We start from the raw sequence: 115,343 nt of genomic DNA on the forward strand, positions 1-115,343 counted from the left end.
TGGCCGGAAGACTTTATGATTGGCCCGGGCCTCGGTTACGCCTTTGCCCGTTACTCCGTCCACGGAGCAGCTATTGGCTTTGACAAGTATGACGGCGAATACCGCGAAGCGGCCGTCTTTGCAACAAACTCTTTTGCCGTTTCGGCAAATATGCGTTACAAGATTCGCCCGTTCGGCATGGATGTCGCTTTGCGTTACCGCCCCACGTTCATCCGCAGCTTAAGCACCGAAACGGCCGGCTACTGCAGCCTTTCCGAAACGCTCTGGCACCACATGATTGAAGTGAGCGCCCGAGTGTTCCTCGAATTCTAAGATTCGACTTCTTAAAAGACCAGCTCCTTACCAATCCTTTTCGGGGCGAGCCTGACCGCGCACCGGTTTCCACGGTTTGCGTTCTCCATGTTCCGCATCAAAGTCTTTGAGCAACTGGGAAGCTTGCTCTGGAGTCATCTGTCCCGGAGGCACGGTTTCCGGATTTTCATTTCCGCCTTGCGGTTGTTCCGGGTTTTCCTGCTCGTTTGAATTGCTGGATTCTCCGTTACCGCCCTGCGAATGACTGGAGTCTGAATTGCTTGACTGAGAATGGCTGGACTGCGAGTCGCTAGAATTTGCACCTTGGGAATCGCTCGAACCGTTTTGATTCTCGTCCTGATTCTGTTGATCCTGATTCTGTTGATCCTGATTTTGCTGATTCTGCTCGTTTTGATTCTTGTCCTGGTTTTGATCCTGGTTCTGATTTTCGTTATTCGGATTGTTCTGCTGATTCTGCTTTTGCTGCTCATCCTTGGATTCTTCGATACGATCCTGAAGCATTTGCAGTTTGGCATCATCCGGGTAATACGAAAGACCTTCCTTGCAGGTGATTTCTGCCGTCGGCAAACGGTTTTGAATGTACTGGAAAGCCGCGTCCGAATAATACTGGGCAGCACTCTTCGGGGCTTTTGCCGCAAAGGCGCATGTGGAAGCAGCCACAACGGAAAGGAACAGGGTAAACTTTTTCACTAGATCACCCCCAAATCGTTATCGGCATTGGACTGATCGATTTTACTCTTGGGAGCACGTCCTGCCTTAATGTCAATTACGTCTTCAATACGTTGAATGTACGGGCCAAAGCTCGAAGCGGTAGAGTCCGAGGCCATCGTATTTTCAAGCAGATTCTTGGCAGGCGTGTATTCGCCGTCCTTGCACATTTGCAGGGCCCGGGCAAGGATCTGTTTTGCATTTTCCGAAAGTTCGGGCTGCTTTTGATCCTGATTTTCGTTCTGCTGATTCTGTTCTTTCTGCTTGTCAATTTCTTCTTTGAGCTTGCGTTGCACAATTTCCACATTGCGCTTCGCATTTTCAAAATTCGGATCGAGATCGATCGCTTTTTTTAAGTAGCCAACCGCTTCACGCCATTTTGCAATGCGTTCCGACGGTTCCGAAGACTTTTCTCCGAGGCGGTAGAACGTGTTTGCCAAATTGAAAGCGGCCTTTGAAGCGATCGAAGAGTCCGGCATGCGAGAAGCGCTTTCGAGTTCCTTCTGCGCTTCTTCGTAATTGCCGAGCTTGTACTGGCACGTTCCGATGTTGTAAAAGAGCAATGGATTCGCAGGTTCATCCTTTCGCGCTTCCATGTACTTTTGAAGCGCTCCCGCAAAGTCGCCCTTGCGGAACAGCTCATTGCCATCGTTGATCGGGCGAGCGAAAGCCGCAATCGCCAAAAGCGAAATTAAAATGAAGATTCTTTTCATTTGCACAACCTTCATCAGCTAAAACGTCCAGCGACCTGCTTGCGCTTTTTTCCGCGTTCCGAAAGGAGCGCTTCTGCCAAAAAGAGCAGCGCCGCGATCGCCAAAAAGATTTGGTAACGGTCCTTGTAATTTTCCACCTGGTCCGAAGAGGTGTCCCGCTTTTCTAAGCTCTGAATTTCCGAGAGCACCTTCTGCAGCTGGAATTCACCCGGGCTTGCGTAAAAATACCGCGCACCTGTAATGCCTGCGATATCCTGCAACGTCTTTTCTTCCAAATGGGTCGTCACAATATTCCCAAAGCGATCCTTGTGATACGAGACGTCTCCATTTTTCGAAGGTTCCGGAATAGGAACACCTTCCTTGGAACCGATGCCGACCGTGTAAATGCGAATGCCCGCTTCTGCCGCTTCCTTCGCCTTTTCCACCGCCTTGGCGTCTTGTTCTTCGCCATCGCTCATCAGCACCATCACAGCGTACTTAGACGGCACCTTGGAACGACGGAACATCTGCAAGCCTTTATCGATTGCCGCGGCAAGATCCGTTCCCGGCAAAAGCCAACCCGGTTCCAAGTCGCGCAAAATCAACTGCACCGTGCCGTAGTCCAAAGTGAGCGGCACTAAGGTCTGCGCTTCACCCGAAAAAGCCACAAGGCCCACACGGTCGCCCGAAAGCGTATCGAGGAATGCAGAAATTTCATGACGGGAACGCACCAAACGATTCGGCTTGACATCTTCCGCAAGCATCGAAAGGGAAATATCCTGGAGCAGCAAAACGTCAAGGCCCTTGCGTTCAATATGTTCCATCTGACGGCCCCACTGCGGACGGGCAAGCGCCAAAATCAAAAACGCAAGACCGAGGAGCAATAGGCTCGTCTTGATCGCACGTCGCCACGGAGAAAGCGAAGTCGCAATCTTCGGGAGCATCGATATGGACGCAAAGCGCGAAGCGAGCTTTTTCCGCCGATGGTACGCATAAATAAAGAGCAACAAAAAAAGCGGGAGCGTAAAGAGAGCCCACAAAAAATTCGGTTCTGCAAATCTCATGGAATCCTCACAAACCGCGTATTCGCGAGCACAAGTTCAAGCAAAATCAAGAGCGCTCCCACAAGGAGCCACGGATAAAACTTTTCCTGGTAACGCGCATAGGCGATCGTTTGAATTTCGGTCTTTTCGAGTCCATCGATTTCGGAATAGATTTTTTCCAAATCGTCCTTGCTTTCTGCACGGTAAAAACGTCCGCCCGTACTGGAGGCGATTTGACTCAACGTTTTTTCATCCAAGCTGTTTTCGGCAGGAATCGGCTGTTCCCCCCACGAGATTTCACCCGTCCAAGGGTTCTGCTGGAACGCGAGGAACGTTCCGCTCTTTTTGCCGACGCCAATCGTATAAACCTTGACTCCAAGCGCCTTTGCCACTTCCGCCGCATGGAGAGGCGGAACAAGGCTCGCATTGTCAATGCCGTCCGTCAAAAGCACCACGACCTTCGACTTCGCATCGGACTTTTCTAAACGCGCCAAGGAATTCATCAAGCCGTCGCCAATTGCGGTGCCGTTGCCCGAAGCCGAGGAATCGTCCACCGCCTGCAAAATTTCAAGCAGTGCACCGTAATCCAAAGTCAACGGCACGAGCGTGTAAGAGTTTCCCGCAAAAACAGAAAGTCCTATGCGGTCGCTTTCACGCTTTTGCACAAATTCAGCCATCACGTTTTTCGCATAGCCCAAACGGGAATAGTCCCAAAAGCGACCGCTCTTCAAAACCTTTTCCGCATTCATCACCCCGAGCTTTGCCTGATCCGTACGGGTCAGCATATCGAGAGTTCCCATGGAACCGGAAACGTCCAAGGCGAGCATAATGTCCACGCCATCCGTCGAAGTGTATTCGACTTCTGTCGCATTCTGCGGACGAGCGAGAGCCACGACAAAGCAGCAAAGCGCAGCCATGCGAAGCGCTGGGACAATGTAGCGGGCACGCACTTTAGAGCCCTTCGCCGCCTTTTTGGCAATCGCGAGCGCCGGGAACTTGATCGTACTTTTTCGTTTATGCGCGTGCCACCACCAGTCCAAAATCAACAGGGGCCCGAGCAAAAGCAAAAAGAACGCTTCGGGATTTTGAAAATGCAAATTAGCGAGATCCATTTGCACCGCCCTTCTTACCGTTCTTGTTCTTTTCTTCTTCCGGGACAGGCTTCGTATCTTCTAAAAGGCGACTCGCCCAATCTTCCCAAAAGACACCGCGGTCGTCGCCGATTTTCATCTTGGCAAACTTCACCGGGTAAGTTTCTTCTTCGAGTTTCACCAAGGACTGCTTGTACGCTTCGGCAAGGCCTGCGATCTGCGAAACACGAGACTTCAACTGCGAAAGTGTCGCGTCGAGAATTCCTTCCGACGGATGTTCGCCGAGGAACCTACGTTCCACATAGCGACGCATAATAAAGCTCAAAGCCGTATAATAATCCGCCTGATTTCCCATGGCAAGAAGCTGCTTTTCACGCAGTTCCTTCAATGCGAGAAAGGCTTCTTCATACGGCGGAAGTCTCGGAGCTTCCTTATTCTTGCGGAACTTTTTGTGCAAGAACCAGCCGAGTACCACCAAAAGGATCGCTCCGAGAACAATCAAAAGTCCCGAAAGCCATGCAGGGAGCCTCGAGTCGTCCAAAGGTTCTTCCACATCCAAAATATCTTCTTCCGAACCGTCTGTCCGCGTCACAACCTTCACCGCCACCGGATCCGTTTTCGTCACCACGGTATCGGCACCCAGAACCGCTCGCACCTCTTGCGGCGCAATCAAAAAATCACCCGCGACAAACGTATTGAGCGTTGCCCGCCAAACGAACTTCTTTTGACCTTTCACTCCCGCAATCGGAATTTCTTCATGCTGCATGTCCTTGACTTCAAAGCTTCCGAGGTTTCCCACAAAGCTCGGTAAATCCACATAAGCGCTTTCCGGAGCGTTCACATCGATTTCATAATCGAAACGATCACCCACAAAAATCTGTGAAGCAGTCGTCGAAGATTTCACCGACAGGTTGAATGCAAATGCGGAAGCTACAGAGATTGCACCGATAATCAGCGCAAGCTTCCTTGTCAAAAATCGAAATTCAAACATCATTAACTCCGACGTCTCTGCAACATTCTAAAATGTTCCACGAGCGGATTCACCGTGTCGCGGAATTCATCCTGAACCTGGCACAGCACATAGTCCACGTTCATTTTCTGGAAAAGGCTCCGGGTCGCTTTCTGGGCCTTTTTCGCCTCGTGCGCAAAGGCTTCACGGAAGGCAGCATCACCCGTATCCACAAGCATCGTCTCACCGGTTTCCGGATCTTCGAATTCCACGAGTCCCACCGGCGGCAGTTCCATTTCACGCGGGTCCATCACCGAAACCGCCAGCATGTCGTGACGCTTGCAAAGGATCTTAAAAGCTTTGTCGAATCCCGAATCCTGAAAGTCCGACATCACCACGATCATCGAACGACGATTCAGTACGCCACCCACATATTCAAGCGCATTCTGTAGATTCGTCCCGTGATGTTCCGGCTTAAAGTACAGGATTTCTCGGATCAAACGCAAAACGTGCTTGCGCCCTTTCGCAGGCGGAATAAAAAGCTCCACCTGATCCGTAAAAATCAAAAGTCCAACCTTGTCGCCCGTCCGCACGGCGGCAAACGAGAGAAGCGCGGTGATGGCCGCCATGGCTTCACCCTTCATTTCCTTTCCCGAACCGAATTCCGAACTGGAACTCGCATCCACCATCAGCATCAAGGTCAGTTCACGTTCTTCCACGAACTTCTTGATGTAAGGAGTCCCCATACGAGCCGTTACGTTCCAATCGATCGAGCGAACGTCATCTCCCGGCACGTACTCGCGGACTTCGCTGAATTCGACGCCATTGCCCTTGAACGAGCTGTGATAAGCGCCAGCCATCATCGAGTCGAGAGATCCCCGCACCGAAAGTTCGATGCGGTTCACCGTTTTGAGAATATCCTTCGAAAGCATATTATGGCACTTCGACAGAATCCAAGATCTTCTGGACAACGAGTTCCGCAGAAACTTCTTCCGCTTCCGCTTCATAGCTCAAAATGATGCGATGACGGAGAACTTCCATCGCCACAGCCTTCACATCTTCCGGCGTCACGTAACCGCGGCCTTCGATGAACGCGTGCGCCTTCGCCGCCTTTGCAAGGCCAATCGAAGCACGCGGAGAACCGCCGACCGAAATAAAGCTCGTCAATTCCGCTTTCTTGATGCTTGCCGGATCGCGCGTCGCAAGAACAAGGTTCACAATGTATTCGCGAATGCGTTCATCCACGTAGATTTCCTTCACCAAGGAACGCGCCTTCAAAATGTCTTCCTTGTTCGCCACGGCACTCGGAATCTTTAAGCCCGTTCCGCTCACCGCTTCAAGGATCTTCATTTCGTCATCCTTGCCCGGATAACCGACCTTCACCTTTAACAAGAAACGATCCACCTGAGCTTCCGGCAACGGATACGTACCTTCCTGTTCAATCGGGTTCTGCGTCGCAAGAACAAGGAACGGTTCGTCGAGCTTGTACGTTTCATCGCCGATCGTAATCATGCGTTCCTGCATCGCTTCGAGAAGGGCGCTCTGCACCTTGGACGGAGCACGGTTGATTTCATCGGCAAGAACGAGGTTCGTAAAGAGAGGTCCCTTGCGGGTTTCAAAACGAGATTCCTTCGCGTTGTAAATCGTCGTACCGAGCAAGTCCGCCGGGAGAAGATCCGGGGTAAACTGAATACGCTTAAAGTCGAGAGAAACCGCACTTGCAAAAGCGGAAACCGCAGTCGTCTTCGCAAGTCCCGGAAGGCCTTCCAAAAGAATATGACCGTCGGCAAAAATACCGGTGAGAATGCTCTTCACCATGTCCTTTTGACCGATCACGGTCCCTTCTACTTCACGCAAAAGATCTGTGCAAAAATAGCCCTGATCCTTAATCTTTTCCGTCAATTCTTGTACGTTTGTCATCTTGACCTCATTCGTCTTCTTCAATGTTTAACAGTTTTGCTGCGGTTTTCCAGGTTTCCTTATTTTGGAAAGCGTCGCGTTCTCCGCCTCCATAACGAGCATGGGCAAATTCCTCTAGCAGGGAATCAAAACCTTCCAAAGTCCCTGCCTTGGCAAGTTCCTCCAGATTATCGCTACCATACCGCATCATAGCCCATGATTTACAAATTTTTTCCAAATCAAGCAACCAAGCGCGGCTATCCGCCTTGGCGATTCTCTTCTTCAAAAGCAAGAATTCTTCGGCAAGTTCTGCGTCTTCCTGTTTTACCGCCTTTTTCTTCGCTTCAGAGCTTCTCTTTTTTTGCAGAACGACCAACAGCGCTCCGAGAACGATTCCAAACACGCACACGCCCAGAATCAAAAACTGAACGGTGTCCGAAGGCTCTTCAATGCGGAACGAGACGATATCCGTCTGAACTTCCACAGCCCCTTCCGCCGAAGGAATCTGAAAATGCAATGCCGGAATCGAAACGTTCCCCGAATCGTCCGCCAAAAGCTTGTACACGAACTGCGTATTCGAAACGGACTTTCCGTTATGCACCACTTGGGAATGTTCTTCTCGCAACCCGATCTGCGTCACGCCCTTGGTATTGGCAGAACTCGTCGGCACCACCAGCAGAGCGTTCCGCCCCGCCGAAGCTTCCCAGGTCACATTCACCCGGTATTCAAAAGTATCGCCTTTAACGATTGTTTCGGGAAGCGCATCCGCATGGACAGAAACTTTAATCTGCGCAGGTTCCACAGCAGCCGAACCTTCAACACTTGCAGAACTTTGTTCTAAAACTTCTTCGTTCATCATTTGGAATATAATAAAGGCTTATTTTCAAAACGTCACAAAAAGTTCACGGGAAAGTAAAAAATCGCCCGGCACAAGTCGGGCGATTTTTCAATTTCAAGCGAGAAGGATTAGATTCCCATATTGCTCGGCTTCGTGTAGTAACCGTTCAACAGCTGACTGTACATCATCTGAAGAATATTCGGGAAGTAGCTCGAAGCAGATGTCTGCATGGACGTTCCGTTCAACAAAGTCGTGCAAGAATTCAGCCATTCCGCAGAATTGCCAGCCATACCGGTTGCGCACCAGGCAGCCTGCCAGTGCACAGGAACCGCCTGGCCTTGGATATCGGCTCCGACGCTCAAATTCCAAGAGTAGTTCACCGCCGGGATTGAAGCCGGATCGTTGTTCGACTTTTCCATGATGAACTTGTTCAAGGTGTTCAGCACTTCTGCAGCGCGTTCATCCGAGAACCAGTAGTAATCCCAAGCGATACGCCACGGAATACGCACGGATTCCTTGTTGAAGGTCCAGTACGTAGTCTTTGCACTGTTGTTCGGCGGGTTGATCGCATTGCCTTCGCCATCGCTCCAGTCCGGAAAAACGCCCGTACCAGCGTCCTGCACCTTCTTCATGTAGGCATACTGAGCATCGAGCACAGATTTCCAGTCATGATTTTTATCCACCACGGCGAACAAGCGAAGTGCCACCGGAGAGAAGTAGCTCAAGTTGTAAGACGGATTCGCGGCAGCCTTCCAGGTCGGCGTGTCACCCGAATAGAGGAGGTTATTCGAGGTATTGACTTCGTTATCCCATAGAGCGTTGATCAGAGTCAAAGCATCATTCAAGTAACCCGTGTTGCCCGTCTTATAGTAGGCGAGAACGAGGGAGGTTGCGATATCCAAGTCTGCGTCCGTTGCACTCGACACATCCGGAATATCCCAACCGAAGCTCGACACGAGCCACGGCATCAAACCACGACCGCTTGCATAGGCTGAATTACGGTAAGCCTGGTTGTAAACCCAAAGAGCGTTGAACGCTTCCAGGTCGCCTTCAAAAAGCGTAATGAGCATGCCATAACCAATGCCTTCCGACACCGTACAGCCACGCTTGTACATATTCGAACCCGAAGCTTCCGCAATCGTGCAGCTCGCCGAGTTAAAAGTCGACCAAATCACACGGGCAGCCGTCATGCCCTGCGCCGTATAGGCACCAAAGACCGTCGAAAATTCAGCGCCCCAAGTTGGGTAACGGGAAGCTTCTTCATTCAAAGTGATGTAGTGGAAAGCCTTCCAGGTATCATAAAGGCTCGACGTCACCGACTGATCTGCAGTCGTCGGGAATACACCCGAAGTCGTTCCACCCGTCGCTGCATCAATAAAGGCGCTGTTCATCGAAGACGTCGCCACCGGCGTCGACGAAGAGCTGCTTATAACAGCCATCGAAGAGCTGCTTAAAGCAGCCTCCAAAGAGGAAGAAACGCCATCATAGACAGAGGAAGAGGAATTAATCGGAGTCACAACGCTACTGTAATAGGCAGTAGCAGAAGACGTCAAAGTCGGATCGGGCGAAGAAGCGCTGTCGCCACCACAAGCCGAAAGACCAAAAGCGGCAAGCAGGGCAAGAGATCCAGCGCAAAGATTCAAGTTCATAATTTCTCCGGGGATATGGGCAAATAACTACCTGTGGGTAGCCGCCACAAATATACACATCCATTTTTAAAAAACCGTGAAATGAAAACGAAATTTTAAATAAAAAAAGAAGAATGAAGCCTGCGTCACAGACTTCATTCTTCTACAGTTTTCCAAATGCCGATAGAGGCTTAAATGCCCATATTACTCGGCTTCACATACATGCCATTCAACAGCTGGCTGTACATCATCTGGAGAATGTTCGGGAAGTAACTCGAAGCGGAAGTTTGCATTACCGTGGCGTTCAAGACATTCGTGCAAGTGTTCAACCAATCCATTGAATTGCCCGCCATACCGGTTGCGCACCAAGCAGCTTGCCACTGGGTCGGCAAATTCTGGCCTTGGATATCGGCTCCAATGCTCAAATTCCAGGAGTAGTTCACCGCCGGAATCGAAAGCGGATCATTATTCGATCTTGCCATGATGAAGTTATTCAAGGTGTTCAACACCGATGCAGCACGTTCATCCGCAAACCAGTAATAGTCCCAAGCGATACGCCACGGAATACGCACGGATTCCTTGTTGAAGGTCCAGTACGTAGTCTTTGCACTGTTGTTCGGCGGGTTGATCGCATTGCCGCTGCCATCGCTCCAGTCCGGAAAAACGCCCGTACCGGCTGCCTGTACATTCAGCATATAGGTGTACTGCGCATTCAGCACAGAAGTCCAATCATGATTCTTGTCTACAAGAGCGAACAAGCGGAGTGCCACCGGAGAGAAGTAGCTCAAGTTGTAAGACGGATTCGCGGCAGCCTTCCAAGTCGGCGTATCGCCCGAATACAGGAGATGATTGCTCAAGTTGACTTCGTTATCCCACAAGGCGGCAATCAAAGTCAAGGCATCGTTCAAGTATGCCGTATTGCCCGACATGTAGTACGCGAGAATGAGGGAGGTCGCAATATCCAAGTCCGCATCCGTTGCACTCGATTCATCCGGAATATCCCAACTGAAGCTCGAAGTGAGCCACGGCATCAATCCACGGCCGCTTGCATACGCGGAATTACGGTAAGCCTGGCTATAAATCCACAAACGGTTGAATGCGTCCCAGTCCCCCTGGAAGAGCGTAATAAGCATACCATAACCGATACCTTCCGATACCGTGCAGCCACGCTTGTACATATTCGAACCCGAAGCTTCCGCAATCGTGCAGCTCGCCGAGTTGAAAGTCGACCAAATAACACGCGCAGCACCCAAACCCTGCGCCGTATAGGCACCAAAGACCGTCGAAAATTCAGCACCCCAAGTCGGGTAACGAGTAGCTTCATCTTCCAACGTAATGTAATGGAAAGCCTTCCAGGTATCATACAACGCTGCCGTATAAGTCGGATTCGCCGTTGCCGGGAGAATACCCGAAGTCGACGCACCGCCACCACCTGCAGAAGAAGTCTGGGTCGATGACGAAGAATTTTCCGGGGATGCGGAAGTCGAGCTGCTCGTACTGCAAGCCGACAAACCGAATGCGGCACAGAGAGCGAAAGCTCCCAAAGAAGATTTCAAATTCATAAAGTCTCCAGGATGAATTTTGAACGGCCATCAGGCAAATTACGTTCTAAATATATAACGATTATTTGAGAATTCCTGCAAACGAAAGCAAAAATTTAGCTTACAAAAAAAAGAATGGAATCTGTATCACAGATTCCATTCCTAAAGCTCAAAAGAGTTTTCTCAGATTACTTGAGAATGATCTTCTGGTTGAAGTTTGCCTTGCCAGCAACGCGGACCATGTAGACGCCAGCGTCGAAGGAAGCGAGGTTCAAGGAAGCAGAAGAGGAGTTGAGAACGCTCTTCAAAACAACCTGACCCTGGAGGTTGATCACTTCAACAGTTGCACCAGCGTTCACGCCAGACAGAGCGAGCGTACGGCCAGCAACGGAAGCCTTCACAGCGGAAGCGGAAGAAACAGCCTTGATGCCCGCAAGACCGCACTTGCCGAGTTCGCCGATCGTAGCAACGTTGAATTCAGTAGACTTGCCGTCAGCAGCAGCGATCTTGAACTTGATAGCGGCAGCGGAAGCGAGAACGACAGACTGGTCAACCTTCGTGCCCCAGCCGGATTCCTGCTTGAAGGAGCTCCACGGGAGGTCAACGACAGCTTCAGAAGCCTGAATCTTCAAGGAAGCCTTGTAGTTGTTGTAAGCAGTCACCGTGGCTTCGTCAGCCGGAGCGATTTCGAGAGCCGGAGCAATGCCAGTGGACTTGTAACCGATGCAGATACCACCCCAAGAAGAGATGTCATTACCGCCCTGGGCGCCGCCGCTCAGGTTGAAGCCAACACCGACGAACGGATAAGAGTACGGGCCACCCATGGTCGCAGTACCGCAGACACCGCCGCAAGCGTCGATAATCGGGTCCATAGCGTCTTCAGCGTATGCGTTACCCTTACCAGTCGGCCAAGTGATGCTGGAGGTACCCGGACCATTGTCAGCGGTTTCCTTGTTATCGTTGTAATCGTACCAGTAACCATAGGTGTCGGTACCATCATCGAAACCGGTTTCAACGCGGTATTCGGAGTTTGCACCAACCCAAGTGTCCATAGCGAAAGACATAGAAACAGCTGCGAGAACTGCAGATGCTGCTAAGATTTTCTTGTTCATATTTTCTCTCTCTTGTTAATGTGGATGCCCAATAAGGGCGGTTTGCAAGCTAATATATCTTTTTTTCTGAAAAAAGAAAGTGATTTTTCCATTCCTTAACTTTTTTTTGCAAAGTTCCTTTTTTATGGGAAATATCGCACTTTGGTTTACAGATTTTTACATTTTGAATTCGACTTTTGGGGCAAAAATAATCGTAAAGCGTGACGAATTGCAAACAAACTATCATTTAACTTTTTTATACAATAAAAGAAATCCGTTTCTTTTTGAGTTGGATTATTTTCGGAGGTATGAAAAAGTCATCTAAATCCCTTCTTTTCTTAGGCTTTACGGCGGCATCCCTCTCCTTCGCAGGGACTCCACAGTTTCCATTCCCGCAGAACCAAGCCTATCCTTACGGCAACACGTTCAAATCTGCCACAATTGACTCTCTCAAGAACCATTTTAAGATGTGGAAAGGCGCTTGGTACACCGAAGCGGGTACCTATTATCAAAAATATGAAGGCGCCACCGCAAATGCAAACGCCGGCATGCCTGCCGGCACGGCTCGTATCATTAGCCCGAACGCCCACTCCGAATACACGGTTTCCGAAGGCATCGCCTACGGCATGCTTATCATGGTCTATATGTCTAGCACAACCGATGACCACCAGGCGGAATTCGATAAACTCTGGAAATATTGGAAGTGCTACGGCAAGGGCTTGAACGGAAGCGGTTGCAATAGCTGGAGCGGCCAGGGCATGGACTGGGAAATCGACAACGAATCCGGCTCCATAATCGGCAGCGGTACGGCGAGCGACGCAGAATTTGATGCAGCAGTCGCCTTGATTATGGCTTACAAGCAGTGGGGCGACGCCTCTTACCTGAGCGATGCCAAGCAGTTGATCTCTTGGATCAAGAGCAACGACATGGAATCCGACGGAAGCATTAAACCGGGCAGCAACTGGAACCCGGCATTCAACCCGAGCTATACAGCCGTCGCAGCATTCCAATTGTTCTATGAAGTGACAAGCGATAGTTTTTGGCAGACGGCGATTTCGACGTCCCTTACCCATTTGCGCGCTTGCCAGAACTCCGTGACCGGCCTGATGCCGGACTGGTGCGACTGGAGCTCGCATCAGGCGATTCAGCCTAACGCTGCCGTTTCGGGTGGATATCTGGGATTTTATGACGATGCGGCCCGCACTCCGTGGAGACTCGCCTGGGGCTATGCCTGGTACGGCATTGCTGGCGCCAAGGAAGCTAACGACGCGATTATCGGCTGGCTCGATTCCGCCACTTATGGATACGCAGGCATGATCCTTCCGGGCTACAACCTAGACGGTTCTTCGGACAACGAAGTGTTCGTTTCGTCTACCTATGCAGGCGGCCTCGGTCTTTCGATGCTTTCGGCAGACGCTCCGAAGTCCTACCTGGAAAACCTGTATTACACGCTTTCCAATACAGAAGGCAAGGAAACTTTGACCGCATCCAAGGGTGAAAATTACTTTGCTGCGACGTTGAACGTTCTTTACATGCTCCTTCTCACCGGTAACATGCCGAACTTCTACAATATGGAAGGTTACACGGTCTTTACTCCGGACCCGACGAATGTTCTGACTCCGTCCGCTCCGGCAGGCACATTGATGCCAGTGGGTTCGGGCGCAACGATTTCCGGTTTCTGGAACTGGGGCGGTTACTCGGATAAATTCGGCGTTACCAAGATGTATCCGGATTCCGGCAGCACGGCGATTTACCAGCAGGACGACGGTTCTTACGTTGTCGCCATGGAAGCTTTCCTCGCTCCGGAACCGACCTATATCGGCGGCGTGGAATTGAACTACCCGTTTGCCGGTGTCGCATGTTCCTTTGACGAAGACGAAAGCTATTATGACTTGAGCGACATTTCCACGGTTCACGTCGTTTACAAGAGCCAGGGCGTGATGCGTTTCGCCCTCCTTGACCAGGAAACTTTGCTTCAGGATCAAGAAGGCGGCGAACCGGGCTACTACCTGCATCCGACCGAAGATTGGAGAGCTATCGACATCGATATTACAGCCAATGCAAACGATGTCTTCAACTCTCTCACTTACCCGTCTTGGGTGAACTTCGAAAGCTACCGTTCTGACGTTGTCAAGGCGGTTCGCGGTTTCAAGTTCGACGTGAAAATGCAAAAGGCTGGCTACGCTTCCTTCGCCCTGAAGGAAGTAAGCCTTCTCGATGCAACAGGAAACGTCGTCACGAACTTGAAAGACATTAACGGCATTCAAACTCCAAAGGTTACTGTCCAGAAGTCCCTGCTTCGTCGCGAAGGGAATCAAATCTATTACCAGCAGGCTTCGAACGGTGCAAAGCTCCGCGTTTATGACTTGAACGGCACTCTGCTTTCTTCCAAGAGCATCCAGGGTTCCGGTCAGGTTGCCATCGATCAGCTTGCTCCGGCTAGCGGCCTGTACGTTCTGCGTCTTTCGGACGGTGCCAATTCTCAAACTCTGAAAATTCAGAAATAAGCGTTCAACTTGGGAGTGGGTACCTTAGGAGATTTCTATGAAGAAACTTACCAAACTTCTCGTCGCAGGCGCCTTGGCGTTTGCGGCAGCCGCCTCGGCGGACGCCACAACCGCCAAGCCTTACCGAGTAGGTCCGGTGCAAAACTACGGCGCGCTCGGCACCAGCGGAGGTGAAGTCATCAGCCAAAAAACCAATAAGCCCGCAATGCTTCGCGGCGTAAGCCTTTTCTGGTCCGATGCAACCGGCTTGCAATATTACAAACCGGACGTCATCGCGTGGGCAGCCAAGAATTTGGGCATCGATGTGTTCCGCTTTGCCATGGGCGTGCAGTATTACGACAGCAACGGCGGCACAAGCAATCCGATGGAAGAAGGCTATTCTTACATGACCTCTCCGGAAACCTATATTTCCAAAGTGGACCAGATGGTACAAGCGGCGGTGGAAAACGACGTCTATATCATCATTGACTGGCACAGCCACCGTGCAGAAAACGAAATCACGGCAGCAGATACCTTCTTTACCCGCATGGCAAAGACCTACGGCAAGATTCCGAACGTGATTTTTGAAATCTACAACGAGCCGGTGAACACCGCATGGTCCACCATCACAAGCTATGCAAACACCGTTGCAGGTCACATTCGCCAATACAGCGACAACCTGATTCTCGTAGGAACCCCGAGCTGGTCCCAGCTCACTAACTACGGTGACGTCACAGCCACAAACGTGGCGTATGTATTCCACTTCTACGCAGGAACTCACACAGTTGGCACATTCGGCAGCCGCATTTCCGCTGCAAAGAAAGCAGGCAATGCCGTGTTTATTTCGGAATGGGGCACCACAGCCGCAGACGGCAAGGGTTCCGCAAACGAAAGTAACACAAACGACTGGCTTTCCTTTATGGAAACGAACCGTATCAGTAACTGCAACTGGAGCCTTCGCCAATACACAAGCCCCGTGGATAATTCTGAAGAAGGATCCGCGATCTTTGCAGGCAATGCCTTCCTCACCAATGCGGAAGACTTGAATAATGCGACCTATACAGCTTCCGGCACGATTGTGAAGAATTATCTATCCAAGTACAAAGGCAGCTGGGCAGACTCTTTGATTGCGGGCAACACGAGCGGTTCTTGCCACTTCAACAGCACGACCGTTACCGAAACAGCAGGTGCTCTCACGACACTCCTGAAATCCGGTTGTTCGTACACCTCTAGCGATGAAACGGTAGCCTCGGTGAACGGAAGCACGTTGAACATTCTCTCTGCTGGTTATGCCATTTTGACGGCAAACGACAATTCTCAATCGATCGTTGTCGTTGAAAAAGAACCGGAACAGATCGTATCTGGCCTTTCCGACTTCACCTGTCGTTATGGCGGATCCTGCACTCAGAGCCATTCCATGGTCAACTACTCTGGTACAAGCGACTACGAAACGCTTTTGACTACATCCTTCACAACGGTTCAAGGCGGAGCTCTGACTTTTGAATCCTTGACTCCAGAAATTCTTACAGTTAAACTGGCCACCTGCACAAATTCCAAATACTGCTACAGTGCTTTGAATTCGACAGCCGTGATGGCAGAATTCACCACTGTCCTCGGCGATGGCAAAATCCGCGTTACCGCTCCGGCAGTTTCCGGTTACCGCGCCATGGACGATACGATTACGGTCACATTCGCCAAGGGTCAGCAACGTATCTATTCAAAGTTCAAGAATAGAACTTTAACTTTCGGTGCCGTTACCGAAGCGAACGCTCTCCCCGACACGATGATGGCAGAACAGATTCCGGTTTCTTACACGTATAACGGAGCCGAATTCTCCCCATACCTGCAAAAGGTCGGCACAACGATCGTCGCTGGCACAGAAAACGCGATTGTGAAGATTACGGCTACCGCTCCGGAAACCGACCACTACGAAGCCTTCGAAAAGTCGATTACCGTAATTGTCGGCGACAGCGCTGCCGCAGTCAACAAGGATGAATATTACGCCACCCCGATTATTTCCAAGGCAGATGTCGCACCGTTCCGCACTCAGGTGCAAAACAACAGCCTTTTGCTCCAGGTTCCGCAGGCAGGCCTTGTGCAGTGGACAGTTTTCTCTTCCTTGGGCAAGGTTGTCGCTTCGAACAAGGAACACATGTCTGCAGGCTCCCACCTGATTTCCTTGGAACAGATTCCGACAGGTTCTTACTTCCTCAAGGTCCGTCAAGGTACAAACGTCGGTTCCTTCCACTGGAACAAGCGCTAAATTCTAAGCCTTCGCCTTTCGCCTAAGCACAAACATTTCGCCCCGCAAGAGCGGGGCTTTTTTGCGTACCGATTGACTCATCCTAAAGAAGCTCACAAGCTCTAAAGTTCAATCCATGAATCGTACAAGCATAAAAGGAACCCGCCGGCATAGCCGGCGGATTTGAATACATACAAAAAGACCGTCCTCGATGAGGACGGTCTTTGAAATTCTTTGACGTTAGAAGAATTACTTTTTCTTCTTAGCCTTGTAATCCACATCCGGGCGGAGTTCAAGGCCAATCGTCACCATCAAGGAAACGATCGGTTCCGTGTGGTCTTCAGAAAGGTCATAAGCAGCCACGCCAGCATAACCTTCGGACTTCACCGTTTCAGCCAAAGCCTTCACGGAAGGAATGCCCATGAAGACGATCGATTCGATTTCGCTGGTAGCAATTTCAGACTTCGAGGCTTCATCGAAAGAAACCTTGTAATCCGGAGCTTCGAACTTCTTCATCAATTCCTTATAGGCGAGAACACCTTCGTTACCACTACCGACACCCGTCTGAGCTTCGCCGAGTGCCTTGGCGCCCATAAAGCTCTTGCCGTAGAAGAATACGACCGGGAGAATCTTATCCTTTTCAACGCCCTTCGACGTCAAAGCGTTCATCGCTTCTTCAAATGCAGCAACGCTCTGGTTCGGCTTGAGTTCAGAAACTTCTTCCGTCATCTGATCCGGAACGAATACAGTCACATATTCCGCATTGTTCAGAACAGAACCGTCGTAAGCATCAGCAGAAGAAAGCGGATACGTGGCAATCGAAAGGGTCTTGTCGCCGAGAGCTTCCTTAAGGGAAGTGACGAGAGCGGCAAAGCCTTCAGCGTTTTCAGCCGTTATGTTCTGCCAGTCCAGTTCCATGCCTGCAGCACCGTTTTCATCGAGAAAAGAAGCGACATTGCTTGCAAAAGTACCGCGGACTTCTTCCGAAGCGGCGATTTCTGCCAGCGTAGCTTCCTGTTCCATGCCGCCCACCGTCACAATCAGCTTGACGTTGTTTTCGGCAGAGAGCTTCGAAAGTTCCTTGAAGTTTTCCGCATCGTTTTCGTCAGCGAAAGCGAGCGAACCATCCGAGGAAGGAAAAAGCGACACATAGTGAATATGGGTCACCATGTTGTAGCGGATATCCTTCGGAGCGAATTGAGAGTACTGGCTCCAGTACGGAAAGTAGCCAACGACCTTATCGGCCGCCGCATTCGCGACTGTCGCCATGCCCAATGCGAAAGTAAAAGCAATCAGTTTTAAGTTCATAAGGATCCTCACTCCGCAATTTCGCGGATGATATCATCATCATCTACGCAGTATAACTTGGTCATCGGATAAGATTCCGACTGAATCGGATTCGCCTTTTCTGCATCCGTGCAAGCACGATAAGCCCAACCGTGAGCCTGACCGTACATCAGATACTGAGAGCTAATTGCAAACGTATCTATCGGGACAGTATTCAAGGCAACGAGATCGTTACGCGTATCTTCGAAGTTGAAGTAGAGCAGTCTCTTCTTTTTATCACTCGGAATGCCACCTGCTGTCGTATCCTGAGTCGTCACGCAATCCGTGGAATCCACCACCGTCTTCGTGCTACCGAGCTGCTTCACAATCGAATAAGTGGTTCCGTCGATTTCGTAAGAGACCTCTTCGGTCTTCGTCGAATCCGTATAGCCATCCACCTTCGTGATGGTCTTGCCGTCTTCAGCGTAAGTCAAAGAGCCGAGATAAACGGTCACCGGAGTTCCATTCGCCGGCTTCACGCGAACGTAAACCGTATCCACGCCGCAGGTCGTCACCGGAGTCGTCGAAACGGACCAGTCTTCCGCCCAAAGTTCTTCCGTGTAACCCGCGTAATACGGGTTCACATAAATCTGGTGTAGAATCGCCGTGTCCGCCATGAAAGCGGCAGAATCCGCTGTCACCGAGTCCGCTTCAAGCGTCAAGCTTGAGTTGTGTGCGGACACGTAATCCTGGATTTGCAAGCTGCGAAGGCCCGGATGCAATGCCATGTATTCTACAGCGTTGAAATCGCTCGGATAGTTGCCTACCAACGATTCCGAGGAACTTACATCCATCGAGGAGCACGCGGTCAGCGCAACAGTTCCAAGAGCCAGTAAATAAGAAAGAGATTTTTTCATAAAACACACCTCTTAGAAAGTCACCGTGACATCGGCCATGATTACATTCTTGTCAATCGAGAATTCATCCGAGATTACACTTGGAATCGAACCGTTTTCGCCAACGCTCATGCGATTGAAGGAAACCTTATCCGTGAGCAAACCATATTGCACAGACAGGTAAGAAGCCGGGGCAATCTTGATGCGCGGTCCCACACGGAGAAGCATTTCTTCGGTCTTCGTAATGGCAGCAGTTTCCGTCAGCATCAGCGGATTGCCGTATTCCATCGAGACCTTTTCGAAACCAGCCAAGATGCCGACAGGACCCACGAGATTGTCGAAAGTCACGCCAGCCATGATGCGGTCGGACTTGCGCTTGAAGTAATTGTCTTCTTCTGCATGAGCGTAAGAACCCTGGATCAAAGCCTTGTCGAGAGCGGAAACGAACTGGTCGATACGAACACCGAGGCCAGCAGCGTATTCCATGAACACGTCATCAGCGGCATCCCAGTTGTAGCGAGCGAAGCGTCCGTTCACAACCACTGCACCATTCCAATCCAAATCGAGGGAAGCGGCAAAACCCTTGCGGTCCGGAGTGGCAAGGCCGTACGGCAAAGCCATATCCACCGAGACGTTCATGAGGTTCAAAGCTTCGTCGAGTTCAAGACGTTTCTTCGTATCGGCGATATAACCGTTGCGGTAGAAGTGAGCGTTCTTGTAGTTGTTATAGACGCGAGAGTAGAGGTAACCGGATTCGTCATTTTCCGAAGAAAGGACGTTTGCCTTTGCCGAAGTGATCAAGTTCGTCACATTCAATGGATTCGAGTTGTAAACCTGGAAGTAGAGGTTTTCAAGGCTCGACATACCGAAGGTAGAAACAAGGTTCGAGTAAACGGAATCCGAATAGAGAGCGTTTGCGTTCAAGATGACCGTGTTACCGCTGAAGTTCGAAGCCGAAGCGAGTTCAGACCAGAATTTTGCATCATTCTGCAAGTAACGCCCGCGGAGTTCCACGGCAAGGTCGCTGAACTTGGCCTGGACATACGGTTCCACATAGAGAGCCGAGCCATTGTCATCCAAGAAGTTTTCCGAAACGGTTTTGTGAGTTGCCTTGGTAATGGAAGAGACGTAAGCGATCGAGTCAAGACCACCGTCTGCATTCGGAACCAAGCCCTTCTTCAGTGAATAATCCGAATAGGTCTTCTCTGCCGAGTAGTAGAGGTCTGCATTCCACCAGGACATTGCATATTCTGCGTCAAAGCCGATCACCACCGGAAGATCCGGGAGAATCTTCTTCGTATTGAAACTGAGTTCACCCGAGAAGACCTTGTTGTCGTCGAAAACGACGGAGTCGCTCAAGTCGAGGTCGTGAGCGAGGAAGCTCAATTCGCGGTCAAAGACATTCACAAAGTTCGCACCGACGTGAGCGCCATAAGCATCCACACCGAGACGGACACCGTAGAGATAACGGTCAGTCCAGTCAAAGTCGAAGAATGCCTGGTCGTTCTTCTTGGAAATGTTGCGCAGACGGGCACCCGTTGCCTGGAGATGCAAATCATCCACAACACCGAGGTTACCGCTGTGATAGTCGATGTTCAAGCCGTGGAGCAGACGACGGGAAGTCGTGTCCAAGTTTCTCTTGCTCATCGCTTCTGCGCGAGCCTGCGCAAAGATTTCCGGTTCCTGCAGAAGATTCGGCTGCGGAGTGTAAAGAGTGTACGGAGTATAACCGACGCGCATATAGCCCAAGTTAAAGGCGAGATGATCGTCGAGAATCTTTCCGTCATAAGAGAACCAGTGACCGATAATCGGGTTGTTGTTCTCTTCGTAAGCACTCTGCCAATCCTTGTGAAGGCGAGCTTCTACGCGAACTTCCGTTTCGGAGCTCGGATGAGCGGTGAGAATCAAGTTCACGTCCGTATAAGCTTGAGTTTCCTGAGTCGGAGAATTGTCGCTGAACTGGTCCGAAGAGGCCATCGATGTCAAGACGCCAGCCTTTGCAGAACCGTTCACTCGGAGACCGAGGACCGCATCATTCAGGGAATCCAATTTTTCAAGCAGCGACTTCTGCTGTTCCGCAACACTCTTTTCTGCGGAAGAATCCTGTTCCGGCGCAGCAAAGGCCGTAGCTGCAGAAAGAAGCAGCACCGAAGAGAAACCGAGCAAATGCATTTTCATATTCGAGTTCATTCCTTAGTCCCTCCCACTAAAATTCCACGTTAATGGAAGCTTCGATAATCGACTGACTGAATTCATGTTTGAACTTACCCGCCACATCGGTCGACACATCATAGTAAGAAGGAAGATTATAAGCACCATCAGAAGAAGCGGCAGCCACGATCGAAGCCGTGTTGTACTCGTTCGAAACGGTGATCATTCCGTAGTTCAAAGAGAGCCAAGCGTTGTCTGCCAAGGAGTAGTCCAAACCAACCATCCACTGCATCTGCTTGCTAGTCGTCTTCGGAGCGGCAAGACCGCTGATCAAACCTTCGTAAGCGTTGTATTCGGAATTGATGTACTGGAGACCAGCCGTAAAGCCGAGACGCGGAAGGTACTGAACATAGAGACCGGCATTGATGAAGTCGCTCTTGAATTCAGCCGTACCGTCAGCCGTGCCGAAGGCAGCCCAATTATCCGTATCAACACTTCTTTCCGAATGCTTGTAAGAACCGGAAAGTTCGAGCGGTTTCTTGAAACCGAGCATCTTGAAGACGTCGACCTTAGCGCCACCGCCGAATTCCATATAGGAAGCTTCCTTGAAGCCGACGACCGGAGCTACCTGAGTGAAGGTGCTGAAGAGTCCCTGCACTTCGGCATAGTCCTTCCAGTTCAAGGTGAGGTTAGCACGAGCACCCTGACGGTTCGAAGTAGCGAGACCGTTCGGGAGAGCGAGCTGCAAAGCCGGATCGCTCAAGCTTTCGATAAGAGCGAGCTGGGAGCGGGAATAGACGCCCGACTTCCAGGAACTCTTGTTGAACGGTGCGATGTTGTAACTTTCCGACTGACCGTCGCGAATGCCACCGTCATCGGTCTTCAAAGTCGTCGTGGCCGGAGAATACTTCGGAGCGTAGTTATAAAGAGCGTCAAAGGTCGAGTAGAGCGGGGAGTTCACGCCGTATTTAATCGTGTTGCCGTCCTTGTCGGAGTTCAAGATGCGACGAGCGAAGAACTTCGGGGACTGGGCGACGTTATTGTACCAGTTGCTGTCGTTACGGACCACGTTCACACCGAGGAGAGCGCCCCAGGTGTCAGCGGTCTTGTAACCGGCATTCAAGTTTACCAAGAGTGCGGAACCGTTGAGTTTTTCATCCGTCACGACATCCGTGTAGAGATTTTCGCCGGTCGAAGCATCCACAGCCTGAGCGCCTGTCGTCGCATCAAGAACCGGAACTGCCGTGTGCGTATAAATCTTGTCGGAAGAGTAAGCGTATTCAGCGACGAGATCCAAGACAAGGTTTTTGTTTCCGAGGAAACCAGCAACGTCACCACCTAAGCGACCACTCACCACCATCGTATTCTGCGGATCGGTGTCATATGGGTTGATTGAAGTGAGAACGTAATCGGCGCTCACATCGTTGTCCGGATGACGATAGGTATAGGAGTAAGAATCTTCGTTATCGAAGATAAACATCGGTGTCACGCCGAGATAAAGGTTCTTATTCAGCGGGAGAAGTTCGATGTTCGCAGCGATAAGCCACTTATCCATGTTGGAAGCCAAGGAGGCGCCTGCGATCGTATCGTTCGGAAGGATATTGCCTTCTGCACCGCTCAGGTCGAGGACCGAGGTGCGGTTCAAGCGAGCGGCCAAAGCTTCTGCGCGAAGTTCGCCGACTGTGCTGCCGAGATTGTGGCGGAACTGGATGTTTGCACCCTGCAAGTTGCGCTGGTTGCCTTCCAGAAGTTCCTGGGCTTCGGCCATGTGACGCTTGCGAGCGAAAATGGTCGGTTCGTAAAGGATTTCCACATCCGGGTTGAACAAGGTCAACGGAGAATACTGCTGACGGAAGTCACCCACAACCCAGTAGAAGGAGTTGCCGATGTTTCCTTCCACATTGATCCAGCCGACGGACATCGTCTTGGAAGCGGAAGAGAAGTATTCCTGCATGCCTGCGCCGAAGCGAAGCATCACGTTTGCGCGGACAAATTCATACGGACGGAAGTGGAAGTCGATGTCGGCATTTGCCATTTCGTTACGTTCCACATCCGGCATCTTATTCAAGCCAGTCGGATCCTGATCCGTGTCGAAGTAAGAAGCTTGTGCGATAGCGCGGATCTTACCCCCGATTTCCACACCGCGCTTGGCATTGATGGAATCGACCTTAGCATCCAATTTTTCCTGTGTCTGCCATTCCGTAGCAGCGGGGACCGTTGCAGCGGCAGCGAGGAAAGCGATCAAGAATTTTTTCATATTCATCTTCATTGTTCACGCCCTCCTTAGAACCAAACCTTGGTTTCCGCAGCAATGTAGTGCGAATGCCAATCGTTAACGGAAAGGGTTTCGTCGGAATGGGTCATCCATTTGTAGCGAACGTGCAAGCCCGCGCGGTCAGCGAAGTCCCAGTCAAAGCCAAGACCGATTGCCGTTTCGAGGTAATTGATCGGGGCGTAAGCGTAGTAGTCGGTAGAGACTTCGTTGTACATATCCGACGTCTTCGAAAGACCGTTCGAAACAGAGTAAGACGTGTAAGCGTATTTAGAGCGGAAGTTTTCAAGACCGAAAATACCCACAACGTGGAACTTCGGATGCACAGCGATTGCCGGTTCAAACTGACCGTAGAAGCTCCAGAGGAGCATGTCGGTTTGGTCTTCGCTGTAAGCGATCGGAGCAATCGTCGTCGAAATACCGGAAATAGCGGCATAACCCGTCATCATTATGTTGCGGTCGGTGCCGAACCAGTGACCGATATCGTAACCACCCATGAAGGAGAGATAAGAAGACCATTTTGCGTGGCTCGGGACTTCCTTAGACCTGATCTGGTCGGTATTCTGGTAGGCGACAAAGGATTCCCACATTTCCCAAGTTCCACCGTACAAGCCACCCTTCTGACGGCGAAGCTTGATACCGGTACCCGGTTCGAGGACACCCGTACGTGCGACATAGCCACTTGCCTTCGGATCGGCGTTACCCGAGTCAGCCCAGAAAATCGGCTTGTGCTTGGTCCAGGAGTTCGTGCTTTCCCACATATTACGACCGTTCAAACGGTAGTTGAAAACGAGCACGTCCATGCCTTCTTCCACCTGGCGATGCTGACCGTACTGCAAGTCGAAGTAGCCGCGGTTGAAAGTCGGTTCGAGCTTCAAGTTCAAGCCCATCATGTTCGGGGTGTAGCGGAGAGAACCGCCGTTCAAATACATTTCATCCTTACGCCAGCTGGTGAAGCGGGAAGGGTTGCTCAGAGAATACGGAGAATAGAAGTCCTTCGGAAGGTAAATACCTTCGACCGTAATCGGCCAGCCTTCGATGTGCTTGCTCTGCGCCTTCACATAGACACCGACTTGCGGATTTGCCGTACCCGTGGTATAAGCATCTTCTGCATAGCCATGGGTCTGGGCAGCTTCGTCGGACTTGTAGAAGTTCACGGAATCCGTGATGCTCACAGCCACATCCGCCATCAAATAGAGTTTCGGGGTGATGTTACCCTTGATGTCCAAGGAGACCACATGCGTATTCAAGAGGGACGGGGTAAGACCAGCGGTAATGTGCTGGTTACGGAATTCATCTTCGTAAATGATACCCTTGTCGAAGACGACGCCCATGTAGTTTGCACCGACGGTCATCGTTTCAAAGAGCTTATCCTTGGCGATTCTGCCGTGATAGACAGCACCGCGCATATCATGAAGACCATAGGTTTCAAGTTCGCCCGGCTGACCTGCATAAAGGCGGAGACCATCACGGGTACCCATGTCCATATCCATCGGCTGGGAAACCATGAACTGCGCCTTCATGTTGTACGGCAACTGGTAAACGTTTGCAAAGAGACCTCCGAAAGAACGGTTCGTCCAGAAAGCACGACCGCCTTCCTTCACCGGCTTAAAGACCTTTTCCTTATAGTAAGTACTGACGGTCTTTTCGTCTTCGAAGAGTTCGTACTGCCAAGCAAAGCGCGGAGCGGTTTCACGTTCCCACATGGTAAGAGGCGAACCATTTGCCCAAATCACGCCACCTGCGGTCACGTAAGCACCGAAGACGCCTGCACGGATATCCACACCGACGTTGAATTCTTCATCGATCGTCGTGGAGTAGTAGTCCGTCGAGTGATCGTAAAGAACGCGTTCGTCGTACGTCGGCACTTCGGTCGGCTGCGTAGCGTACTTGTTGCCGAAGGTACCCGAAAGATCGTACGGGAAGGCGATGTTAGACCACAAGGTCATGTAGGAGTTCGGCATGGCAACGATGTTCGCCTTGAAGACAGCGTCGATCGCCGTGCGAGCCTTATCGCTTGCAAAAGCCGGAGAAGTGTTCGAATAATGGAAGTTCTTGACGCGGAACGCCATGAAGCCAGACACTGCCATCGGAAGGTCATCCTTACCGAGCAAGGTCGATTCCATATTATTGGAGAGAGTGTCCAAAGACGCATTGATCGAGTCCAGTTTGACCTGGGTCGGGGTGGCCCAGACGGACGCGGCGCAAGAAGCGATCAAAAAAGAAGAAACTAGTTTACGCATAAAACCCTCTTAAATCGCATTGCGGAATGGATAGTTGGCCGGACCTTCGTACGGCTTGCCATGCTTCTTGATGACGATGTCGTCAATCCACACCTTGAAGGATTCGTTTTCATCCTTACGGACTTCAAGACGGAAACCCTTGAACTTATCCCACGCAAAGGGAAGCATCACGTCACGGGTGTTCTTGGCATCCCAATAAAGACCCGTCATACCGAAGAGCTTCAGCGGAATGCTGTAATGAGTCCATTCCGTCGTAATTTCACCAAGGCTCTTGGAACGGAGCTTGACCTGGAGCGATTCACCACCGCTCTTCACGCCATCGTCCACGAGCACGAACAGAGCGTTTTCACCACCCTTGGCACCTTTAATCCAGAATTCGAGAACTCCTTCTTCGAGGTACGGAGTCAGGTCCACAGAACCGGCGATACAGATAGCCACACCGGAGTAATCGCTAGCGATCAATTCGATTTCCATGGAAAGAGCGCCTTCCTTGGCGTACTTATCCGTCATAAACGGTTCCGGGTTTTCACGCGGATACTGGTAAGTGTATCCACCGCCACGGGGGACAGCTTCGCGCATCACGACAGTAACGACGTCCTTATCCGGGCGGAACGGCTTAGCGGGTTTCATGATAAAGCGGGATTGATCTCGATCGCGGTATTCACTAAATCCGGCAAAAGAGAACGACGCAAGAAGAAGTGTCACGAAAAGGCACTTCCAGATGGGTTTCTGTATCTTTGCATTCATAGATTTTAATCTCTCCAAAATCCGATAAAATCTGGTAAACCACAATATAATTTGTTTTTTTCACTTTCAAATTTCGTTTTTGCAAAAAAAACACTTTAACTAGAACCATTCCACCCCATTTTTTTGTATTTCTGCCCATTTATTGCGGTTTCATACGTAAACGCCTTATTTGGACACCAAAAAACTTTCATTTTGGGAAAAACTTATGTTTAGGAAAAATTATGTTTAAGAAGGACATATCTATTATACAGGAGCTTCTTCCATGGAAAAAATTTTGATGCCCCTTCTCGGATTCGCTATAACGACGATGGTCGCCTGCTCTAGCGATTCTGGACAGCTCTCTGCGGTCGAATCTTCAAGTTCTGCAGAAAGCTCGGCAACTGTCGTTGCCGTAGACTACTCCCTGGGACGCGCAATGAACGCCCGTCTTGGACGTGGCATCAACTTGGGAAATTCCTGGGATTCCAAGTCATACGCGGATGATGTTCCGGAAGAACCCTATAATTTTGGTTACAACGACGATCTGGACGGCGGCTGGGGAAACCCGATCAAGGACGGCGACTTCGAGATCGTCAAAAACGCCGGTTTTAACTCTGTCCGTATTCCTGTGCGCTGGCAGCACAACTCCAATCCGACCACCCACGAAGTCAATCCGGAACGCTTGGCCGGAGTGATGGAAGACGTACAACTTGCGCTGAATCAAGGACTTGCAGTGATAGTCGACTTTCACTGGTACCAGGAATTGATGAACGCGGCAAACGATTACACGAACGATCCGACAAACAATGCGGCAGCTTACGAAGCGGAAAAGACCCACTTTTTAGCCATCTGGGCCCAGGTGGCGACCGCTCTGAATGTTTTCCCGGATTCGATGCTCGTGCTTGAAATTTTGAACGAACCGACTATCAAGGACGCAACCGTCTTGAACGATGTGATGCTTTCTGCTTACAACGTAATCCGCAGCGCCGCTCCGGGCAAGACGATCATGTTCGAATCTTACCACGCGGCCAAATTCAACGACATCGGAGCCTTACAGCTTCCGCAGGACGGAAACATCATCTTTTCCGGTCACTATTATGAACCGTACACCTACACGCACGCAGGTCACGGTTACACCTGCGCTGGCGACGAAACCTATTCGACGACCGCGACGACGGACTTTCCGAAGTATGTGGCACTCGCCCAGTCCCTTTACCCAGACGTAAACGGCGGACATATTCCGATGAACATGGGTGAATTCGGCGTGGCGGCAGGTGCCCGCAGCAGTTGCGGCGAAGCAAAGGGTCCAAGCGACAAGTATTGGGCTCTTTGGAGCAAGAAGACGATCGCCGCCGCTGAAAAATACGGTATGAGCTGGACCTACTGGGGCTTTACCAAGGTGGGCGGTTTTGAAGCTTATGACCGCTACAACAACACCTGGTACACGGGTATTCTTGATGCCTTGTTCCAGAATTAATTTGCGAAATTAGCGAATCAGCGGACGATTTTCCGCAAAGAAATTTTGAATGACGAGATCTTCGGATTTCGCCATTTCTTTTGCCATTTCTTCGGCGGGGCGTTTGGAATGGTAGAATTCGCGGTACATGCGTTCGATTTCAACGATTTTGCTTTCGGGGAAACGCTCCGGGAAACGACGCAAGGCGTGTAGATTGACCCCGGCGAAACGGAGCGGATTTCCGAGCGCCTTCACATACGGGGGAACATCCTTGTCGACTTTGAGTGCCGCGCCGATAAAGCTGAACGCGCCGATGCGACAGTTCTGGGTGACGCCTGCGGTGCCGCCCAAGTTCGCATATTCCCCTATCTGAACGTGACCGGCAAGCTGGACTGCATTCGAGATGACGACCCCGTTTCCGATGCGGCAGTCGTGTGCCACATGGACGTACGCCATCATGAGCACATCGTCGCCGACGACCGTCTTGCCGGTGGCTGCAGTGCCGCGGTGGAGAGTCGCATATTCGCGGATCGTGCAGCGTTCGCCGATTTCGAGTGTGGTTTCTTCACCGCCAAACTTGAGGTCCTGCGGGATGTTCCCGAGGCTTGCGCCGTCAAAGACTTTGGTTCCCGCCCCGATTTTTACATGCGAAAGAACGTGAACGCGGGATTCGAGGACAACATTTTCGCCGATTTCGACAAAATCTTCCACAAGGCACCAAGGGCCGATACAAGCAGAATCTGCAACTTGAGCGTTTGGGCTCACATAGGCGGAAGGGTGAATCATCATGGGTATAGAATAATAAATATATTTTGCCCGTTATGCTAAGCATTTGCATTCTCGGAGTCCTTACAGCGCTTTACGCGGTGCTCTTCCTGTTCTTTTCGATTGGCCTTTTGCGTGCTAAAAAAGACAAGGAAAAATCGGAAAAGTTCTGGACCGTTTCGGTCATTGTTCCTCTGCGCAACGAAGAGGAACATGCAAAGCGAACCCTCGAAGCCTTGAATGCTCAAGATTATACCGGCGAATGGGAAGTCATCTGTGTAAACGACCGTTCGACCGACAATACTCCACAGATACTCGAAGAATTCGCCGCGGCACATCCGAGATTTTCGGTGGTTCATGTTCCGATGGACGCGCCTTACCTCGAAAGTCCCAAAAAGCGTGCGCTCGAAACGGGTTTTAAACAGGCGAAGTACGAAATTCTGATGACGATGGACGCCGACTGCTTACCGCCGAAAGGCTGGGTCCGCTCCATGGCGAACCGCTTCCGAGGAAACATCGCGATTGTGCAGGGGCCGAAAAAAAATTCCGGTTCGCCGGGAGTCGTCCACGCCTTTCAAAAGCTCGAAACCCTCGGTTATACTTCGATTGAAGCGGCTGGCTTCAGCATGGGCATTCCGATGGTCGCAAGCGCGGCGGCTCTCGCCTATAAAAAAGACCTCTTCTTTAAGGTCGGCGGATTTGGCGATCTCGTGCACCTTTCTTCCGGCGACGACGACATGCTCGTGCACAAGATGATCCACGAGCCGGATGTCGGATTCTGCTACAATCTGGACAAGGAAGCGGTCGTCGAAACCGCTCCGGTCGATACCTTCAAAGGTTTGCTGAATCAACGCGCCCGCTGGTCGAGCAACGGAACCAGTTACAGCAATCACCTTTACACTTTTTTCCTGACGCTGATTTATACTTTTTATGTGTGGCTCTTTGTGTCGCCGTGGCTTGCGCTGTTTCTCGATTTTCCATGGAGCTGGTTCCTTGTGCCGTTTGCGGTCAAGTTCGCCGTTGATGTACTATTCCTTTCGATTGGAGCGATTCGCCTCGGAGAAACCAAACTTTTAGCGGCGCTTCCGATGACCGAGCTGTTGCAAGTCCCCATCATCACGGTGGCTGTTCCGCTTGGAATCTTTAAGATTTTCCGTTGGAAATGAGTGTGGCTAACAGAACAAGTCTTCTCGCTATCCAGCCCCCACGGACAAGCTTTTGTCCGGCGATGTAAGTGATCAAATACCATTTGGTATCAACCGAAAAAACTCTTAAATGGTAAGAGTGTTTCACGGTCAGTAGGAAAAGCGACGGGCTGTAGCTTCTTCTGAATTCAACCCGCTTTGAAAAAATCTTTGAAGCCGCTAACTTTGCGCCGCAACGCAACAAAGGAGGCACGATGCGGTTCGAGAAAGCGGCGGAAAGCTGGTTCGGGAAGGCGGCGGCGGATTGGAAGGAAAGCACGCTGGCGAAATACAGGGCGCTTTTGCGGAAGCATCTGCTGCCGGCGTTCGGGGGCATGGAGGCGGAAGGAATCGGGACGGGGGATGTGCGGGATTTCGCGGAGCGGGAACTTTCGGGGTTCTCGATTTCCGCGCGGCGTTTCGCGCTTTCCACCCTTTCGCGGATATTGCAGTTCTCGCTTCCGGCGGAGCTGTTCCGTGCGCTGGAGTTCCCGAAGGGCGGGAAAGTCCGGAAGGGAAAAGCCGACTCGCTTTTGCCCGGGGAGCTCGCCGCGCTGATTCGGACGCTGGAAGGGAACAAAAACCCGAAACGGGAGAACACGGCGCATGTCCTTTTGCTGATTGCTTTCACCGGGATGCGGCTCGGCGAAGCGTGCGCGCTCAGGCTTTCGGACTTCGACTTCGTGCGGAACACCGTTCGGATACACGCGACGCTGGAACGGCTTCCGGTCGAAAACGGCGGGACGGCGGACGGGGCGAAGGGAAAAGCCCGGACCGCCCTGCGGCTGCTGCCCGCGAAGACGGCGAGCGGCGAAAGGGAAATCCCCATCCCGGAAAAGCTGCTCGCCCGGCTGAAGGAAATGGCGGCGGAAAATCCTCCCGAGGCTCCCCTGACGACGCGCGACCCCCGGACACTGCAGAACCACTTCAAGAAATTCCTGAAAGCGGCGGGTATTTCGAAAGACGCCCACATCCACACGCTGCGGCACACCTTCGCGACGCATTCGCTCTCCGCCGGGGCGGACCTGAAGACGCTCTCGGCGACCCTCGGCCACGCGAGCACCCACACGACTTTGGATTTATACGTGCACCCGACTTTCGAAAGCAAGCGCCGGCTGCAGGAGGCGTTCCGGCTATTCATCGCGCACCCGGAAAAGTGGGGCCGGCAGGGCGACGATGCGGACTGGGGAGAGGGGTTCGGGAAGGGACGGCCCTTCGGGTGAATTTCGCAGAAGGGCTCTTCTGCGAAAGCTCCTGAGTTTGACAATAAAATATAACTCGAAAATGTAAAATTTTCAATACACGGACAGCGAAAATCTTTACCGGATTGTTACGGGACAGAGGGAAATCAGCTCCGGGCGCAAGATTTCCAACCCCGCAGGCGAAATTTCCTGCCGGGCGCTTCCCCGCCCGTTCCCTCTTTTGCCCGGGGGCGGTTCCGGGGCGGGAAAATGCGCGCTTTCAACGTCTTTTCCCGCGATGTTTTTTTCGCAGAAGAGCCCTTCTGCGAAAAAAAGGAGAAAATTAATGAATGAAAAAATAATCGCAGCCGCATTTGCGCAAGTAGAGAATGCGGGAGAACTCGTCAAGTTCTATTTTGAACCCTCCTTCGGCTCGCGGAACAAGTCGGACATCGACCTGATGATGTTCAAAATCTATTACGCAAGCTTGAATGGCAAAGGAACGTCGGATATCGAAATCAGCCGGGATTTGAAAATAACGCAGGCGAAGGTGCGGAGCCTGAAAAATCGGTTGCGCCTGGTCTATCCGCAGGAACCGGGCGAAGATTTGGCCTCTTGTCTAGAGAAATTGTTCGCTATGACAAAGCGCGTCCATTACGATGAAAAGACGAACAAAATAGAAATCACCGTTCTGGATTCCATTTTATATGAAAATTTAAAAGACAAACTGGAAGAAAATGGCGCTTCTCTGGACATTACTTTGAATCCAAAACTTTTTTCCATTACGGCAGGGCAGTTTGTCGAATTTGCGCTCGATAAATTGAATGCCGGACAAAAAAAGGAAATCCAGAAGCAATTGAAAATGCAAGGATTGAAAACGGAGCAGGGCATAATTGGTAAAGAATCCTTCAAGGAGGTTTTATAGATTAGGCAGATAAATACTTTACAAAACAAGCAAAGTTTACTATATTTGCATCATGGAAAAAGATGATGCAAGAAAGAATGTCCAGAGCCTTCTCGAAAAACGGAAGACAATCGTAAAAATGAAGAAGGCGGGATTCAAGAAAAGCAAGATCGCAGAGACCTGCGGCGTGAGCCGCCCCATGGTGGATGCAGTTCTATCGCTTTACGAGAAAGGCGGGATGAATGCGCTCAAGCCGAAGACAAGGGGCCGCAAGGAAAGGGAAAAAAGGCTCCTTTCCGCCAATCAAGAATCCGAGATACAGAAACTAATCCGGGACAAGCGTCCCGAACAGCTCAAGTTCAAGTTCGCCCTCTGGACCCGCGAAGCGGTTGCGGAGCTTGTCCGCAGCAAATTTGGAGTGAAGCTGGCCAAGAGAACGGTCGGCGACTACCTCAAAAGATGGAACTTCACCCCGCAAAAACCGATTGTCCGCGCGTACGAGCAAAACCCCGAAGCGGTGAAGAAGTGGCTCGAAGAGGAATACCCGAAAATAAAGGCCGATGCGGTATGCGAGAATGCGGAAATCCACTGGGCGGACGAGACCGCCATCGTGAACACGGATGTCCGTGGCCGCAGCTACGCCCCCTGCGGGCAGACCCCGGTCGTGAAGGCTCCCGGATGCAGGGAGCGCTTTTCCATGATATCGGCGGTGAACAATCGCGGGAAGTGCCACTGGATGATGATTGACGGGGCGTTCGACGCGACGAAGCTCATCGACTTCATGACGGCTCTGGTGAAGGATGTGTATGCAGACGGGAAAGGGAAGAAAGTGTTTCTCGTGATGGACAACCTGAGGGTTCACCACAGCAAGCCGGTAAAGGAATGGCTTGAAGCGAACACGGACAAGATAAGCGTATTCTACCTGCCCAGCTACAGTCCCGAGCTGAATCCTGACGAACGTCTTAATGCCGACCTGAAACACGAAATATCTTCCAACGCACCGGCTCGGACTCGCGAAAAGCTACGCTCCCATGCGGAATCCCACATGAAAATGGTGAGCAACAGCCCTGAACGAGTAATCAAGTATTTTGGCGACAAGCATGTCTCTTATGCAGCATGACTATGTAAAAAATATATCCGCCGGAGCAATAAGCTTTATCTTGAAGCAGGGGATTTCTACGGGGTTTAACGCCCTTTCACAACTATTGCTGCAACAACTAGGGTAATCGTTCACCCCAAACGAGGAAAACATGAAACAAGCGATTTTCACGATACTTCTAATCTTCCCCCTCGTCGGCCTGGCTTCCTGCGAGAAGGATTCCTTCACGGACTCCCGGGACGGTCAGACCTACAGGACCGTCCAAATAGGGAACCAGACCTGGATGGCGGAGAACCTGAACTACCATACGGAAGGCAGTTCCTGCTACGGCGACAAGCCCGCCAACTGCCAAAAGTACGGCAGGCACTACACGTGGGAAGCGGCACTAAATGCCTGCCCGAGCGGTTGGCACCTGCCGAGCATGGCGGAGTTCGATACCTTGATTGCCACTGTCGGCGGGGTAGATGTCGCCGGTAAAGTTCTCAAGTCAAAGAGCGGCTGGAAGAGCGATGGCAACGGCACGGACGCCTACGGTTTTTCCGCTCTCCCGGCGGGCGTCCACTTCAGCGACGATGACTTCGGCGACGCTGGCTCCTTCGGAGACGCCGGCGACTACGCCAACTTTTGGAGCACCACGGAGGACAGTCGCCTCACCGCCGACTTAATGAGCTTGAAATACGGCGACGACCGCGCGTACCTGTATGACGGCATACAGCTCGGCCGTATATCCGTTCGTTGCCTCCGGGACTCCCGTTTGTGAGGTCTAACGCCTGCCGCAGGCAGGCCAAAGACCTTACAAACCGCCGCTCAGGGGGAGCGCAGCTCCACCACAGCGGCGCGGCGGCGATTCCCAGCTTTCAGGGCCGATCGGACGTTTCCCGGGCTAGGACTCACTTTTCACAATCAACCCATCAATCAACCAATTACTGGATTTGCTTATCAAGGCGGAAAAAGCGCAGAAACGCTAGGAGAACCAAATGCATATTAAACGATTCCTCTTCACAGCCCTAGCCCTTTTCCCCCTCGTCGGCCTGGCTTCCTGCGAGAAGGATTCCTTCACGGACCCCCGGGACGGTCAGACCTACAGGACCGTCCAAATAGGGAACCAGACCTGGATGGCGGAGAACCTAAACTATAAAATGAAAGGCAGTTACTGCTACGGCGACAAGCCCGCCAACTGCCAAAAGTACGGCAGGCACTACACGTGGGAAGCGGCAATGGATGCCTGCCCGAGCGGTTGGCACCTGCCGAGCATAGCGGAGTTCGATACCTTGATTGCCGCTGTCGGCGGGCTGGGCGTCGCCGGTAAAGTTCTCAAGTCAAAGAGCTGCAGGAAGAGCGATGGCAACGGCACGGACGCCTACGGTTTTTCCGCTCTCCCGGCGGGCAACCGCTACCTCGATGGCGACTTCGACCACGCCGGCTACGACGCCCACTTTTGGAGCGCCACGGGGCGCGATAGCGTCGACGCCTACAACATGTACTTGGGCTGCGACTCCGACTACGCGTACCCGCTTTACCTCGACAAGAACTTCGGTTTGTCCGTTCGTTGCCTCCGGGACTCCCGTTTGTGAGGTCTAACGCCTGCCGCAAGCAGGCCAAAGACCTTACAAACCGCCGCTCAGGGGGAGCGCAGCTCCACCACAGCGGCGCGGCGGCGATTCCCAGCTTTCAGGGCCGATCGGACGTTTCCCGGGCTAGGACTCACTTTTCACAATCAACCCATCAATCAACCAATTACTGGATCTGCTTATCAAGGCGAAAAAAGCGCAAAAACGCTAGGAGAACCAGATGCATATTAAACGATTCCTCTTCACAGCCCTAGCCCTTTTCCCCCTCGTCGGCCTGGCTTCCTGCGAGAAGGATTCCTTCACGGACTCCCGGGACGGTCAGACCTACAGGACCGTCCAAATAGGGAACCAGACCTGGATGGCGGAGAACCTGAACTATAAAATGAAAGGCAGTTACTGCTACGGCGACAAGCCCGCCAACTGCCAAAAGTACGGCAGGCACTATACGTGGGAAGCGGCAATGGATGCCTGCCCGAGCGGTTGGCACCTGCCGAGCATGGCGGAGTTCGATACCTTGATTGCCGCTGTCGGCGGGCTGGGCGTCGCCGGTAAAGTTCTCAAGTCAAAGAGCGGCTGGAAGAGCGATGGCAACGGCACGGACGCCTACGGTTTTTCCGCTCTCCCGGAGGGCTACCGCTACCCCGATGGCGACTTCGGCCTCGCCGGCTACTACGCCAACTTTTGGAGCGCCACGGAGTACAATAGCGGCAACGCCTACAGGATGAGCATGGACTACTTCAGCGACTACGCGTACCCGAATTACCTCGACAAGCCCCTCGGTTTGTCCGTTCGTTGCCTCCGGGACTCCCGTTTGTGAGGTCTAACGCCTGCCGCAGGCAGGCCAAAGACCTTACAAACCGCCGCTCAGGGGGAGCGCAGCTCCACCACAGCGGCGCGGCGGCGATTCCCAGCTTTCAGGGCCGATCGGACGTTTCCCGGGCTAGGACTCACTTTTCACAATCAACCCATCAATCAACCAATTACTGGATCTGCTTATCAAGGCGAAAAAAGCGCAGAAACGCTAGGAGAACCAAATGCATATTAAACGATTCCTCTTCACAGCCCTAGCCCTTTTCCCCCTCGTCGGCCTGGCTTCCTGCGAGAAGGATTCCTTCACGGACCCCCGGGACGGTCAGACCTACAGGACCGTCCAAATAGGGAACCAGACCTGGATGGCGGAGAACCTGAACTACCATACGGAAGGCAGTTCCTGCTACGGCGACAAGCCCGCCAACTGCCAAAAGTACGGCAGGCACTACACGTGGGAAGCGGCAATGGATGCCTGCCCGAGCGGTTGGCACCTGCCGAGCATGGCGGAGTTCGATACCTTGATTGCCACTGTCGGCGGGCTGGGCGTCGCCGGTAAAGTTCTCAAGTCAAAGAGCGGCTGGAAGAGCGATGGCAACGGCACGGACGCTTACGGTTTTTCCGCTCTCCCGGCGGGCTTCCACGTCAGCGACGCTGGCTACTTCGGCGACGCCGGCGACTACGCCAACTTTTGGAGCACCACGGAGGACTGGCGCCTCGCCGCCGACTTCATGAGCTTGAAATACGGCGACGACCGCGCGTACCTGTATGACGGCGCGAAGAACTTCGGTTTGTCCGTTCGTTGCCTCCGGGACTCCCGTTTGTGAGGTCTAAAGCCTGCCGCAGGCAGGCCAAAGACTTTACAAACCGCCGCTCAGGGGGAGCGCAGCTCCATCACAGCGGCGCGGCGGCGATTCCGGCAAGCCCCAGCCCACAGGGCGGGGGCTTCAATGTTTCATCCTATCCATCAAACGCGAAAATAAGCAAAGCATCTACTTTCTTTGCGACTGCAGGTACTAGCAGGTTTGGGGTGTTTCCGCAAGTGGCTGTCGTTAGAAACGGAAATTACAGCTTGCGGATTTCTTCCTCGGAAAGGCCGGTTTGCCGAGCGATTAGTTCCAAGGATATGCCGGCATCGCGGAAACCTTTCGCCATTTCCCTCCGCTCCCTTTCCATGCCGATCCCGATGCCTTCGTCGCGACCCTTTTCGAAACCAAAGTCAACCCCCTCCTCGTACTTCGCGGCAAGGGCCTTCTCTTCGGCTTCGGCGATGGTTTCGTAACCGTACGCTTCGGATGTCTTGACAAAGTCCATTTGGAATTCCTCTTTCTCTTCCTGCGGGAGGAGTTTCTTCAAATATAGAAATGTCTGCGTGAGGAAACTCTCCGCTTCGTCCCGGGGCAGTTCCTTCAGCATCTTCACGGCGGTGCGTAGGTGGCTCTGCATCTTTTCGCCATGGAAGACGTACTTCATGGCGACCAAAGCCAGCGCGATTTTCGGGGAGATGTCCCGGATTTCGTTTGTGCTGAAACTGTCGCCGATGTCCACCAGCTCGAGGACGAACGGCAGGCCGATGCGGTGGTAGTATGCCGGGTAGTCCGGGAACATGGTTCTCACGTCCAGGTTCCAGCGTTCCCTGCCGTTATAGAAGACGATGGCGACGGTGGGAATGTTCTTTTGCGTCTTGACCATGATGTGGTACCAGTACTTGACGAGCTGCGAGACGACATTCGGGTCCTTGGAGGACTTGTGCTCCTCCAGAATGCCGACGAGGAGGTCGGCGGAACGCTTCGCCTTTTCGCCTTCGTTTCCGCCTGTATTTTCGATTTCTTCCCCGGCGATTCTGACAGTGAACGCCAGATCCGCGTAGCCGAAGGTTTCCGTGTCGCTGAAGGATTCGGAGATTTCGGTGAGGGTCGATAGGTCGACGGTTTTCAGGAACTCGGCGAGGCTCCTGTTGTTTTTGGCGACAAGGCGCAAAAGTTCCGCGGCACGGTCCGGTGCCTTGAAGACGGAGCGGAAGTAGGAGTCATGCGGGGTGCGGCTGGTTTCGGTCATGATGTTCCTCTTGGATACGGACTTTCCCCATGAATGTCCTATTCCTTTAAACGCTCGAACGGGAAATTTTTCCACCTCGATTCGTGTAAAATATTGTTTGCAGGGGAGATGTTTTTTTTCGTTGCCTCCGGAACTCCCGTTTGTGAGGTCTAAAGCCTGCCGCAGGCAGGCCAAAGACCTTACAAACCGCCGCTCAGGGGGAGCGCAGCCCCAGCCCACAGGGCGGGGCTTCAATGTTTCATCCTATCCATCAAACGCGAAAATAAGCAAAGCATCTACTTTCTTTGCGACTGCAGGTACTAGCAGGTTTGGGGTGTTTCCGGCGGAGGCTTTCGTTCGAAACAGAAATTACAGTTTGCGGATTTCTTCCTCGGAAAGGCCGGTTTGCCGAGCAATTAGTTCCAAGGATATGCCGGCATCGCGGAAACCTTTCGCCATTTCCCTCCGCTCCCTTTCCATGCCGATCCCGATCCCCTCCTCGTACTTCGCGGCAAGGGCCTTCTCTTCGGCTTCGGCGATGGTTTCGTAACCGTACGCTTCGGATGTCTTGACAAAGTCCATTTGGAATTCCTCTTAAATTTAATTTTTCGATGATAACGAAACGCTTTTGCGTACGGAATCGGATTCCAAGCGATTTCTGGCAAAAGCCAGAGCCTCTTCATGGGAAGAAATCTTCCCTTGCAACTGCCATTCAAATTCTTCCTTGATAAACTCTCCAAAAAGGCGACCCGGACGCAGGCCCATTTGGATTAAATCCGCGCCTTTCAAAAGCGGTTCCGGCGGGTTCGTAAAGACATTCAGACTTTCGGCAGCGGTTTTGAATTTTTCCGCAAGCACGACACGCATTTCGCTTTCGAGAAGCGGTGTCGATTTCAAATACAGATACGCAAGGAACAATCCGTTCTGTTCCACGGAAGCGCGACGTAAAAATTCCGCGTCAAAGCTCTGTTCGTTCGCATGATCGAGCAAGCTCGGTACAAACCGATACAAAAGTGGAATCCGTTTGAGCAGATGAATTTCATTCGTAATCCGCGAAAGGAAGGCATTCACTTTTTGGACGTTCTCCGCTCCGGAAAGGAGTGCGGTAAAGGCGAGGACTTCTTGCGACGTGAGGTCCGGAACATTTGCAAGTTCACCGGAGACCCTGTCGAGAAAATTCCCCAAGTTCTCAAAAGAACCATTCAGCGGCTGGATTTCGGGAAAGAACCTGCCGAGATCCATTTCGAGGAACGCTTGAAGACCGATGCTCGGTTTGCCGGGCTTGAGCAACCACTTTTTGAATTCTTCGAAAATGCGTTCCGAAGAAAGATCGGCAAGCGAGAGCGAACGGCAAAGCTCTGCGGTTTCCGGCGCAAGCCGCAACGAGAACCGGGACGCAAATTGAACGCCCCGCAAAACGCGAAGGGAATCTTCGGCAAAAGCCGCTGATACATGGCGTAAAATTCCCTTTTCCAAATCGCTCTTTCCGCCGTAAGGGTCGGAAAGTTCCAAATCCGGCAAGGAAAGCCCCATGGCATTGACTGTAAAATCGCGGCGGCGGGCGGCTTCCTTAAAAGTCAGGTGCAGATGCGTTTCGACGAGAAAGCCCCGATGGCCTTCCCCGATTTTACTTTCGGTACGCGGAAAGGAAAAATCCAGTTCAAGGCCGTGAGTCACGAGGTGCACTACGCCAAAAGCTTTACCGACTAGATTCGGGCGGCCAAACTTTTGGAGGACGCCGAGAAGAGTCTCCTGGTCGATGTCGTAAACTTCCACGTCAAAATCACGGGAAGAACGTTCGAGCATGGCGTCGCGGACAAAGCCTCCGACGAGATAGCATTTACCGCCGACATCGCGGATGCCTTCGGCTATCTGCATTAAACGTTTCGGGATATCGGAACAGACCTTGTCGAGATTCATTTAACGACTTCCTCGGACGGGATGTTCGACGAGTCTGCGACCACAGAATCCTTTTTGGAATCCGCGTAAAGTTCATAGATGCTCTTTTTGAACTTGTTCGTAAGCGAATCGGACTTGGCGTATTCTTCCTGTTCCGCACGGCACTGTTCAAGTTCTTGGCGTGTCCATTCTCGCTGGTCCGGGGACATCGCCGTGTGATTCAAGCGGTATTCGATTTCAGCGCAGACAGGCTTTTGACGTTGCGAAGCACAGCCCGCGATCAAAAATGCCGAAAGCAAGACAAATCCCAAATTTTTCATAAAACCTCTGCGGAATCGATCAGTGCAAAATCAGCAGTTTTCCCTGCTTCTTTTTGGAGCCTTTCTTGATAAGGTAGTGGTAAACGCCCGGGGCGACGTAAACACCGCGGCGATCCTTTCCATCCCAAGTGACGCGTCCACCGTCCAATTCATCTCCGGCGAAGAACTTCACCAAGTGCGCACCTGAATTGTACACGGAAATGGTTGCATCTTCGGCGACGTTTTCAAACTTGATCTGCTGACCCCAGTTCAAATGGACCGGATTCGGGTAAACTTTGACTTCTGGGCCTTTCGATGTCATGTAAGCTTCCGTTTCTCGCAGGTCGCTGCGCGAGTATGCGGACATGCCGTTCTTGTGGACGAACCAGGCGATTCCCAACCGGGCGTCAATGGCGACGTCGTAAACGATGTCATTCATCAGGCCGTTGCGCGTTACAAACTTCGTCGCCTTCATGGTGTCTGGATTCGACGCGGCCTTTTTGATCATATAAACGCCACTGCCAAGCGTTCCCACCCACAGACGATCGTTTGGATCCATCGCCAAAGATGTCAAACTCGCCTGTTCAAAGTTCGAAGTTTTATGTGGCGGCTGGACGGAATCCATTCCCACTTCCCAATAGGCGATCGTAGAATAGGTAATCGCCCACAGGCGACCAGCCTTATCCAAATCCATATCGATCAAGTATCTGTTGTCGGGAGTCGGCACCGTCATCTGTTCTACAATCTTCAGTTCCCCACCGGTCTGCGAAATCGGCGTAATCGTGAAAATATCCAAAAGACCGGATCCTTCTGTACCTTCCGTTCTGCCCGCCGAAGAATAAAGAATCCACTCGGTGCTGTCATCGGACCAGGAGGCGCGCAAAGGTCCTGCAAACTTGCCGCTACCTACCCCATTTGCACAGCTTACGCTGCCCGATTCGTCGATGTAAGCGATACCATACGCAGATTTTCCCCAGTAGCTGACAAGCCAACCGATGCTATCCGGCGAAGGGGTAATGCCCACCGGCACGATGAAATCCGTGAAGTATTCTTCGACGCAGGTATTTTCCGAAGGCGAAATTTCCACACCGCGATTCGTTCCATTGTCCGGATGCATGCGAAATCCAAAGCCCCAAATACCGACCAAGACATTCCCGTCCGCCAAGGTCGAAACATTCTTCAGCAAACGGTCATAGGCTTCCATTCCACCATAAAAACCCAGATCGTTTGGCGCTTCTTGAGAAACCCAACCTCCGCCATCGCTCCAGCCGAATTCTCCATAGGTCGAGTAAACCGTTACACCGCCTTTACCGCCCACATAAGGCGTTGCCGCATACGGGGTCCTGAGCGGGAAATACGACCAAGCGGACACATTCGAAAGTTCCGCCCCATTATAGAACCAGACGGAATCCTTCCCCACCAAATAGGCGCCTTCTTCGCTTTCTAGAACCTGCTGCACCTTGGAACTGTCATTCTTCCAAAGATTGGCAAACTTGCCTGCCGAAAGCGTGTCCTTCAAAGCGACAATCGGAGAAAGCGTTTTGTCAAAGCTCACCGAAAGAGCGCCTTTGTTCCATGCGAGATGCCGAATTGTAACCTTCGCCGTATCTCCGCTATCATACGAACCGGCCAAAGTCCAGGAATCCGGATCGGCAAGTAAAATATCTTGCGCGAGAGCTTGCCAATTCACTTCACGCACATACACTTCCGAACCCAAGGCGACAAAAAGAGAATCCCCCTGGACAAGCATTGCCGAAGGAGAAAGCGCCTTCAAGGAAACGTCCCCAATGCGTGAAAGCGTCATCACGGACTTTCGGCTCACATAATCGAAAAAGGAAATTTTATCGCGGAATCCGAGGACCAAAATCGAATCCGACGTGACTGCAAGCCCCTGCACAAGTTCTGTCCCGTTCGAAGCATAAGAACGGTTCACCGTAATGAATCTTCCGTTACCCTCATAAGTGGCGATTAGGCCCTTATCGGAAACGGTCAAAATTTCTCCGTTCGCCGCATGGACGACACCGTAGATAATCGATGATTCGAGACCGTCTTCCGACGAATAGACCTCAGAAAATCCATTCGAATAGATAAAACGGACGCCGCCATCGGTCGCAAGAATCAGCGTTCCATTCGCAACGGCTCCCGCGTAGAAATTTTCTGTACGGGAGAAATTATTCCAGCCATCTGCCGCGAAAGCGACAGACACGATAAAAAAGAGGAAAGAGCGGAGAATCAACTTCACTCTTTAATATTACCAAATTCTTTAAGACTTTTTTACCGAGTCCACGACATTTTCCCGCATTTTTCCGATCGATACACAGATCTTTTTGGCGACGGTTGAACGCTTGATCCCCGTCATTTCGGACAGTTCGTGTACAGAAAATCCTTTGAGATAGTGCAAATCGACCAGTGTTCCCATATTTGGCGAAATTCGGTCAAGAAGCGTATTTACATCCTGCTCATCGAACAGTTGTTTTTGATTTGCCGCATTCCGGCTGACCTGATAGTGGTAAAAGCTTTCACAGACGCATTGTTCCCGCATTTTATGGCGAAATTCATCATTGCAGAGGTTTTCTGCAACTCGGTACAGCCATCGACCTGGATTTTGTAGATGACACACGTCTTCAAAGTGCGTATGCAAGCGGATGTATACATTTTGCAGAAGATCCTGAATCGGCACGTCGTCTCGTATTTTACGGGAACACAATTTGTAAATTTGGTTCCGATGGCGATTCCAAAAGTTCAATATATCTTGATTGCGAACTGGTCCCTGAATGGTGGCCATAATGCTCCGCTCCCTCAGCTTGAGCATCCAAAAACGACATTGCCAAAGATAACTATACAAAGGAGTCCTTTGTTTTGAAAACGATTGAAAAAAAAGTTTTAGCCACTTATAAGTTGCAAAGCATGCTTTGGGTCATTTTGTTCTTCTTTTGTTCGCAATCCTTTGCGGAAAGCTTTGACCTAGACGTCGGCAGTGTGAACCTGAACGGCATGGCTCCGCCGAAGATGGAAATTCTTTACCCGTCCGAAGCGACAAAGGTTGGAACCCAGGTGACCGTGCAAATCACGATTCCTGAAAAGTGGCACGTGAATGCGAACATTCCCGCGGATCCGTTTTTAAAACCTTCGACTTTGGACATTCAGGCGCGCGGCATAGAATTTGGCGAAGCGATTTGGCCGGAACCGATCAAGGAATACAGCGAAGCGCTGGATTTTGAGAATCTCGTTTTCAAGGGAACTTTTGAAGTGAAGATTCCAGTGAAAGCCATTGCCGCCGATTATGACACCAGCACGACCAACGTGGAATTCGGCTACCAGGCTTGCAGCCAGATCTGCCTTGCTCCGCAAACCGTACACGCTGCCTTGGAGCTCAAGCTCGAATCAAAGTTCGAAGAATCTTCAAAAAAAAACTCCCATGACTCCCTAGCTCTGCTTTTGGGACTCGCCTTTTTGGGCGGCCTGATTTTGAACTTGATGCCGTGCGTTTTACCGGTGCTTTTCTTAAAACTTTTTAGCCTTGTCCGCAACGCGGGCGAAACCCGGGCGCGCCTTTGGAAGCTGACCGTTTCTTTGGTCTTAGGAATTCTCACTTCGTTCTGGGTGCTCGCCGGAATTGTTTCTTTGATTAAAGCGGGCAGCGGAAATGCGGGCTGGGGTTTCCAGTTTCAAAATCCGGGTTTTGTCGCCTTTATGGTGGTGCTGCTTTCGGCATTTGCAATGAATTTGTTCGGATTTTTTGAAATCTTTTTGCCGGGAAGCGCTCTTACCAAGATGGACGCGGCGACGCGCAAGGAAGGACTTGCAGGCGCCTTCTTGAGTGGCGTTCTGATGGTGCTTTTGAGCACACCGTGTTCTGCTCCGTTCCTCGGGACCGCCATGGGGTTTGCCTTTACGCAGAGTGCGGCTATTCTTTTTGTGTTCTTTACGGTAGCGGCGCTCGGTCTTGCATTCCCGTATATTTTGGTCGCGATCTTCCCGAAGGTTTTGAAGGTTTTCCCGAAACCCGGAACCTGGATGGCGAAGTTCCAAAAGGTTCTCGGCATCTTTTTGCTCGGTACGGCGATTTGGCTCGTTTGGGTTGGCTTCCAGATGACCGGTGCAGAAGGCGCAGCCATCATTGCAACGTTTGGACTCTGCGCCATGCTCCTTTCGGTGATCTTTGGAAAGTTCGCTCGCCCGAATAAACCTTTTATTCGCGAACCGATTTTCCTTTTGGCGGTGACAGGCTTTTTGTTCTCGGCATGGTTCCTCGGCGGAAAGCCGGCAGTCCAAAGTGTGATTGAGGCAAAGTCTCGTGCCGCTGCCGAAAAGACTTTGGGTGAAGACGGCTGGTACAATTACTCCGAAGCGAACTGGAAGGCTCTCGCCCAGGAAGGGAGGCCGATTTTTATCGATGTGACCGCGGACTGGTGCTTAACCTGCAAAACAAACGAAGCGGTCGTGCTGTCGCGCGAAGATGTGAAGAAAGTTCTGTCGGACGCCAACGCGATTCTTGTACGCGCCGATTACACGCTTGAAAGCGCAGAAGTCACGAATCTCCTTCGCAACCTTGGAAAGAGTGGCGTCCCCGCCTATGCTGTTTACAATCCAAAATCACAAAAATGGAACGTTCTTTCCGAAATTTTGACGCTTGAGGACATTGAAGATGCGTTGAAGTAAACAGAAAGCGTGCATATTTTTTGGAATTAAAATAGATTTGATAGTATGAAAGTCGCTCTTCTTACCAATGAATTTCCTCCCGACATCTATGGCGGTGCCGGCATTCACGTTCAGTTCCTTTCCCGCGAACTTCGCGCTCATTGCGAAATCGAAGCCCGCGCTTTTGGCCAGCAGAACGATTTTGAAAAGAACCTGCACGCTCTGGGATTTGCGCCAAAGCTCGATTCGAAGCCGGTTGACCCGCGCATGTCCAAGATTTTGAACCCGCTCGACATTAACCTGCAGTGGGCCAGCAGTCTGAAAAACATTGACATTGTGCATTGCCACACATGGTACAGCCACTTCGGCGGTGTCGTTGCAAGCAAGCTTTTTGAATGCCCGCTCGTGCTCACGACCCACTCCCTTGAACCGCATCGTCCGTGGAAAGCGGAACAGCTCGGTAACGGTGGCTACCAGATGAGCACTTGGATCGAACGTTCTGCCTACCAGACAGCCGACGGCGTGATCGCCGTGTCCAAAGAAATGAAGCGCGACGTGATGGAACTCTACGGCGTTCCCGCAGACCGCGTTCAAGTGATTTACAACGGCATTGACCCGGATTTTTACAAGCCAACTTTTGAACCGGAAGTTCTCGACAAGTTCGGCATCGACAAGGACAAGCCTTTCATTCTCTTCGTCGGACGCATTACCCGTCAGAAGGGAATTTCGCAGTTGATCAGTGCAATCCCGCACATTCGAAAGGATGTTCAGGTCGTGCTTTGCGCAGGCGCCCCGGACACCCCGGAACTCGCCGTGGAATGTGAAAGCAAGATCAATGCTTTGAAGCAGACCCGTGATGGCATTTTCTGGATTCAAGAAATGATGAATCACAAGGAACTGCGCGTTCTTTACACGTATGCAACCGCATTCGTCACCCCGTCCCTTTACGAACCGTTCGGCATCATCAACTTGGAAGCGATGAGCTGCGGAACACCTGTCGTCGGAAGCGCCGTCGGAGGCATTCCGGAAATCATCGTGGACGGCAAAACAGGCTTCCTCGTTCCGCTCGAACCGACTTCGGCTACGAACTTTGAACCAAAGGATCCCGAAAAGTTCCAGTGTGCTCTCGCCGAAAAACTGAACGTACTACTTGACAATCCAGATTTGGCAAAGCAGTACGGCGAAGCGAGCAGGCAGCGCGCCATCGACGTGTTCAGCTGGAAGAGCATTGCCAAGCAGACCTTTAACTTTTACGAAACGGTCATTTCCCGTTACAAGGCAGAAGGTCCGAGAAAGTAAGCTTCTCTCTTTGAAAAAAAGAAAAGGAGTCGCGTTGCGGCTCCTTTTCTTTTTAGAATGAGGCTATAGGAGAACTTTTAGCGAAGCGCTCCCTGAAAGTAGAGCGTATTTCCATTCTGCGAAACACGTACAAGGTAATTTCCCGCCGGAAGCATACTGCCGTTCCAGGAAATACGGTTTGCACCCATAGAGCCTTCGAACTGCATCGAACGTACCTTTTGGCCCTTCGCCGAAAGAACCGTCAAATGAGCCGTTCCCGATTCCGAAAGTTCAAATGCGATTTCTCCACGGGAAAAGTCCGAAAGGTTCTGAACATTCCGAGGCGTTTCTTCAGCGGAGCTCAAACTTTTGGATGCGTAAACCTGGGCGTTTAACGTCGCAAGTTCTACGTCATCCAGGTGCACCATTTCCTCGTTCGCGGATTTGTTGAAAAGCGCCTGCGCGTTTTCCGTTTCCGACTGCACCACAAGCTTTTCACGTTCAAGATGAAGCGTCAAAATTTCACCATCCCGTTGCACCGAAAGTTCCAAAGATTCGCCCGGATTTCCACGGAGGACTTCCATGTCGTATTCCAAACTTTCCCCTTCGAGCGGAACACCATTTGCCGAAAGCAGAAAATCTCCGATGACGATGCCCGCCTTTTCTGCAGCGGAACCCTGTACAACGTGAGCGACTTCTGCGCCGGATTCAGAAGGATAAATGGCAAGGCCGATTCCGCCGAACGATTCGGCGGCAATACCGATCTGAGCCGAAGCAAGCAGGCCCAAAGCCCATAATTTTTTCATTCGAAAACCTCCGAAAGAACTGTTTGATTTTGAAGTAAAGAATCCAAAGATGACGTCGGGAGTTTCATGACGCCCTTTTGGAACGCGGCGACGTAAAGCGTGTCCTTTACCAGTACACCGTCTAAGATTTCCGCAACGCCCGGAATCGGCGGAAGAGCGTTCCAGCGATTTTCCTTGGGAGAGTAAATCGCCGAGCCTTCACCGAGAGCGATAAAGCGGTTTTGAAACGGAAGGATTCGGTACACGGAAGCCGGCGAACGGGAAAGAAGTTGCACGTCTTCATTTTGCAGAAGAAGCGAGCAGTCTACTTTGGGCGTCCACGTTTCCGCTTCAGAAAGTCCAAAGAACCCTTCGAGATTTGCATAGCCCACCAGCAATCCGTTTTCATTTTGCACAGCATCCCTTGCAAGCGTCGACGAGGCGTTCCACGTTCCGTTTTCGCAAACGAGCTGTGGAGCCGAAAGCGCTTTCCATTTTGTACACGAAGTATCGAATCGAACAATGCCGTTCCCATAGGTCATGGCGAAGAGGGAACCGTTCCATTCCACGGCACGCATAAAGGATTCTTCGGCGGGAAAACCTTCGTTGAAGATTTTCCAGGAACCGTCTGGCTGTTCAAAATAGATGGGATTGCGTTCGCCCATTTTTCCATGGGAAAGCGACAGCACTAAGCGACCTTGGAATTTTGCAATCCCATCGATACCGTATGCGGTATCGGAAATCGGGTACGCCTTGGAAACTTCGGGAAGCAGGAACTCCGTCCACGTTTCCGTCTGCGGATTGAACTTCCAAAGATGTGCTCCGCCGTGACTCCAGTACGTTCCGACAAAGAGCATTCCGCTGTCCGCAAACAAAACATTCGGCACATCGCCACCGGGAAGCTCAAGTTCTTTCCACAAAAGGCTCCCTACCTTTCCAATGAAAAGCTGGTAGCGCCTTTCTCCATCGAGAACGCGATCGTTCCTGGCAAAGAGATATTCGCCGACACTTGTAACGGATTCAATGCCCGTTCCAATCGCTGCTGCATCCGAAGCATCGACAGAAAGACCTGCCGAAGTCCAACCGAGAGCTTTCTTGGGAGTCAAATTTTCGGAAGATTTATCCTTGGACGAACACGCGCCGAGGAAAATCAACAGGGCGAACAGGAGCCATTTCATTATGCACCACCCAGGACTTTTTCGACGTCCGCCCAAACGATTCCGCCGATGGCAGCAGCCTTCTTGTACTGAATCTTCTTTTTGACGAGATTGCACTTGGAATCATCTAGGGCGCAGTAAAGGTCCAAGCCCTTACGCGGAGCGCCTTCGTGTTTAATCATCTTCAGGTGAAGATTGTAGTTGGAATTATCGACCGAGCCGTAGTCCAGAACGTCTCCGTGCGGAATAAAGTTGAACGGGGAAACATTCGGCATCTGCGAAAGAGAAATGGTATAAGTGCGCGGCTGCAAAAATTCTTTTTGGTATTTAGGGCCGAGCTTTTTCTTTTTATCCATAAACTGCTGGCTGTAAGAAGTCACAAGTAAATCGCTCGAACCGAGCCATTCTTCCATCAAATTGTTGTAGAAGTCGAGCCACTTTTGAACGCCTTCGAACTGGGAAAGCTTTAAGCCCTTAGACTTGTAAAGAAGCGTATTGATAAAGGTTGTGACCGAGAAGCAACTGCTCTTGGCGACGTCACTGCCTCTGCAGAATTCTGTACTGCCTTCCGCGAGCTGATTCATCATGTAATTGCGAATGCCTCGCATGTCCGAAGAGAACATCGGGCGCATCTGAACCTTTTTGCCGTTCGGAAGCTTGGGATAGCCTTCTTTTGTCAAAGCCTGCACAAAGGCGGAATGCGTTGCAAGATGGCTTCCGTCCACGTGCCAAGCCCAAAGCGTATCGCGCAAAGGCTTCAAGAAGTCAATCTTTTTCGTTTCTCTCTTGGATAAAAGACCGCCCATCACACGGTAATTCGTTTGCAGTTTGAAATCGCCGACGTAACTACCCGTTAAACGGACGCTCACATCGGTTGCGGCACCGAGCATTCCCGTGAGAAAACTCGTCGGGAAAAGGCTTTCGCCGATGGCGCTCAACACCGGTCTATCTAAATTCAGCTGCTGAAGCATCATATTCGCCGCATTCTTGCTTGCGCCTTCCTGGAAGAACTTCTTGAGATCCTTATCCACCTTGGCGTAAAGAAGAGTCTGGTTCTTGTAATAGCTCTGCTTCGTTTTGCTTTCCATATTCTTCTGGTCTTGAACTTCCTTGATGAAAGCGGCTACTGCCGGATAAGACTTTTGGATTGTCTTGTAATCATCAGCCAGTTCCGAGCCAAAGTGCGGCGTATTCACCGTCACAACACGACGGATATGGTTCGCCGCATTCTTGTTGCCCACCGGGTAAAGCTTGGAATTTGCGCGCAAGCCTCGGAGCATTTCGCGGACGACAAGACCGCCTTGACTGTGCGCCACCAGGTCGACCTGATTCTTATCACTCTTCCACCAGTTCTTTCCGTAATGCTTTGCCAAAACATTTTCAAGATACTTGTAAAGCGCAAAAGAAATAGACTTTTTACTCTGATTGTTCTTCCACTGCGGCAGGACCTGCACCAGATTGCCGTTCTTCTTTTCGTAAGGTGCCGTGAAGAAGTACAAACCGTTCTTGTTGATTCCCTTTGCGCTCACGTCTAGATTCTGGTCTCGGGCGATGATATCCGGCAAAGATCCGTCATCATAGCCGGAAACGTTTCCGTTCAAATAATTCGCATCGCTCGGGTCCGTTTTCCCAATCGGTTGAGCGCCAAAAGCGATGAACGAAGAATTATGCCCCGGCACAAAAACGACAGGACGGGCGAGTTTCTTCGAACCGTTCTTTTTTTCGGGGAAGGCAACCTTTCTGCCGTTCCAGATTTTAAAGATTTCTTCGGTCGGAACACGATTCAAATCGCGGCAAGCCTTTTTCGGTAAGAACTTGCCCGTCGTCGCATTGTATTCCGAAAGGGGAACGTCTGTCCATTTGCTGCTCGACTTCCCCACCGTCGAAATTCCCCATTTAAAGTCTCCCTTATACGAAAGACCGTTTCCGCAATTGACCTTATATTCCGCGGCATAATGGCATTCGATGTAAGGCGAACCGTTTGGACGTGTTTTTTTATAATCCTTGTTAAAGCTGTACTTCAAATGGGTCAGCTGAAAAGCGTTCTTGTTGAACTTTCCATTGGAGCCGATATCCGTACAATAGGTATTCGGCGAAAAGCTCGCTTTAGGGTTTTGGATTTTACTTGCAGCCACAGGGCTTCCGGGATATGTCAAAGAATTTTTGCTATTCCCTTCTGCAAAATAGAGCAAGGTGCTGTCTGTCTTCGCAACTCCAAAAGCGACCGAAGACAAGACGATCAAAGGCAAAGCTTTGTTCAAAAGCTTCATGGATTTCTCCTCAGAAAATGTTTTTGAAAATCGGCGATAAGCCGTAAGAATTTTTGATTTATAAAAAGGCGCTCTCCTCAAAGAAATTGCCGCGCCCGAGCTAAACCGCCTTGAATTATAAAAGAGAAAACCGCACCCGTCAAGGATGCGGCTTTTTTATTTTCAAAATCTTCAGCGATTAATCATTTTAATCATGACATATTTTGTCAAATATTTAGAAGATTTTAGGCGACTCCCATAGAAACGCCCGGTCCCACAATCTGGCTGTGTCCGCTTCCAGACGGAATGATTTCGATATGATTCGAAACTTCTTCCTTCAAGCGGCCCACGTGAGAGATAACTCCGACAAGCTTATCGCTGCGCTCGCCCAAATTGCGAAGCACTTCGATTGCCTTCTGCAGCTTATGTTCATCCAAAGAACCGAAACCTTCGTCGAGGAACAGCGTATCGATTCGAACGCGCTGGCTCGCAAGCGAAGACAGTCCCAAGGCGAGCGAAAGGCTCACCAAGAACGTTTCACCGCCCGACAGGTTCGCCGACGGACGCGACGTTCCACATTCCGCGTCATACAGCGAAATGTTCAAGCCCGTTTCATCGGTTTCAATCTTGTAACGCGGATCCAAGCTGTGCAAATGTTTATTCGCCGCCGAAATCAACTTGCGAAGAGTCAGCTGCTGCACATATTCCACAAACTTCTTACCGTCTGCGCTACCGATCAAGGAATTCAGCGTACTCCAAACGTGTACCTTCTGATCCTGAGCTTCCTTTTCGACGATTACTTTTTGGAAGTTTTTCTTCGCCACATCGTTTTCCGTGTAAAGGCGCGTCTTCTTGCCCAGTTCTTCGGTAAGGTCCGCAATTTCCTTTGCCAAGGTTTCGAGCTTATACGCCACAGTCTCCAAGGTCTGATGTCCCGTATCCAAGGAACGCAAGTGATCCAAGCGTTCTTCCGCCTGTTGCGATTTTCCTTGGCTCAAGGCGAGATCCGCGGTTACCTTTTCAATCTTTTGCGTAATCTGCAAGCGAAGCACTTCCGGAATCACAGCATTCTTCAGATCCTGTTCCGAACCGAAGCCGTGCTCACGCAGCTTTGCCTTGAGATCCGCATCCAAGGATTCCTTCTCGCGTTCGCGTTCCGTAATCTGCCTCGAAATCGTGTCGAGCTCAGAACGGACCGAGGCGAGATTTTTCGTGCAGCGTTCGCGCTTTTCGGTGAGTTCCACACGCAACTGGGCAACGGCATCGATCTTTTCCTGGCATTCACGGCGGTCTTCTGCCACATCACGAGATCCGAAAAGTTTTTGACGTTCCATCACGCGATCTTGGGTTTCCGCCTTTTTCTTGCTCAGGTCGTCTTCGAGAAGGCGCAAGTCCGCCTGTGCGGTTTCCACATTTTGCGCCAAGCTATTTTCGTTTGCTTCAAAAACGGCGATCTGTCTTTTGCAAGATTCGATATTCTTGACGCAGGCGCTCCACTGCGAAGCCCAGGTGCGAATCTTCGAAAGAACTATCTGAGGCACTTCGAGATCCGCTTCCGCAAAACCGAACGGGCGTAGTTTTTCCACGACCATCTGGAAAGATTCCAAAGAAGCCTTGTTCTTGTTCACGACGTCTTCTTCGCAATTCTTGATGACGTCGTCTGCGGCATGGAGCCTGTATTCCGCATCACTAAGCGCATTCTTCGCCTTTTCGTAACGGGATTGCAGACTGTTCAAGCGCCCTGCCGTCGCCGTCAAATCGCCCTTGGTAAATTCCGTTTTTTCATGTTCTGCGTGATACGGGCTACCGCACACCGGGCAAATGTCCCCGTCCGAAAGCGAAGCCTGCACAAACGACACAATCTTATTCATATCGTTCGACAAACAACGATCGCGTTCTTCGCTCACGTTCTTCAAATTCAAAAGCTGATTGCGCCAAATATTTTCCGCTTCATTGCGACGGGTCTTGGCGACTACCAAAGCATCTTTTGCCTTGAGAACCGCATTTTTCGAATCGGCCAAATGATTCAAACGGTCCGAAATCACCGCTTGTTCGCTTTCGAGCATTTTGTGCGTCGGGTGAGCCTTTTCGTAGTTTTCGTTTTCCGCAAGAGCCTTTTCGACTTCTGCACGGCTATTCTTCAGCTGAACGCTTTTCTGGCGAAGTTCTTCGAGGCGTGCCTTTTTGCCGCGGATTTCCGCAATCTTTTCGCTGCAGATCTGTTCCAAGCGAATAATGTCCGAATCCAACTTCGAAACCTTTTCGCGAAGTTCGCCTCGCACCTTATCTTCAGCACGCAAGCGGTCTTCTTCGCGAGTCTTCGCATCGAGTTCCGTCTGGACCTGACGCCTGTTCAGTTCGCATTCTGGAATCTTCTGCAACAGATTCTTTTTTTCTGCAGTCTTTGCCGCATAATCCTTGCGGATCAGTTCGAGCTTTTCCAGTTCCGGAATCAAAAGCTGTGCTTCGTTTCCACGGGAAAGGCGTTTGCGATCCGGTTCCAGATTGCGATTTTCAAGCAAAAGCGCTTCTACGGCTTTGCGCAAGTCCTGACATTCCTTTTCCGCGGTCACGACTTCGCCGAGAATGCGTTTGAACTCTTCGTTCTTTTTGAGTTCCGCTTCCTTCGAAGCCTTGGTCTTGTTCGAGTTTTCAATCCAAGCCTTCAAATCGCGTTCTTCATTTTCCGGGAGCAGTTGAATGCCACTCAGCAGGTTCTGCAATTCTTTCAAATGCGCATCTTCTGCCTTATTGCGTTCATAGACCGCTTTCGAAATTTTGCGGTAGATTTCCTGGCCGGAAAGTTTTTCGAGAATCGCCGCCTTTTCTTCACGCTTGCATTTGAGGAAGCTGTCAAAGCCTCCCTGCGGAAGCATCACGGCGCGCATGAACTGGTCAAAGTTCAGTCCGACGACTTCTTCGATTTTCTTTTGGGCTTCGATCGATTTGGAATATTCATCTTTGGCGACAAAAGAACCTTTCTCTTCAAAAAGAATCTTGCGGTCCACGCCCTGAATTGCGCCATCGGCGCGATTACGGCTGCGGTGCACCTTCCAAACCGCCATGTATCGGCTGCCGGCAGATTCAAAAATCACTTCCGAAAAAGACTCCCCGGTTCCTGTCGTCATCACGAGTTCCGGGCCGACCGAAACACCGCCACGCTTGTCCGACACATTGTCCTGACGCGGCGTTTTACCGTAAAGCGCAAGCGAAATCGCATCCAGTACCGAAGATTTTCCCGAACCCGTCGGACCGGAAATAGCAAACAGATGATTGCGCAAAAAGGCAGGATCGTCAAAACGGATATTCCATTCCCCAGCGAGGGAATTCACATTTTTAAAATGGAGTGCGATAATTTTCATTAGTCCACCTGACCTTCCTGAACAGCCTTCAAAATTTCCTGGAATGCGAGTTCCACGCGCGCCTTCAATTCCGGATTCTGGGAAAGTCCCATTTCATCCTTTTCATTTTCCATGCGACGGGTAAAAACTTCTGTCGGCGAAAATTCCGAAAGATCCTTTTCCTCTTCGATCGCCGTATGCGAATTATCTACGCGGGCAACATATTCCGCATGCACCAATTCAAGACTCGTCTTTTTAAAGTCTTCCGCAAGATTTTGACGGAGGCTTCCCACGGTTCCCGCACCCGTAAACTGCACTCGAATCCAGGCGCCCGGAGTTTCTTTATCCTGACGCAAAACCTTTTCACGGATTTCCGAAAGGTCCGCGCCCGAAATCGTCACAAGCTTTCTTGGTAAAGAAAGTCCCATCGGGCGAATGACCGGAAGCTTTCCTTCTTCCAGATCCACCAAAAGCACTTCACTCTGGGAACGGGCTTCGTCAAAGCCCATCGGAAGCGGAGATCCCGAATAGCGGATCCGATCTTCACCGGCCACCTTCTGCGAACGGTGAATGTGCCCAAGGGCAACATAGTCGAAGACCGGCGGGAAAATTTCCGAATTCACATTTTCCAGATTGCCGACGACCGTATATTCCGTATCGTCTGCATTTTCCGAAGGGGCAGCTCCGGCGGCATAAAGGTGCGCCATCGCCACGATCGGCAAATTCTTCCCGAGCTTTTCGCGCAGCTCCAGGGCGAGCTTTTGAAGTTTTTCGAAATGCGCCTTTGTTCCCGCACGCACGAACTGTTCATCCGTTTCGAACTTTTCACTGCCAAGGCTCGATTGCAAAGCGGCATCGCGCAGGAAAGGAGCCGCGCAAACGATGACCTGCGGGGCCTCTTCACTCGGTAGCGCAAAGACTTCGTTTACAAAATGCTTTTCCGCATCCGGGGTCGCCACGACCTTCACGTTCAAAAGTTCGAGCAGCTCACGGGTGGCATTGAGCGTTGCCGGCGAATCGTGATTGCCCGCGGTCACGACCACATTTTTGCAGCACGTTCCGTTCAGGCTTGTCAAAAAGGAGTAATAAAGTTCCAAAGCCGCATTGCTCGGGGAACCTGTATCGAAGATATCCCCCGAAACGAGCAACGCATCCACTTCGTTCAAAACGATGATTTTCTTTAATTCTGCAAGAAAAGACCGGTACTCCTCGATTCGCGAATGATCGTGCAAGGAATTGCCCAAATGCCAGTCTGATGTATGTAAAATGCGGTATCCTGTATGATTCATAATGCAAATTTAGTTCGGTTTTTTTGTCAAAAATGACAAATTCCGAAAAAAGCGACTTTTGTCACGCCTTAAAAATAAGAACGTTCTCAATTTTAGACTTTTTATTTATATTAAGAACGTGGAAAAATTGACCGACATCTTTCAATATACGCATTTTCGCAAGTATCTCGCGGAATATCAAGGCGCAAGGGCTCTTGTAGAGCCTTCTTTTAGCCGTACCGAAATCTGCGCAAGGCTCGGGCTTCCCAAAACCCGAAGCTACTTCGCCGATGTCCTCCGCGGCAAAAAGGTTTCCCCGCGCATGGTCCAAAAGTTCATCGAAGTTTTGGAACTCAACCGCAAGGAAGCGAAATACTTTGAATCCATGGTCAAGCTCGACCAGGCAAAATCGGATGCGGTCCGCAAGGACGCTATGGAAGAACTCTTGAAGATCAATCCGCACCCGCAGATGCTCTTGAATTCCGACGCGTATGAATATTACGCCAAGTGGTATCACAGCGCCCTCTTCGCTATTTTAGACGTGATGGACGTTTCCGACGACCTTTCCTCGGTCGCAAAGCGTATATTCCCCAAGGTCACGATCGGCAAGCTGAACGAATCCATCGCACTGCTTTCTCGACTCGGCCTTATCCGCAAAAACGATGACGGTTTTTGGAAGCCGACCAAGGATTCCATTTCGAGCGGCCCGTACAACAACGACGAACTGATTCGCGAATACCAGCTCCAATGTTTTGAACTTTCGAAAGAAGCCTTGCTCACCCCGAGCAAGAATCCGCACGTGATGAACACCCTCGTCTTTAGCCTTTCGAAGAACGCTTACAAAAAGCTCGAAGCGGAGCTCCAGGCATTCAAGGCAAAGGCGCACCAGATCGTCGCCGAAGATCAGGAAAAAGCGGACGGCGTTTACCACATGAATATTCACCTGTTCTCGAATCTCGACGCGGAGGCCAAGCCATGACACTTTGGAAAAAATATTCCATGCTCGCTGGCGGAGCCTTGATCCTTGCAGCCTGCAGCAGCTCCGATCACGCGGGCGTCATCAGCACGACGGAATCCGGCAAAACGCTCGCTGGAATTGTCGTCACGCACGCAGGCGACGCCGTCGCCCACACGTCCGTCTATGTTGTCGCAAGCGATTATACCGCCCACGCAGACAGCATACTTTACTCGACCGTCTCCGATGAAAACGGCAACTATCAGATTTTGCTTTGCAATCTTGCCGATGGCGAATACACCGTTCTTTTTGAAAATGCGGAATCGAACCTCGTTTCCAAGGAAGAACTTGAAATTGAAAGCGACACGAAAACCGTGGAAAATAACACGCTCACCTTGAACACGGAACTTTCGACCGCATCCGAAATCGCCGTAGACATCGAAGCGTACAAAATCTCGGCAGGCAACACGCTCTGCCTGAACGGAACGCTCAGCTGCACCGTCATTACCGACACGGACATTTCGAACGGCATCGCTGTTTTGACGGCCATTCCGGAAGCCGACTACAGCTACTTCACGGTTTACAGCTCGCAGAAAATATCCACTCACTACGTTGACATGGAAATCGACGAAGGCGAAGCCTATACGGTTTCTGGCAAAGCAACAAAAGCGCAGCTGATTTTGAGCCGCACCCTCCCGGATTCGTTACAGTCCAAAATCCAGACGGATGTGGATTCCGCCACATTCCCGATTTGGATTTCGAACAAAGTTGCGTCCCCGCTCCTGGTGGACGACAACGGTTTTGTGTTGCCGACCGAAAAGGTTTACAGCACCGCGGATTCGACCCTTTACTGGAGCGTTTTCCCGACCGTCGATTTGAGCGCATCGACCAGCCAAAAGCTTTACATTTTCAATTCCGAAATCCAGCCCGTATTTTCTTCGCAGGTGCGCTACAGCATGCACTGGGATTCTTTAAGCGCCGAAGGCGTTTGGGCGGGGGCAAAAGCTTATGCCGCGGGCGATAAACCGGATACAGTAAAGGCGTTCCCTGTCATCGTAGACGGCAATTTCGCCGTTTCATTCTGGACAAAAATCGAGAAGTCCGCATTCGAAAACGATTCGAGCATTGCGCTCTTCACCGCCCTAGAAGATTCGCTCGGAATCGTCATTCGACAGAACGGTTCGAGCAAGAACCTGGGCGTGGAACTCTTTGTGGATTCGGATACACTCGTCATTTCCGACACGACCGTTTACGGCTCTTCCAAGATTGCCGACGGCAACTGGCATCATTACGCCGTTTCCATCAACGGCCATCACATCACCATTCTCAAAGACGGCAAAGTCATTCGGAACACGGACTTTGAACTTTCGAAAGGTTTTGGAAACGTGCAGAGCTTTACCCTTGGCGACAGCCGATTCGAAGGCATCCTGGACGAATTCAAGATCCTCGGTGGAACGCAGGATTCGAATTCTCTCCGCCTGATTTACGAGCTGGAACGCGCCGATCAAATTCCGTGGACAGAAGTCGACGACTGAATCATGCCATCCCCAAACTTTTCGACTCACACAAATCTTCGTAAAACAGAATTCTTGACGCGAGGAAAATAATCAACCACTCCGACGATTTTATCGCAATGCCGCAACTGGTTGATATATCGTGCTTGGCATATTGGCCCTTTTCGGGGCTGGCGACGCGGGAGACGCATGCACCATCACCTTGCTGTTGAAAGTGCTTCCAATACTCAGTTTCGCGGGGATTTTTGCGTCGTTGATATTCTGTGGAGAGTGATTTTTTCAAATTTGGCGCAATTTGTAAAGCCAACGGGTTAATCCAACTTAGAAGGGTTTGCATTTTGAGCAACTAAAAAGGTATATTGAGAAAGGAGGTTTCTCTTATGCCTATCGAACTGCTGCAAGAAAAAGTCAAGGCCATCCCCGCAGAATATGTAGGGGAAGTTTCTGATTTTATCGATTTCATTCTCCAGAAATCGCTAAACACGTCCGTCAAGCGGAATGTAAAAAAGTTCGGTATCGCTAAAGGCCAGTTTTCCATCCCCGACAATATCGATTCCTGCAATGACGAAATCGCAGAAATGTTCGGGGTGGGCGGATGAAAGTCTTACTATTTGCCAGAACTGTTCACATGAAATGCCGCAACTGTTAAGGTTGCGATTTTTGATTTGTTTCAGGGCGTGCAGGCGGAGACTTCCCCCTTTATACAAAAAAGACCGAAGCGGTTAGGCTACGGTCCGCAATGTTTTGGATTGCTTCGGGGGCAGTCTCGTCAACGCAAACCGGAGCGGCATCGTCGTCACCGACAACGGAACGCCAGTCGCGGGCAAGGTCACTATCCCTAACACAATTTCTAAAAAATCTCATCCCCAAACTTTTCGACTCACACAAATCTTCGCGTTCGGCAATTCTTTTCGAAGATAATTCAGCACCTGCCATATTCGGTTCCGAGCAAATCTTCGTAAAACAGAATTCTTAACGCGAGGAAAATAATCAACCACTCCGACGATTTTATCGCAATGCCGCAACTGGTTGATATATCGTGCTAGGTATATTGGTCCTTTTCGGGGCTGGCGACGCGGGAGACGCCTGCGCCATCACCTTGCTGTTGAAAGTGCTGTCGTTCTTGATTTTCGTGGGAATTGTGGCGTCTTTGATGCTCTGTGGCGGGTAAATATGGATAAGATTTAATACACTGCATCGCTCTTTTACTAATTTTTATATAAATTTTAGTAAAAAGGAGCGCTTTATGGGAACCACAATGCATACAATCAGCGCAAGAATAGATTCCAAGCTCAAAACGCAAGCCGAAAGCCTGTTCGACCAGCTCGGGATGAACATGAGCACAGCAATAACCGTATTCTTGAAACAAGTCGTCCGTCTCCGCAAAATCCCGTTCGAGATCGCCCTTGACACTCCCAACGATGAGACTATCGCCGCCATAGCTGAAGCAAACGAAATCGCCAGCGGCAAGCGCAAGGCTAAATCTTACAAGAACGCAAACGCAATGATTAAGGACATTCTAGGCGAATGATGGAAATCAAGACCACAGCAAAGTTCAGGAAAGACCTTAAGCAGGCTAAAAAGAAAGGGTTAAATATGGCTCTCCTGCAAAAGGTCGTTGACGATTTGGCTGCAGGGAAAAAGCTAGACGAACGACACCACGACCACGCCCTCGTTGGGGAGTGGGTCTCGTTCCGCGAATGCCATATTCAACCGGACTGGCTGTTGATTTACAAGATTTCGGGCGATGCGCTCATATTGACGCTGACGCGAACAGGTTCGCACAGCGATTTGTTCAAGAAATAGGAAGAAGGCGCTGCCATTGGCAACGCCTAGTTTTCGCAAAAGACTCCTAAAAAGTTATCTTTGCGGGGTCCGTTTAGCCAGATGTGAAATTTTCGCCGATTCCAGTCTGTTAAGCGGACTTTTTTATTTGCGAGGATTGTTGTTCCCGCGCCCACCGCCGGAAGGGCCTTTGCCTCCGCCGTGTCCTGTAGGCCATCCTGCGCCATTGGGATCGTTTTGTGGTTGTGCCATATTGGGCCTCCTTTTACTTGGTCTTACCATTGTCTTTGATTACTCGTAATATGCCAGCCACCGCCTTCGGGGCAACGGTAAACGTGCATCGTAATGCCCGTTGCGAACCTGCGCTCATTGGCGACCACGCCAGCTTCGTATTCGGTAAGATAAAGATTCTTTTTCTTACCGTCTTTACCGCAACAGGAACACATACCTATTTCCTCCTTCCCTGAAATTTGACATCTTCGGGATTGCAGAGACGCGATTTATTGTTCATCGCATCCACATACTGCTTGTTGAATCCCGATGTGCCCTTGTTAGAGTTGTTCATATTGGAGACGTTGTTTTCTGGTTTCATTTTCTTATCCTTTTTTTCAAGAAACGGAATTGTTTCCTGCCTGACAAAAAAATTATCTATTCCGTTTCTAAAAGGCAATATTGAGAAGCCGTCGAGTCACGTCAAAAAAATACGACGAAAAAATCAGTTGAATTTATCCCGATTTTCTTCGAGATATTTCAAGATGTGACTTGAATTACGCAGAAAGGCAAACTCCCAGCATGAAATCTCCGCTGCATTTTCGTGAAGTGCTTTTTGGTTCGGATCCCCTCCATGCTCAACCATCATTTTGAAAAGCGTGATATTATCGGATTCTGCTGCAAACATTAGAGGGGTATACCCTCTAATGCCTTTGATTTCAAGGGAATAGTTAGGATTGGCGCCCTTTTCCAGTAAAATCTCCGCAATTTTGTATAAGTTTTCTTTTTTTGAGTATTTTAGGAACTGCTCATAAATTAAATGTTGCTTACGCTCAATATACAACCTTGCCGCCGTATTTTTTTCTGAGTTCCAGGTTTTTATGATTTGGTCATTAGATAGACCTCTAAAAGCGTCAATTTGACGACGAAGGCTGTCTATCATTTCTGGACTCCAAAATGTCGAAGGAAATGCGTTTAGAATAAAATCTGGCATAAACATTTTTGCGACAGTAAACAAAGGTGTTTCTCTGTCTGGCGAGTGTATCCCATCAACATCAGCCCCCATGTCTAGAACATCTTTAACCACGCTTGGATTTTCGCTTAGTACTGAAAGGCCCAAGCAAGTCAATTTCATTTTGTCAGATTGTGTATTTATTGTAGTTGTATTGTGAGGAAGAACTTTTAAAATATTGAATAGCTTCATTCCCAATTCCGGTTCATAAGGTATGCCAGTGAGATTCATTTTATGAATAGCGAACAACAGGGCGGAATCCCTTGATGAGGTCATTTCATTTGCGTTTACTTTTGCATCAGCAAGTTCCTTAACTGCTTCGACATTTCCAGTCATTGTGAAATAGGTTAATTGAGGAAATTGTTTGTATTGAACAGTAAATTTCTTTGTGTATGGTTCTTGGGGCTTTTGAGGTAAATCTTCCTCAAAAAACAAAAGAGGGCCATTTATACCTGATTCAAATTTTTTTAGTTGATTCGCATTTTTAATACAGTCTTTAGGGAAATAGAGAAAGAAATAATCAGCCCATGCTTTTTCTTCCCAATCTTCTATTTCCGTAGTTGTCGCTCTCGAATCTTTGTTGACTGGAGGATAATTCTTTTCATAGGACGATGTAGGTGCATCAATTTTTTTACTATAGATACCGAAGGCGATGCAGTAGTTTTTTATCAATTTTAAAAAAGTTCTGTTTTTTAGAACTGCTGCTAATGCGAGTGCGGGCTGATAGATTGTCGCTGTTTTATTGTCTGCTGTAATAAAAGCAGTATCTTGTAGGTTGAATGTATAGAACAGGTTTGGCAAAACTTCCTTGAAAATTTCAAGTGCAGTTTTAAATTCGCCAGAATAAACATTTGCGATTGCAGCAAGCGTTGGACGAGTCCATTCGCTAATAAAGCTGTCCTTGCCATGAATGTTGCAGAACTCATCGAAATCATCTAATATTTTTTTGAAGTTGTAATCGCCAAGTTCAGCCTGTTTTCTGATTTCTCGTTGCGCTACAACAAATTGTTCTCCGATAATTTTGTACTGATTGAAGGCTTCTGGCGTTGTGTTTTGCAGCGTATAATTAGGATCCTTTTTTAACTGGGCAAAAACATCTTGCAAGCTACAAGGGCTTGCCATTTTTTCCGCTTTCTGTAAAAGACAAGCAATAAATAAAATTTCACAACAATAGATGTAATTGTTGGGTATGCATTTTTCATTAATAGTCTCAAAAAGTTCCCCCATTGATGGAACTTGTATTCCTTTTGTCCATCGAACAACCTTGTCTCTTTCGCTATCTTTAAAACATTTTAATAAATCTGGATTTTTCTGTTTGACTATCTCAAAGCCATATTTTAATGGAGTTGATGTTTGATACAGCTCATCAAGAATCGTTTTGTCCTTGCAAGAAATATGGTTTTTAAGGTCGTATATCCAACATGCAGCCAATTCTATACGATATCGCGTAATGAAGTCTCGACTAGGGGTGACGTGCGCAGGAGTCCACCAAATAGTATGAGCGTTTTTAGCGTAAAAATTGTCCTTCCAAAGTTGCATTTCTCGTTCAAGGTTGTCTTTGGGAAACGGCTCGATTATAAAAGATGATTTTGGATATTCAAAAGGGAGTCTGAAGATTTCGTCTTTAAGTTTTTCCAACACTTCAAAATCAATCTTGGGTTCTCTTGCCATTTGATCGAATTTTACTGCAAAATCAGCATTTGGCCTGGTGTCAAGTACTGTTGATATAATTTGTAACTGTCTCGCCAAGCTGGGATGTGGCGGATTGAATTCCATATACTTATAATTGACCATATAATTTTCCTTTTTAACGGAAAATAAAAAAGACCTTACGTCGTTTCACGTTATTTTTTTTCAGCCCCATTCGAGCAATGTAAAATCAGCCCCCCTTTTTGCTGTTTTCCTCCATTTTTCGCACTTTATCCAAGAATCATTAATACACAAGCGAGCATTATCATACAGAGCTTAAGCCCGGGCGTTACGGGTGCGGCGTATGAGCACCCGCATAGAAGGGGTAGCGGAAGACCCGGCTGGGCGGGTTATACAAAGACGCCCACTCTTTTGAGTGGGCGTGATTATAAGGGCGGGGGCGGGGCTGTAGTTAGGGGAAGGCTTTCCCCTCCCAACAACTTATTTCACCACGATGTTCACGAGCTTGCCCGGGACCACAATGGACTTCACGACGGTCGTGAGGGATTTGTTGTGACCGAGGATGCTCCACATTTCTTCGGCGATATGCGGGGCAAACGGGTGCAAGAGCTTCACGAACGTTTCGCACGGTTCGCGGTAGCACTTGTCACCTTGATGACGGTCTGGTGCATCACCTTCTCGATTGCTTCGGGGGCGGTTTCATCCACAAAGACCAGGGCTTCGTCAGAATCACCCACCACGGAACGCCAGGCTCGGCCGAGGAAGCGGTTCATGCCTTCGATGCCCTTGGTCTGCCACGGCTTCACAGCGTCCAGCGGGCCCATGAACATTTCGTACAAACGAAGGCTTTCGGCACCGTAGTCGCGCACCACATCATCGGGGTTCACGACATTCTTGAGGGACTTACTCATCTTCGCCACGATCTGCTTGAGCTCGATGTCGGTTCCCTTCTTGAAGAACTTGCCGTTCTTTTCTTCGACTTCGTCGGTGGGGACCTTGGAGCCAGCGGCGTGTTCGGCACCGCCCACGTAGAGGTCCACGGGCATCCAATACTTTTCCAGTTCCTTTGCGAGGAAGGCGTCGACGTTGCAGGCGTCAATGTAGCGCAGGTAATACCAGCAGGAACCTGCCCACTGCGGCATGGTATTGGTTTCGCGGAAACCCTTACGGCCGTTTTTTTCGACAACGTTGAGCCATTCGGTTGCGTTGGCCAGCGGAGACTGACCGCCGTCACCCGGCTTGTAGTCCTGCAAGTCCGGCAGCTGCACGGGGAGTTCTGCATCGTCGACGGTAGAGATTTCACCGAAAACAGCAACACTTGCCTTTTCAACCATTTTATCATATATTTGGTTTGAAATGCAAGAAACAAACGAAAAGAAACTGGAAAAATTGCTGAGCGCGAACGGAGGCTATATCACGCGGAAGCAAGTTGATAGCCACGGGATTCCCTCGTGGTTCTTGACCGATTTCGTGAGAAAGCAACGTCTTGTTAAGATAGACAAGGGGTTCTACGCCCAAGAACAATGGATTCGGGACGATTATCTTGTGTTTCAATACAAATATCCCAAATTCATCTTTTCGCACGTTTCCGCACTCTTTTTGCATGGACTGACGAACCAACTTCCGGCTTACTTCGAAGTGACCGGCCCCAAGAACTATCGACCTTTTTCTCCGAAGCCTTCCGTCACCATACATACGGATTCCCACGACGAATCCTACAGACTTGGGGTTTGCAAAATCAAGACTTCGCTTGGGCATCTGGTGGAATGCTACAACATGGAACGAACACTTTGCGACATCATCAAGAACAGCCGAAAAATCGATGCCGAAATTTTCGGCAAGGCGCTCAGACTCTACGCAAAGTCAAAAGGCAAGAGCATTCGCAACCTGCTCCACTATGCGCAGGTTTTGAAAATAGAGAATAAAGTTGCGGAACTTATGACGGTGGTAATGAATGAAGATTAACAAGAACTCTCTGCAAGCGAGAATCAACAACCTCTCCAAAGAATTGAACGTCCATGTCAACGTCTTGCTGATATCATTCTTATTCGATGCGTTCATTTCTAGATTAGCCAAGTCAATATACGCAGACAAATTCGTTTTCAAGGGCGGTTTCTATCTTGCCACATTGCTCGGCGTAAAGAACCGTTATACTGCCGACATAGATTTCCTTCTGAGAAAGGAATCCATGGACGAGAATAGATTGAGAGAAATTTTCTCCGACATCATTGCAACCAATGCCGACGATTCAATAACTTTCGAAATAGCCGATATCTCTCCAATACGCGACGAAGATGCCTACGGCGGTTTTTCCATCCTTCTGACAGGGCACTTAGAGAATGTCAGACAAAGTTTCCATGTCGATGTCGCTACGGGCGACCCAATCACTCCGACAGATATTGAGTATTCCTACCAAAGCCTCATCAGCAACGAAACCATCGCGTTCCGAGCATATAACCTGGAAACAGTCGTTGCAGAAAAACTTCAAACCATTCTTTCCCGAGGCATGCTCAATAGCCGTTGTAAAGATTATTACGACATCTATATCATCAATCAATTGCAACGGAAGAATATCAGCATTCCCGACTTGAAGAAAGCTTTTGTAACAACTTGCCAATACCGCAAAACGCCTTTTAAAAAAGAAGAAGCTCTTTTGCTTCTAGAAGAAATTTCAAGGAGCGACATTCTTCAAACTCGATGGAAGAATTATGCTAGGAAGGCATCCTTTGCAAAGGACATTACGTTTGAAGCAACGGTTGAATCTTGCAAAGAGATTCTCGATTGCATTTTCTAGCATTTCGGGGTCTTAGGGGCGGAGCCACTAGGCGAAGGGGTAGCGGAAGACCCGACCAGGGCGGGTTATATAAAAGACGCCCACTCAAATGAGTGGGCGTAATTATAAGGGCGGGGTCGGGGCTGAAGCGAGGGGAAGGCTTTCCCCTCCCAACAACTTATTTCACCACAATGTTCACGAGATTGCCGGGGACCACAATGGACTTCACGACAGTCATGCCCTTGGTAAATTCCTTCACTCGGTCGTTGTCCATGGCGAGCTTTTCCAAAGCGGCCTTGTCCATGTCCTTCGCGACAGAGGCCTTCGCGCGGACCTTGCCGTTCACCAGGAACACGACTTCCACGGTGTTTTCCACGGCCTTGGAGTGGTCGGCTTCGGGCCAGGCGCGGCCGAGGAAGCGGTTCATGCCTTCGATGCCCTTGGTCTGCCACGGCTTCACAGCGTCCAGCAGACCCATGAACATTTCGTACAAACGAAGGCTGTCGGCACCGTAGTCGCGCACCACATCATCGGGGTTCACGACATTCTTGAGGGACTTACTCATCTTCGCCACGATCTGCTTGAGCTCGATATCGGTTCCCTTCTTGAAGAAGTGGCGCAAGCGCCATCTGCTTCGGCTCGGCCATGCCGGTGTGCAAGCACTCCGTCGCGGCACTCGTCGCCCGCCACCTAAAACCGAGCCCACGGTCTCGGCCCCAAGGGGTCACTATCCCTAACGCGGGATGCGGAAAAAGAGAATTTATTTATCTTGAAGCAAACGATCTATATCGTCAAAAGCATTTTCCAATGCTTCGGCATGGTATCGTTCGTGCATGCTATAAACAAAATCAGTCAGTTTTTTTCTTCAAGCTGAGCAGAATTTTATTCGCGGTGTTCCTTTATAAGCAGCATACTGCTCCATCAAGAAACTGAAAAATTCCATTTCTTTAGCCATTAGCATCTCCTAATGTAAATGGAATCTCGCGGGTCGCCCGTTCTTTGTTCAGCTTCCCACATGTCGAAAATTCCGAAACAACTGAAGTCCCACATCTGGAGTTCCGGATTGCTCAACATTTCATAAGTCTTCGAGAACATGAACTTCTTGTACGCATCCATAATCGGGAATCCGTACTTCTTGCTAATCATCTGCGAAACTTCGCGATCGTAGTAGTCAAGGATGAAAGGAAGGACTTTGTTCATTGTTACACCGCCTTAACAAATATAAGTTTTTGCAAAAATTGGCTGGATGCCTCACACAAAATACAATCCATTCCCTTTTGATCGATTATGCGAGCTTTTTATCGTTTTAACTTAGCCAAGCTTTCAAAGGGCAGCAGTTCCCCATCGTTGGTGTCGTTGCGGAGGTCGTTGTATATGTTTCTGCAGTTGGCACAAATGCAGTGGAAATTCTGACGAACATTTTTTACCGGGCGCTTGCTCGGAAAAAAGTAATAGATGTTTTGAACACCACCGTAATTTAAGAACGTCAAATCAAAAACCTTTTCGTAATCGTAACCGCAGATTTCACACGCAGCACCCTTTTTCTTCACAAGATCCAGTTGAAGAGGCACTACCATGCTGTAATGATATGTTTTAGGGACGCTTTCCGTATTTGTTTCACACAAATTAGAAGCAAAATTCTTTTTCGCAGAGACAGTAAAAGCATTATAGAGAAAATTGACCCACAACCATTCCAATTTCGTCCCGAGAGAGTCGTTCAGCACCATCCCCGAATGCCCCTCTTTCCATACATATCGAGGGAACGCCTTTTCGAGATCCCGAATACTGAGATGCACGCCCCGCTCCGTATCCACCAAGAAATCGGGCTGTATATTCACATAATAAGTCATCCGGCCCTTGCCAGACCAGTCTTCGTCATGATAAGGGTCGGACACGATCCTTCCGCTCATGACCACGCCGGTTTTCCCCTTGCCGACACGAAGCATAAAGAAGCGGTCCCCGCAGTGAACCTTTTCGTGCTCCCACACACTCCAGTTCAGCATGTAGTTTTGCGAATTTCGCGCTTCTTCCATGGCATTCTTGAAACGGTTCATGCTGTAGCTGGAAATTTCCGGATTCCATCTCAAAATGACGACGCTCATCGGGACCTCCTGTGGTTTTGGAGCCTACACAGGAAAGATACATCCATTTTAGCGTCAATTTTTGACATTTTATGATTTTCAGCGTATTTCATCCGCCTGTCCATAATCCTTTGAATTGTTTATACTATTTTTCTCCCTAGATGCTACGGGCTTTCGCTCTTGCTCTCTTGCGATGATTTTTATTTCAACGTTGATTGTATTTTCTAACATTTCGGGGCTGGCGACGCAGGGGATGCCTGCGCCATCACCTTGCTGTTGAAAGTGCTGTCGTTCTTGATTTTCGTGGGGATTGTGGCGTCTTTAATGTTCTGTGGCGGACAAAAAGATAAAAAACTTGCATTTTCAACCATTTTGTTATACATTTAGTTCGAAATGCAAGAAACAAACGAAAAGAAACTGGAAAAAATGCTGAACGCGAACAGCGGCTATATCACGCGAAAACAAGTTGACAACCACAAGATTCCTTCGTGGTTCTTGACTGACTTCGTGCGAAAGCAAGGCCTTGTCAAAGTAGACAAGGGTTTTTACGCCCAGGAGCAATGGATCCGGGACGATTACCTTGTTTTTCAATACAAGTATCCCAGATTCATCTTTTCATACGTTTCAGCACTATTCTTGCATGGGCTAACGGACCAGCTCCCAGATTATTTCGAAGTGACCGGCCCCAAGAACTACCGACCATTCTCACCGAACCCATCCGTCACCATCCACACGGATTCTCACGAAGAAACCTACAAATTGGGAATCTGCAAAATAAAGACATCTCTTGGGCATCTGGTAGAATGCTACGATATGGAACGAACGATTTGCGACATCATTAAAAGCAGTCAAAAAATCGATGCGGAAATTTACGGCAAGGCACTCAAACTTTACGCAAAGTCAAAAGACAAGAACACCCACAATCTTCTCCGCTATGCACAGGCTTTGAAAATAGAAAGCAAGGTGGCGGAACTTATGACGGTGGTATTGAATGAAGATTAACAAGAACTCCCTGCAAGCAAGAATCAACAATCTTTCCAAAGAAATGGACGTCCACGCCAACGTCCTGCTGGTATCGTTCTTTTTTGACGCTTTCATTTCAAGACTCGCAAAGTCAATACACGCAGACAAATTCGTTTTCAAAGGCGGATTCTATCTCGCCACATTGCTCGGCGTAAAGAACCGCTACACCACCGACATAGATTTTCTTTTGAGAAGGGAATCTATGGACGAGAATAGATTGAGGGAAATTTTCACTGACATCATCGCAATCGATGCCGACGATTCTATCACTTTTGAAATAAGCGACATTTCTCCTATCCGCGACGAAGATGCCTATGGTGGATTTTCCATTCTTTTGACCGGGCACCTAGAGAACGTCAGACAAAGTTTCCATGTCGATGTCGCCACGGGCGATCCTATTACGCCAAAAGATATTGAATATTCCTACCAAAGCCTCATCAGCAATGAAACCATTGCGTTCCGAGCATACAACCTAGAAACAGTTGTTGCAGAAAAACTTCAAACTATTCTGTTCCGAAGATTGCTCAATAGCCGGTGCAAAGACTATTACGACATTTATATTATCCATCAATTACAATGGCGTAAAATCAGCATTCCTGATTTGAGGAAATCTTTTGAAACAACATGCCAATACCGCAAAACACCCTTTGAAAAAGAAAAATCTCTTTTGGTTTTAGAAGAAATTTCAAAGAGCGACATTTTTCAAACTCGCTGGAAGAATTACGCAAAAAAATCTTCGTTTGCAAAAGGCATCTCGTTTGAAGCGACAATTGAAGCATGCAAAGAGATTCTTGATTGTATTTTCTAACATTTCGGGGCTGGCGACGCGGGAGACGCCTGCGCCATCACCTTGCTGTTGAAAGTGCTGTCGTTCTTGATTTTCGTGGGAATTGTGGCGTCTTTGATGCTCTGTGGCGGGTAAATATGAATAAGATTTAATACACTGCATCGTTCTTTTACTAATTTTTATATAAATTTTAGTAAAAAGGAGCGCTTTATGGGAACCACAATGCATACAATCAGCGCAAGAATAGATTCCAAGCTCAAAGCGCAAGCCGAAACCCTGTTCGACCAGCTCGGGATGAACATGAGCACGGCAATAACCGTATTCTTGAAACAGGTCGTCCGTCTCCGCAAAATCCCGTTCGAGATTGCCCTTGACACTCCCAACGACGAGACTATCGCCGCCATAGCCGAAGCAAACGATATCGCGTCAGGAAAACGCAAGGCAAAGTCTTATAAAAATGCGAAAGCAATGATCAAGGACATCCTGGACGATTAATGGAAATCAAAACCACATCAAAATTTCGGGCGATGCGCTCATATTGACGCTGACGCGAACAGGTTCGCACAGCGATTTGTTCAAGAAATAGGAAGAAGGCGCAGGAGATACCTGCGCCATTACCCTGTTGTTGAAGGTTCTTCCGTTCCTGATTTTCGTGGGGATTGCTGAGTCGCTTATGTTTTGCGGAGAGTGAAAAAAAAAGACCGTAGCGGCATCGTCGTCACCGACAACGGAACGCCAGTCGCGGGCAAGGTCACTATCCTTAACACAATTTTTAAAAAATGTCATCACCAAACTTTTCGGCTCACACAAATCTTCGCGTTCGGCAATTCTTTCCGCAGATAGTTCAGCACCTGCAATATTCGTTTCCGAACAAATCTTCGTAAAACAGCATTCTTGACGCGAGGAAAATAATCAATCACTCCGACAATTTTATCGCAATGCCGCAACTGATTGATAATTACCTTGGCGTCATTCTCTAGATTTGCTTTAAGAAGTTCACTTACCTTAATTTTTCGAACATAGTTGTTTACGTCAAACAATTCCCGTACATAACGATAATCAAGAATATCCCGGCATTTCCTGACTACAGCAAAATTGATATCGACGATTTCTTTTCCATCCCAAAATACACCTAGTAGTTTGTATGTACTTTTCATTTTATGCACTCCGCTTATACTTCTTGCTCAGTTTGTGATAATCGTCATATACGCGGTAATCAAAGCCCATCATATTGAGTTTTCCCAAAGCAATCTCATCTTCCGGGCCATAAACAACCAATTTAGACGGCATCACTCGCAAGGTACTCGAGATAAAACGAAAGTCTAGCGGGTCTTCTTCTGCACATCCGAGGAATCCAGCGGCCCACATAATTCCTTTAGGCATGTTGTTTAGGTTTTCTGCTGAACGGGCATCGCCGGTCCGGAGATTCGCCACAACCTTCACCCCGTTTACCGCCAAAACAGCCATAAACAACTGATGCAGCAACATTATTGCGTTTTGCCATTCCTCGTCCATATCACTGGTAACGGTTATATCTATTGTGACAACTCCTAAAAAACGCTTGTACTCAGGAATATCTTTAAGCACCTTCTTAAGTCTGGGATAAATGCGTTTATCCCCGCAATAAAAGCAAAGTAGTGTCTTTTTAGGATCCGTCACAAGGATGTTTTTGCGAAAATCGTATGGAAGAACGAGTTCAGGATATTCATCCAAAAACATCTCTTTGCGCAGCAAAGGGAAACCCTTGCTGTTAAATTTTACCTCTTTGCGCTCCAAATACCGGATGTATTCTTCGGAAACTTTCAGCAAATCGACCAGGTTTTTGACCATTTTTCAAAACCTCTAAGATGCGGAGTCCTCAACAAAGTACTCCAGGTTGCCTTTTGCTTGCCGAATTTGCTATCTTAAAGAGCCCTCAGCCTTGTTTGGATAGCAATATTCAACAAGCGACTTGCCGGGGGCGGCTGCTACCGCTTTCCGGCATTTTTATTTACCCTTCCATTTTTTTAACACATTCGCACATTCCTCTTTGGGCAAACAATGATTTGTTCCCAAAATATCTTCCAAACATTCAACCGCCTGGGAATAGTCTAAGATCTTCTTCCCGACCATTCTTTCAAAGACTTGTAGCAGATTGTATACCTTTGGAACATGTTGCTTTGCGATATTCAAAAAATTACGATCGCTAGACAAAATCACGCAGTCGTTTTCCTTCGCATAGAAAATGAACTCCGCCTCGGTATACGTCAGTTTATTTGACACTGAATCATAAAAAGAGAGAACTTCGTCAGTTGAAGACTCATCCAAGCCAACAATATTTAGTTTATTAAAGGCTCTTCATCAACATGTGTGGGTGGCTTCGCCACCCTTTTTTTGTTGACTTTCGCCTAAATCAAACAAAAAAATGGGCTATTTTCTAAAATTTAATCGCCAAAAAAAACAGAAGAAAAAGCCCATGTCAAAATTATACAAATCCATCTTCAATGTCAACGGCTGTTCAGTCGTCAAGCAGGAGCAAACCGACACCACGGTCACCATCACGGTAAGACTCACCAAGGGCAACGCCAGCAGGTGCGGCTGTTGTGGGCGAAAAGGGAAGCTCTACGACAACGGCCGGGAACAGAGGGTATGGCGGACGCTCGATCTCGGCACGAAGATGGGCTTCATCAGGATGGACACCTACAGGGTGAAGTGCAAGAAATGCGGCGTAAAAACGGTGAAGGTGCCGTGGGCAAGCCACAGGTCAGGCTTCACCGACGCCTTCGAGCAGCAGGTCGCATGGGCCGTATGCAGCATGTCGAAAAAGGCTGTCGCAAAGCAGCTACGCATCGCCTGGAATACCGTGGGGGAAATTGCCGACCGCGTATGGGATTGCCTGGACACAAGGCCGATCAAGGCAGGCTGCATCTTCAGGCGCATAGGCATCGACGAGACCAGCTACAAGAAAGGGCACAAGTACATAACGGTGGTAGTGGATCACGACAGGCGCTGCGTGATCTGGGTCCACGAGGGCTACGGGAAGGAGGTGCTGGACCTCTTCATGAGGGAACTCAGCGAAGAGCAGCGCAAGGGCGTGGAGCTTGTGACTTGTGACGGAGCCAAGTGGATAAGGTCAAGCATCGAGGAGTTCCTGCCCAATGCCGAACGGTGCGTGGACAGCTTCCATGTCGTACAGTGGGCGACAGAAGCCCTGGACAAGGTCCGTGTGGAAACCTGGAAGGAGGCCCGCAAGGAAAACCGCAATCAGAAACGGGGCCGAGGCAGGCCCACGAAGGATAGCGTCCCGAAGGACCGCACCGCGGAGGGGATAAAGAACTCCAGGTACGCTCTGGGCAAGGCTCCAGAGAACCTTAACGAAAGCCAGCAGAGAAAAATAGAACTCATAGCAAGCCGCTATCCGCGTCTCTACAGGGCATACCAGCTCAAGGAGGAACTGCGCATCATCCTGAAGATGGGCTATGACGATGCCAGGGAAAATCTGGACAGGTGGCTGTGGCGTGCAAGCCACTCACGCATCGGCTCAGTCAAGGATCTGTACGCAAAGATCAAGCGTAACTACGACGGAATCCTCAACACAATCAGGCTGGGCGTGTCAAACGCAAGGATCGAGGCGACGAACAACAAGATAAAGCTACTGATACGGACTGCCTATGGCTTCAGGAACATGAACAACATGCTGTCGCTGATAATGTTGAGCTGTTCCTATGTCGATGTAAAGATAGCCTACGAATGGGAATCGGAATCGAGAGAATCATCTAGCAAGGCTGCCTAAATGCTACCACACATATTGATGATGCCTCTTATTAAAGTTCCTTATTCTATCAAAAATTTCCGGTGCTACAATCTTTTTCAATTCTCTTAACACACCATCTGTCGTGCAGAATCCGCATTCCATAGAAAGCAACGCTTTCAGCGAGCATACAGAAAGCATATCGCGAATTAAATTCGCGTCTATGAGAAAGCGTTTCTCCATTAGAATGCAAATTCCCTTGCAACAAAGTCGATGTTTTTTCCAAGTAGAGAAGCCGCCTTAGAAATAGTTATCAGCCCTTTTTCCAAAGCTGCACCAATAAGCCGGAAAAGCCGATCGGAATGTTCTTCGTGCCAACATGATTGTTCGACAAACGCTTTATAACTAGGCTTTTGATTTTTATGGATTCGATAGCCGGCATAACGTTTTTCACTTATGATTCCGCATTCCTTCAGCTTATGCATTATCGCGTCAAAAGAGATCCCAAATTCCTTTTGAATCGGACGAATGTCATAAAAGGTATAATCCTTCTTGCCTGAGTCAAGATTTTTTCTTAGGGTTGATTCAGGAAGAAGCATTTCACTTGCAAAACTATTGCATATATTTTCAATTTCCTTTTGCGTCATAGCGGAGGTATCGGTATTCAGCAAAAGATGTCCTAATTCATGGAATGACGTAAGCCGTTTTCTTTCTGGATAATCATTTTTTGCAAGCACTATTACCGGATATGTTTCATTAATCCAGGCACTCAAGCCATCAAAATCAGGGATTGCGTCCAACTCAATGACTATAACACCATGTTTTTCCAATAGTTCAATGACATTGCCAATGCATCCGTCCTTCAAATTCCATTCTATTCTAAGGCTTCGGGCAGCATTTCTCGCATCCTCAAAGTTTGCGACATCATATCTTCTAAATTTTTCCTCACAGCGTGCCCCGCAAATTTCTTCCACCTCGATATAACGTTCTATTAAATCGGACGCAACTTGTTCAATCCTTTTTTCCATTTTCCCAGAAACACGTTCCTTCTTTCGGAAACGAACCGTCTCCATCTGAAATTTCAAGGGTCGAAGAAAATAGCCGCAAGGCAAATCCAACGCATCTGCCAAAGCATTCAAATGCGTAGGACTTGGCTTGAGTTCGCCCTTTTCGAATCTGGAAATCGTCATTTTAGTGACAGGTGGTACCATGTGCGAACAGAGTTCGTCCATAGACCAGCCTTTCATCAGGCGAGCATTTTTTAACCTTACTGGAAAGTCTGTTAATGAGTCCATAAGCTTTGCCCCCGCAGCAAAAAAAATAACTATTAAACCTGCACAAGAATACCTGTTTTTAGCACGATCGCTCGAGATGAGTAATCCAACAATTTTTCATATGCCGGCCTGAACGAATCAGAAACATTCACGGCAAGGCGTTCTTCTAGCCAATTTTTTAGTTTTGCACATTTTTCAATATCAAAATAATCACAATCCCCAAAGTCAAGCAAGGAACCACATAAATCATTAACGGGATTCACAAAATCATCTTTAAATTGATGCCAAATCTCTAAATTTGCACCGAAGTCAAAGTCATACTTTTCGACTCTTGGGTCCGGTAACGGTTCAGGAACATCAGGCTCGTCTCCATAATAGGGAACGCCTTCTAACGTTTTAAACAAAACGAACCACATTACATTTCCTCCTTGCGTTTACAACTGTATTTCAACGCCTGTATTTAACTCTACAGCACGGAATGAATATTCTCGCAATTTTTCATAGAATGGTTTCAGAACGGGTGGGGTTGGTTTAGTCAATCTGTCATCAAGCCATTCTATTATTTTTTTGCATTTGTCGGCATTGAGAAAATCTACATCACCAATATCAATTAACGCATCGAGTTGTCCATCTACAGGATTTATGAAATCTTTTTCAAAACAATCCCAATATTCTCTCGGAATATCGAAACGATATATTTCGACGCGACTTTCACGGTCTTCAGGAATTTCTGGTATATAACCGTAATACTCCAGATTATCTAAGTCTAGAAACAAAACAACCCACATTACATTTCCTCCTTGCGTTTGATTTTGAAGTGAGTCCCCTCGTTAGAACCTGTCAACGTTCCATCCATCATATAAAATAGCTCAGTTGCTTTATTTTTTATTCGTAAATATCCAGCGACCATATCGCACATCACAATGTTATCTGCCCCTTCGAAATAATACTTATATCCGTTTTCGTAAGCTTTTGCATTCGGAGCGTATTGATTTACAATATCAACGATATTGACCTTTTCTTTTTTCCAATTCTCGTTAAATTCCTTTTCCCTCAATTTGGCCCGATTATATCGAGCCAGGTCAATAGGATTTGACGGAACCTTCGTTTCGCAGTAATACTTCGACGCTTCCGAGTATATCTCTTTCGCATTCGACATGCAAACTCCTTTAACACGTCCCCTGTTTGGGTCGTTTCGGTTAAGGTTAAACTTCGCCGAAACAGTCGTCTTAAAGGACCTCAGCCTTGCTTGGACAACAGTATTCGGCATTTGCGTGCATCAGGAATTGCGACTGCTACCGCAATCCGCTCGTTACAAATATAACATATTTTGTCATTTTGTAACGTAAATTTTCAAAAACATTCAAATTTACACCGCCTCCATGGCTTTCAACAAATCTTCGTAACTGGCGACCTTGTGGTACTTTACGTCTTCGGTCGAGATTTCGTTGAAAAGGCGTTCGGCGCAGTGAATCTTGGCATCTTCGATGGCCTTGAGCTGCATGGAATCCATGCTGCCCTTGGTTTCGGCGACAAAGAAGATGTGCTTCACGGAATCCTTCTTGAAGGCAATGGCCCAATCGGGCGAGTAGTTGCCCACCGGAGTCGGAATCTGGAATGCCTTCGGGAGTTTTGCATACACGGCCACTTCGTCGGCAGACTCAAGCTGCTTTGCGAAGCGTGCTTCTACGCTATCTTCGGGCTTTTTAGCATAGCCGTCAGTAAAAATGTAGTCGGTGATATGCTTTTCCGTCAGGAACGCCTTGTCTAGCGTGGCGTGTTTTTCGGCGGTAAAGATATCGCTATCGTATGTTCCATCAATCACAGAATAACCGATGTGTTCCACAATCATGGTCGCTTTCTGTTCCTTAATGAGCTTCACCACATTCTTGATGTACTCTTCGGGATTCTTGCGGAACATGAACAGTTTGCCTTCGGTCTTTTTCAAAATTTCAACGACCGTCTTGCGGGTAAGTTTCGCGCCTTCGGCTATTTCACCTACTAGGTCATATTTTACCGTTGATGAAGATACTGTAGAAGCCTTCTTGCGGACAGTCTTTGTCGCACCGAACGCATCAACTCCGGTCTGGTCGGCTTCGGTAATCACGTATGTCAGTTCACTCACCATCAAATTGTCATTGATACTCTTGGCGGCCTTTTCCACAAGTTCTGCACTGTCATAATCGACGGTATAGACATACTTGTGATTCAGGCGTTTCCACAAATCCTGAAATTCCTGCTTGTAGTAGTTCGCGTTCAAGACGCTTGCTGGAACTTCGGTCGCATTTCCGTCTTCAACCATCGTTTCGAGCGCAAGTTCCGTATCGAATGTCGCCTGCACGAGTTTATGAATGCTAGTTTCCATTCCGGCCAGTTTACCACCCATCGCAGCAAGCGTTCCGGCATCCTTGTGCATCTTATATCTTTCGGTGACTCGCCCCTTTTCATCGACATAATCGTTGCTGTAAAGGTATGCAAATACAAGGCTTGCTTCGGCATCTGAAAGCGTATGCTTTTCACCACCGACCATTTCAATCGATTTCCCGAAGAAGTAATCCTTGTTGGCCAGCGTCGGCCTATCGCGAAGCGCTTCCCTGATTTCGGACTGCAAACCACTTACAAATGCGGCGTAATCTTCGTTGGCAATGACAGTCAGTTTGTTCAGGTTATGGATGTTTTCACCCAAGACTTCCAAATCCTGGCGATCACCATCCTGATTCACGCAAAGGCGTAACCCACGCCCCACCTCTTGCCTGCGGCGGACATTGGAACTAGCGTGGCGGAGCGTGCAAATTTGGAACACGTTCGGATTGTCCCAGCCTTCCTGCAACGCGGAATGGCTAAAGATGAACCGCACGGGATTCCCAAAACTGAGCAGGAGTTCCTTATTTTTTAGAATAAGGTCGTAAGCGGAAACATCATCACTCATTCCGTCCAGTTTCTTTTCGGCCTTGCTATCGCAGGCGTGGCCTTTCTTGTCGATAGAGAAATATCCCTTATGCGTATCTTCGGCAGTAATCCCTTTTAGATACTTTTGATAATCGTCATCGAAAAAAGTCAGTTTTTCAGAAACAATGTTGTTGTATTCTTCTTCGAACGTTTTCCAGAGGAAACCCTTGACCTCGTCATCGCCTTCATAGCTCTTGTAATTTGCGACTTCATCAATGAAAAACAGCGAAAGGCACTTGATTCCCTTCTTGAAAAGCTCTTCTTCTTTTTTGAAGTGGGCTTCGATGGTTTCGCGGATTTGCAAACGCTGCATCGTCTTTGCATCCGTATCGTTTACGACTTGGCCCTTGTAAATTACTTTACCGTTAGTAAAAACAACCTGGTTTGCGAGCGGATCGATTTCCGCAATGGTGAAACCGTCATACGCATTGGTCCCGCTAGCAACGGAAAGCTTATCGCCATATTCAAACTTGCGATATTCCCGGCTGATTCCGGAACCCTTCTTGACTTCAAGTTGAATTTTTGCAACAGGAGCCTTTTTCGGATCTAGGATAATATCGTCTAGATACAGGTACGCAGCCGTTCCCGCCAAGTTTTTTGCAGTAAGTGTCTTGACTTGAATTTTCTTCACGAGTTTTTGGCGGTAGGCGTCAAGAGCGTCCAAGGCATAGATGAGATTGTGCTGGATCTTATGCGTTGCGGAGTAGTTCAAGATGAACAGCGGCTTGAACGCCTGCATGGTCTTCTGGGTGACAGTTCCTTCAAGTTTCTGAGGTTCATCCAGAATGACAATCGGATGGTTTGCCGCCAGCACGTCAATGGGCCTACGGCTCCCGAATTCATCGCGCCTGTCAAAAATTTTTCTGTTCGCTTCGGGAATTTTCTTGCCTTCGGCAATTTTCTTCTTGTAATCTTCTTCGTTGAACGATGATGCAAACGCCTGGGCGTTAATAATCATTACATTGATGCCGGCATCGCTCGAATAGGAATCAATCTGCTGCAAATGGTCGCTGTTGTAGATGAAATAGCGGGCCTTTTTGCCGTAATATTCCATAAAATGGTCTTCAAGCGTCTGGAAACTCTTATAAACGCCTTCGCGAATCGCCTTACTCGGCACAATAACTATGAACTTGCTCCAGCCATACCGCTTGTTGAGTTCGAACATGGTCTTGAGATACACGTAAGTCTTGCCTGTACCCGTTTCCATTTCGATATCGAGGCGGCAAGCTTCCACGCCGGACTTTACGATGCTTGCAGAGCGCTTGATGTCGCAGATATCCTGCGACTTGTGGATGTTTGCGAGCAGTTCGCTTTCGGAAAGTTCGATATCGTGGTTACGGAAGCCCGCATCGTCCTGATCGAATACGTTTACTTGACCTTTGCGCTTACCCAAGTCACGGCGATAAACGGTATTGTCGTAGCAAGGCTGCCCCGCAAAAACGTTTACGGTATTTTCGACAGCATCGGTCTGGTATTGCTGAATCTTGAACTTGAATTTCATTTGTTTACAGTTTCACTAGAGAAAAGGTGTGTAATAAATGGGAAGGCATGTTACGGGACCATCTTTTTGATAATCCTTCGTATAAAGCAAAATTCTTTCGCCAATCCGCGACGAAAACTTTTCGCAGAACATATCAAGGGATTTATGAGTCTTGTAACCGGACGATTTTACTTCGATAGGAACAATCTTCTTGCCCTTGGTAAGAAGAAAATCAATTTCGTAATTGTGCTTATTTTCCGTAGGGAATGTGTAATAGAAGACTTCGTAGCCCTTCGTTTTCAACATCTGTGCAACAAGGTTTTCATAGACATAGCCCATATTGGACTCTAACTTATCTGAAAGTAGTTTTCTATAAATTTCGTTTTCCGTATATAATTTATCCTTAAAAGCGAGAGTTACAAACAGGCCTGTATCCGCAAGAAACATCTTGTAAACGTTGAAATCAGCGAACATTCCCATGCCTACTTGAGGGTCGTTCGCGTGATGAGCGATTGTCACCGTCTTACTACTTTCTATTTCTGCAATCAGCTCTTTGGTCTTATCTGAACTTTGTCGTTTGATAGTCTTTCCGAACTGATATCTCGATGCGTTGCTATTCAACTGGGCTGGGATTGCCGAAAAAATTTTGGACGCACGGCCAGACGGATCAATACGGAAAAAATCCGATTCATAAATTTCAAGAATTCCACGTTTGACTTCATCCACCGCACTCATGTCATTCGATTGAAGATAAGCTTCTACCGCTTGTGGCATACCCCCAACCAGCATATAGAGTCGGAGGTCTCGCATCCAGCGACGATGCACTGCCTCGCCCATAGGCCGCTTCATCATGAAAGCGTCATGCATCTGTCCAAGAGATACCGTGTTTCCGATAGCCCAGTAGAATTCTTCGAAATCAAGGGGATAAAGCGTTTCGGCATGTTCTTCACTCGGGATTACAATTCCCTTGATGTTTTTCTTCAGCGACAATAGGGAGCCGGTTTCGATATAGTCGTAACGACCATCCTTCACCAAATGCTTTATAGCCTGCCTTGCCAGAGGCTGCATCTGCACTTCATCAAAAATAATGACGGATTCACGCTTGTGCAAAGATACCCCGAAAATGTTCTGCAGACGCAAGAAGAAAAAGTCCAAATCCATCATGTTGCTAAAAAGGTCGTCGATTTCCTTGGATTTTCTTGAAAAATCCACTAGAATGTAGGATTTATACTCCCTTTTCGCGAATTCTTCCACCAGAGTAGATTTGCCAACACGGCGAGCCCCTTTCAATAGCAAGGCCGTTTTTCCGGGACGCTTATTTTTCCACTGGAGCATGGTTGCATACATCTTACGTTTAAAGATCATTTCTAGCCTCTTTTTTGCCTAAAATACACACATTTTACAGAAATCGCAAAATGTTTTAGTTGTAAAACTACATAAATCGCAAAATGTTTAAGCAAGAACCAATCATTTTCGCAAAATGTTCAGCTAGATAACCTTGCGTTTGGTGGTAGGGCTGTAGTGGACAAAGAGTTGTTCGAAGTTGTCGAGAACCTTGTCGCTTTCGAGACCGAGATTACGCATATAGAAATAGTAAGGTTTTTCGCTATCGGGAACGTCAATGACCGCTTTGATGAGTTTTTCGGTGATTCCTTCGTCAAAACAGGCAACAAGGTAATTGCCGTTCACGAAATAGACCGTCTTGCCCTCGATGGTGCGTTCTTCAATCTTGCTGGAGAGCGGCAGGTTGCATTCGGGCATTACCTGGAAAAGTAAGTCGAGCGGAGTGCGGTCTTCCTTGACGTTGTTTACGTCAAAAATGTCTGCGGAATCTGTTTCTGCAGGGCTGTAATATACGTCCTTCATGTTGCTATCGGCAAGTTTTAACACACGGAAACCGATGTCGAGGTCCTTCGCCTTTTCGCCAAATTCTTCCTTGATTTTATTACCTGCACGGCGGATGCGTTCCTTGCCAATTTCACAGATGTTCTTGTAGCCGGCCTTATAGGCCTCGGAATCTTCCGCAGTCGCTTCGGGGAGCTGAACGCAGATAAATTTGCGTTTGCCACCATCTTCGGCATTGAGTTGCATTACAGCGTGGGCGGTTGTAGCAGAGCCGGAGAAGAAGTCGAGAATAATTGAATTGTTCACTTTTTTTACACTTTCGCCTTCTTCATCTTGATAAAAAGTGGTAACCATTTTCATCAAAAAAATCAACAATTCAACAGACTTTGGGTAATCAAATCCTTTTATTTCTAAATCTCTTATATTTTTATTTCCGTTTGTAGTATAAATATCCGTGATGATATCTTTAACAGCTGTATAATCAAAATCACGTCTTTTAGAATAAATTTTAAACGAATTATCTTTTTTTATAAATTCCAAATCATTTGACTCTCGAAGTATTTTTTCTTTACTCCAACGATAAGCGTGATATTTATGAACGCCATCATTACATGGATGAGGTGGAATTTTAACATATCCGCTGTGTATATGAGTTTCAGAAACAGCTTCTATTTTTATATCTCCATCCGTTTCTCTATAATAAATATCAAATACAAGTGTTGGACGAGTTTCTTCATTAAATTTAGAATTTCCATTATACAATTCATGTGTTATTATATAGGCTCCCTTTGCATCGGTTTTTATATCCGCATTAATCCCATTATAAGAAGATGGCATTATTTGTTGCAACCAATTAGCACTTAAATTATAAACAGTCTGTTTCGTATTATTTTTTGAGTAAAGCAAAATATATTCATGTGTACCAGCAGCACCAACTCCCGAGATTTGACGTCCTTCTGGTTTATTCAGCCAAACAAAATTATTTAGAAAATTCTGTTCCCCAAATATTTCATCACATATTTTCTTCAAATTTTCCTGTTCATTATCATCAATGGAAATAAATATCACCCCGTCATCACTCAGCAAATTCCTTGCAATCTTCAGACGCGGATACATCATGTTCAGCCAGTCGGTATGGAAACGGCCATTGCTTTCGGTATTTTTCTCGAAGTTCTGCAAAAGCATGTTTCCGTCTTCGTCATACATTCCGCTCTTGGACTGAAATGATTCCGTATCTTCCTTGAAGTCATCATTATACACGAAGTCGTTGCCCGTATTGTAAGGCGGGTCAATGTAAATCATCTTGACCTTGCCCAAATAATTTTCCTGGAGCAGCTTGAGAACTTCAAGGTTGTCGCCTTCGATGTAAAGGTTTTCCGTGTTGTCGAAATCTACAGATTCCGCTTTGCAGGGGCGCAGCGTCATGTTGGTGGGGGCATTCGCATTGTGGATAGCCTCGCGCTTGCCGGGCCAAGTAAACTGGTAGCGTTCTTCACCTTCGCCAATGGTGGCATGGCTCAGGTTTTCCTGCAATTTTTCAAAGTCAATAGCGGCCTTGACGTTGCCATTTTCGTCAACGGTTTCGGTGATGCATTCCGGGAATAGGCACCCGATTTTCTTGATGTTTTCGTTTACCATATCAAGGCTGTGCATGGTTGCTTTTTCCATTTTGGTACTCCGTAAGTTGAGATTCCAAGTCTCGTTTGCGGTTAAAAAATTCCAGTTTGCGGGCGGGTTGGTTTTCGGAGCGAGCCTTCTTTTCAAGGTTCGCAATTTCTTTCTGCAACTTGGCGATGTGTTCCTGAATATCCAAGTTCTCGGCAACACTCAAGGCATCGCTCCAAAGGTTGCCCGCCACCTGTTTCACAATTCCGTTCCAAACATCATCCAGATTGAGGCCGCTAAAGCTGAAGCGAAATTCCCCGGCCAGCACCCAATCCTTTGATACCACGATATGTTCGTCATACTTCAGCGCAAAACGGACCACATCGCCATAGCTCAAAGCGAGAAGAATGTTCTTTTGTCCAATGCGATGCAGCAGGGTTTCCACATTCTTCGGGTTGAACTGTTTTCGCTTCATCGAGACCCGAGCCACATAAAAGCCCTTTACGCGGGCGCCCGCTGCTACGGGCAAGCTCTTTGTAGAAACGACGTTTGTAATGACGACTTGTGCAATATCCTCATTAAAAGTCGCCTTTTGAGATGTAGATGCCGGTGCAAGCATTCCCACGCGTCCCAGCAGGGCATCTTTTGCCACAATCTTTTTAATTTCAGAATCTACAGGAAATCCAAACATCGATAAATCCTAGCGTACCACCAAAAAGCAAATCAATTCAAAATCGTCAAGACCTTTGACAACTTCACTCTTGAAATCCACAAAGTCGCCATTCAAGAAACAATCCATTTGCGACTCCTCCTTTTTTGCCACAAGCGAGACAATAGCCTCCCCTAGCAACTTGGAATACTTCTTCATATCGCGACCATCTCGTGTTTCTTTATTGAACAAACGATATAAGCCAGCGATAGGTTCCGCTTGGTTCCTGCATAAGAGACGCATTTCGTCGAGTAACTTTTTCGGATTCAGATGATTGCAAACAATGTTGCCGTCATCGGTGATATACACCATGTAAAAGGGATGAATCGGATTACGCTTATCGACATTCACGTCTTTTACACGATTTTTTAGTACGTATATCACGCCAGGCGGATTCTCTTTTGTCGCTTGAACCACAGAATGCAAACCTAGCGGAGCGTTTTCAATGTCGGGATGTTTCTTGACGTAATCCAGCAAATCCAAATGGAATTCATTCAAGCCTAAATCGGTAATGCTAATGCCACCGTTCATCTCTTCAAGATCCACAACTTCTTCGCGGAGTTTTTGAAGTTGTGACTTGCGATATTCCAAATCGGCTTTTTCATTTTCATCGATGATATTGTCGTCACCCGTACTGGTCATATCAACGATTTTCATACGCACTTCAACACGTGCTTTAAGCTGGATATATTCGTCCAAAGTCACGTCGGGCCAAAAATTCACCAGTTGAATTTTATCATTCTTTGAACCAATGCGGTCAATACGTCCAAATCGCTGAATAATACGAACCGGATTCCAATGGATGTCGTAATTCACCAAGAAATCCGAGTCCTGCAAGTTTTGGCCTTCACTAATACAATCTGTCGCAATCAACACGTCAATGATCGCAGTTTCCTTGGATTTCATGGCCGCCTTATTTTTTGAAATCGGAGAAAAACAAGTCAGGACTGTGTTCATGTCACGCTTTTTGAGCTTAGCAGTGGTGCGGCCTTCTTCGGTTCCCGAAATCATTGCGGTTTCTAAGCCAAATTTCGCTTTTACAAATGCAGAAACATGCGTGTAAAGGTAATCTGCAGTATCGGCAAATGCAGTGAATACAATGACTTTCTTGTTACCATCATTGATAGGACTTTCAACTTTATTCTTAATGAGTGAAAGCAATTCTTGCAATTTTCCGTCGTGTTCAGGCGTCACGACAGATGTCATCGAAAGCAGACTATCTAACAAAGCGGAGTCCGTTGCAAGCGAAGCTCGCCACGAAACATAATCCATGTCAGCCAAATCAATGCGAAGGTGCTTTTTTACTCCATAAAGAACGTCATCGTTTTGGTCATCCGCATCAAAATCATCTGCAAAATTTCCAGTTGCAAATTCCGCTAATTCAATTTTTTGATGACTAGTCTTTTGCTTGATAAATCCATCGATTTCCTGAATTTTAGAATCAATTAGTTTTTTAATTTTCTTGACTGTAATGTTAAATGAATAGACAGAACTTTCCATACGTTTGAGCAAGTTGATGCTCATTAATCGGCGAATACCCTGTTCACGGCCAGCCTGTGAAAGTGAACGATATTCATCATCGGCTAATTCGTATTTTTCTCGGCAACTGGGAAGTATAAAACTGGTCGGCGTATAAACGCTCAGGTCTAATTTGCAGAGAAGCTCATAAACCTTATTGTAATCGCAAACGCCGGAAACATCGGTCAGCTTTGGACTTTTGCTAATCGGCTTTAAGCGTTCCGGGAATTTGCCGATATCAGCGGTATCGTAATAGCGCTGGATATGTTTACGGGAACGTGCGATTGTCACTGCATCGAGTACACGGAAAAAATCGCTATCGAGAAGCTTTAACAGATTTTCGGTCGTTCGGTCTTTGGCTTCAAACTTACTCCACGTGTTATACGCTTTTTGTGCATTTCTGAAAACTTCGCCAATTCCTTTATCTGTCGAAAGTTTGTCATTCATGTTTTCTTCTTTACCTTCGTAAGCGAGCGCAAGTTGATTTTTCAAGTCGTTAAAGCGATTGTTCACAGGCGTTGCCGAAAGCATCAAAACTTTTGTCTTTACGCCTTGCTTAATTACATTGTTCAAAAGAGTCGCATAACGGTTCATCTTGTCGATTTCGTCAAGTTCGAAATCATCATCGACCATTTTCCCTTTTGACGTTTTGTATTTACTGCCGTTTCTAAAGTTGTGCGATTCATCAATCACAACTAAATCAAACGCACTCCATTTAATACGCGAAAGGTCCGTTCCATTGGAATCTCCAGATTCTCGGTTCAAGTCCGTATGAAAAAGAACCGTATAACCGAGGCGATCCTCATAGACAGGATTATCTTCGTAAAAACCTCTGTACGTATTCCAGTTGTTCGCAAGCTTTTTAGGGCATAGGACTAGTACAGACTTGTTCCTGTTTTCGTAATACTTGATGACCGCTAGTGCCGTGAAAGTTTTTCCAAGACCGACGCTATCGGCTAAAATGCAGCCATTGTATTTTTCAAGCTTATTGATAACACCAAGAGCAGCATCCTTCTGGAAATTGTAAAGCATATTCCAGATTTTGCTCTGCTTAAAACCCGATTTTTCATTCGGAAGAGTATCTTCGGAAATGTCTTGCAAAAATTCGCTAAAGATATGGTAAAGCGTGACAAAGTAAATGAACGCAGGGGAATTTTCGTTATAGGCTGCGGAAATGTTTTCAATGACTGTTTCCGTTACATCTTGCATTTTGCCTGAATCATTCCATAAGGAATCAAACAGTTGCAAAAATTGTGACGAATGAGGGGCTTCAAGCTTGGTCACAAAGTTGTAAATATTGTCGCCTCGTTCGCAACCCAAGTCAACTGTTGTAAAGCCTCGCAGTGGAGAATAAGATGTGGAATCCACGTTCGCAAATCCGAGCATGTGTTCGCTTGTAAAGTTCGATTTAAAACGAGCCTTTTCGCGAATCCATTCCGCACATTCGCGGGCTATTGCCTTTTGCGACAATTCGTTACGAAGTCGTACTTCAAAATCTGAGCCGTAAAGACTGCGTTCGCGGTTCAATCGCGGAATAAAGAATTCCTTTTTCTCTTTGGGAAAACTTTCTGAGATAAATGTCGGCGATGTAAAAATGAAGCGAAGCTCTTCGATATTTTCTAATTGCTTCTTGAGTTCCTGATAAGCATAAATTGAAAAACAGGATGCAGCTATCGCGACCTTGCTGCCTTGTTTGATTTCCAAAGCTAGGTCATCGCGTAACTTCTGGTTGATATTGTCTATCAACTTCATCTTTCAAATCGCCCTTTGCACAATCCGTAGCAAAGCGATAAAAGCCGACGGCGTCAGACAAATTACGCAAAACCACAAATCGCACTTTGCGCTCTTGTTCGATGAATTTACAGGCGGAACAAATAATTCCCGAACTAACGTTTTTTCTTTGGCAACAAGAAAAGGACGCAGGTCGCTGCAATTTATCACGCTGAGGCTCTGCATTGCCCATGTACGATAAATGCAAACGACCCACGTCCCAAAGCGGGCGACAGAAAACACAGCAAGTTTCGTATAGATTGCTTCTCCCCATTGGGGATAACAAGACTACTGCAACAAGTTGCAGAGTCTTGTAAAGCCTTCGGCTCGCAATGACATGCGGAACGTTGCTGTTCTTGTCGAAATACGCCTAAACGAGCCGCATTGCTACGGTTCGAAAATCGTATTTACGTGAGCGTTCGCCTTGTCCTCGTACATTGGAAATTTGCAGATTTCAGCGTGAGAACAAGAGCTAATAAACTCGATGCGCCCCGCATTTAAAATGCGGAGCTATGTCGGTAAGAATTTATAAATTTATCCTATGCCTCAGGAATTCCGCATTCAAACAATTGCAAAGATTCGCTCCGATTTCCCGGACAAGTTCGGGATTCCGCGCCAAAGTGGAATCTTAAAGGATCTAAAATCCCAGATTGTGTTTGAGCCGGAGTTCCGGAATGCGGATGCTCTTCGCGGGCTTGAAGAATTTTCGCACCTGTGGATTGTCTGGATTTTTTCGGAAAATATTCGCAAGGAATTCCATCCGACCGTTCGACCGCCGCGCCTTGGCGGGAACGTTCGCAAAGGCGTTTTCGCGACGCGCTCCTCTTTTCGCCCGAATCCGCTTGCGCTTTCCGTCGTCAAAATTGAAAAAATCGAAAATTCAAACGAAGGTCCCGTCATAACCGTTTCCGGTGCCGATCTCATGGACGGAACCCCGATTGTGGACATCAAACCGTACCTTCCTTACGCCGATGCCGTTCCGCAGGCGACAGGCGGCTTTACAGATAAAGTAAAATTTGTACCGCTCTCGGTAAACTTCCCAGACGCGGAACTTCAAAAGGTTGCTCCCGAAAAACGTTCCGCGCTTTTGCGCGTGCTTTCCGAAGATCCGCGCCCTGCGTACCAAAAGGATGCGACCCGTGTTTACGGTTTCCGTTTTGCTTCTTACGAAATCAAGTTTACGGTAAAAGATAACACGCTCTGTGTCCAGAGCGTATCTCTTGTTTGAATCAAAATTTTAGCCATTGCAACGGTCAGAAAACCGACGTTTTTACAACTTGCGAATCGTTTCTTCGGAGAGATGCGTTATTCTAGCTACCTTCTCTACAGAATCACCTTCAGCCAGCATATCACGAGCCATCGCGCGAGTTTTATCAAGGACGCCTTCAGCGACCTTCGCATTCACTCAGTCTGCGTAGTCTTCTAAGAAGGCCTCGCCCATAACGTTATGGTCCCATCTTTCGTGATGCATTTTTTGGTACACCTCAAATTCTTCTTTATTGAAATTAGATACTTTTGAGCTTTCCGTCAAAGCATTCCCCGAAGCAAAACTTATATTAAATCATGTACCATTTAAGACGTTAAACTGGATGGGGCTATGAAGGTAAAGTTTTTTCTTTCGTGCATTGCGTTCGCTGTATTTTCGTGTTCTGAAACATCTTCCCAAGCAGAGGGGACCCCTTCCTCTTCACAAAAAAGCCTTGTCATCGTTTACGAAAACGACGTTCATTGCAATATGGAAGGCTATGCAAAATTCGCAGGTCTCCGCGATTTGATTGCCGATACAGCCGCCGTGGCGACCGTTTCTGTCGGCGATTTTTTGCAAGGCGGAGCCTGGGGAAGCATTTCACACGGAGGCTATGTCGTTCCGGTTGTAAATAAAGTCGGTTATGACGTTATGGCTCTCGGAAACCACGAGCTCGATTACAAATTTCCGCGCTTGATGGAACTTGTCGATTCCCTGACTCCACCCATCATTTGTTCTAACCTTGTCCTCAAAGGGACAACGACGCCCCTGTTCAAACCTTACGTTTTAAAACAAATCGGTTCAAAGAAAATCGCCTTTGTCGGGGCGCTTACGCCCAATGCTTTAGTAACAGAATCTTATGCATTCGAAGATGATTCCTCAAAGGATTCATACGACATTCCGGCAGGCAATGTTTTTCAATTGGTACAAACCGCGGTAAACAATGCGCGCAAAGCGGGTGCCGATTACGTGATTCTGCTTTCACATTTCGGAATTGAGCCTCCCTTCACTTCCATGGAATTAATTCAAAATACTTCCGGAATCAATGCTGTCCTCGACGCCCATTCTCATTCCGTTGTCGCCGAAAAATTTGTTCCCAATTTAAATGGCGATAGTATTCTGGTTTCCCAAACAGGTTCTAAATTTCAAAATGTCGGCGTTTTAGACATTACGCATGACGGAAGATTTCATTCCCGATTGATGCCGCTAGACAGTATCACGACCTCAAGCAAATCCGTTTCTGCGGTCTACGATAGTTTATACGCAATTGCGGTTCAGGACTTGCAACAGGTAATTTCCAGCACAAAGTTTGATTTGAACATCAACGAAGATGACGGGAAACGTTTAGTCCGCAAAGGCGAAACGAATTTAGCCGATCTCGTCGCCGACGCCTTTCGGAACGCTTTCGAAGCCCAAATCGGTCTAGTGAACGGAGGAAGCGTTCGCGCCACGATCCCTGCCGGGAACATCTCTTACCAAAATATTTTAGACGTAATCCCGTTTGCAAATGACATGTGCCTTGTCAAAGCGACCGGAAAACAGATCAAGTCCGCGCTTTCTGAAGGGGCTTCGCATTTGCCCGATGAATTTGGAGGCTTTTTGCAAGTTTCGGGTATGCGCTACGAAATCGTCATCGATTCCATTCCGCACATTGAAAACATTCAAGTCGAAACCGACAGCGGCTACGTAAATATGGCAGATGACAAAATTTATACCGTGGGGATGGCTTCTTACCTAGCATACGCCGGGGCCGAAATCACATCGTTTCGACAAAGTGAAATCGTTATAGACAAAGTGATGACGGATGACGAAGCCGTCATGAAGTATTTAAAATCACTCGGTTCAGAAATTCCGGAGCTTTACCGCAAGCCTCAAGGGAGAATTTTGGTAACGGCAAGCGAAAAGTCCCGCTAAATTTCTACCTTTGTTCGCAATATGAAATTTTCCGAACTTCCCTTAGACGAACGTCTGCAGCGTGCAATCGTTGACGCAAAATACACCACTCCGACACCGATCCAAGAGAAAGCGATTCCTCCGGTTTTGGAACGCAAAGACTTGATGGGCATCGCCCAGACGGGTACCGGAAAGACGGCAGCCTTTGCTCTTCCGATTTTGCAGAACCTGCTCCAAGGCGGAGACTCTAAAGGCCAAAAGCCGATCCGCGTTCTGGTCCTGCTCCCGACGCGAGAGCTCGCCATTCAAGTTTCGGACTGCTTTGAAAAATATCAGAAGTACACCCGTTTAACAAGCGCCTGCATTTTCGGCGGAGTCAGCGATTTACCGCAAAAGAGAGCGCTCTCCCGCGGTGTCGATACGCTGATCGCCACGCCGGGCCGCCTTTTGGACCTCATCAATCAACGCGTGGTCAGCTTAAAGAAGCTCGAATATTTTGTTCTCGATGAAGCAGACCGCATGCTCGACATGGGCTTCATTCACGACATCAAAAAGGTCGTGGCACAGCTTCCGCAAAAACGCCAGAACCTGTTCTTTAGCGCGACGATGCCGCCCGAAATCATAAAGCTCGCCGCATCGATTTTACGCACGGATCCGGTCCGCGTCGAAGTCACCCCGCAGAGCACGCCCATTGAACGCATTCGCCAGGAGCTTTACCGCATCGACAAACGTCGCAAAGGTGCGCTTCTCAAGGAAATGCTTTTAGAGCATCCGGAAATGAAAAAGGTTCTTGTCTTTTCGCGGACCAAACACGGCGCAGATAAAATCGTCCGCATTCTCGAAAAGGCAAAGATTACCTGCGCTGCCATCCACGGCAACAAAAGTCAGAACCGCCGCCAGGAAGCTCTCGGGAACTTTAAAACGGAACAGATCCGCGTTCTCGTCGCCACGGACATTGCAGCCCGCGGCATCGACGTGGACAATGTGAGCCACGTTTTCAATTACGACCTTCCCGATGTTCCCGAAACCTTTGTCCATCGCATTGGACGTACCGCCCGCGCTGGCCGCGAAGGCGTCGCCATTTCTTTCTGCGCCCCGGACGAAGAGCAGGACCTGCGCGCTATCGAAAAATTGACCCGCGTCCAAATTCCGGAAGGCGACCGCGCGATTTTTGAAAAGCTCCCGCCTCCGCAAAAGGAAACTCCCGAAAGCGAAGCCCGCAACGCTCGCTGGCGTACCGGAAAGTTCGGCGGTCGCAAAGCGCGCGAGCAAAAAAAGGAATCGGCGAAAAAGGAACCGAGCAAACCTCAGGCGGCTCAAAAGCAAAACGCCGTTCCAACGCCTAAGACTCACACGGGCAAGCGCCTCGGCAGCCGCGCACGTCGCCGCTTAAGAGAAGAACAGGCAAAAAGACAGCAGTCGCAAAACGGATAAAAGAGGAAAAACCTGTGGCAAAGAAAATTCTCATCATGGTCGCAAGCCCCAAGAACGAACGAAGCGGAACGCTCATTCCGACAAAAGCCTTCGTGGACGGAATGCTCGAAAACGGCGACTATGAATCGGAATATGTTTTTATAGACCGCTTAAACATCAAACCTTGCCGCGGTTGCCTCACCTGCTGGGGCCGCCCAGACGGAAGCTGTTTCATTAAAGACGACGATGTTCCGGAGACCCGTAAAAAGCTCGAAGAAGCCGACGTGGTCATTTGGAGTTTCCCGCTGTTCCTCTTTAGCATTCCGGGACAAATGAAAGTTTTGCTCGACCGTATCGTGGGAATGGTTCACCCTTACATGGGCCAAAAGTTGAGCGGGGGAAATTCTACGCCCGATATGAACAAACCGATGCACGGTCTACAGCACCAGAAGCCCGGTCAAAAAATCATTCTGCTGTCGAGCTGTGCCTGGATGGACATCGACGTTGTGTATGAACCAATCAAAAAACAGTTCGACATCATTCTCGGCAGGGGCAAGTATTATTTGATAGCCTGCCCGCAGATGCGCGCCTTACACCATCGCGGTGGAGAGCGTCGTTTGAACATGCTCCGCAAACGCTATGCGGCAGGCGGCGCAGAACTTGCAAAAACCGACGCCATTTCCAAGGAAGCGATCGACCTGATGCAGAAGCCGATCTTTGGCGAAGACGCCTACGTTACGCTCGTCACGGAATTCGTCACGCACATGTTCGACCGCGACGACAACTTCTAAAAATTCTAAAGATTATCTTCAATCCACTGAAAACGTTTTTCCATCCACACGGTCATGGAATCGACGGCTTCATCGTGGGAATCGTAGGAATGCCTTAACGCCCAAAGGAAAGCGTTATCAAGAATCGGCCAGCGTTTGAATTCATTCTTCGCCGCCTTTTCGATTTGCTTTTTGTACAGCGGAATACTGTCGATCAGCGCATGGAAAGTTTCCCGGTGATCTTCCCAGTATTCCTTCGCCCTTTTCGACATCCGGTAATCCATTAGAATAAAGCGGTTCCAGCGATAATTGCGAATGAACCAATTTTCGGGCATGCTGTACTGTTTACGGGACTCGTTTCCAAAGCCCAGGTCAAAGTCCCAAAGCGGTCCAAAGTGGATTTGACCGCCGCGAGTCCAGTAAAAGAAGACGCTTCGGGTGAACTTGCCGTCTTCGTTTTTCGCAAATTCCTGAATCCAATAGTACACGAGAAAATCGTGTATGTTCAACCAATTCTCAATGGAATCTTCACCCCAAAAATCTTGCCGGTGCAGATAGGTTTCAAAGCTGTCCAGGTGCGCCTTTGCCACTTGGATATTTTCTTCGGAAACGCGCTTCGGTTCCTGAATGTGAATCAGGTTCCCGTCCAATGTTTCAAAGAATGGGTCATCGACTTTTTTGGAGTCTTCTTTTTCAAATAAAAAGTTCGAATCGTTTTGGGCAAGGTTAATGCGCTTCTTCGAAAACTTGATCGTTTCCGAAAGCATAAAGACACCTTTGTATTCGCGGTTCAGGTAAACTTCCACGAACTGCATTCTTGGAGTGAAAGGCGCTCCGAGCCAATTCGCAAGGCGCGTCATCATATAGTCGCGGATTAAAGTCTTATCGCCGTATTTCGAAAGGAGTGCCCAGTCGCGGTTCTTGGGCATTCCGAGAAGCGATGTCTTTTCGGTGAATTCGAGTTTGAGTCCGTATTTGGGAGTGTGATAGGTCGAGTTTCCGCGCCCGCGTACAGTGAGCTCCAAAATTTCACTCTCTGGAGAATCCTTGCCGTAAATCTGCAAACGGGCAGGAACCAAGGTTTCGCGATTTCGGATGTCTTTAAAATTTTCCGTTTCAATCACCACGCGCGGAATGTCTGCGTAGGGATATTCCGAATCGTCCAACGGCAAATATGAAACGTCATCCATTGACGATTCTGTATTTTCCCAAAGGCAACCCGAACAAAAAATCGCACAGGCCGCAAGCATAATCCACGGAAATATTCGCATAGCTTCAAACTCGTTTAGAATATAACCGAAAAGCCCCCCAAAATCAAGATTTTACGGATTAACGGAGCGCTTCTTCTTTTTGCGGCGCAAAATATAATGGGTCAGGTAATTGTAAAAGGCTTCCGTTTTAGAATCGCCCTGCTGATTGCGACGAAGCGACACAACGATATCGCGCTTGAATTCCGTATCGGTCACTTCCAAAAGGCGCACCTTTTTATGGTCCATTTTTCCCCAGGAAAGTTCTGGCCAAAATCCGACGCCGATGCCTGCCGCCACAGCTTCCTTTACCGCGAGAGCGTTGTCACTTTCAAAGGTGACGTTCGCATTAAAGCCGACACGTTCACAGAGTTCGTTACAGATTTTACGGTACTGCTTAGAGCCGTAAAGACGAATAAACTTTTCATCTCGCAAGTCAAAAAGCGAAATGGAATTCATCTTTTTGTAACGGGCAATGTTCGGGACTGCGAGGAAAATCTTTTCAGAATGAACAAAGGTTTCATCGCTATTCGTGTGATCGAGTTCAGGGCGGTAATTCGCATACGTGCGAACGCAAATATCAAAGACATTCGTTTCTTCGTTCTGGATCAAGTCCACGTCGATGTCGGAATGCTCTTTTTTATAGTCGATAACAGCGCTTGTAATCAAAGTGGATGCGGCAAGAACGTTCAATTTAATATTGTTGTTCTGCTTTTGAATCATCTCTTTCAGCTGGGACGGAAGCAGCATCATGTTTTCATACAGCGGCAAGAGCTTTTCGTAAAAGAACCGGCCCGCTTCGGTGAGCTTAATATTTCGACCGACCGTTTTGAACAGCGGAACGCCCAATTCACTTTCGAGCTTGTGAATCGCCTGGGTCAAAGCGGGCTGCACCACATAAAGGTTTTTTGCGCTTTGCGTCACATGCTCCGTTCGAGCGACTTCCAAAAAATATTTCAGCTGTGTCAATTCCATTTCGGTCAAATATAAGCAAAAAGGGTGTTGTTCCTAGATTTTTTCCTATAAGATAGTTTGATTATTAGATAATTGTCAATTATAATATCATCTTTAATTAATAATAATTATTGATAAATTGATACAAACAAATTATTAGTCAAAAGTGATGAATGACTCTACATTTGAACCGTAAAAAAAACCTCAATCAGGAGTCATTATGTCGATCAAGTTCTTCGCCGCTCTTGCTACAGCAGCCCTCGCTCTCACCGCTTGCCAAAAGGCGAATACCTGCAGCTACAACGAAAATTCAAACGAGCTCGTCTGCGTCGAAAAAACTTACAAGACCGTTAAAACCGGCGGCCGCATTTGGATGGCCGAAAACCTCGCCCGTCTGGATCTCACCGGCACAAGTCACTGCTACGGCGATTCCGCAAAGAACTGCGAAATCTACGGCAGCCTTTACCCGTTTGAAACCGCCACAAAGATTTGTCCAAACGGTTGGACGCTTCCGACCCAGGCGGACTTTGGAAAGGCAGACATAAAGGCTCTGAATGTGGTGAAGGCCGGCTTCCGCTATTACGACGGAAAGTCCGCTGACCTCGGCACAAGCGCCAGTTTCTGGACCGCAGACGCCTTTGACGATTCCCGTGCCGTTCTCGTCCGCGTCACCGACACAACCGTGTTCGAACACTTCAACAAAAGCATTTCCGCTTCGATCCGCTGCATCAAAAAGTAGATTCCTTTTAGATAGATACCAGAAGCATTCCCTTTAACCCAGAAATACTTATGCAATGGTTCATTGATTTATTTACAGGATCTTCGGTCGCACAGCAGGTGGTCGTCCTTTCCTTTACGGCGGCCATCGGTCTCATGATCGGACGCATTAAGGTCAAGGGTGTAAGCCTCGGCGGTGCCGGAGCTCTCTTCGTTGGCATTCTCTTTGGGCATTTTGGCCTTCGCATGGATCCGAACGTTCTGCACTTTATGCAGGAATTCGGTTTGATTTTGTTCGTGTACACAATCGGTATGCAAGTGGGTCCGGGCTTTATCGACTCGATTCGCCGTCATGGTCTTGTACTGAACATTCTCGCAGTGAGCATTGTGCTGATGGGCGTTTTGATTACGGTCGGTATTTACTTCTTTACCGATATGAGCCAGAACGTTCCGGTGCTGATCGGTATGCTCTGCGGCGCCGTGACAAACACGCCTTCCCTGGGCGCCGCCAACTCAGCTCTTGCGGCGGCAGGTGCGGACACGTCTCTTACCGGTATCGGTTATGCGGTCGCTTACCCGTTCGGTGTAATCGGCATTATTCTGGTGATGCTTCTTGTGCGTCTCATTTTTAGAAAGAAGCCAGAGGCCGCTGCAGAGGAATACACGGCAGAGCTCGGCAAGACCCGTCAGGACATTGTCTCATGCAGTCTCGCTCTCGAAAACAAGAACCTTTTTAACGCGCGCATCAAGGACATTCCGGGCATTCGAACGAGCGGTATTGTGATTACCCGCTTGCAGCGCGGCGATGACGTCTCAATGCCGGACGGAAAGGTCGTTTTGCAGGAAGGCGACAAACTTCACATCGTCGGATTCCCGAACGATGTCGAGCTGATGGAAAAGCTGATCGGTTCGCGCCTTGAAAAGCCCATTACACAGCTCCATTCGAAGATTGAAACCCGCAGCATTCTTGTGACGAACAAAAAGGTTCTTGGCAAAACTCTCGGAACGCTCGCCCTGGAACATTACGGAGTGACCGCAAGCCGTGTCGTCCGCGGAGAATTCAAGTTCACCGGACGTCTCGATTTGCGTCTGAAATTTGCGGATAAGGTCCTTGTCGTCGGCCCGAGCGAAGGCATTGACGCCGTAGCAAAGATACTCGGCGATTCCCTCAAGGCTTTGGACCATCCGGAGATCATTCCGGCCTTTATCGGCATTTTCCTCGGCATTATTCTCGGATCGATTCCTATTGCGATTCCTGGCATGCCGACACCGCTCAAGCTCGGTCTTGCTGGTGGCCCGCTGATTGTTGCAATTCTGCTTTCTCGCAAGCGCAAGCTTGGCCCGCTAAACTTCTTTATGGCGGCAAGTGCAAACTTGATGCTCCGCGAACTAGGCATTACGTTGTTCCTTACGTGCGTTGGCTTGAATGCGGGTATTAAGTTCTTTGATGTTCTTTTGAACGGTGATGGTTTCTACTATATGGGACTCGCCGCCTTGATTACCTTCATTCCGCTGATGATCGCAGGCATTGTCGGAACCCTCGTCTTCAAGGTCAATTATTTGAGCCTCTGCGGTATGATCGCCGGTTCCATGACCGACCCTCCTGCCCTCGCCTTTGCCAACAGCATGACGAACAGCGAAGCGACAAATGTGGGATACGCCTCCGTTTACCCTCTGACGATGCTCTTACGCATCTTAAGCGGACAAGTTCTAGCGATACTCCTTCTCGCTTAAGTCTAGCGCGTCATGGCGAGCGAAGCTGTACGAAACTAGCCACTTCCGTGACTTAGTTGAGTTATTCTCTTCGAGGAGTAGCGATCTAAATTTCAAGACCCACGGGGCAGTGGTCACTGCCGAAAACGTCATCGTAGATATACGACTCTTTCACCTTCGGAAAAAGACTTTCCGACACGACGAAATAGTCCAAGCGCCATCCGACGTTGTTGTCACGGGCGTGTCCAATGTAACTCCACCAGCTGTAACGCACCGTATCCGGATGCAATTTGCGGAACGTATCGACGAAACCGCTCGCGAGGAGGTCGGTGAATTTCGCGCGTTCTTCATCGGTAAAGCCTGCGTGTCCGCGGTTCGAACGGGCGTTGTAAATATCGATTTCGTTGTGTGCCACGTTCAGGTCGCCGCAAAGAATCACAGGTTTCTTTTCTTCGAGTTTTTTCAGGTACGCCTTGAACGTATCTTCAAAGTGCATGCGGGACTCTAAGCGGGAAAGATCCCGTTTTACATTCGGCACATAGGTCGTGACGAGGTAAAAATCTTTGAATTCTGCGGTAATGCTTCGACCTTCATCGTCATACTCGGATTCACCGTAACCATACTGGATGCTCTGCGGTTCCGTTTTGCTGTAGATCATTGTTCCCGAATAGCCCTTGCGCTTGGCCGGGTAAAGGTATTCCTTGTAACCTTCCGGGTGAAAATCGATTTGGTTCATTTCCGCTTTGACTTCTTGCATACAAAAGACGTCCGCATCGATCTTTGCGAGAAAATCCGGAAGACCTTTTTTGATGCAGGCGCGAATTCCTGCGACATTCCAAGAGACAAGTCTCATGTGCGAACTCCTTTTTAACAATTCTAGTGGAAAATTAATAAAGAAAGTCCCCATTTCCGAAGAAATGAGGACAGCGTATGGAGTTCAACGAAGAATCTTTTACTTCACCTGATTCCAGAAGCGAATGTTGCCCGTGTAAATGCCGCGCAAATCCGCAAGAGAAATGTTCGAAAGCCGATTCTGGTTGTTCACCACTACAGCAATACCATCGCGAGCAATCGTCAAACCGGTGAGCACTTCCTTTTCGCTCGCCTTCAAATCGCGACTTGCCATGCCGATGTCGCAAGTACCTTCTTTTGCGGCAAGCATACCCGAAGAGGAATCGTTTGTTTGAATTTCAATTTCCACATCCGGATTCAAGGCCATATAGGCTTCTTTCAGTTTTTCCATCACCGGGGAAACACTCGAAGAGCCTGCGATAATGATCTTGCCCTTCATCTTCTTGCTTTCAAAGCGTGCTCCATCGGAAACACCGACATAGCCTTTTGCTTCAATGATACCCTGGCCATCTGCGCTCATGATGAACTCGATGAAGTTCTTGACAAGAGCGTTGCCTTCACCCTTTGTTGCAATGTTGAACGGTCTCGAAATCGGATATTTTGCGGCCTTCACATTTTCCTTAGACGGTTCCACGCCATCGACCGAGAGTGCCTTGATCGTATTATTCCAAGAACCGAGCGAAATGTAACCGATTGCATATTCGTTTCCGGCGACCGTGCTCATCACACCCTGGGTACCGTCAATCGTCAACGCTTCCTTCGTCGTGATATCCTTTTTCTTTCCGTTTTCCTTGACAATCGTTCCGACGAGTTCCGTAAACGCATCGCGCGTACCCGAACCCGCTTCACGGGTAATCACAGAAATCGCAGCGGATTTTTCGCTCGCTTCCATTTGAGTTTTAGGCTTCGATTCGTTGCAAGCGACAATCAGAACCAATGCCATCAAGGCAAAAGAGCAAGCAACTAAAGTGGATTTATTCATTCTTATTTCTCCTTCATTAGGTTGTTGAATGACGAGCATAAAGTAGACTTGTCTTGTAAAGTCCCCACGATTAAGGCCGTAAATTCCTTGTAAAGTTCTACAGCATACTTTCGCCAGTTTCCAGACTTTTCAAAGACTTTACTTTCCGTCCCCTTTTGATTTTACAATGGCAACTTAACTTGAGAGCGTCATTCAAACAGGGACAATCCCAAAGGAGTTTATAATGACATTGAAGAAACACTGTTTGTTCGCCGCTCTTGCCACCTTCGGCATTGCAGCTGCCGCAGAAGAAAAGGTTGCAGACAACTTTGAGTTGACCGGCAATATTCAGACACAAGCAGCGAAAGCTTTTTACGATAACGACCAGGACAACACCTTGGACGGTTTCTGGTTCCGCGCAAACATCGGCGGAAGTTACAGTTCTGACAACTTCGACGCAAAAGTGACCATTCGCATGTATGCCCCGAATTTTAACGGCGGCTCCGACAAGTATCAAGCAGATACATATTACGGAAATTACAAGTGGAACGATCTCGGTTTGAATGTGAAGTTCGGTCACTGGAAAACAGATACGGAAGGCGCTGGCAACTTCGGTGCTTACCTCGACAAGAACCTTTCGAAGCGTGGATTCCTTGCCCGCGATTACTCTCATGACGCTTTTGAAGTCGGCTGGAAAAAGGCTTCGAATCAGCTGAACGTGATGATTGGAACCGAAGACGGAAATTTCAACAAGGGTTACCTCCGCGTGAACGATGATCTGAAACTCGGAGATGCTCTGAAGATCGGCCTTGGCTACCGTGTAAACGTTCTGGACCTGGTTCAGTACGACGCAGTCCTCACGCATGCGATCGATTTTCGCGCCAAGTTCAACATCGCAGAAAAGCTCGCTGTTTACGGTGAAGCAGCTGCCATCATAACCGGCGAAAACGATGACGTGAACGAAGCCACGATCGAAGCGGGTTCTGCCGCAAAGCCTCTTTACGGCCAGGATTCCAAATACTTCCCGGTTTACGCGGGTATTGAATTCCCGACCGCAGGTATATTGGACAAGGCGTTTGTCGAAGTGGAATACGTCACCGACCGCGATGAATTGAATGCAGACGCAGATGAACTCGGCTGGGCCGTGGGTCTTGTGAAAAAGGTCGGTAGCCGTAGCAAAGTGCAGGCAACGGTCTACAGCGAAAACAAAATCTCTGACGTCGGATTGAGCGTTCGCCTCACCACGACCATTCGCTAAGGATTTCAGCTTCATCCACTCCAAAAAAAGGCCTTCCGATTTTCGGAGGGTCTTTTAAAGAAAAACTTATGAAGTTTCAATTTAACACATCATTCAAAGAGAAAATCGCCTCGCATATCTTTTTAGTTTCGGCTCTCGCGAGTATTCTCTTTGTAGCGCTGATTTGCGTTTTCCTGTTTGCAAACGGTATTCCGGCGATTCTTAAAATCGGCATTTCGGATTTTTTGTTCGGCAAGGAATGGGCGCCTACAGACGAACCTGCCGTTTACGGAATTTTCCCGATGATTCTCGGCAGTGTTTATGTAACTCTAGGAGCGCTTGCGATTGGCGCTTCGATAGGACTTTTGTCTGCGATTTTCCTTGCGCGATTCTGTTCCGACAGAATGCATAAGCTTTTGAAACCCGCCGTGGAACTTCTTGCGGGAATTCCGTCGGTGATCTACGGCTTTTTTGGACTTGTCGTCATCGTTCCGTTCGTGCGTCAAAATTTTGGCGGCAGCGGTGCGAGCATTTTGACCGCATCGATCCTTCTCGGTATCATGATTTTACCGACCATCATTTCGGTTTCCGAGGCGGCGCTTCGAGCGGTTCCCAACAGTTATTACGAAGGTTCGCTCGCCCTGGGGGCGACTCATGAAAGGAGCGTCTTCTTTACGGTTCTCCCGGCAGCGACTTCGGGAATTGTCGCCGGGTTCATTCTTGGATTCGGACGTGCGATCGGTGAAACGATGGCGGTGATCCTTGTCGCCGGTAACCAAGCGCGCATGCCGAACGGAATCCTGGGCGGTATCCGAACCTTGACAGCAAACATCGTCCTAGAAATGGGCTATGCAGCGGATTTGCATCGAGAAGCCTTGATTGCAACGGGTGTCGTCCTGTTCACCTTCATCCTGATCATCAACCTGATGTTTTCCATTCTGAAAAAGAGAGTTATCCAATGATCAGTTATTACAAACGTTCACCCCTTTCCCTGGCTCTGAGAATCCTTGTGACTCTCTCCATTGCGATAACAATTTTCGCATTGGGATTTTTGGTGATTTACATCCTTGTGAAGGGAATTCCCTTTCTCAAGCCGTCACTGTTTTCGCTCACCTACAATTCGGAAAACGTTTCGTTCTTGCCTTCCATTCTGAACACGGTGATCATTATCCTCGGATCGATTCTGATCGCAGGGCCTCTCGGCATCTGCGCCGCCATCTATACGGTGGAATATGCGAGCCGCGGAAATAAGATCGTCGGCATTGTAAGGCTCACCACGGAAACGCTTTCGGGCATTCCCTCGATCATCTACGGTCTATTCGGCATGCTCTTCTTTGTGACCGCCCTGCACCTGGGATATTCCCTCGTCTCCGGTATTCTGACGATTTCCATCATGATCCTTCCCCTGGTAATGCGTACAACGGAAGAAGCTCTGCGTTCCGTCCCGGACAGCTACCGCGAAGGTTCCTATGGACTTGGCGCAGGGAAGCTCCGAACCGTTCTCGCGGTGATTTTGCCCGCCGCCATTCCGGGCATCCTTGCGGGCGTCATTTTGGCGGTAGGTCGCGTCGTCGGTGAAACCGCAGCCTTGATCTACACGGCGGGAACGGTCGCCGATTTTCCGAAGGGAATCTTCTCTTCGGGCAGAACGCTTTCCGTCCACATGTACGAACTTTCTCGCGAAGGTCTTCACACCGGTGAAGCTTACGCCACATCGGTCATCTTGATCGTAGTCGTCCTTCTCATCAACTGGGCATCTAACAAATTCGCCAAAAAGCTTGGAAAAAACTCATGACACAAAAAGAAAAAATCACCATTCAGGGCATGGACCTTTACTATGGAAACTTTCATGCACTTAAAAATGTCAGCCTGAACATTCAGCAGAATGAAATCATGGCATTCATCGGGCCTTCCGGCTGCGGAAAAAGCACGTTGCTCAAATCCTTGAATCGCATGAACGATCTCGTGGAAGGTTGCAAAATCACGGGCGACATCCGCTTGGACGGCGAAGACATTTACGGCAAAATGGATCCGAACATTCTCCGCAAAAGAGTGGGCATGGTCTTTCAAAAGCCGAATCCATTTCCTATGAGTATCTACGACAACATCGCCTACGGTCCGCGAACCCACGGCATTCACAAAAAAGAAAAGCTCGATGAAATCGTCGAGAACTCGCTCAAAAGTTCGGGCGTTTGGGATGAACTCAAGGACCGCTTAAAAAAGAATGCCCTCGGGCTCTCTGGCGGACAGCAGCAAAGACTTTGCATCGCCCGCGCCCTCGCCGTCTCTCCCGAAGTCTTGCTGATGGACGAACCCACAAGCGCTCTTGACCCGATTTCGACTTCTAAAATCGAAGACCTGGTTCTTGAACTCAAAAAGGATTACACAATCGTCATGGTCACGCACAATATGCAACAGGCGACGCGAGTGTCCGACAGGACCGCCTTTTTCCTCCTGGGGGAAATCATCGAAGTCAATCAAACAGAAACCCTCTTCTCGCTGCCCAAGGACAAGCGTACTGAAGATTACATCACCGGGAGATTTGGATAATGAGAAACCGTTTTGATTCCCAACTCGAAATTTTAAGCAACACAATCGAAGAAATGGGTTCCCTTGTCGAAGATTCTTTAAGGGCCGCCATTGAAACCCTTTCTTCTTTGGACCGCGCCACAGCTAAGCACATTGTCGCGGCCGACAAGGAAATCGACCAAAAACAAAAAGAAATCGAAGGGCTCTGTCTGCGCCTCCTTTTAAGCCAACAGCCTGTAGCTCGTGACCTTCGATTGATTTCCGCCTCCCTCAAAATGGTCGGAGACTTAGAACGCATTGGCGACCAGGCCGCAGATATCGCAGAAATCGTCGCCTACACGGACCCAAGCGATGCACCAATCCAGCTCGAAGCGATTCCCGCCATGGGCAAGGCAACCCTGCTAATGCTCGGCCAAAGCGTGAGCGCCTTTACCGATAGGGACTTGCACTTGGCTCGTCACGTCATCGACAGCGACGATACCGTAGACGCCTGTTTTGCCTCTGCCAAAAGAGAGCTCGTTCAAATCGTTAAGAATAACGAAAGCCGTGCCGAGAGCGCCATCAACTCCATTATGGTTGCCAAATACTTGGAACGCATTGGTGACCACGCGATGAACGTTGCGCAATGGGCAATCTTTGCCGAAACAGGAACGCATCACGGTGTAAGCTTGATCAACGGCGCAACGGAAATCGACGACAAATAATCCCTATCCATCCAAGCAAAAGTCCGGCAGGCGAAACGCCTAGCCGGATTTATAACCTATTAAACAAAAAGCCCTTGCGCTTGGCCGGGTAAAGATATTCCTTATAACCTTCCGGATGAAAATCGATCTGGTTCATTTCCGCCTTGACTTCTTGCATACAAAAGACGTCCGCATCGATCTTTGCGAGAAAATCCGGAAGACCTTTTTTGATGCAGGCGCGAATTCCTGCGACATTCCAAGAGACAAGTCTCATGTAAAAATCCTTTCTTTGATAAACCTTGAAAACTAATCTTTGATACAGCGGACCGAAAAGCCCAACTGCTTATTGACCGAACTCGATCCCGTCGCAGAATGACTGTTATAAAAGAAATACCATGGGAACGCTTTACTTTTGTCATTCGTTTCTGTTGAACTCCAAAAAGCCGCAACTTCTCCCATTTTCACTACGCCGCCGTCGTTAAAATATCCCGCAGGCACAATCGAAAATCCATATTGATCATTGCCGTTTCCGCTCGATTCCCAACCGGTTAAAGATTTTAAATACTTCCCAGCCGAATCGAACGAACCTACAGCTATCGCCAATGTTTTCCATTCATCAAAAGTTGGCAAGTGCCATTCCGCAGGGCATACGGTATCTGCAGCAGCCCAATTGTAATACTTTCCGAATTCCAAATGGCCAGTCGCAGAATCCGACGCGTCCGTTGCATAGTTCAAATTTTCTGCGAACCAGATTTGATTGCCTATATTGACCGTCTTGTAAATTTGTCCGTCACGCTGGTCCCTGTATTCCCCGTAATGAATTTTTGGATTCAGATTCAACCAGGACGCCTTCACGCTGCTTGAACTTGATTCAAGCAAAAAAAATCTCCGACGACGATGAAGACGCCTCTACCGACGATGACAAGGATTCCGTCGAGGAGGAACTTTCCAAAAATTCCTGCGAAGAAGATTCTATAACGGCTTCGCACGAAGACATCCCTTCATTAGAAGACGACATTGCAGAGCTCGATAACAGTTCCACATGACTGCTCGATGAATAAAAAAAGACTTTCTTTTCCGAAGAAGAAGATCGGGCATCGCTCGAAAATTCTTTTTCGTCTGAACTCGATACACTGCTGCTAAACGCCGACGAAGACTCTTCTTTTAACGGATTTGATGCCGTATCATCACACGCGACGAAGAAAAGAAGCATTATGCAAAACAAATTCAAAAATTTCATTTGTTAAATGTAGAATTTTCACCTATCGAGTCTCAATTATTTTTCTACCCTCTTACAAAAAAGCTATGTTTCAAAAGTAAATATTTTAGGAGAACGCCATGAGCGAAGAAATTCCGTACAAGATTTATCTTTCCGAAAAAGAAATTCCGACCAACTGGTACAACATCCGTGCCGACATGAAGAACAAGCCGGCCCCTCTGCTGAACCCGGGCACTCTTCAGCCTCTCACGTTTGAAGAACTCACCCCGATCTTCTGCGAAGAGCTCGTCAAACAGGAACTTGACAACGATACTCCGTGGATTCCTATTCCGGAAGAAGTCCGCAACTTCTACAAAATGTACCGCCCGTCGCCGCTTGTTCGCGCCTACTGTCTCGAAAAGGCTCTCGGCACCCCGGCAAAAATCTATTACAAGTTCGAAGGTAACAATACAAGCGGAAGCCATAAGCTGAACTCCGCCATTGCCCAGGCCTATTACGCAAAGAAACAAGGCTTGAAGGGTGTCACGACCGAAACGGGTGCTGGCCAGTGGGGCACTGCCCTTTCGATGGCTTGCGCCTACTTTGGACTGGACTGCAAAGTTTACATGGTGAAGGTTTCTTATGAACAGAAGCCATTCCGCCGCGAAGTGATGCGCACCTATGGCGCAAGCGTTACCCCGTCTCCGTCCATGACCACGGAAATCGGTCGCAAGATCAACGCCGAATACCCGGGCACCTCCGGAAGCCTCGGTTGCGCCATTTCCGAAGCTGTGGAAGCGGCTCTGAATCTGGATGGCTACCGTTATGAACTCGGTTCCGTTCTGAACCAGGTCCTTTTGCACCAGACAATCATCGGTCTCGAAACCAAGGCCGCCCTCGACAAGTACAACATCGTTCCGGATACAATCATCGGCTGCGCTGGCGGTGGTTCTAACCTCGGCGGCCTCGTTTCTCCGTTCCTCGGCGAAAAGATACGCGGCGAAAAGGACTACCAGATTATCGCAGTCGAACCGGCATCCTGCCCGAGCTTGACCCGTGGCGTATTTGCTTACGACTTCTGCGATACCGGTCACGTTTGCCCGCTCGCCAAGATGTACACGCTCGGTTCTGAATTCATACCGTCTGCAAACCACGCAGGTGGTCTTCGCTACCACGGTATGACCCCAATTCTTTCCCAGGCTTTCCACGATGGCTTTATGGAAGCCCGTTCCGTGGAACAAACCCAGGTGTTCGAAGCCGCTACGCAGTTCGCACGTGTGGAAGGCATTCTCCCGGCACCGGAATCGAGCCACGCGATTCGTGTTGCGATTGACGAAGCTCTCAAGTGCAAGGAAACCGGCGAAGCAAAGACGATTGTCTTTGGCCTCACGGGTACCGGCTACTTCGATCTCAAGGCTTACGCAGCATACAACGACGGCAACATGAACGACTACATCCCGACGGATGAAGATCTTCAGGCAAGCATCAACAAAATCCCGCACTTCCCGGGCAACTTGGCTTAATCCGTCCGCGGTGTCATAACGAGCCGAAGGCGTGATTATCACAACGACATATTGAAAAAGGCGACGCTCTGCGCCGCCTTTTTTTACACCTTCAGACTTTTTAACGATAGCTGACGTTACACTTCAAACCGACCATGTTGCCGGTCCATTCGCTATAGTCGTCTTCCGTCGCCGCGTGCTGGTAGTAAAGTTCCACGCCGATACCGCCACGAGAACCGATGGTCCAATCCTTACCCGCCGAAATACGGAAAGAGAATCCGAAGTCATCGGTAAAGACTGCATTTTCATAATTAAAACGACCTGCACCGATCGAGCCTCCGACAAAAATATCCATCGGGAACCAATAAGAAGCGCCACCGCCCACATACAGGAACGAGATATTTTCATCGGTCATCGTCGCATCGGTCGAAACCGCGCCAATACCATAAACAGCCAAGTTCGGGATAATCGAGTAGCCGAGCTTCAAGTCAAACGCAAAGCCTTGCAAACCCTTGGATTCCACACCGGCATCGTCTATGCCAAGCGTTTCCAAAAAATTCGTAGCCGTATTCGAACCTTCCGTGCTACCGAACTGCAAACCGGCGCCGCCACTTGCATAAATGCCCGTGCGACCTTCACCAGCAAAAGCAAGAGATGCGCTCAAAAGCAATCCCGCAACCAAACCAATCATTTTCATAAGTTTATATTCCCTCTCATTTAAAACGAGGGCGTCATTGCCCCCGCCGGCGCAATAAACTAGAAAAGGATTTTTCAATGGGTGAACGTCAATTCAGAAAGACGCGACCGAAAAGCGTTAATTCTCGACGCATTGTCTTCTCTTTTGGGGTAAGTGAAGTTGCTGAGCAGCACCACGGCCTTCTTTTTTTGCGCATCCGCGACAATGCTTGAACCTGTAAAGCCCGTTTTGCCGAACATGTGCGAGTTGTGGACGCTTCCCATGAACTTTTCTGCATCGAGTTCCCAACCGAGAGCCGTACATTCCCCTTGCACTCGACCATCTAAAGCATTCGAAGAAACAAGGCTTAAAACGCCCGCAGGCATCACGCGCTTGCCTTCGAATTCCCCATCGTTCAAGATCATCGTCACGAATTTCAAAAGGTCCGGCACCGTGGAGAACATTCCCGCACTGCCGACCGGAAAGAACTTGCGCAAAACAAAGGCGCTTTCGTCGTGAATTTCGCCCTGAATCATTCGACCGCGCCAGTTATCTTCTTCGGTCGCCACGACTTCTTCTTTCTGCACACGAGTCAGCGGATCCCAGCCGGAACGCGTCATGCCAAGCGGCTTAAAAAATTCTTCTTCGCCCTGAGCCTGCAAACTTTTACCGCCCGAAATTCGCATTAGAACAAGCCCAAGCAAAATGCTCGCCGGATTGCCGTAATTGAAAATAGTTCCCGGTTGTTGTTTAAAGCGATACTGAAAAAGTGAATCCAATATCTGCTCCGGCGGAAGGCGCTTTAAGGAACTCATCGGTACTCGATAGTCGAGGCTGTGCGTCAGCAAATGACGCACTAGAATTTCGTTCCTGTAATTTGTACGCAATTCAGGAAGGAACTCGATGACTTTCGCATCTAAATCCAATTCTCCGTTTAAAACGCGTTTTAATGCAAGCGTCGATGTCGGGCAAACTTTTGTGACCGAAGCAATATCAAACACAGAATCTTCCGATGTGCCATAGGCACGAATCTCCATGCCTTCTTCCGATGTGAATCCGACAACCGCTTTAGAGAACACTCCACTTGCAATTGCACTTTCAAACAGGGTATTTAAGGATTTTTCAAATGCTTCGTTCATATAAATAAGATAGATTTTCAGCTAAGGGAAAAAATGGGAGAAACCAAATGGAAGAACAGATTGACGTTTTAGACAGCACCGGACAAAAGACCGGAGAAATTTGCCCGCGTAGCGAAGTCCACAAGCGAGGCCTTTGGCATCGCACGGTTCACATTTGGCTAATCGATAAAGCGGGCAAGATTCTGTTCCAGCTTCGCGCCCACGACAAAGAAAACAATCCGGGGCTTTACGATACCAGTTGTGCAGGACATATTTCCGCAGGCGATTCGAGCATCGACTCCGCCATCCGAGAAATTCGCGAAGAACTGGGGCTCAAAAAAAAGCCCGAAGATCTCACGTTTATTTTTGAAGCCGTCCACACAAGCGTTCTGAACGGCGGTTCTTACATCGACAACGAATATTACGACACGTACAAAGCGTTTATTTCCGAAGAAGAAAAATCACAGCTCGTACCGCAACCGCATGAAGTCGATGACTTCAAATTTTTCTCGGTGAAAGAGCTTCAAGAAGCGTTAGAAAAAACGCCGCAGAACTTTGTCTGTCATCCAAAAGATTTCGACTACCTGCTGCATTAAACCATCTTGCTTACAGTCGCCACGGCCTCTGAAGCGATGCCTTCTCCGCGACCGGTAAATCCTAGCTTTTCGCTCGTGCTCGCCTTCACGCCGATGCATTCTACAGGAATCTGCAATACGCGGGCAATGTTCGCCTTCATTTCTTCGCGATGCGGATTTACCTTCGGACGTTCGCAAATCACGACGCTGTCGAGGCTTTCAATTTTGCAGCCCGCCTTCACCACTTCTTCGCGGACGCGTCCGAGAAGAACCAAACTGTCAGCGTCCTTAAAAGCGGGATCGGTATCCGGGAAGTACGTGCCGATGTCCCCAAGGCCTGCGGCTCCAAGCAAGGCATCGCTAATCGCATGGAGCAAAACGTCCGCGTCGCTGTGGCCAAGGAGTCCCTTTTCATAAGGGATATCCACGCCGCCGATAATGCACTTGCGACCTTCCACGAGTTTATGAACATCAAATCCGATACCGGTGCGGAAAATCTTTTCCATTTTAAATCCTTTATTTTTGACTTTTTAAGCCAATATAAAATATTCGCCCAAACAAAAAGCGCTTCCAAAGAGCCATCGTGAGCCCCAAAGGGTCGAAGCAATCCAATCACTTCAGCAGGAATTGCGCTCCATTTTCAAGTTTTAGAATCACCGGATGCGCTGGCGTGTTCACCACTCCCCCGCTTTTCAATTTTCCCGATTTCAAAACCTTGCCGTTCAAATCAAAAAGCTGGAAAGACGTTTCGGAAGCAAGACCGGAAATCGAATATTGGGACGGCGAATTTTTAGAGACTTGAATCGAAGGGATGACATTTATTTTTGGTGTCGAAACGAAAGATCCGTCACAACTTCCATACGACCCGAACTTGGTTAACTTGAAACTGCCCGTAGCTGCGGAATCGCTCCAAAAAACAAGATGTACGGCGTTGTTATTTTGCAGTTCATCATACTTCGTTCCGGACAATTTAAATGTAAGATACCAAGAAAATTTTTCCCACGGAACGTTTATAACGGTAAGCGAATCCGAAGCCGGTATGGTTGCATATAAATCTATAGTTTCTATGGAGAACCCGTATTCCTTCAACCGGATGTCAAAGCGCATCGTAGAGGAATATTCCATGCAAAAGCCATTCCAAGCGGAAATGTCCACACTCTCTTGATCCCAATTCCAGGTGTTAAAACCGATGCCTACGCTATACCGCGAGCAACCGCCCCTCCCACTTGTGTCGACCTCAATCTGTTTTCCCAATATAAATTCTCCCACAATGCCTCCGTAAGCCCGCGTCAACGTCCCAAAGAAGTCTCCATAAATATCTTCTTTGACATCAGAAGGCCAGATCAAATCCGAATTTTCAACTTCAGTGCAATCGTCATACGAACCTTTGCCAAGTTCATACCAATACCCAGAACTTTCATCCGTTGATCCGGTTATCACACGGCCGGTTGTATCGACAGTAGCGTCCCAAAGAAATGTCGGATTCACTTCACGGGCATACAAAACCGAACAGACAACAAACAAAGCGATCGCTACAAATTTCATTTTTCCTCCATGCTAAAATGCGCAATGGCTGTTCCAAGTTTTTGACCGTGTCATCGCAAACGAAGTGAAGCGATCGATTACTTCAGCAGGAATTGCGCTCCATTTTCAAGCCTCAAAATCGCCGGATGCGTCGGAGCATTCACCACTCCTCCGCTTTTCAACGTTCCCGATTTCAAAACCTTGCCGTTCAAATCAAAAAGCAGGAAAGACGTTTCGGAAGCAAGGCCGGAAATCGAATATTGAGACGGCGAATTTTTAGAGACTTGAATCAAAGGGATGACATTTATTTTTGGTGTCGAAACGAAAGATCCGTCACAACTTCCATACGACCCGAACTTGGTCAACTTGAAACTGCCACTGGTTCCAGGATCTCCCATAAAAACAAGTCTAACTGCAGAATTATATTGAAGAGCGTTCTTCTATTGTTGAGCGACGATTCGGTCCCCAAAGAGTAAATCTAAACTTATCCCATGCGACATTTACAGTCACCAAAGAATCCGAGGCTTTCATCGAAGTGTAAATTTGCAAACACTCCTCGTCTTCATACAAACGTATTACAAAATCCATGGATGCAAAATACTCAATACAAAAACCACCCCATGCCGAAATGTCCACCTTTTGAAAATCCATATCCCAAGGATTAAAAGCGATACCGATATATGGTTGCTGTCCATCTTCCGGTGTAGATTCTTCGAGCCATTGCCCTATTACAAAATCACCTTGAATTGCTCCATAAGCTCTTGTCAAAGGGCCAAAAAAATCTCCTGTCGAATCTGTTTTTACATCTGACGGGAAAATCCATCTAGAAGATCCCCCAGCCCATTCGTCTTCCAATACATGCCAATACCCAGAGCTTTCATCCGTTGATCCGGTTATCATACGGCCCGTTGTATCGATGGTAGCATCCCAAAGAAATGTAGGATTCACTTCACGGGCATACAAAACAGAAAAGGCAACAAACAAAGCGATCGCTACAAACTTCATTTTCCCTCCATGCTAAAATGCATACCTCACCGACCGTAACAAAATTATAAGTTGCTTTTTATAATATAGCACATTTACCAGGGAAGACTCTAGGAAAAAAGGAACCCGCCGGCATAGCCAGCGGGTTTGAAACCTTTCAAGTGGATTGCTTGTCCCCATTGGGGATAACAAGACTACTGCAACAAGTTGCAGAGTCTTGTAAAGCCTATGCCCTCGCAATGACAGTGTCTTAGAATGTCTTCACCTGAAAAAGGATCGGCTTTAAAGCAAGGCACACGAGTGTAATCGACGTCACCGTCACGCCCAAGCGGAGCAAGAAGTACGTCGAAGAGCTCAAAGCGTTTTCATTCTTAGCGTCATCCGTCTTTTCTGCCGGAGCAAAGATCGAAATCGCCACGCGCAAGTAATAATAAATGGCAACGATTGAGAACACAAAGCCGAATGCCGCGAGAGCGACAAAGCCCGAGCTCACCACGCCCGAGAACAAGACGAACTTGGCGAGGAATCCAGAAAGCGGCGGAAGGCCAGCAAGGCTTGCGAGGCAAACCACAGCCGCGATGCCTTCGAGCGGACGGCGACGGCCCTGACCGCGAATGTCATCCAGATTTTCCTTTTCGTCGTTCTTGCCGCTAAAGGCAGAGATCGCAGCAAGCGCACCAGCAGAACCCAGAGCGTAAGTCACCAGGAAGTAGTACATTGCACTCAAATCCTTGCTCACAAGGCCGAGCACCATAAAGCCCGCGTTCATCACCGCCGAGAATGCGATAATGCGACGGATCGACTTCTGGGCAATTCCCGAAAGCGAACCGATCACAATCGAAAGAATCGCCACGACAATCATTACCGGGGCAAGCTTTTCCACGCCGGAACGCATCCAAAGAGCACCGAGGGCCGCGAGAGCGCCGACCTTCACGACAGCCGCCATGAAGCCCGTGACCGCAACAGACGCACCCGAATAGACATCTGCCACCCAGAAATGAATCGGAGCGGCGCCCGCCTTGAAGAGGAGCGCAAAAGACGAAAGCAGAACACCCGCGGAATAAAGGAGTTCGCGACCAGCGAGCACCTTACCGCCAAAATGAGTCGTTCCCGTTGCACCGTAGATTAAAGACATACCGTAAAGGAAGACAACGCTAAAGACAGCGCCCGTCACAAAGTACTTGAACGTCGCTTCGTTCGCATTGCGATCCTTGCGGCGCAAGCCGACAAGGCCGTAAATCGGGTAAGCAGCCAATTCCATTCCGACAAAAAGCGGAATGAAATCCACCGACTGCACCATGATCAGCACACCGACCGTTGCGAGAAGCGCAAGGCCATACGGTTCACCCGCCGGATACTTTTCACGTGCAAGCGTTACCTGCAACCCTCCGATACCAAGGAATGCGCAAAGCAACACGGCAAGGGAAAGGACCATGCGGAGCGCGCCCATTTCAAAGAATCCGAAAAGCGGAGCGGCATCCACTTTCACAAATACAAACGAGATTGCAGAAAGCACAAGGAACGCGCTTGCAACCCAAGGAAGCACCTTCTGCTTGTTTTTATCTGCAACAAACGGTTCCGTAGCGATGCAAACCATGGCGCCAAACGCAACGATTGCCATCGGAAGGAGATTCACAAAACTAGCGGACATCTTCAGCCTCCACTTGTTTTACTTCTTGTTCAGCCGTAGCCGTTTCTGCTACAGCCTTTTCTTCGGCTTCCGTCACAACCTGCGCTTCGACAGCGGCCGTATCCGCAGAAACCGGTTCAGCCGAGACCTGCTCAGTCATTTCGGCTACAGCGGCCGGCTGGGAAGCGGCTTCGATTGCAGCTTCAATTTCTGCCTGCTGATCTTCCGTCACGCGGGTATAATCAAGCGAGCTTGTGATCGGCAGCGGGAACACGCCGAAAACGATCAAGAGAATCAAAAGCGGCGCCGTCGCCACCGCATCCGCAATCGGGAAGCGGAGCTTCTTTTGGTCTTCCGAGATTTCACCCGGTTCGCCGAAGAGCACCTTCTGAATCAAACGCAACATGTAAACACCGGTCAAGATGATGCAAAGACCAGCGACAACCGCCGCGACCTTGCTCACACCCCAAAGACCGAGGAGTACAAGGAATTCTCCGACAAAGCCAGCCGTACCCGGAATTGCAATCGCGAGAATGCTTGCCACGCCAAAGAAGAAGCCGAACACCGGATAACGGCTCGCAAAGCCGCCCATCTTGTCGAGGCAGCGGTGACCTGCGAAACGTTCCGCAGAGCCCGAGAGAATGAAGAGGGCAGAAGCAGAAAGTCCGTGTCCAACAAGCATCACGAGCACCGCCGGGAACACTTCCACGTTAAGCGTAAAGATACCGGCAATCGCAAGACCCAAGTGACCCATGGAGCTAAATGCAAGGAGCTTTTTGATATCCTTGGCACGCATCGCCATAAAGGCGCCGTACACAGCCGTCAAAAGGCCGAATCCGAGAAGAAGCATGCCGTTCTTGAAAGCGACTTCCGGGAAGATCGCAATCACCCAGAAGTAGAAGCCGTAAACGCCAGCCTTCGACATGGCACCCGTCAAAACAGCGCTCAGGCTTGCCGGAGCTTCTGCATAGGTCTCTGCCTGCCAACCGTGCAACGGGAAGAGCGGAGTCTTTACCCAGAACGCAGCGGCAAAGCACCAGAAGAGAATCGTCTGCGTGGATTCCGGAAGAGCCTGCGCGGCCTGTGCAACCGGGAGCACGTAAGAAGATCCTGCAATGGAAATCAAATACCAGAGAGCGACTGCCATCGGAGCAGAACCGATGAGCGTGTAAAGGGCAAAGTTCGCTGCCGCTTTACGACGTTCAGATCCTCCGTAAGAACCGATGAGGATTGCTGCCGGGAGAACGAGCGCTTCGAAGAAGAAGAAGAACAGCACCGCGTCCGAAGCGAGGAACGTACCGTTCAAGGCTCCGAGAAGTGCGAACATTCCAATGGCGAAGTTGCGGTAGTTACCGCCCGTCGTCTTTCGAGCGCTGATTAAAGCAGCCAGCGTAATGATGTTAGCGAGGAACACCATCCAAGCGGAGAATCCATTCACCGCAAAGGAGAGCGTTACCGTTATGCCCGCGCCAGGGATCGTAAACCATTCCATCGGAGTGGTGTTGTAATCTCCTGCAAGGAGAAGCGTCAAGCTTCCGCAGAAGAGCGTCGCCGCAAGAATCACCGCAAGGCGAGATGCCGAACGGGCATCCTTACCAGAAGCGGCAACCATGAAAAGGGCGGCGAGGAACGGAGCAAAAACCAGTGCGTATAACATTAGGAAAGCCCTCCGCAGAGATAGACCACAATGCCAATGACCGCAACACCTGCGATGCTCAACGCGACCTGCAGGCGAACATTGCGAACCTGAAGGGAACGCAGACCGTCACCCACGATGAACACGAGCGAGCAAACCATCCATTGCAAAATCTGAACGAACTTGTCGATGACCATATCCGTCACCAGGGCAAGGAAGTTAAAGACCTTGATCACAATATTGTGGATATAGTCGAAGAAGAACGTCCAATCGCGAGCGCCGCCGACCGGAGTCGTGTCCGCATTTTTCTTGAGCTGCGGGATGCGCTTGTTCATGAAGATTTTATAGCCAACAGCTGCACCGACAATCGCCGCAGCCGTACCGAGAGCGGCAAAGAAAAGTGCAGACGGCATAAACGCCGGGGCCTTTTCCAAGAAGTGCGCCATCTTTTGAGCATAACCGACAGCCGGAGCAAGCCACTGTTCAAACCAGTTGGCGCCGTTCACGAACACGTTCCAGAAGTAGCCGGAGAATGCCGAACCAATCGCAAGAACGATCATCGGGAATGTCATGGAGAACGGAGCTTCATGGATCTGATCGTCACGCAGTTCGCCACGGTACTTGCCAAGGAACACGAGAACCATCAGACGGGTCATGTACACAGCCGTAATCACCGCGGTCAAAAGGCCTACGCCGTAAAGGACCGGGCCGAGAACCGGGGAGAATTCAAAGACGCGTTCGAGAATCAAATCCTTTGAGAAGAAGCCGGAGAATCCCGGAAAACCGATAATCGCGAGGTATGCAAAGAGCATCGTTAACGCGGTAATCGGAGTCTTCTTCAAAAGACCGCCCATCTTGCGCATATCCTGTTCGCCGGCAAGAGCGTGCATCACAGCACCTGCGCCGAGGAAGAGCGTCGCCTTGAAGAAGGCATGGGTGAACACGTGGAAAATCGAAACGTCGAAGGCCGAAACGCCAGCCGCCATGAACATATAGCCGAGCTGGGAAATCGTCGAGTAGGCGAGAACCTTCTTGATGTCGTTCTGGAGAAGACCTGCGACAGCTGCCCAGAAAGCGGTCAGCATACCGACAAGTGCAATCACCGGAAGCACGCCCGGAAGAATCACAAAGAACTGAGAGAGACGGGCCACGAGATAAACACCAGCCGTCACCATCGTTGCAGCATGGATCAACGCAGAAACCGGAGTAGGACCCGCCATTGCATCCGGGAGCCAGGTGAGGAGCGGAATTTGAGCGCTCTTTGCCGTGCAAGCCCAGAAGAAGAGAAGTCCAGCAGCCGTGAGGAGCGGAAGGCTCGTCGTAATCATTTCTGCCGAAGCCGGATTCACGATCCAAGCGAGAAGATCCGTGTAATTCAAAAGGCTCGAACCGCCGACCGTCACGAGAGCGGCCATACCGAGAAGGAAGCCGACGTCACCGACACGGTTCACGAGGAATGCCTTGTTAGCAGCCTTGCAGTTCTTCAAATCCTTGTTCCAGAAACCGATGAGGAGGTAAGAGCAAAGGCCCACACCTTCCCAACCGAGGAACGTGAGAACCAAGGAGTCCGAAAGAACGAGCACGATCATGCTGAACACGAACAGGTTGATGTAAGCAAAGAACTTGGCAAAGCCGCGATCCTTGTGCATGTAACCCGTCGAGTACATCGTGATGAGCGTCGCAATGCCCGTGATGAAGAGAAGCATTGTACGGGAAAGCCCATCAAAGAGGAATCCGAAGTGTGCCTGGAACAACGGAGTGTCGATCCAGTTGCAGAGAGTTTCGTGAATGCCTTCTGCCGGCATATTCCAGCCGATGAACGCTGTCGAAGCAAAGGCAAGGAGCGGGAAGATCACGGAGATCGTGCCCACAAGACCTTCATCAGGACCCTTTTCACTTTCAGAAGAAGCGAGAGCGATAAGCGTAAGCACCACCACGCCAACGAGAGGGAAAAGAGGAATTAACCAAAGAGGAATCATTTTCTGTTACCCCCTCATATTGGAATAGTTATCAACATCCGCGCTATCCTGATTTCTAAAAATCAAGATGATGATCGCAAGGCCGACGCAAGCTTCTGCCGCTGCGACCGCAATCGTAAAGAGCGGGATAATCTGACCGGTAACGCTCACCGTATCGGCAAACGTCTTCGAGAATCCGACAAGGCTCAGGTTCACCGCGTTCAGCGCAAGTTCCACGCCCATCAGAACGAAGAACACGTTACGCCGGCAGAGAGCCGTGGCGATACCGAGGGACATGAGGATCAACGCCAAAATTTGAACGTACATCGCGTGCATTAGTGAACCTCCTCAAGCTTCGCATTCTCCGAATCCGAAGCGATACGCTTACGGGCGAGAATGACAGCCGTCGCCATTGCAGAAAGCAGCACAAGGCCGATCGCAAGGACAATCAGATAATAGCCGTTGCCGTCAGCGCTTACGTTGAAAAGCGCCTTCGCCGTGACATCAACACCGCCACGCACCGTAGCCGGGTTAAAGTCGAACGAAGCATGGCAAAGCACGATCGAAGTGAGGGCAGCCACCGCCAAAACGGAGAACAGCACAAAAATCGAAACCTTGTCGAACCGTTTTGTCGTATTGTCACGCGAGCCGTTCAGCACAAGAATGATGAACATGAGGAGCGTCATGACAGCGCCTGCATAAACCATGATCTGGACAGCTCCGACGAAAGGGCTTCCCAAAAGGCCGTAAATGCCGGCCAGGGAAAGCATCGTCGTGACCATCGCAATCGAAGCATAGAGCGGATGCTTCGTGAAGAAGATGCAAAGGGAGCATCCCACCGCGATCACCGCCAAGATAATGAAGTAAATGAGAGCTAGCATTTGACTTCTCCCCAGACTTCGAGAGCCTGCTTATTTTGTGTTCCGCCCGGAGCTACCTGGCTCTGCGGGTCATCCGGATAATCCTTCGGATTCCAGCTTGTCAAATCCGTAAGGTTCACGATGAAGTCCTTACGTTTCGGATGGACAAAGCTCGTTTCGCAGGTATCCATGCGAAGAGCGTCAACCGGGCAAGCTTCCACGCAAAGGCCGCAGAAGATGCACACGGAATGGTCGATTTCAAAGCGAGAAGCCTTCTTTTCGATACGTCCGTCCGTGGACTGCGCCGCTTCGATAAAGATGCAGTGAGCCGGGCAAGCCGATGCGCACATAAAGCATGCAACGCAACGCGGCGAACCATCCGGGCGCACCATTATTCGATGCTTGGCACGGTAGTCACGCGGAATGTAAGGCTTAACTTCCGGATAACCAGTCGTCGGGAGCGTTTCGTAGCGGAAGAAACCGCGTAAAAAGTGCTTGATTGTCGTGTAGAGACCGCGGAACGCTTCGAAAATGTAGAGGCGTTCGATCAAGTTCATTTCTTTGTGTTTAACAACGCGAACCATTAGTTGCCTCCCATGACGAGTTTAGCGATAACGGCAGTCACCACCAAGTTCAACAGGGCAATGTTCAAAAGGATCTTCCAGCCGAGATGCATAATCTGGTCGTAGCGGAAACGCGGGAGCGTCCAGCGGACCCAAATCCAGATCCAGCAGAAGAACACCGTCTTAATCATCAAAACGAGGAACTGCACAGCGGCAGTACCGAGAGCGGTACCGATGCC

Annotated in this window: 107 protein-coding genes and 2 pseudogenes (2 of these 109 only partly in view); 40 read left to right on the top strand and 69 right to left on the bottom strand. The window is 49.0% G+C overall.

Annotated features, from left to right (window positions below):
• Positions 1–312 carry the 3' portion of an outer membrane beta-barrel protein gene (locus BGX16_RS04365; protein WP_100424954.1) on the top strand. It extends 384 nt beyond the left edge of the window, so 312 of the gene's 696 nt are visible here — the last part of the coding sequence; its start codon lies beyond the left edge, outside the window; its stop codon occupies positions 310–312.
• Positions 313–339: 27 nt separating this feature from the next.
• On the opposite strand, the gene BGX16_RS14515 is transcribed toward BGX16_RS04365, so the two are convergent.
• The 11 genes from BGX16_RS14515 to BGX16_RS04420 all read right to left on the bottom strand — a co-directional run bounded on the left by BGX16_RS14515 (position 340) and on the right by BGX16_RS04420 (position 11,813).
• Positions 340–1,002 (bottom strand): hypothetical protein, encoded by a 663-nt coding sequence (locus BGX16_RS14515; RefSeq protein ID WP_146139493.1) that lies wholly within the window; start codon positions 1,000–1,002, stop codon positions 340–342.
• Positions 1,002–1,733 carry a tetratricopeptide repeat protein gene (locus tag BGX16_RS04375; protein WP_241899445.1) on the bottom strand — a complete coding sequence of 244 codons (732 nt, stop codon included), beginning with the start codon at positions 1,731–1,733 and terminating at the stop codon, positions 1,002–1,004. Before BGX16_RS04375 ends, BGX16_RS14515 begins: the two co-directional genes overlap by 1 nt.
• Before the next feature lie 14 nt (positions 1,734–1,747).
• On the bottom strand, positions 1,748–2,776 hold the full coding sequence (locus BGX16_RS04380; RefSeq protein ID WP_100424956.1) for a VWA domain-containing protein: 1,029 nt from the start codon (positions 2,774–2,776) through the stop codon (positions 1,748–1,750).
• Positions 2,773–3,867 (bottom strand): vWA domain-containing protein, encoded by a 1,095-nt coding sequence (locus BGX16_RS04385; protein ID WP_100424957.1) that lies wholly within the window; start codon positions 3,865–3,867, stop codon positions 2,773–2,775. Before BGX16_RS04385 ends, BGX16_RS04380 begins: the two co-directional genes overlap by 4 nt.
• On the bottom strand, positions 3,854–4,840 hold the full coding sequence (locus BGX16_RS04390; protein ID WP_100424958.1) for a hypothetical protein: 987 nt from the start codon (positions 4,838–4,840) through the stop codon (positions 3,854–3,856). Before BGX16_RS04390 ends, BGX16_RS04385 begins: the two co-directional genes overlap by 14 nt.
• The gene (locus tag BGX16_RS04395; protein ID WP_100424959.1) at positions 4,840–5,727 is read right to left on the bottom strand and encodes a DUF58 domain-containing protein; all 888 of its coding nucleotides are present in this window, start codon (positions 5,725–5,727) and stop codon (positions 4,840–4,842) included. The genes BGX16_RS04390 and BGX16_RS04395 overlap by 1 nt, the downstream gene beginning before the upstream one ends.
• Before the next feature lies 1 nt (position 5,728).
• The gene (locus BGX16_RS04400) at positions 5,729–6,715 is read right to left on the bottom strand and encodes an AAA family ATPase (RefSeq protein ID WP_100426751.1); all 987 of its coding nucleotides are present in this window, start codon (positions 6,713–6,715) and stop codon (positions 5,729–5,731) included.
• A 7-nt stretch (positions 6,716–6,722) separates the two neighbouring features.
• Entirely contained in the window at positions 6,723–7,553 is an 831-nt protein-coding gene (locus tag BGX16_RS04405) for a BatD family protein (protein ID WP_100424960.1), read from the bottom strand.
• Positions 7,554–7,660: 107 nt separating this feature from the next.
• Positions 7,661–9,181 (bottom strand): glycosyl hydrolase family 8, encoded by a 1,521-nt coding sequence (locus BGX16_RS04410; RefSeq protein WP_100424961.1) that lies wholly within the window; start codon positions 9,179–9,181, stop codon positions 7,661–7,663.
• Between the two features lie 170 nt (positions 9,182–9,351).
• On the bottom strand, positions 9,352–10,722 hold the full coding sequence (locus tag BGX16_RS04415) for a glycosyl hydrolase family 8 (protein WP_100424962.1): 1,371 nt from the start codon (positions 10,720–10,722) through the stop codon (positions 9,352–9,354).
• Positions 10,723–10,889: 167 nt separating this feature from the next.
• Positions 10,890–11,813 (bottom strand): T9SS type A sorting domain-containing protein, encoded by a 924-nt coding sequence (locus BGX16_RS04420; RefSeq protein WP_100424963.1) that lies wholly within the window; start codon positions 11,811–11,813, stop codon positions 10,890–10,892.
• Positions 11,814–12,100: 287 nt separating this feature from the next.
• Between BGX16_RS04420 and BGX16_RS04430 the strand changes: the two genes are divergently transcribed.
• Positions 12,101–14,299: a glycosyl hydrolase family 8 gene (locus BGX16_RS04430; protein WP_100424965.1), complete on the top strand. Its 2,199-nt coding sequence runs from the start codon at positions 12,101–12,103 to the stop codon at positions 14,297–14,299.
• Between the two features lie 37 nt (positions 14,300–14,336).
• Positions 14,337–16,541 carry a cellulase family glycosylhydrolase gene (locus BGX16_RS04435; RefSeq protein ID WP_100424966.1) on the top strand — a complete coding sequence of 735 codons (2,205 nt, stop codon included), beginning with the start codon at positions 14,337–14,339 and terminating at the stop codon, positions 16,539–16,541.
• A gap of 228 nt (positions 16,542–16,769) precedes the next feature.
• Here the strand turns inward: BGX16_RS04435 and BGX16_RS04440 are convergent, their stop codons facing one another.
• Genes BGX16_RS04440 through BGX16_RS04465 form a run of 6 tightly spaced genes read right to left on the bottom strand, consistent with a single transcriptional unit; the run spans position 16,770 to position 26,095 of the window.
• The gene (locus tag BGX16_RS04440; protein ID WP_100424967.1) at positions 16,770–17,828 is read right to left on the bottom strand and encodes a glycoside hydrolase family 18 protein; all 1,059 of its coding nucleotides are present in this window, start codon (positions 17,826–17,828) and stop codon (positions 16,770–16,772) included.
• An 8-nt stretch (positions 17,829–17,836) separates the two neighbouring features.
• The gene (locus BGX16_RS04445) at positions 17,837–18,703 is read right to left on the bottom strand and encodes a hypothetical protein (protein WP_100424968.1); all 867 of its coding nucleotides are present in this window, start codon (positions 18,701–18,703) and stop codon (positions 17,837–17,839) included.
• Between the two features lie 12 nt (positions 18,704–18,715).
• Positions 18,716–20,860: a hypothetical protein gene (locus BGX16_RS04450; RefSeq protein ID WP_241899446.1), complete on the bottom strand. Its 2,145-nt coding sequence runs from the start codon at positions 20,858–20,860 to the stop codon at positions 18,716–18,718.
• Positions 20,861–20,888: 28 nt separating this feature from the next.
• Positions 20,889–23,090: a hypothetical protein gene (locus BGX16_RS04455; RefSeq protein WP_241899447.1), complete on the bottom strand. Its 2,202-nt coding sequence runs from the start codon at positions 23,088–23,090 to the stop codon at positions 20,889–20,891.
• A gap of 26 nt (positions 23,091–23,116) precedes the next feature.
• Positions 23,117–25,348, bottom strand: coding sequence for a hypothetical protein (locus BGX16_RS04460; protein WP_100424971.1), 2,232 nt, complete (start codon positions 25,346–25,348; stop codon positions 23,117–23,119).
• A gap of 9 nt (positions 25,349–25,357) precedes the next feature.
• On the bottom strand, positions 25,358–26,095 hold the full coding sequence (locus BGX16_RS04465; RefSeq protein ID WP_100424972.1) for a sugar-binding protein: 738 nt from the start codon (positions 26,093–26,095) through the stop codon (positions 25,358–25,360).
• A 262-nt stretch (positions 26,096–26,357) separates the two neighbouring features.
• Between BGX16_RS04465 and BGX16_RS04470 the strand changes: the two genes are divergently transcribed.
• The gene (locus tag BGX16_RS04470; protein ID WP_241899448.1) at positions 26,358–27,551 is read left to right on the top strand and encodes a glycoside hydrolase family 5 protein; all 1,194 of its coding nucleotides are present in this window, start codon (positions 26,358–26,360) and stop codon (positions 27,549–27,551) included.
• A 9-nt stretch (positions 27,552–27,560) separates the two neighbouring features.
• On the opposite strand, the gene lpxA is transcribed toward BGX16_RS04470, so the two are convergent.
• Positions 27,561–28,319, bottom strand: coding sequence for an acyl-ACP--UDP-N-acetylglucosamine O-acyltransferase (gene lpxA, locus BGX16_RS04475; RefSeq protein WP_241899449.1), 759 nt, complete (start codon positions 28,317–28,319; stop codon positions 27,561–27,563).
• A 32-nt stretch (positions 28,320–28,351) separates the two neighbouring features.
• On the opposite strand from lpxA, the gene BGX16_RS04480 reads away from it, so the two are divergent.
• The 8 genes from BGX16_RS04480 to BGX16_RS04515 all read left to right on the top strand — a co-directional run bounded on the left by BGX16_RS04480 (position 28,352) and on the right by BGX16_RS04515 (position 35,868).
• Positions 28,352–29,461, top strand: a complete 1,110-nt coding sequence (locus BGX16_RS04480) for a glycosyltransferase (RefSeq protein WP_100424973.1) — start codon at positions 28,352–28,354, stop codon at positions 29,459–29,461.
• A 233-nt stretch (positions 29,462–29,694) separates the two neighbouring features.
• Positions 29,695–30,702: a tyrosine-type recombinase/integrase gene (locus BGX16_RS04485; RefSeq protein WP_100424974.1), complete on the top strand. Its 1,008-nt coding sequence runs from the start codon at positions 29,695–29,697 to the stop codon at positions 30,700–30,702.
• A 304-nt stretch (positions 30,703–31,006) separates the two neighbouring features.
• Positions 31,007–31,585: a hypothetical protein gene (locus tag BGX16_RS04490; protein WP_100424975.1), complete on the top strand. Its 579-nt coding sequence runs from the start codon at positions 31,007–31,009 to the stop codon at positions 31,583–31,585.
• Between the two features lie 52 nt (positions 31,586–31,637).
• Positions 31,638–32,684 (top strand): IS630 family transposase, encoded by a 1,047-nt coding sequence (locus BGX16_RS04495; RefSeq protein ID WP_073306514.1) that lies wholly within the window; start codon positions 31,638–31,640, stop codon positions 32,682–32,684.
• A gap of 130 nt (positions 32,685–32,814) precedes the next feature.
• Positions 32,815–33,423: a fibrobacter succinogenes major paralogous domain-containing protein gene (locus BGX16_RS04500; RefSeq protein ID WP_100424976.1), complete on the top strand. Its 609-nt coding sequence runs from the start codon at positions 32,815–32,817 to the stop codon at positions 33,421–33,423.
• Between the two features lie 217 nt (positions 33,424–33,640).
• Positions 33,641–34,237, top strand: coding sequence for a fibrobacter succinogenes major paralogous domain-containing protein (locus BGX16_RS04505; protein WP_100424977.1), 597 nt, complete (start codon positions 33,641–33,643; stop codon positions 34,235–34,237).
• 217 nt (positions 34,238–34,454) lie between these two features.
• Positions 34,455–35,051, top strand: a complete 597-nt coding sequence (locus BGX16_RS04510) for a fibrobacter succinogenes major paralogous domain-containing protein (protein ID WP_100424978.1) — start codon at positions 34,455–34,457, stop codon at positions 35,049–35,051.
• Positions 35,052–35,268: 217 nt separating this feature from the next.
• Positions 35,269–35,868 (top strand): fibrobacter succinogenes major paralogous domain-containing protein, encoded by a 600-nt coding sequence (locus BGX16_RS04515; RefSeq protein WP_100424979.1) that lies wholly within the window; start codon positions 35,269–35,271, stop codon positions 35,866–35,868.
• Positions 35,869–36,106: 238 nt separating this feature from the next.
• Here the strand turns inward: BGX16_RS04515 and BGX16_RS04520 are convergent, their stop codons facing one another.
• The 6 genes from BGX16_RS04520 to BGX16_RS04545 form a co-directional block, all read right to left on the bottom strand.
• Positions 36,107–37,099 carry an Rpn family recombination-promoting nuclease/putative transposase gene (locus BGX16_RS04520; protein ID WP_100424980.1) on the bottom strand — a complete coding sequence of 331 codons (993 nt, stop codon included), beginning with the start codon at positions 37,097–37,099 and terminating at the stop codon, positions 36,107–36,109.
• Positions 37,100–37,447: 348 nt separating this feature from the next.
• Positions 37,448–37,660, bottom strand: coding sequence for a hypothetical protein (locus tag BGX16_RS04525; protein WP_100424981.1), 213 nt, complete (start codon positions 37,658–37,660; stop codon positions 37,448–37,450).
• An 18-nt stretch (positions 37,661–37,678) separates the two neighbouring features.
• Positions 37,679–38,998: a CCA tRNA nucleotidyltransferase gene (locus BGX16_RS04530; protein WP_241899450.1), complete on the bottom strand. Its 1,320-nt coding sequence runs from the start codon at positions 38,996–38,998 to the stop codon at positions 37,679–37,681.
• Positions 38,995–39,297, bottom strand: coding sequence for a hypothetical protein (locus tag BGX16_RS04535; RefSeq protein WP_146139490.1), 303 nt, complete (start codon positions 39,295–39,297; stop codon positions 38,995–38,997). The genes BGX16_RS04530 and BGX16_RS04535 overlap by 4 nt, the downstream gene beginning before the upstream one ends.
• Positions 39,298–39,316: 19 nt before the next feature.
• A complete protein-coding gene (locus tag BGX16_RS04540; protein ID WP_100424983.1) occupies positions 39,317–41,518 on the bottom strand; it encodes a hypothetical protein in 2,202 nt (733 codons plus the stop codon).
• 21 nt (positions 41,519–41,539) lie between these two features.
• Positions 41,540–42,088: an RNA polymerase sigma factor gene (locus tag BGX16_RS04545; RefSeq protein ID WP_146139489.1), complete on the bottom strand. Its 549-nt coding sequence runs from the start codon at positions 42,086–42,088 to the stop codon at positions 41,540–41,542.
• A 47-nt stretch (positions 42,089–42,135) separates the two neighbouring features.
• Between BGX16_RS04545 and BGX16_RS04550 the strand changes: the two genes are divergently transcribed.
• A complete protein-coding gene (locus BGX16_RS04550) occupies positions 42,136–43,938 on the top strand; it encodes a protein-disulfide reductase DsbD family protein (RefSeq protein WP_146139488.1) in 1,803 nt (600 codons plus the stop codon).
• Positions 43,939–43,983: 45 nt separating this feature from the next.
• Complete coding sequence (glgA, locus tag BGX16_RS04555; protein ID WP_100424986.1) at positions 43,984–45,216, top strand: glycogen synthase; 1,233 nt, start codon at positions 43,984–43,986, stop codon at positions 45,214–45,216.
• Between the two features lie 77 nt (positions 45,217–45,293).
• On the opposite strand, the gene BGX16_RS04560 is transcribed toward glgA, so the two are convergent.
• The 5 genes from BGX16_RS04560 to BGX16_RS04580 form a co-directional block, all read right to left on the bottom strand.
• The gene (locus BGX16_RS04560) at positions 45,294–46,001 is read right to left on the bottom strand and encodes a PDZ domain-containing protein (RefSeq protein WP_100424987.1); all 708 of its coding nucleotides are present in this window, start codon (positions 45,999–46,001) and stop codon (positions 45,294–45,296) included.
• Complete coding sequence (locus tag BGX16_RS04565) at positions 45,998–47,158, bottom strand: NHL repeat-containing protein (RefSeq protein ID WP_100424988.1); 1,161 nt, start codon at positions 47,156–47,158, stop codon at positions 45,998–46,000. The genes BGX16_RS04560 and BGX16_RS04565 overlap by 4 nt, the downstream gene beginning before the upstream one ends.
• Positions 47,158–49,407 carry an alpha/beta hydrolase gene (locus tag BGX16_RS04570; protein WP_100424989.1) on the bottom strand — a complete coding sequence of 750 codons (2,250 nt, stop codon included), beginning with the start codon at positions 49,405–49,407 and terminating at the stop codon, positions 47,158–47,160. Before BGX16_RS04570 ends, BGX16_RS04565 begins: the two co-directional genes overlap by 1 nt.
• A 224-nt stretch (positions 49,408–49,631) precedes the next feature.
• Positions 49,632–52,748 carry an SbcC/MukB-like Walker B domain-containing protein gene (locus BGX16_RS04575; RefSeq protein WP_100424990.1) on the bottom strand — a complete coding sequence of 1,039 codons (3,117 nt, stop codon included), beginning with the start codon at positions 52,746–52,748 and terminating at the stop codon, positions 49,632–49,634.
• Positions 52,748–54,016: an exonuclease SbcCD subunit D C-terminal domain-containing protein gene (locus BGX16_RS04580; protein WP_100424991.1), complete on the bottom strand. Its 1,269-nt coding sequence runs from the start codon at positions 54,014–54,016 to the stop codon at positions 52,748–52,750. The genes BGX16_RS04575 and BGX16_RS04580 overlap by 1 nt, the downstream gene beginning before the upstream one ends.
• Positions 54,017–54,134: 118 nt before the next feature.
• Here BGX16_RS04580 and BGX16_RS04585 point away from each other — a divergent pair, with 118 nt between their 5' ends.
• The 3 genes from BGX16_RS04585 (at position 54,135) to BGX16_RS04595 (ending at position 57,063) form a co-directional block, all read left to right on the top strand.
• Complete coding sequence (locus BGX16_RS04585; RefSeq protein WP_100426755.1) at positions 54,135–54,974, top strand: TIGR02147 family protein; 840 nt, start codon at positions 54,135–54,137, stop codon at positions 54,972–54,974.
• A complete protein-coding gene (locus tag BGX16_RS04590) occupies positions 54,971–56,485 on the top strand; it encodes a LamG-like jellyroll fold domain-containing protein (protein WP_100424992.1) in 1,515 nt (504 codons plus the stop codon). Before BGX16_RS04585 ends, BGX16_RS04590 begins: the two co-directional genes overlap by 4 nt.
• Before the next feature lie 359 nt (positions 56,486–56,844).
• The gene (locus BGX16_RS04595; RefSeq protein WP_100424993.1) at positions 56,845–57,063 is read left to right on the top strand and encodes a DUF2281 domain-containing protein; all 219 of its coding nucleotides are present in this window, start codon (positions 56,845–56,847) and stop codon (positions 57,061–57,063) included.
• Positions 57,064–57,163: 100 nt separating this feature from the next.
• Here BGX16_RS04595 and BGX16_RS04600 read toward each other — a convergent pair whose 3' ends face one another.
• Entirely contained in the window at positions 57,164–57,328 is a 165-nt protein-coding gene (locus tag BGX16_RS04600; RefSeq protein ID WP_157797867.1) for a hypothetical protein, read from the bottom strand.
• 175 nt (positions 57,329–57,503) lie between these two features.
• Between BGX16_RS04600 and BGX16_RS15060 the strand changes: the two genes are divergently transcribed.
• The 3 genes from BGX16_RS15060 (at position 57,504) to BGX16_RS04610 (ending at position 58,270) form a co-directional block, all read left to right on the top strand.
• Positions 57,504–57,635: a hypothetical protein gene (locus BGX16_RS15060; RefSeq protein ID WP_277352367.1), complete on the top strand. Its 132-nt coding sequence runs from the start codon at positions 57,504–57,506 to the stop codon at positions 57,633–57,635.
• A 75-nt stretch (positions 57,636–57,710) separates the two neighbouring features.
• The gene (locus tag BGX16_RS04605; protein WP_100424995.1) at positions 57,711–57,995 is read left to right on the top strand and encodes a type II toxin-antitoxin system RelB/DinJ family antitoxin; all 285 of its coding nucleotides are present in this window, start codon (positions 57,711–57,713) and stop codon (positions 57,993–57,995) included.
• Positions 57,992–58,270: a type II toxin-antitoxin system YafQ family toxin gene (locus BGX16_RS04610; protein WP_100424996.1), complete on the top strand. Its 279-nt coding sequence runs from the start codon at positions 57,992–57,994 to the stop codon at positions 58,268–58,270. Before BGX16_RS04605 ends, BGX16_RS04610 begins: the two co-directional genes overlap by 4 nt.
• A 254-nt stretch (positions 58,271–58,524) precedes the next feature.
• On the opposite strand, the gene BGX16_RS14520 is transcribed toward BGX16_RS04610, so the two are convergent.
• The 4 genes and pseudogenes from BGX16_RS14520 to BGX16_RS04625 form a co-directional block, all read right to left on the bottom strand.
• Positions 58,525–58,695 carry a hypothetical protein gene (locus BGX16_RS14520; protein ID WP_157797868.1) on the bottom strand — a complete coding sequence of 57 codons (171 nt, stop codon included), beginning with the start codon at positions 58,693–58,695 and terminating at the stop codon, positions 58,525–58,527.
• 2 nt (positions 58,696–58,697) lie between these two features.
• A complete protein-coding gene (locus tag BGX16_RS14800) occupies positions 58,698–58,841 on the bottom strand; it encodes a hypothetical protein (protein WP_198514860.1) in 144 nt (47 codons plus the stop codon).
• 123 nt (positions 58,842–58,964) lie between these two features.
• On the bottom strand, positions 58,965–61,265 hold the full coding sequence (locus BGX16_RS04620) for an ankyrin repeat domain-containing protein (protein WP_100424998.1): 2,301 nt from the start codon (positions 61,263–61,265) through the stop codon (positions 58,965–58,967).
• A gap of 336 nt (positions 61,266–61,601) precedes the next feature.
• Positions 61,602–62,278: pseudogene (locus BGX16_RS04625) on the bottom strand (class I tRNA ligase family protein); the annotation flags it as partial.
• Positions 62,279–62,477: 199 nt separating this feature from the next.
• Here BGX16_RS04625 and BGX16_RS04630 point away from each other — a divergent pair.
• Together BGX16_RS04630 and BGX16_RS04635 are read left to right on the top strand one after the other, a co-directional pair.
• A complete protein-coding gene (locus tag BGX16_RS04630; RefSeq protein WP_100424999.1) occupies positions 62,478–63,086 on the top strand; it encodes a type IV toxin-antitoxin system AbiEi family antitoxin domain-containing protein in 609 nt (202 codons plus the stop codon).
• Positions 63,076–63,915: a nucleotidyl transferase AbiEii/AbiGii toxin family protein gene (locus BGX16_RS04635; protein ID WP_100425000.1), complete on the top strand. Its 840-nt coding sequence runs from the start codon at positions 63,076–63,078 to the stop codon at positions 63,913–63,915. Before BGX16_RS04630 ends, BGX16_RS04635 begins: the two co-directional genes overlap by 11 nt.
• A gap of 379 nt (positions 63,916–64,294) precedes the next feature.
• Here BGX16_RS04635 and BGX16_RS15325 read toward each other — a convergent pair.
• The 4 genes and pseudogenes from BGX16_RS15325 to BGX16_RS04655 form a co-directional block, all read right to left on the bottom strand.
• Positions 64,295–64,507, bottom strand: a pseudogene (locus tag BGX16_RS15325) (class I tRNA ligase family protein); the annotation flags it as partial.
• 147 nt (positions 64,508–64,654) lie between these two features.
• Positions 64,655–64,750 carry a hypothetical protein gene (locus BGX16_RS15225; protein WP_420866607.1) on the bottom strand — a complete coding sequence of 32 codons (96 nt, stop codon included), beginning with the start codon at positions 64,748–64,750 and terminating at the stop codon, positions 64,655–64,657.
• A gap of 98 nt (positions 64,751–64,848) precedes the next feature.
• Entirely contained in the window at positions 64,849–65,094 is a 246-nt protein-coding gene (locus tag BGX16_RS04650) for a hypothetical protein (protein ID WP_073302221.1), read from the bottom strand.
• A gap of 98 nt (positions 65,095–65,192) precedes the next feature.
• Positions 65,193–65,996: a hypothetical protein gene (locus BGX16_RS04655; RefSeq protein ID WP_100425001.1), complete on the bottom strand. Its 804-nt coding sequence runs from the start codon at positions 65,994–65,996 to the stop codon at positions 65,193–65,195.
• Between the two features lie 372 nt (positions 65,997–66,368).
• Here BGX16_RS04655 and BGX16_RS04660 point away from each other — a divergent pair, with 372 nt between their 5' ends.
• The 3 genes from BGX16_RS04660 (at position 66,369) to BGX16_RS04670 (ending at position 68,280) form a co-directional block, all read left to right on the top strand.
• Positions 66,369–66,977: a type IV toxin-antitoxin system AbiEi family antitoxin domain-containing protein gene (locus tag BGX16_RS04660; protein WP_100425002.1), complete on the top strand. Its 609-nt coding sequence runs from the start codon at positions 66,369–66,371 to the stop codon at positions 66,975–66,977.
• On the top strand, positions 66,967–67,806 hold the full coding sequence (locus BGX16_RS04665) for a nucleotidyl transferase AbiEii/AbiGii toxin family protein (RefSeq protein ID WP_100425003.1): 840 nt from the start codon (positions 66,967–66,969) through the stop codon (positions 67,804–67,806). The genes BGX16_RS04660 and BGX16_RS04665 overlap by 11 nt, the downstream gene beginning before the upstream one ends.
• Positions 67,807–67,995: 189 nt before the next feature.
• Positions 67,996–68,280 (top strand): type II toxin-antitoxin system RelB/DinJ family antitoxin, encoded by a 285-nt coding sequence (locus BGX16_RS04670; RefSeq protein ID WP_100425004.1) that lies wholly within the window; start codon positions 67,996–67,998, stop codon positions 68,278–68,280.
• 6 nt (positions 68,281–68,286) lie between these two features.
• Here BGX16_RS04670 and BGX16_RS04675 read toward each other — a convergent pair whose 3' ends face one another.
• From BGX16_RS04675 to BGX16_RS04685, 3 genes are read right to left on the bottom strand one after another with little or no spacing between them, the layout of a single operon-like run.
• Positions 68,287–68,571: a hypothetical protein gene (locus tag BGX16_RS04675; protein ID WP_100425005.1), complete on the bottom strand. Its 285-nt coding sequence runs from the start codon at positions 68,569–68,571 to the stop codon at positions 68,287–68,289.
• Positions 68,571–68,942, bottom strand: coding sequence for a hypothetical protein (locus BGX16_RS04680; protein ID WP_100425006.1), 372 nt, complete (start codon positions 68,940–68,942; stop codon positions 68,571–68,573). Before BGX16_RS04680 ends, BGX16_RS04675 begins: the two co-directional genes overlap by 1 nt.
• A gap of 1 nt (position 68,943) precedes the next feature.
• The gene (locus BGX16_RS04685; protein WP_100425007.1) at positions 68,944–69,615 is read right to left on the bottom strand and encodes a DUF4417 domain-containing protein; all 672 of its coding nucleotides are present in this window, start codon (positions 69,613–69,615) and stop codon (positions 68,944–68,946) included.
• Between the two features lie 625 nt (positions 69,616–70,240).
• Between BGX16_RS04685 and BGX16_RS04695 the strand changes: the two genes are divergently transcribed.
• Positions 70,241–71,557 carry an ISL3 family transposase gene (locus BGX16_RS04695; protein WP_157797854.1) on the top strand — a complete coding sequence of 439 codons (1,317 nt, stop codon included), beginning with the start codon at positions 70,241–70,243 and terminating at the stop codon, positions 71,555–71,557.
• A gap of 200 nt (positions 71,558–71,757) precedes the next feature.
• On the opposite strand, the gene BGX16_RS04705 is transcribed toward BGX16_RS04695, so the two are convergent.
• From BGX16_RS04705 to BGX16_RS04745, 9 genes are all read right to left on the bottom strand, one after another.
• Positions 71,758–72,810 (bottom strand): helix-turn-helix domain-containing protein, encoded by a 1,053-nt coding sequence (locus BGX16_RS04705; RefSeq protein ID WP_100425010.1) that lies wholly within the window; start codon positions 72,808–72,810, stop codon positions 71,758–71,760.
• Positions 72,811–72,842: 32 nt separating this feature from the next.
• Positions 72,843–73,205 (bottom strand): hypothetical protein, encoded by a 363-nt coding sequence (locus tag BGX16_RS04710; RefSeq protein WP_100425011.1) that lies wholly within the window; start codon positions 73,203–73,205, stop codon positions 72,843–72,845.
• A gap of 18 nt (positions 73,206–73,223) precedes the next feature.
• Positions 73,224–73,577 (bottom strand): hypothetical protein, encoded by a 354-nt coding sequence (locus BGX16_RS04715; RefSeq protein ID WP_100425012.1) that lies wholly within the window; start codon positions 73,575–73,577, stop codon positions 73,224–73,226.
• The gene (locus BGX16_RS04720; RefSeq protein ID WP_157797869.1) at positions 73,577–73,948 is read right to left on the bottom strand and encodes a hypothetical protein; all 372 of its coding nucleotides are present in this window, start codon (positions 73,946–73,948) and stop codon (positions 73,577–73,579) included. Before BGX16_RS04720 ends, BGX16_RS04715 begins: the two co-directional genes overlap by 1 nt.
• Positions 73,949–74,158: 210 nt before the next feature.
• Positions 74,159–77,239: a type III restriction-modification system endonuclease gene (locus tag BGX16_RS04725; RefSeq protein WP_100425014.1), complete on the bottom strand. Its 3,081-nt coding sequence runs from the start codon at positions 77,237–77,239 to the stop codon at positions 74,159–74,161.
• A 15-nt stretch (positions 77,240–77,254) separates the two neighbouring features.
• Positions 77,255–78,583, bottom strand: a complete 1,329-nt coding sequence (locus tag BGX16_RS04730; RefSeq protein ID WP_100425015.1) for an ATP-binding protein — start codon at positions 78,581–78,583, stop codon at positions 77,255–77,257.
• Between the two features lie 123 nt (positions 78,584–78,706).
• Positions 78,707–80,731 carry a site-specific DNA-methyltransferase gene (locus BGX16_RS04735; protein ID WP_100425016.1) on the bottom strand — a complete coding sequence of 675 codons (2,025 nt, stop codon included), beginning with the start codon at positions 80,729–80,731 and terminating at the stop codon, positions 78,707–78,709.
• Positions 80,703–81,359, bottom strand: a complete 657-nt coding sequence (locus BGX16_RS04740) for a DUF4391 domain-containing protein (protein ID WP_100425017.1) — start codon at positions 81,357–81,359, stop codon at positions 80,703–80,705. The genes BGX16_RS04735 and BGX16_RS04740 overlap by 29 nt, the downstream gene beginning before the upstream one ends.
• Positions 81,360–81,368: 9 nt before the next feature.
• Positions 81,369–84,647: a helicase-related protein gene (locus BGX16_RS04745; RefSeq protein WP_100425018.1), complete on the bottom strand. Its 3,279-nt coding sequence runs from the start codon at positions 84,645–84,647 to the stop codon at positions 81,369–81,371.
• 559 nt (positions 84,648–85,206) lie between these two features.
• On the opposite strand from BGX16_RS04745, the gene tsaA reads away from it, so the two are divergent.
• From tsaA to BGX16_RS04765, 4 genes are all read left to right on the top strand, one after another.
• Positions 85,207–85,893: a tRNA (N6-threonylcarbamoyladenosine(37)-N6)-methyltransferase TrmO gene (gene tsaA, locus BGX16_RS04750; protein ID WP_100425019.1), complete on the top strand. Its 687-nt coding sequence runs from the start codon at positions 85,207–85,209 to the stop codon at positions 85,891–85,893.
• A gap of 369 nt (positions 85,894–86,262) precedes the next feature.
• The gene (locus BGX16_RS04755; protein WP_100425020.1) at positions 86,263–87,825 is read left to right on the top strand and encodes a bifunctional metallophosphatase/5'-nucleotidase; all 1,563 of its coding nucleotides are present in this window, start codon (positions 86,263–86,265) and stop codon (positions 87,823–87,825) included.
• 21 nt (positions 87,826–87,846) lie between these two features.
• Positions 87,847–89,238 carry a DEAD/DEAH box helicase gene (locus BGX16_RS04760; protein ID WP_100425021.1) on the top strand — a complete coding sequence of 464 codons (1,392 nt, stop codon included), beginning with the start codon at positions 87,847–87,849 and terminating at the stop codon, positions 89,236–89,238.
• Positions 89,239–89,252: 14 nt separating this feature from the next.
• Positions 89,253–90,008: a flavodoxin family protein gene (locus BGX16_RS04765; protein ID WP_241899456.1), complete on the top strand. Its 756-nt coding sequence runs from the start codon at positions 89,253–89,255 to the stop codon at positions 90,006–90,008.
• A 5-nt stretch (positions 90,009–90,013) separates the two neighbouring features.
• Here the strand turns inward: BGX16_RS04765 and BGX16_RS04770 are convergent, their stop codons facing one another.
• Both BGX16_RS04770 and BGX16_RS04775 read right to left on the bottom strand, forming a co-directional pair.
• Positions 90,014–91,177, bottom strand: coding sequence for a CotH kinase family protein (locus BGX16_RS04770; RefSeq protein WP_157797870.1), 1,164 nt, complete (start codon positions 91,175–91,177; stop codon positions 90,014–90,016).
• 132 nt (positions 91,178–91,309) lie between these two features.
• Positions 91,310–92,209: a LysR family transcriptional regulator gene (locus BGX16_RS04775; RefSeq protein WP_100426757.1), complete on the bottom strand. Its 900-nt coding sequence runs from the start codon at positions 92,207–92,209 to the stop codon at positions 91,310–91,312.
• Positions 92,210–92,408: 199 nt separating this feature from the next.
• On the opposite strand from BGX16_RS04775, the gene BGX16_RS04780 reads away from it, so the two are divergent.
• Together BGX16_RS04780 and BGX16_RS04785 are read left to right on the top strand one after the other, a co-directional pair.
• Positions 92,409–92,927, top strand: coding sequence for an FISUMP domain-containing protein (locus tag BGX16_RS04780; RefSeq protein ID WP_100425023.1), 519 nt, complete (start codon positions 92,409–92,411; stop codon positions 92,925–92,927).
• Between the two features lie 50 nt (positions 92,928–92,977).
• Complete coding sequence (locus BGX16_RS04785; RefSeq protein ID WP_100425024.1) at positions 92,978–94,639, top strand: putative transporter; 1,662 nt, start codon at positions 92,978–92,980, stop codon at positions 94,637–94,639.
• Positions 94,640–94,724: 85 nt separating this feature from the next.
• Here the strand turns inward: BGX16_RS04785 and BGX16_RS04790 are convergent, their stop codons facing one another.
• Positions 94,725–95,471 (bottom strand): exodeoxyribonuclease III, encoded by a 747-nt coding sequence (locus BGX16_RS04790; RefSeq protein WP_100425025.1) that lies wholly within the window; start codon positions 95,469–95,471, stop codon positions 94,725–94,727.
• A gap of 99 nt (positions 95,472–95,570) precedes the next feature.
• A complete protein-coding gene (locus tag BGX16_RS04795; protein ID WP_100425026.1) occupies positions 95,571–96,452 on the bottom strand; it encodes a substrate-binding domain-containing protein in 882 nt (293 codons plus the stop codon).
• 223 nt (positions 96,453–96,675) lie between these two features.
• On the opposite strand from BGX16_RS04795, the gene BGX16_RS04800 reads away from it, so the two are divergent.
• The 5 genes from BGX16_RS04800 (at position 96,676) to phoU (ending at position 100,901) form a co-directional block, all read left to right on the top strand.
• Positions 96,676–97,689 carry a hypothetical protein gene (locus BGX16_RS04800; RefSeq protein WP_100425027.1) on the top strand — a complete coding sequence of 338 codons (1,014 nt, stop codon included), beginning with the start codon at positions 96,676–96,678 and terminating at the stop codon, positions 97,687–97,689.
• Positions 97,690–97,757: 68 nt separating this feature from the next.
• Entirely contained in the window at positions 97,758–98,630 is an 873-nt protein-coding gene (pstC, locus tag BGX16_RS04805; protein ID WP_100425028.1) for a phosphate ABC transporter permease subunit PstC, read from the top strand.
• Positions 98,627–99,463, top strand: a complete 837-nt coding sequence (pstA, locus tag BGX16_RS04810; RefSeq protein WP_100425029.1) for a phosphate ABC transporter permease PstA — start codon at positions 98,627–98,629, stop codon at positions 99,461–99,463. Before pstC ends, pstA begins: the two co-directional genes overlap by 4 nt.
• On the top strand, positions 99,460–100,218 hold the full coding sequence (gene pstB, locus BGX16_RS04815) for a phosphate ABC transporter ATP-binding protein PstB (protein ID WP_100425030.1): 759 nt from the start codon (positions 99,460–99,462) through the stop codon (positions 100,216–100,218). The genes pstA and pstB overlap by 4 nt, the downstream gene beginning before the upstream one ends.
• Positions 100,218–100,901: a phosphate signaling complex protein PhoU gene (gene phoU / locus BGX16_RS04820; RefSeq protein WP_100425031.1), complete on the top strand. Its 684-nt coding sequence runs from the start codon at positions 100,218–100,220 to the stop codon at positions 100,899–100,901. The genes pstB and phoU overlap by 1 nt, the downstream gene beginning before the upstream one ends.
• A 49-nt stretch (positions 100,902–100,950) precedes the next feature.
• Here the strand turns inward: phoU and BGX16_RS04825 are convergent, their stop codons facing one another.
• Both BGX16_RS04825 and BGX16_RS04830 read right to left on the bottom strand, forming a co-directional pair.
• Positions 100,951–101,154, bottom strand: coding sequence for an endonuclease/exonuclease/phosphatase family protein (locus BGX16_RS04825; protein WP_100425032.1), 204 nt, complete (start codon positions 101,152–101,154; stop codon positions 100,951–100,953).
• A gap of 32 nt (positions 101,155–101,186) precedes the next feature.
• Positions 101,187–101,735, bottom strand: coding sequence for an FISUMP domain-containing protein (locus BGX16_RS04830; protein ID WP_157797871.1), 549 nt, complete (start codon positions 101,733–101,735; stop codon positions 101,187–101,189).
• 11 nt (positions 101,736–101,746) lie between these two features.
• On the opposite strand from BGX16_RS04830, the gene BGX16_RS04835 reads away from it, so the two are divergent.
• Together BGX16_RS04835 and BGX16_RS04840 are read left to right on the top strand one after the other, a co-directional pair.
• Positions 101,747–101,926, top strand: coding sequence for a hypothetical protein (locus tag BGX16_RS04835; RefSeq protein ID WP_157797872.1), 180 nt, complete (start codon positions 101,747–101,749; stop codon positions 101,924–101,926).
• A 292-nt stretch (positions 101,927–102,218) separates the two neighbouring features.
• The gene (locus BGX16_RS04840) at positions 102,219–103,601 is read left to right on the top strand and encodes a TrpB-like pyridoxal phosphate-dependent enzyme (protein ID WP_100425035.1); all 1,383 of its coding nucleotides are present in this window, start codon (positions 102,219–102,221) and stop codon (positions 103,599–103,601) included.
• Between the two features lie 100 nt (positions 103,602–103,701).
• Here BGX16_RS04840 and BGX16_RS04845 read toward each other — a convergent pair whose 3' ends face one another.
• Together BGX16_RS04845 and BGX16_RS04850 are read right to left on the bottom strand one after the other, a co-directional pair.
• Positions 103,702–104,271: an outer membrane beta-barrel protein gene (locus BGX16_RS04845; protein ID WP_157797873.1), complete on the bottom strand. Its 570-nt coding sequence runs from the start codon at positions 104,269–104,271 to the stop codon at positions 103,702–103,704.
• A gap of 80 nt (positions 104,272–104,351) precedes the next feature.
• A complete protein-coding gene (locus BGX16_RS04850; protein ID WP_100425037.1) occupies positions 104,352–105,395 on the bottom strand; it encodes a serine hydrolase domain-containing protein in 1,044 nt (347 codons plus the stop codon).
• 47 nt (positions 105,396–105,442) lie between these two features.
• Between BGX16_RS04850 and BGX16_RS04855 the strand changes: the two genes are divergently transcribed.
• On the top strand, positions 105,443–105,970 hold the full coding sequence (locus BGX16_RS04855; protein ID WP_100425038.1) for an NUDIX hydrolase: 528 nt from the start codon (positions 105,443–105,445) through the stop codon (positions 105,968–105,970).
• Here BGX16_RS04855 and ispF read toward each other — a convergent pair.
• The 11 genes from ispF to BGX16_RS04910 form a co-directional block, all read right to left on the bottom strand.
• A complete protein-coding gene (gene ispF, locus BGX16_RS04860; RefSeq protein WP_100425039.1) occupies positions 105,967–106,455 on the bottom strand; it encodes a 2-C-methyl-D-erythritol 2,4-cyclodiphosphate synthase in 489 nt (162 codons plus the stop codon). The two genes, BGX16_RS04855 and ispF, sit on opposite strands and share 4 nt — an antisense overlap.
• Before the next feature lie 106 nt (positions 106,456–106,561).
• Positions 106,562–107,494: a hypothetical protein gene (locus BGX16_RS04865; protein WP_100425040.1), complete on the bottom strand. Its 933-nt coding sequence runs from the start codon at positions 107,492–107,494 to the stop codon at positions 106,562–106,564.
• A 77-nt stretch (positions 107,495–107,571) separates the two neighbouring features.
• The gene (locus BGX16_RS04870; protein WP_157797874.1) at positions 107,572–107,871 is read right to left on the bottom strand and encodes a hypothetical protein; all 300 of its coding nucleotides are present in this window, start codon (positions 107,869–107,871) and stop codon (positions 107,572–107,574) included.
• 22 nt (positions 107,872–107,893) lie between these two features.
• Complete coding sequence (locus tag BGX16_RS04875; protein WP_100425042.1) at positions 107,894–108,478, bottom strand: hypothetical protein; 585 nt, start codon at positions 108,476–108,478, stop codon at positions 107,894–107,896.
• Between the two features lie 229 nt (positions 108,479–108,707).
• A complete protein-coding gene (locus tag BGX16_RS04880) occupies positions 108,708–110,108 on the bottom strand; it encodes an NADH-quinone oxidoreductase subunit N (protein ID WP_100425043.1) in 1,401 nt (466 codons plus the stop codon).
• Entirely contained in the window at positions 110,098–111,744 is a 1,647-nt protein-coding gene (locus BGX16_RS04885; RefSeq protein WP_100425044.1) for a complex I subunit 4 family protein, read from the bottom strand. The genes BGX16_RS04880 and BGX16_RS04885 overlap by 11 nt, the downstream gene beginning before the upstream one ends.
• Positions 111,744–113,702, bottom strand: coding sequence for an NADH-quinone oxidoreductase subunit L (gene nuoL / locus BGX16_RS04890; RefSeq protein ID WP_100425045.1), 1,959 nt, complete (start codon positions 113,700–113,702; stop codon positions 111,744–111,746). The genes BGX16_RS04885 and nuoL overlap by 1 nt, the downstream gene beginning before the upstream one ends.
• Before the next feature lie 6 nt (positions 113,703–113,708).
• On the bottom strand, positions 113,709–114,017 hold the full coding sequence (gene nuoK, locus BGX16_RS04895) for an NADH-quinone oxidoreductase subunit NuoK (RefSeq protein ID WP_100425046.1): 309 nt from the start codon (positions 114,015–114,017) through the stop codon (positions 113,709–113,711).
• The gene (locus tag BGX16_RS04900) at positions 114,017–114,562 is read right to left on the bottom strand and encodes an NADH-quinone oxidoreductase subunit J family protein (protein WP_100425047.1); all 546 of its coding nucleotides are present in this window, start codon (positions 114,560–114,562) and stop codon (positions 114,017–114,019) included. The genes nuoK and BGX16_RS04900 overlap by 1 nt, the downstream gene beginning before the upstream one ends.
• On the bottom strand, positions 114,556–115,125 hold the full coding sequence (locus BGX16_RS04905) for a NuoI/complex I 23 kDa subunit family protein (RefSeq protein WP_241899457.1): 570 nt from the start codon (positions 115,123–115,125) through the stop codon (positions 114,556–114,558). Before BGX16_RS04905 ends, BGX16_RS04900 begins: the two co-directional genes overlap by 7 nt.
• A protein-coding gene (locus BGX16_RS04910; RefSeq protein WP_241899458.1) for a complex I subunit 1/NuoH family protein crosses the window boundary here: on the bottom strand, positions 115,125–115,343 show its 3' portion. 1,143 nt of this gene lie beyond the right edge of the window; 219 of the gene's 1,362 nt are visible here — the last part of the coding sequence; its start codon lies beyond the right edge, outside the window — the gene reads right to left on this strand; its stop codon occupies positions 115,125–115,127. The genes BGX16_RS04905 and BGX16_RS04910 overlap by 1 nt, the downstream gene beginning before the upstream one ends.

The sequence above is a fragment of the Hallerella succinigenes genome, assembly GCF_002797675.1.
Classification (GTDB): Bacteria; Fibrobacterota; Fibrobacteria; order Fibrobacterales; family Fibrobacteraceae; genus Hallerella; species Hallerella succinigenes.

Excerpts from the sequence above, each read along its gene's own strand:
- BGX16_RS04375 (WP_241899445.1), bottom strand. The coding sequence starts at position 1,733 with ATGAAAAGAATCTTCATTTTAATTTCGCTTTTGGCGATTGCGGCTTTC.
- BGX16_RS04380 (WP_100424956.1), bottom strand. The coding sequence starts at position 2,776 with ATGAGATTTGCAGAACCGAATTTTTTGTGGGCTCTCTTTACGCTCCCG.
- BGX16_RS04385 (WP_100424957.1), bottom strand. The coding sequence starts at position 3,867 with ATGGATCTCGCTAATTTGCATTTTCAAAATCCCGAAGCGTTCTTTTTG.
- BGX16_RS04390 (WP_100424958.1), bottom strand. The coding sequence starts at position 4,840 with ATGATGTTTGAATTTCGATTTTTGACAAGGAAGCTTGCGCTGATTATC.
- BGX16_RS04395 (WP_100424959.1), bottom strand. The coding sequence starts at position 5,727 with ATGCTTTCGAAGGATATTCTCAAAACGGTGAACCGCATCGAACTTTCG.
- BGX16_RS04400 (WP_100426751.1), bottom strand. The coding sequence starts at position 6,715 with ATGACAAACGTACAAGAATTGACGGAAAAGATTAAGGATCAGGGCTAT.
- BGX16_RS04405 (WP_100424960.1), bottom strand. The coding sequence starts at position 7,553 with ATGATGAACGAAGAAGTTTTAGAACAAAGTTCTGCAAGTGTTGAAGGT.
- BGX16_RS04410 (WP_100424961.1), bottom strand. The coding sequence starts at position 9,181 with ATGAACTTGAATCTTTGCGCTGGATCTCTTGCCCTGCTTGCCGCTTTT.
- BGX16_RS04415 (WP_100424962.1), bottom strand. The coding sequence starts at position 10,722 with ATGAATTTGAAATCTTCTTTGGGAGCTTTCGCTCTCTGTGCCGCATTC.
- BGX16_RS04420 (WP_100424963.1), bottom strand. The coding sequence starts at position 11,813 with ATGAACAAGAAAATCTTAGCAGCATCTGCAGTTCTCGCAGCTGTTTCT.
- BGX16_RS04430 (WP_100424965.1), top strand. The coding sequence starts at position 12,101 with ATGAAAAAGTCATCTAAATCCCTTCTTTTCTTAGGCTTTACGGCGGCA.
- BGX16_RS04435 (WP_100424966.1), top strand. The coding sequence starts at position 14,337 with ATGAAGAAACTTACCAAACTTCTCGTCGCAGGCGCCTTGGCGTTTGCG.
- BGX16_RS04440 (WP_100424967.1), bottom strand. The coding sequence starts at position 17,828 with ATGAACTTAAAACTGATTGCTTTTACTTTCGCATTGGGCATGGCGACA.
- BGX16_RS04445 (WP_100424968.1), bottom strand. The coding sequence starts at position 18,703 with ATGAAAAAATCTCTTTCTTATTTACTGGCTCTTGGAACTGTTGCGCTG.
- BGX16_RS04450 (WP_241899446.1), bottom strand. The coding sequence starts at position 20,860 with ATGAAAATGCATTTGCTCGGTTTCTCTTCGGTGCTGCTTCTTTCTGCA.
- BGX16_RS04455 (WP_241899447.1), bottom strand. The coding sequence starts at position 23,090 with ATGAAAAAATTCTTGATCGCTTTCCTCGCTGCCGCTGCAACGGTCCCC.
- BGX16_RS04460 (WP_100424971.1), bottom strand. The coding sequence starts at position 25,348 with ATGCGTAAACTAGTTTCTTCTTTTTTGATCGCTTCTTGCGCCGCGTCC.
- BGX16_RS04465 (WP_100424972.1), bottom strand. The coding sequence starts at position 26,095 with ATGAATGCAAAGATACAGAAACCCATCTGGAAGTGCCTTTTCGTGACA.
- BGX16_RS04470 (WP_241899448.1), top strand. The coding sequence starts at position 26,358 with ATGGAAAAAATTTTGATGCCCCTTCTCGGATTCGCTATAACGACGATG.
- lpxA (WP_241899449.1), bottom strand. The coding sequence starts at position 28,319 with ATGATGATTCACCCTTCCGCCTATGTGAGCCCAAACGCTCAAGTTGCA.
- BGX16_RS04480 (WP_100424973.1), top strand. The coding sequence starts at position 28,352 with ATGCTAAGCATTTGCATTCTCGGAGTCCTTACAGCGCTTTACGCGGTG.
- BGX16_RS04485 (WP_100424974.1), top strand. The coding sequence starts at position 29,695 with ATGCGGTTCGAGAAAGCGGCGGAAAGCTGGTTCGGGAAGGCGGCGGCG.
- BGX16_RS04490 (WP_100424975.1), top strand. The coding sequence starts at position 31,007 with ATGAATGAAAAAATAATCGCAGCCGCATTTGCGCAAGTAGAGAATGCG.
- BGX16_RS04495 (WP_073306514.1), top strand. The coding sequence starts at position 31,638 with ATGGAAAAAGATGATGCAAGAAAGAATGTCCAGAGCCTTCTCGAAAAA.
- BGX16_RS04500 (WP_100424976.1), top strand. The coding sequence starts at position 32,815 with ATGAAACAAGCGATTTTCACGATACTTCTAATCTTCCCCCTCGTCGGC.
- BGX16_RS04505 (WP_100424977.1), top strand. The coding sequence starts at position 33,641 with ATGCATATTAAACGATTCCTCTTCACAGCCCTAGCCCTTTTCCCCCTC.
- BGX16_RS04510 (WP_100424978.1), top strand. The coding sequence starts at position 34,455 with ATGCATATTAAACGATTCCTCTTCACAGCCCTAGCCCTTTTCCCCCTC.
- BGX16_RS04515 (WP_100424979.1), top strand. The coding sequence starts at position 35,269 with ATGCATATTAAACGATTCCTCTTCACAGCCCTAGCCCTTTTCCCCCTC.
- BGX16_RS04520 (WP_100424980.1), bottom strand. The coding sequence starts at position 37,099 with ATGACCGAAACCAGCCGCACCCCGCATGACTCCTACTTCCGCTCCGTC.
- BGX16_RS04525 (WP_100424981.1), bottom strand. The coding sequence starts at position 37,660 with ATGGACTTTGTCAAGACATCCGAAGCGTACGGTTACGAAACCATCGCC.
- BGX16_RS04530 (WP_241899450.1), bottom strand. The coding sequence starts at position 38,998 with ATGAATCTCGACAAGGTCTGTTCCGATATCCCGAAACGTTTAATGCAG.
- BGX16_RS04535 (WP_146139490.1), bottom strand. The coding sequence starts at position 39,297 with ATGAAAAATTTGGGATTTGTCTTGCTTTCGGCATTTTTGATCGCGGGC.
- BGX16_RS04545 (WP_146139489.1), bottom strand. The coding sequence starts at position 42,088 with ATGCTCAAGCTGAGGGAGCGGAGCATTATGGCCACCATTCAGGGACCA.
- glgA (WP_100424986.1), top strand. The coding sequence starts at position 43,984 with ATGAAAGTCGCTCTTCTTACCAATGAATTTCCTCCCGACATCTATGGC.
- BGX16_RS04560 (WP_100424987.1), bottom strand. The coding sequence starts at position 46,001 with ATGAAAAAATTATGGGCTTTGGGCCTGCTTGCTTCGGCTCAGATCGGT.
- BGX16_RS04565 (WP_100424988.1), bottom strand. The coding sequence starts at position 47,158 with ATGAAATGGCTCCTGTTCGCCCTGTTGATTTTCCTCGGCGCGTGTTCG.
- BGX16_RS04570 (WP_100424989.1), bottom strand. The coding sequence starts at position 49,407 with ATGAAGCTTTTGAACAAAGCTTTGCCTTTGATCGTCTTGTCTTCGGTC.
- BGX16_RS04575 (WP_100424990.1), bottom strand. The coding sequence starts at position 52,748 with ATGAAAATTATCGCACTCCATTTTAAAAATGTGAATTCCCTCGCTGGG.
- BGX16_RS04580 (WP_100424991.1), bottom strand. The coding sequence starts at position 54,016 with ATGAATCATACAGGATACCGCATTTTACATACATCAGACTGGCATTTG.
- BGX16_RS04590 (WP_100424992.1), top strand. The coding sequence starts at position 54,971 with ATGACACTTTGGAAAAAATATTCCATGCTCGCTGGCGGAGCCTTGATC.
- BGX16_RS04595 (WP_100424993.1), top strand. The coding sequence starts at position 56,845 with ATGCCTATCGAACTGCTGCAAGAAAAAGTCAAGGCCATCCCCGCAGAA.
- BGX16_RS04600 (WP_157797867.1), bottom strand. The coding sequence starts at position 57,328 with ATGAGATTTTTTAGAAATTGTGTTAGGGATAGTGACCTTGCCCGCGAC.
- BGX16_RS04605 (WP_100424995.1), top strand. The coding sequence starts at position 57,711 with ATGGGAACCACAATGCATACAATCAGCGCAAGAATAGATTCCAAGCTC.
- BGX16_RS04610 (WP_100424996.1), top strand. The coding sequence starts at position 57,992 with ATGATGGAAATCAAGACCACAGCAAAGTTCAGGAAAGACCTTAAGCAG.
- BGX16_RS14520 (WP_157797868.1), bottom strand. The coding sequence starts at position 58,695 with ATGTGTTCCTGTTGCGGTAAAGACGGTAAGAAAAAGAATCTTTATCTT.
- BGX16_RS14800 (WP_198514860.1), bottom strand. The coding sequence starts at position 58,841 with ATGAAACCAGAAAACAACGTCTCCAATATGAACAACTCTAACAAGGGC.
- BGX16_RS04620 (WP_100424998.1), bottom strand. The coding sequence starts at position 61,265 with ATGGTCAATTATAAGTATATGGAATTCAATCCGCCACATCCCAGCTTG.
- BGX16_RS04630 (WP_100424999.1), top strand. The coding sequence starts at position 62,478 with ATGCAAGAAACAAACGAAAAGAAACTGGAAAAATTGCTGAGCGCGAAC.
- BGX16_RS04635 (WP_100425000.1), top strand. The coding sequence starts at position 63,076 with ATGAAGATTAACAAGAACTCTCTGCAAGCGAGAATCAACAACCTCTCC.
- BGX16_RS04650 (WP_073302221.1), bottom strand. The coding sequence starts at position 65,094 with ATGAACAAAGTCCTTCCTTTCATCCTTGACTACTACGATCGCGAAGTT.
- BGX16_RS04655 (WP_100425001.1), bottom strand. The coding sequence starts at position 65,996 with ATGAGCGTCGTCATTTTGAGATGGAATCCGGAAATTTCCAGCTACAGC.
- BGX16_RS04660 (WP_100425002.1), top strand. The coding sequence starts at position 66,369 with ATGCAAGAAACAAACGAAAAGAAACTGGAAAAAATGCTGAACGCGAAC.
- BGX16_RS04665 (WP_100425003.1), top strand. The coding sequence starts at position 66,967 with ATGAAGATTAACAAGAACTCCCTGCAAGCAAGAATCAACAATCTTTCC.
- BGX16_RS04670 (WP_100425004.1), top strand. The coding sequence starts at position 67,996 with ATGGGAACCACAATGCATACAATCAGCGCAAGAATAGATTCCAAGCTC.
- BGX16_RS04675 (WP_100425005.1), bottom strand. The coding sequence starts at position 68,571 with ATGACATTTTTTAAAAATTGTGTTAAGGATAGTGACCTTGCCCGCGAC.
- BGX16_RS04680 (WP_100425006.1), bottom strand. The coding sequence starts at position 68,942 with ATGAAAAGTACATACAAACTACTAGGTGTATTTTGGGATGGAAAAGAA.
- BGX16_RS04685 (WP_100425007.1), bottom strand. The coding sequence starts at position 69,615 with ATGGTCAAAAACCTGGTCGATTTGCTGAAAGTTTCCGAAGAATACATC.
- BGX16_RS04695 (WP_157797854.1), top strand. The coding sequence starts at position 70,241 with ATGTCAAAATTATACAAATCCATCTTCAATGTCAACGGCTGTTCAGTC.
- BGX16_RS04705 (WP_100425010.1), bottom strand. The coding sequence starts at position 72,810 with ATGGACTCATTAACAGACTTTCCAGTAAGGTTAAAAAATGCTCGCCTG.
- BGX16_RS04710 (WP_100425011.1), bottom strand. The coding sequence starts at position 73,205 with ATGTGGTTCGTTTTGTTTAAAACGTTAGAAGGCGTTCCCTATTATGGA.
- BGX16_RS04715 (WP_100425012.1), bottom strand. The coding sequence starts at position 73,577 with ATGTGGGTTGTTTTGTTTCTAGACTTAGATAATCTGGAGTATTACGGT.
- BGX16_RS04720 (WP_157797869.1), bottom strand. The coding sequence starts at position 73,948 with ATGTCGAATGCGAAAGAGATATACTCGGAAGCGTCGAAGTATTACTGC.
- BGX16_RS04725 (WP_100425014.1), bottom strand. The coding sequence starts at position 77,239 with ATGAAATTCAAGTTCAAGATTCAGCAATACCAGACCGATGCTGTCGAA.
- BGX16_RS04730 (WP_100425015.1), bottom strand. The coding sequence starts at position 78,583 with ATGATCTTTAAACGTAAGATGTATGCAACCATGCTCCAGTGGAAAAAT.
- BGX16_RS04735 (WP_100425016.1), bottom strand. The coding sequence starts at position 80,731 with ATGGAAAAAGCAACCATGCACAGCCTTGATATGGTAAACGAAAACATC.
- BGX16_RS04740 (WP_100425017.1), bottom strand. The coding sequence starts at position 81,359 with ATGTTTGGATTTCCTGTAGATTCTGAAATTAAAAAGATTGTGGCAAAA.
- BGX16_RS04745 (WP_100425018.1), bottom strand. The coding sequence starts at position 84,647 with ATGAAGTTGATAGACAATATCAACCAGAAGTTACGCGATGACCTAGCT.
- tsaA (WP_100425019.1), top strand. The coding sequence starts at position 85,207 with ATGCCTCAGGAATTCCGCATTCAAACAATTGCAAAGATTCGCTCCGAT.
- BGX16_RS04755 (WP_100425020.1), top strand. The coding sequence starts at position 86,263 with ATGAAGGTAAAGTTTTTTCTTTCGTGCATTGCGTTCGCTGTATTTTCG.
- BGX16_RS04760 (WP_100425021.1), top strand. The coding sequence starts at position 87,847 with ATGAAATTTTCCGAACTTCCCTTAGACGAACGTCTGCAGCGTGCAATC.
- BGX16_RS04770 (WP_157797870.1), bottom strand. The coding sequence starts at position 91,177 with ATGGATGACGTTTCATATTTGCCGTTGGACGATTCGGAATATCCCTAC.
- BGX16_RS04775 (WP_100426757.1), bottom strand. The coding sequence starts at position 92,209 with ATGGAATTGACACAGCTGAAATATTTTTTGGAAGTCGCTCGAACGGAG.
- BGX16_RS04780 (WP_100425023.1), top strand. The coding sequence starts at position 92,409 with ATGTCGATCAAGTTCTTCGCCGCTCTTGCTACAGCAGCCCTCGCTCTC.
- BGX16_RS04785 (WP_100425024.1), top strand. The coding sequence starts at position 92,978 with ATGCAATGGTTCATTGATTTATTTACAGGATCTTCGGTCGCACAGCAG.
- BGX16_RS04790 (WP_100425025.1), bottom strand. The coding sequence starts at position 95,471 with ATGAGACTTGTCTCTTGGAATGTCGCAGGAATTCGCGCCTGCATCAAA.
- BGX16_RS04795 (WP_100425026.1), bottom strand. The coding sequence starts at position 96,452 with ATGAATAAATCCACTTTAGTTGCTTGCTCTTTTGCCTTGATGGCATTG.
- BGX16_RS04800 (WP_100425027.1), top strand. The coding sequence starts at position 96,676 with ATGACATTGAAGAAACACTGTTTGTTCGCCGCTCTTGCCACCTTCGGC.
- pstC (WP_100425028.1), top strand. The coding sequence starts at position 97,758 with ATGAAGTTTCAATTTAACACATCATTCAAAGAGAAAATCGCCTCGCAT.
- pstA (WP_100425029.1), top strand. The coding sequence starts at position 98,627 with ATGATCAGTTATTACAAACGTTCACCCCTTTCCCTGGCTCTGAGAATC.
- pstB (WP_100425030.1), top strand. The coding sequence starts at position 99,460 with ATGACACAAAAAGAAAAAATCACCATTCAGGGCATGGACCTTTACTAT.
- phoU (WP_100425031.1), top strand. The coding sequence starts at position 100,218 with ATGAGAAACCGTTTTGATTCCCAACTCGAAATTTTAAGCAACACAATC.
- BGX16_RS04825 (WP_100425032.1), bottom strand. The coding sequence starts at position 101,154 with ATGAGACTTGTCTCTTGGAATGTCGCAGGAATTCGCGCCTGCATCAAA.
- BGX16_RS04840 (WP_100425035.1), top strand. The coding sequence starts at position 102,219 with ATGAGCGAAGAAATTCCGTACAAGATTTATCTTTCCGAAAAAGAAATT.
- BGX16_RS04845 (WP_157797873.1), bottom strand. The coding sequence starts at position 104,271 with ATGATTGGTTTGGTTGCGGGATTGCTTTTGAGCGCATCTCTTGCTTTT.
- BGX16_RS04850 (WP_100425037.1), bottom strand. The coding sequence starts at position 105,395 with ATGAACGAAGCATTTGAAAAATCCTTAAATACCCTGTTTGAAAGTGCA.
- BGX16_RS04855 (WP_100425038.1), top strand. The coding sequence starts at position 105,443 with ATGGAAGAACAGATTGACGTTTTAGACAGCACCGGACAAAAGACCGGA.
- ispF (WP_100425039.1), bottom strand. The coding sequence starts at position 106,455 with ATGGAAAAGATTTTCCGCACCGGTATCGGATTTGATGTTCATAAACTC.
- BGX16_RS04865 (WP_100425040.1), bottom strand. The coding sequence starts at position 107,494 with ATGAAATTTGTAGCGATCGCTTTGTTTGTTGTCTGTTCGGTTTTGTAT.
- BGX16_RS04870 (WP_157797874.1), bottom strand. The coding sequence starts at position 107,871 with ATGGGAGATCCTGGAACCAGTGGCAGTTTCAAGTTGACCAAGTTCGGG.
- BGX16_RS04875 (WP_100425042.1), bottom strand. The coding sequence starts at position 108,478 with ATGAAGTTTGTAGCGATCGCTTTGTTTGTTGCCTTTTCTGTTTTGTAT.
- BGX16_RS04880 (WP_100425043.1), bottom strand. The coding sequence starts at position 110,108 with ATGTCCGCTAGTTTTGTGAATCTCCTTCCGATGGCAATCGTTGCGTTT.
- BGX16_RS04885 (WP_100425044.1), bottom strand. The coding sequence starts at position 111,744 with ATGTTATACGCACTGGTTTTTGCTCCGTTCCTCGCCGCCCTTTTCATG.
- nuoL (WP_100425045.1), bottom strand. The coding sequence starts at position 113,702 with ATGATTCCTCTTTGGTTAATTCCTCTTTTCCCTCTCGTTGGCGTGGTG.
- nuoK (WP_100425046.1), bottom strand. The coding sequence starts at position 114,017 with ATGCACGCGATGTACGTTCAAATTTTGGCGTTGATCCTCATGTCCCTC.
- BGX16_RS04900 (WP_100425047.1), bottom strand. The coding sequence starts at position 114,562 with ATGCTAGCTCTCATTTACTTCATTATCTTGGCGGTGATCGCGGTGGGA.
- BGX16_RS04905 (WP_241899457.1), bottom strand. The coding sequence starts at position 115,125 with ATGGTTCGCGTTGTTAAACACAAAGAAATGAACTTGATCGAACGCCTC.